The organism is Deltaproteobacteria bacterium (assembly GCA_016183235.1).
Lineage (GTDB): Bacteria > UBA10199 > UBA10199 > DSSB01 > JACPFA01 > JACPFA01.
In genome coordinates this window covers 1-84,804 of the sequence record JACPFA010000015.1, presented here as the reverse complement: position 1 = coordinate 84,804, position 84,804 = coordinate 1, and the positions used below count along the sequence as shown (strand labels likewise).

General features: G+C 42.9%; 74 protein-coding genes and 6 tRNA genes. 34 read left to right on the top strand and 46 right to left on the bottom strand.

All coding sequences use genetic code 11. The features are described 5' to 3' along the window. Positions 1–148: 148 nt before the first annotated feature. From HYU97_03685 to HYU97_03635, 11 genes are all read right to left on the bottom strand, one after another. Positions 149–223, bottom strand: a tRNA-Asp gene (locus HYU97_03685). Positions 224–310: 87 nt separating this feature from the next. Continuing rightward, positions 311–439 (bottom strand): type II toxin-antitoxin system HicA family toxin, encoded by a 129-nt coding sequence (locus HYU97_03680; GenBank protein ID MBI2335844.1) that lies wholly within the window; start codon positions 437–439, stop codon positions 311–313. A 25-nt stretch (positions 440–464) separates the two neighbouring features. Continuing rightward, positions 465–656, bottom strand: coding sequence for a type II toxin-antitoxin system HicB family antitoxin (locus HYU97_03675; GenBank protein MBI2335843.1), 192 nt, complete (start codon positions 654–656; stop codon positions 465–467). 418 nt (positions 657–1,074) lie between these two features. Beyond that, positions 1,075–1,147: transfer RNA gene (locus HYU97_03670), tRNA-Val, on the bottom strand. Between the two features lie 271 nt (positions 1,148–1,418). Next, positions 1,419–2,129: an RES family NAD+ phosphorylase gene (locus HYU97_03665; GenBank protein ID MBI2335842.1), complete on the bottom strand. Its 711-nt coding sequence runs from the start codon at positions 2,127–2,129 to the stop codon at positions 1,419–1,421. Next, positions 2,113–2,520, bottom strand: coding sequence for a hypothetical protein (locus HYU97_03660; GenBank protein ID MBI2335841.1), 408 nt, complete (start codon positions 2,518–2,520; stop codon positions 2,113–2,115). The genes HYU97_03665 and HYU97_03660 overlap by 17 nt, the downstream gene beginning before the upstream one ends. Before the next feature lie 147 nt (positions 2,521–2,667). Next, the gene (lon, locus tag HYU97_03655; GenBank protein MBI2335840.1) at positions 2,668–5,127 is read right to left on the bottom strand and encodes an endopeptidase La; all 2,460 of its coding nucleotides are present in this window, start codon (positions 5,125–5,127) and stop codon (positions 2,668–2,670) included. 8 nt (positions 5,128–5,135) lie between these two features. After that, positions 5,136–6,386, bottom strand: coding sequence for an ATP-dependent Clp protease ATP-binding subunit ClpX (clpX, locus tag HYU97_03650; GenBank protein ID MBI2335839.1), 1,251 nt, complete (start codon positions 6,384–6,386; stop codon positions 5,136–5,138). A gap of 95 nt (positions 6,387–6,481) precedes the next feature. Beyond that, positions 6,482–7,102, bottom strand: coding sequence for an ATP-dependent Clp endopeptidase proteolytic subunit ClpP (gene clpP, locus HYU97_03645; GenBank protein ID MBI2335838.1), 621 nt, complete (start codon positions 7,100–7,102; stop codon positions 6,482–6,484). A 96-nt stretch (positions 7,103–7,198) separates the two neighbouring features. Continuing rightward, on the bottom strand, positions 7,199–8,500 hold the full coding sequence (gene tig / locus HYU97_03640) for a trigger factor (GenBank protein MBI2335837.1): 1,302 nt from the start codon (positions 8,498–8,500) through the stop codon (positions 7,199–7,201). A 148-nt stretch (positions 8,501–8,648) separates the two neighbouring features. Continuing rightward, positions 8,649–8,733 (bottom strand) — tRNA-Leu (locus HYU97_03635). Positions 8,734–8,899: 166 nt separating this feature from the next. Between HYU97_03635 and HYU97_03630 the strand changes: the two genes are divergently transcribed. The 4 genes from HYU97_03630 to HYU97_03615 all read left to right on the top strand — a co-directional run bounded on the left by HYU97_03630 (position 8,900) and on the right by HYU97_03615 (position 10,113). Continuing rightward, the gene (locus HYU97_03630) at positions 8,900–9,178 is read left to right on the top strand and encodes a hypothetical protein (GenBank protein ID MBI2335836.1); all 279 of its coding nucleotides are present in this window, start codon (positions 8,900–8,902) and stop codon (positions 9,176–9,178) included. An 8-nt stretch (positions 9,179–9,186) separates the two neighbouring features. Continuing rightward, positions 9,187–9,543: a helix-turn-helix transcriptional regulator gene (locus HYU97_03625; protein MBI2335835.1), complete on the top strand. Its 357-nt coding sequence runs from the start codon at positions 9,187–9,189 to the stop codon at positions 9,541–9,543. A gap of 69 nt (positions 9,544–9,612) precedes the next feature. Beyond that, positions 9,613–9,688 (top strand) — tRNA-His (locus HYU97_03620). 29 nt (positions 9,689–9,717) lie between these two features. Next, positions 9,718–10,113 carry a hypothetical protein gene (locus tag HYU97_03615; GenBank protein MBI2335834.1) on the top strand — a complete coding sequence of 132 codons (396 nt, stop codon included), beginning with the start codon at positions 9,718–9,720 and terminating at the stop codon, positions 10,111–10,113. 119 nt (positions 10,114–10,232) lie between these two features. Here HYU97_03615 and HYU97_03610 read toward each other — a convergent pair whose 3' ends face one another. Further along, positions 10,233–11,636 carry a hypothetical protein gene (locus HYU97_03610; GenBank protein MBI2335833.1) on the bottom strand — a complete coding sequence of 468 codons (1,404 nt, stop codon included), beginning with the start codon at positions 11,634–11,636 and terminating at the stop codon, positions 10,233–10,235. A 101-nt stretch (positions 11,637–11,737) separates the two neighbouring features. On the opposite strand from HYU97_03610, the gene HYU97_03605 reads away from it, so the two are divergent. Continuing rightward, positions 11,738–12,574 (top strand): alpha/beta hydrolase, encoded by an 837-nt coding sequence (locus HYU97_03605; GenBank protein ID MBI2335832.1) that lies wholly within the window; start codon positions 11,738–11,740, stop codon positions 12,572–12,574. Positions 12,575–12,700: 126 nt separating this feature from the next. On the opposite strand, the gene HYU97_03600 is transcribed toward HYU97_03605, so the two are convergent. Further along, positions 12,701–13,852, bottom strand: coding sequence for a hypothetical protein (locus HYU97_03600; protein ID MBI2335831.1), 1,152 nt, complete (start codon positions 13,850–13,852; stop codon positions 12,701–12,703). An 89-nt stretch (positions 13,853–13,941) separates the two neighbouring features. Here HYU97_03600 and HYU97_03595 point away from each other — a divergent pair, with 89 nt between their 5' ends. Beyond that, a complete protein-coding gene (locus tag HYU97_03595; GenBank protein ID MBI2335830.1) occupies positions 13,942–15,273 on the top strand; it encodes an NAD-dependent malic enzyme in 1,332 nt (443 codons plus the stop codon). Here the strand turns inward: HYU97_03595 and hisC are convergent. Then, positions 15,270–16,319, bottom strand: a complete 1,050-nt coding sequence (hisC, locus tag HYU97_03590; GenBank protein ID MBI2335829.1) for a histidinol-phosphate transaminase — start codon at positions 16,317–16,319, stop codon at positions 15,270–15,272. The genes HYU97_03595 and hisC overlap by 4 nt on opposite strands. Before the next feature lie 80 nt (positions 16,320–16,399). Here hisC and HYU97_03585 point away from each other — a divergent pair, with 80 nt between their 5' ends. Next, positions 16,400–16,714: a hypothetical protein gene (locus HYU97_03585; GenBank protein ID MBI2335828.1), complete on the top strand. Its 315-nt coding sequence runs from the start codon at positions 16,400–16,402 to the stop codon at positions 16,712–16,714. Positions 16,715–16,953: 239 nt separating this feature from the next. Here the strand turns inward: HYU97_03585 and HYU97_03580 are convergent, their stop codons facing one another. Beyond that, on the bottom strand, positions 16,954–17,214 hold the full coding sequence (locus tag HYU97_03580) for an AbrB/MazE/SpoVT family DNA-binding domain-containing protein (protein MBI2335827.1): 261 nt from the start codon (positions 17,212–17,214) through the stop codon (positions 16,954–16,956). A gap of 201 nt (positions 17,215–17,415) precedes the next feature. Here HYU97_03580 and HYU97_03575 point away from each other — a divergent pair, with 201 nt between their 5' ends. Next, entirely contained in the window at positions 17,416–19,974 is a 2,559-nt protein-coding gene (locus tag HYU97_03575; protein MBI2335826.1) for a hypothetical protein, read from the top strand. 15 nt (positions 19,975–19,989) lie between these two features. Next, positions 19,990–21,381 (top strand): hypothetical protein, encoded by a 1,392-nt coding sequence (locus HYU97_03570; protein MBI2335825.1) that lies wholly within the window; start codon positions 19,990–19,992, stop codon positions 21,379–21,381. A gap of 3 nt (positions 21,382–21,384) precedes the next feature. Here the strand turns inward: HYU97_03570 and HYU97_03565 are convergent, their stop codons facing one another. The 3 genes from HYU97_03565 to HYU97_03555 form a co-directional block, all read right to left on the bottom strand. Beyond that, positions 21,385–21,939 carry a hypothetical protein gene (locus HYU97_03565; GenBank protein MBI2335824.1) on the bottom strand — a complete coding sequence of 185 codons (555 nt, stop codon included), beginning with the start codon at positions 21,937–21,939 and terminating at the stop codon, positions 21,385–21,387. Between the two features lie 253 nt (positions 21,940–22,192). After that, positions 22,193–22,789 (bottom strand): hypothetical protein, encoded by a 597-nt coding sequence (locus tag HYU97_03560; GenBank protein MBI2335823.1) that lies wholly within the window; start codon positions 22,787–22,789, stop codon positions 22,193–22,195. Continuing rightward, positions 22,764–23,519 carry a nucleotidyl transferase AbiEii/AbiGii toxin family protein gene (locus HYU97_03555; GenBank protein ID MBI2335822.1) on the bottom strand — a complete coding sequence of 252 codons (756 nt, stop codon included), beginning with the start codon at positions 23,517–23,519 and terminating at the stop codon, positions 22,764–22,766. Before HYU97_03555 ends, HYU97_03560 begins: the two co-directional genes overlap by 26 nt. A 134-nt stretch (positions 23,520–23,653) precedes the next feature. On the opposite strand from HYU97_03555, the gene HYU97_03550 reads away from it, so the two are divergent. From HYU97_03550 to HYU97_03530, 5 genes are all read left to right on the top strand, one after another. Further along, entirely contained in the window at positions 23,654–24,019 is a 366-nt protein-coding gene (locus HYU97_03550) for a hypothetical protein (GenBank protein ID MBI2335821.1), read from the top strand. Positions 24,020–24,022: 3 nt separating this feature from the next. After that, positions 24,023–24,493: a hypothetical protein gene (locus HYU97_03545; GenBank protein ID MBI2335820.1), complete on the top strand. Its 471-nt coding sequence runs from the start codon at positions 24,023–24,025 to the stop codon at positions 24,491–24,493. Between the two features lie 121 nt (positions 24,494–24,614). Continuing rightward, positions 24,615–26,495, top strand: coding sequence for a hypothetical protein (locus tag HYU97_03540; protein MBI2335819.1), 1,881 nt, complete (start codon positions 24,615–24,617; stop codon positions 26,493–26,495). Then, positions 26,488–27,723 carry a UDP-N-acetylmuramoyl-L-alanyl-D-glutamate--2,6-diaminopimelate ligase gene (locus HYU97_03535; protein ID MBI2335818.1) on the top strand — a complete coding sequence of 412 codons (1,236 nt, stop codon included), beginning with the start codon at positions 26,488–26,490 and terminating at the stop codon, positions 27,721–27,723. The genes HYU97_03540 and HYU97_03535 overlap by 8 nt, the downstream gene beginning before the upstream one ends. Positions 27,724–27,738: 15 nt before the next feature. Beyond that, positions 27,739–28,728 carry a Fic family protein gene (locus HYU97_03530; protein MBI2335817.1) on the top strand — a complete coding sequence of 330 codons (990 nt, stop codon included), beginning with the start codon at positions 27,739–27,741 and terminating at the stop codon, positions 28,726–28,728. A 23-nt stretch (positions 28,729–28,751) separates the two neighbouring features. Here HYU97_03530 and HYU97_03525 read toward each other — a convergent pair whose 3' ends face one another. Together HYU97_03525 and HYU97_03520 are read right to left on the bottom strand one after the other, a co-directional pair. Continuing rightward, on the bottom strand, positions 28,752–29,138 hold the full coding sequence (locus tag HYU97_03525; protein ID MBI2335816.1) for a type II toxin-antitoxin system VapC family toxin: 387 nt from the start codon (positions 29,136–29,138) through the stop codon (positions 28,752–28,754). Continuing rightward, positions 29,135–29,362: a type II toxin-antitoxin system Phd/YefM family antitoxin gene (locus HYU97_03520; GenBank protein MBI2335815.1), complete on the bottom strand. Its 228-nt coding sequence runs from the start codon at positions 29,360–29,362 to the stop codon at positions 29,135–29,137. Before HYU97_03520 ends, HYU97_03525 begins: the two co-directional genes overlap by 4 nt. 348 nt (positions 29,363–29,710) lie before the next feature. On the opposite strand from HYU97_03520, the gene HYU97_03515 reads away from it, so the two are divergent. Together HYU97_03515 and HYU97_03510 are read left to right on the top strand one after the other, a co-directional pair. Next, complete coding sequence (locus tag HYU97_03515; protein MBI2335814.1) at positions 29,711–31,558, top strand: hypothetical protein; 1,848 nt, start codon at positions 29,711–29,713, stop codon at positions 31,556–31,558. A 22-nt stretch (positions 31,559–31,580) separates the two neighbouring features. Beyond that, positions 31,581–33,035, top strand: coding sequence for a hypothetical protein (locus tag HYU97_03510; GenBank protein ID MBI2335813.1), 1,455 nt, complete (start codon positions 31,581–31,583; stop codon positions 33,033–33,035). Between the two features lie 5 nt (positions 33,036–33,040). On the opposite strand, the gene murD is transcribed toward HYU97_03510, so the two are convergent. Next, positions 33,041–34,357 (bottom strand): UDP-N-acetylmuramoyl-L-alanine--D-glutamate ligase, encoded by a 1,317-nt coding sequence (gene murD / locus HYU97_03505; GenBank protein MBI2335812.1) that lies wholly within the window; start codon positions 34,355–34,357, stop codon positions 33,041–33,043. 16 nt (positions 34,358–34,373) lie between these two features. Here murD and HYU97_03500 point away from each other — a divergent pair, with 16 nt between their 5' ends. The 3 genes from HYU97_03500 (at position 34,374) to HYU97_03490 (ending at position 37,616) form a co-directional block, all read left to right on the top strand. Beyond that, a complete protein-coding gene (locus HYU97_03500) occupies positions 34,374–35,150 on the top strand; it encodes a serine/threonine-protein kinase (GenBank protein MBI2335811.1) in 777 nt (258 codons plus the stop codon). A gap of 101 nt (positions 35,151–35,251) precedes the next feature. Beyond that, entirely contained in the window at positions 35,252–36,061 is an 810-nt protein-coding gene (locus HYU97_03495) for a hypothetical protein (GenBank protein MBI2335810.1), read from the top strand. Position 36,062: 1 nt separating this feature from the next. Continuing rightward, the gene (locus HYU97_03490) at positions 36,063–37,616 is read left to right on the top strand and encodes a hypothetical protein (protein ID MBI2335809.1); all 1,554 of its coding nucleotides are present in this window, start codon (positions 36,063–36,065) and stop codon (positions 37,614–37,616) included. Between the two features lie 33 nt (positions 37,617–37,649). Here the strand turns inward: HYU97_03490 and HYU97_03485 are convergent, their stop codons facing one another. The 10 genes from HYU97_03485 to HYU97_03440 all read right to left on the bottom strand — a co-directional run bounded on the left by HYU97_03485 (position 37,650) and on the right by HYU97_03440 (position 53,073). Continuing rightward, a complete protein-coding gene (locus tag HYU97_03485; protein ID MBI2335808.1) occupies positions 37,650–38,045 on the bottom strand; it encodes a clan AA aspartic protease in 396 nt (131 codons plus the stop codon). Continuing rightward, positions 38,021–38,275, bottom strand: coding sequence for a hypothetical protein (locus HYU97_03480; protein ID MBI2335807.1), 255 nt, complete (start codon positions 38,273–38,275; stop codon positions 38,021–38,023). The genes HYU97_03485 and HYU97_03480 overlap by 25 nt, the downstream gene beginning before the upstream one ends. 65 nt (positions 38,276–38,340) lie before the next feature. Continuing rightward, a complete protein-coding gene (locus HYU97_03475) occupies positions 38,341–38,805 on the bottom strand; it encodes a type II toxin-antitoxin system VapC family toxin (GenBank protein MBI2335806.1) in 465 nt (154 codons plus the stop codon). Next, positions 38,799–39,107, bottom strand: a complete 309-nt coding sequence (locus HYU97_03470; protein MBI2335805.1) for a type II toxin-antitoxin system prevent-host-death family antitoxin — start codon at positions 39,105–39,107, stop codon at positions 38,799–38,801. Before HYU97_03470 ends, HYU97_03475 begins: the two co-directional genes overlap by 7 nt. A gap of 524 nt (positions 39,108–39,631) precedes the next feature. Further along, entirely contained in the window at positions 39,632–40,429 is a 798-nt protein-coding gene (gene truA / locus HYU97_03465) for a tRNA pseudouridine(38-40) synthase TruA (GenBank protein ID MBI2335804.1), read from the bottom strand. Positions 40,430–40,524: 95 nt separating this feature from the next. Next, entirely contained in the window at positions 40,525–43,131 is a 2,607-nt protein-coding gene (locus HYU97_03460; GenBank protein MBI2335803.1) for a hypothetical protein, read from the bottom strand. A gap of 17 nt (positions 43,132–43,148) precedes the next feature. Further along, positions 43,149–44,171 (bottom strand): aspartate-semialdehyde dehydrogenase, encoded by a 1,023-nt coding sequence (locus HYU97_03455; protein MBI2335802.1) that lies wholly within the window; start codon positions 44,169–44,171, stop codon positions 43,149–43,151. 76 nt (positions 44,172–44,247) lie between these two features. After that, the gene (locus HYU97_03450) at positions 44,248–49,239 is read right to left on the bottom strand and encodes a bifunctional proline dehydrogenase/L-glutamate gamma-semialdehyde dehydrogenase (protein ID MBI2335801.1); all 4,992 of its coding nucleotides are present in this window, start codon (positions 49,237–49,239) and stop codon (positions 44,248–44,250) included. A 407-nt stretch (positions 49,240–49,646) separates the two neighbouring features. Then, the gene (locus HYU97_03445; GenBank protein MBI2335800.1) at positions 49,647–50,570 is read right to left on the bottom strand and encodes an inositol phosphorylceramide synthase; all 924 of its coding nucleotides are present in this window, start codon (positions 50,568–50,570) and stop codon (positions 49,647–49,649) included. Then, positions 50,560–53,073 carry an MMPL family transporter gene (locus HYU97_03440; protein ID MBI2335799.1) on the bottom strand — a complete coding sequence of 838 codons (2,514 nt, stop codon included), beginning with the start codon at positions 53,071–53,073 and terminating at the stop codon, positions 50,560–50,562. The genes HYU97_03445 and HYU97_03440 overlap by 11 nt, the downstream gene beginning before the upstream one ends. A 48-nt stretch (positions 53,074–53,121) precedes the next feature. On the opposite strand from HYU97_03440, the gene HYU97_03435 reads away from it, so the two are divergent. The 5 genes from HYU97_03435 to HYU97_03415 all read left to right on the top strand — a co-directional run bounded on the left by HYU97_03435 (position 53,122) and on the right by HYU97_03415 (position 59,490). Then, on the top strand, positions 53,122–54,621 hold the full coding sequence (locus HYU97_03435) for a polysaccharide deacetylase family protein (GenBank protein MBI2335798.1): 1,500 nt from the start codon (positions 53,122–53,124) through the stop codon (positions 54,619–54,621). Between the two features lie 211 nt (positions 54,622–54,832). Then, positions 54,833–56,056, top strand: coding sequence for a pyridoxal phosphate-dependent aminotransferase family protein (locus tag HYU97_03430; protein MBI2335797.1), 1,224 nt, complete (start codon positions 54,833–54,835; stop codon positions 56,054–56,056). Between the two features lie 6 nt (positions 56,057–56,062). Then, on the top strand, positions 56,063–57,193 hold the full coding sequence (locus tag HYU97_03425; GenBank protein ID MBI2335796.1) for a dATP pyrophosphohydrolase: 1,131 nt from the start codon (positions 56,063–56,065) through the stop codon (positions 57,191–57,193). 246 nt (positions 57,194–57,439) lie between these two features. Beyond that, complete coding sequence (locus HYU97_03420; GenBank protein ID MBI2335795.1) at positions 57,440–58,483, top strand: NAD(P)/FAD-dependent oxidoreductase; 1,044 nt, start codon at positions 57,440–57,442, stop codon at positions 58,481–58,483. Next, the gene (locus HYU97_03415; protein ID MBI2335794.1) at positions 58,480–59,490 is read left to right on the top strand and encodes a flippase-like domain-containing protein; all 1,011 of its coding nucleotides are present in this window, start codon (positions 58,480–58,482) and stop codon (positions 59,488–59,490) included. The genes HYU97_03420 and HYU97_03415 overlap by 4 nt, the downstream gene beginning before the upstream one ends. On the opposite strand, the gene HYU97_03410 is transcribed toward HYU97_03415, so the two are convergent. The 9 genes from HYU97_03410 to HYU97_03370 form a co-directional block, all read right to left on the bottom strand. Further along, positions 59,485–59,892, bottom strand: a complete 408-nt coding sequence (locus tag HYU97_03410) for a cobalamin B12-binding domain-containing protein (GenBank protein ID MBI2335793.1) — start codon at positions 59,890–59,892, stop codon at positions 59,485–59,487. The genes HYU97_03415 and HYU97_03410 overlap by 6 nt on opposite strands. 472 nt (positions 59,893–60,364) lie before the next feature. After that, entirely contained in the window at positions 60,365–62,017 is a 1,653-nt protein-coding gene (locus HYU97_03405) for a methylmalonyl-CoA mutase family protein (protein MBI2335792.1), read from the bottom strand. 154 nt (positions 62,018–62,171) lie between these two features. Further along, the gene (locus tag HYU97_03400) at positions 62,172–63,320 is read right to left on the bottom strand and encodes an acyl-CoA dehydrogenase (GenBank protein MBI2335791.1); all 1,149 of its coding nucleotides are present in this window, start codon (positions 63,318–63,320) and stop codon (positions 62,172–62,174) included. Between the two features lie 154 nt (positions 63,321–63,474). Further along, positions 63,475–64,257, bottom strand: a complete 783-nt coding sequence (locus HYU97_03395) for an enoyl-CoA hydratase/isomerase family protein (protein MBI2335790.1) — start codon at positions 64,255–64,257, stop codon at positions 63,475–63,477. A 98-nt stretch (positions 64,258–64,355) separates the two neighbouring features. Further along, the gene (locus tag HYU97_03390; protein ID MBI2335789.1) at positions 64,356–65,201 is read right to left on the bottom strand and encodes a 3-hydroxybutyryl-CoA dehydrogenase; all 846 of its coding nucleotides are present in this window, start codon (positions 65,199–65,201) and stop codon (positions 64,356–64,358) included. A gap of 98 nt (positions 65,202–65,299) precedes the next feature. Then, entirely contained in the window at positions 65,300–66,481 is a 1,182-nt protein-coding gene (locus HYU97_03385; GenBank protein ID MBI2335788.1) for an acetyl-CoA C-acetyltransferase, read from the bottom strand. Positions 66,482–66,792: 311 nt separating this feature from the next. Continuing rightward, the gene (locus HYU97_03380) at positions 66,793–67,770 is read right to left on the bottom strand and encodes a DnaJ domain-containing protein (GenBank protein ID MBI2335787.1); all 978 of its coding nucleotides are present in this window, start codon (positions 67,768–67,770) and stop codon (positions 66,793–66,795) included. A gap of 214 nt (positions 67,771–67,984) precedes the next feature. Beyond that, the gene (efp, locus tag HYU97_03375) at positions 67,985–68,551 is read right to left on the bottom strand and encodes an elongation factor P (protein MBI2335786.1); all 567 of its coding nucleotides are present in this window, start codon (positions 68,549–68,551) and stop codon (positions 67,985–67,987) included. Positions 68,552–68,636: 85 nt separating this feature from the next. Next, complete coding sequence (locus tag HYU97_03370) at positions 68,637–70,073, bottom strand: hypothetical protein (protein ID MBI2335785.1); 1,437 nt, start codon at positions 70,071–70,073, stop codon at positions 68,637–68,639. A 548-nt stretch (positions 70,074–70,621) separates the two neighbouring features. On the opposite strand from HYU97_03370, the gene HYU97_03365 reads away from it, so the two are divergent. Beyond that, positions 70,622–72,724 carry a diguanylate cyclase gene (locus tag HYU97_03365; GenBank protein MBI2335784.1) on the top strand — a complete coding sequence of 701 codons (2,103 nt, stop codon included), beginning with the start codon at positions 70,622–70,624 and terminating at the stop codon, positions 72,722–72,724. Next, on the top strand, positions 72,702–73,133 hold the full coding sequence (locus HYU97_03360) for a hypothetical protein (GenBank protein MBI2335783.1): 432 nt from the start codon (positions 72,702–72,704) through the stop codon (positions 73,131–73,133). The genes HYU97_03365 and HYU97_03360 overlap by 23 nt, the downstream gene beginning before the upstream one ends. A gap of 290 nt (positions 73,134–73,423) precedes the next feature. On the opposite strand, the gene HYU97_03355 is transcribed toward HYU97_03360, so the two are convergent. From HYU97_03355 to HYU97_03330, 6 genes are all read right to left on the bottom strand, one after another. Beyond that, positions 73,424–74,149, bottom strand: a complete 726-nt coding sequence (locus HYU97_03355; protein ID MBI2335782.1) for a KilA-N domain-containing protein — start codon at positions 74,147–74,149, stop codon at positions 73,424–73,426. A 143-nt stretch (positions 74,150–74,292) separates the two neighbouring features. Beyond that, complete coding sequence (locus HYU97_03350; protein ID MBI2335781.1) at positions 74,293–74,493, bottom strand: hypothetical protein; 201 nt, start codon at positions 74,491–74,493, stop codon at positions 74,293–74,295. A gap of 51 nt (positions 74,494–74,544) precedes the next feature. Then, the gene (locus tag HYU97_03345) at positions 74,545–74,949 is read right to left on the bottom strand and encodes a hypothetical protein (GenBank protein ID MBI2335780.1); all 405 of its coding nucleotides are present in this window, start codon (positions 74,947–74,949) and stop codon (positions 74,545–74,547) included. Positions 74,950–75,034: 85 nt separating this feature from the next. Beyond that, on the bottom strand, positions 75,035–76,051 hold the full coding sequence (locus HYU97_03340; protein ID MBI2335779.1) for a methyltransferase domain-containing protein: 1,017 nt from the start codon (positions 76,049–76,051) through the stop codon (positions 75,035–75,037). Between the two features lie 266 nt (positions 76,052–76,317). Next, positions 76,318–78,156 carry a thrombospondin type 3 repeat-containing protein gene (locus HYU97_03335; GenBank protein ID MBI2335778.1) on the bottom strand — a complete coding sequence of 613 codons (1,839 nt, stop codon included), beginning with the start codon at positions 78,154–78,156 and terminating at the stop codon, positions 76,318–76,320. Positions 78,157–78,459: 303 nt separating this feature from the next. Continuing rightward, positions 78,460–80,307: a thrombospondin type 3 repeat-containing protein gene (locus HYU97_03330; protein ID MBI2335777.1), complete on the bottom strand. Its 1,848-nt coding sequence runs from the start codon at positions 80,305–80,307 to the stop codon at positions 78,460–78,462. A 382-nt stretch (positions 80,308–80,689) separates the two neighbouring features. On the opposite strand from HYU97_03330, the gene HYU97_03325 reads away from it, so the two are divergent. From HYU97_03325 to HYU97_03290, 8 genes are all read left to right on the top strand, one after another. Continuing rightward, positions 80,690–80,762: transfer RNA gene (locus HYU97_03325), tRNA-Lys, on the top strand. Between the two features lie 9 nt (positions 80,763–80,771). Further along, positions 80,772–80,844, top strand: a tRNA-Glu gene (locus HYU97_03320). 45 nt (positions 80,845–80,889) lie between these two features. Next, positions 80,890–81,084: a cold-shock protein gene (locus tag HYU97_03315; protein MBI2335776.1), complete on the top strand. Its 195-nt coding sequence runs from the start codon at positions 80,890–80,892 to the stop codon at positions 81,082–81,084. Positions 81,085–81,287: 203 nt separating this feature from the next. Then, entirely contained in the window at positions 81,288–81,899 is a 612-nt protein-coding gene (locus HYU97_03310; GenBank protein ID MBI2335775.1) for a hypothetical protein, read from the top strand. 38 nt (positions 81,900–81,937) lie between these two features. Beyond that, a complete protein-coding gene (locus HYU97_03305; GenBank protein ID MBI2335774.1) occupies positions 81,938–82,837 on the top strand; it encodes a hypothetical protein in 900 nt (299 codons plus the stop codon). Between the two features lie 267 nt (positions 82,838–83,104). Further along, positions 83,105–83,377 (top strand): type II toxin-antitoxin system mRNA interferase toxin, RelE/StbE family, encoded by a 273-nt coding sequence (locus HYU97_03300; GenBank protein ID MBI2335773.1) that lies wholly within the window; start codon positions 83,105–83,107, stop codon positions 83,375–83,377. 14 nt (positions 83,378–83,391) lie between these two features. Next, entirely contained in the window at positions 83,392–83,664 is a 273-nt protein-coding gene (locus HYU97_03295) for a helix-turn-helix transcriptional regulator (protein MBI2335772.1), read from the top strand. 57 nt (positions 83,665–83,721) lie between these two features. Further along, complete coding sequence (locus tag HYU97_03290; protein ID MBI2335771.1) at positions 83,722–84,486, top strand: DUF2971 domain-containing protein; 765 nt, start codon at positions 83,722–83,724, stop codon at positions 84,484–84,486. Positions 84,487–84,804: the final 318 nt, after the last annotated feature.

The window sequence follows — 84,804 nt, the reverse complement described above, 5'->3', positions numbered from 1 at the left end:
GTTCGCAGAAGCAAAAGCAATGAAGTGATTAACGGGGCTCGAATCTATGTAGCAGGCAAACACCAGCCAGTGGCTGGTGGCAAACTGCGAAGCGTATACGGGAAATTATCCGAGCTTGCTGTAAGCTCGCAAAACCACCATACGATTGCGGAGACGACGGGGTTCGAACCCGCGACCTCCTGCGTGACAGGCAGGCGTTCTAACCAAGCTGAACTACGTCTCCATTCAACAAAAGCTTACAGCACCTATAATAAATAATTTTAATTTCCAAGGGTAAATTTAATCATCCATTAATATAAAATTACTATTTTTACTTTTCGAATAAACGTTTGGAAAGCCCTGCTTGACGGATAATGGATCGAAGCGTCCCTACTTTTAGTTCTCGATGATTGGGAACAGGAACAGTAATAGTGGCTCCATCCGCAAGTTTAACCAACACTTACCTCGAGTGAAGTAACGTAAATTTAGGAATGAAGACGATTCGTAATTTCTAAAGGCCTGGCCGTTTCAAAAAAAAGCTCTATGGCTTCAGTTAAGTTCTTACGTGCCTCTTCAATGGTGTCCCCTTGACTTGCAATATCTAGCTCCGGGCACAGAGCCACATAACCACCCTTTTCATACTCTACGACTGCGGTTAATTTTAATGTTTTACTCACAAAAGCAATATAACAGAGAATGCCCTAAAGGTCTAGTTGAACCTCTGATTCGAAAACTACCAATTGATCCTTATTTGTGGGCACTGTAGGGCTCGAACCCGCGTAGCAGGCAAACACCAGCCAGTGGCTGGTGGCAAACTGCGAAGCGTATTCTTCTGAAATAATGCACGATTTGTCATTGCGAACCCTGCACCAGCAGGGTGAAGCAATCTCACTTGGGCCAATTGAGATTGCTTCGCCCTACTGGGCTCGCAATGACAGAGAAGCGATTTCAACTGCCGTTTTTAGGATGAAGTGATTAACGGGGCTCGAATCTATGTAGCAGGCAAACACCAGCCAGTGGCTGGTGGCAAACTGCGAAGCGTATACGGAAAATTATCCGAGCTAGCTGTAGGTCCGCAGAAGCCCAAAATACCTGTGGGCACTGTAGGGCTCGAACCTACGACCCCCGGCTTGTAAAGCCGATGCTCTTCCAACTGAGCTAAGTGCCCTAATGGCTTATTAAAACCCCGCTCACTTACTAACAAGTCCTCTGTATAGGCTACAGCTTGCTTCGGCTTATGGGCTGCGAGTGCGTCAGATTTCGCAAAAAGTCCTCGACGTACCCCGGGTACGCCTGCGGGCTTTTTGCTCATCTTCCTTCTCTCGCCACATAATCCTCGCAATCTGTAGCCTATACAGAGAACTTGTTAGTAGCAGTAGGAAAATCAAACCGTCAAGCAATTTGGGAATCTCTTATGAGTAAGCGTTTGTCACACGTGCTTAATCTAGTTTGTAAGTTTCTCCTTCTGGAAATACTTTCACACTGTTTTTCTTTAGTTCACATTTTACATATTTTAGATGACCAAAATCTTTTTGGATGGCCTCTTTATTAAAAATAGGAACCCCAAAGCCTTTTTCATCCCGTGCCGATGGTGCTCTTAATATCTGTGCTCCTTTTGAATGAAAATGTTCGGCCAGTTTTTGACAATAAGGATATCCAGAAGAATCTTTGGAAACGAGTTTGCGATGATTGAGAACCTTATGACGGATCAAATCTCCACAATATTTCGATTGTGCATATAAATGTATCACCCTGCGGGTAATTTCTAAAAAACCATTTCTTTCTAGCTCTTCTTTATAAAAATGATTTTTGGCGTGATAAAGAGCCTCTTTTAAAGCCGTGACTTCTGATTCTGCTGTATAAAGCACTCCCCAGCTTCCATTCGAAAAACGCGAGGCATACCAATTTCCAGGTTTAAACTTCTTAGAAATTTCCTCTTGGATCATTTGACAAATAGATCTTTGCAAAATCCTTTCGATAGGAGATTGAACGGCAACCATTTGAGGATCATCGTAGTAAAATTTCTTTAAGACTTCCTGCGCTGTTTGAGAAGGCGCGATGTCATTGGTAAGTTCCAGGCTTGGATCAAGGCCAGCAATATTACGAAAAACATTACCCTGGTAAGAAGTAAGTTTAACGGGTTCTTTCATAATCGAGGTAGAATCGGATGGCATGGATTCCTTCTTTTCCATCTTCGAGCATCACCTCAAGCGCAGAATATCCGCCGAAACGTTCTCGTTTCACTGTGACCCACTCATAAACCGCATCTAGATTGTGTGGGAAAAGGATTCGAAGGGATTTATGAATGTTGACTAAATCAACGATTCTCTCCAGTTTGTCACGATCATTATCAAGAATTGTATTTCCGTTTCGTAGGCTATCCAGCGTGGTTCTTTTTTCTTTGTAATTCCATCCCAAGAGTTGGGCCTCTTCTTCTCTTTTCAATTGCCACTTTTGTGTGAGATTAAAGAAAGTTTGGGCGAGTATACCCCGTATTTTCTCAGAACCAAATTCCGTTTTTGTGATGGCATCTAATTCCATGGCTAAAGCTTAGCCTGTCATAAATGTATAATCAACCATAAATATGTTTATGATAATTAACTATATGAATTTATTTATTATTATTTAAGTATATTTAAACAATTAAAGAGAATTAGACCCGCTTCACGCGAGCTAGGCTAAGACACCTCAGTGATGTGTCAGAATGGGTGGCTGCTTAACCTCGGGCTTATCTGAAATACTCAACCCGCCTATTTCTGTTTTAGGATAAAGCAATTCTTGTAAAGGGTCTGCCTCTAGAATGTCTTTAAATATCTTTCTGCCTTCGGCTGGGTCCAAAACTAAGGCCTTAGTCAACACCTCATCCATTTCATCAACAGGAATAACTTGAACTTCTTTTAAAATTCGTTTGGGGATTTCTTGTAAATCTTTTTTATTCTCTTTGGGAATAATAACCATTTTGATACCTCCACGATGGGCGGCCAACATTTTTTCTTTAAGCCCCCCAATGGGCAGCACCTTGCCCCGCAAGGTAATTTCACCAGTCATCGCAACATCTTTATTGATGGGGATCTTTAACAATGCCGAAGTAATCGCCGTAGCCATGGTAATACCCGCTGAAGGCCCATCTTTAGGAATGGCCCCCTCCGGCACATGGATATGCAAGTCAATCTTTTGATAACAATCTTTATCGAGCCCAAAGACAAGTGACTTTGATCGCACCCAGCTCATGGCCGCTTGCGCCGATTCTTGCATGACATCGCCCAGTTTTCCGGTAACAATCAATTTGCCCTTACCTGGCATGATGGTCACTTCGATACTCAATAAATCTCCACCCAGCTCTGTCCAGGCAAGCCCGGTGGCAATACCCACTTCGTTGCTTTCTTCGGCTCGACCCACTTTAAATTTCGGGATGCCCAAATATTTATTCACTACGCCAGGGGTGACACGAATTTTTTTGTCTTTCCCCTCTTCCACCACATAACGAGCCGTCTTACGACAAACCGTAGCAATCTCCCGTTCCAGGTTTCGCACCCCTGATTCTTTGGTATAATGACGAATGATATTGTAGAGACTGGTTACAGGAAACTCAATGTTAACTTCGGTTAGGCCATGCTCTTGAACCTGTTTTTTAATTAAATATTTTTGGGCAATATTGACTTTTTCTTCTTCAGTATAACCTGGGATGTGAATAACTTCCATTCGATCGCGCAACGGGAGAGGAATATTATGCAAACCATTGGCTGTGGTAATAAACATCACCTTGGAAAGGTCATAATCTAAATCCATGTAATGATCGTTAAAACAATTATTTTGTTCGGGGTCTAATACCTCTAACAAGGCACTCGAAGGGTCTCCTCTAAAATCCATGCTCATCTTATCGACTTCATCCAACAAAAAGACGGGGTTGCTGGTCCCTGCCTTTTTCATGCTTTGAATGACTTTACCCGGAAGTGCGCCAATGTAGGTTCGACGATGACCACGGATCTCTGCCTCATCGCGCACCCCACCCAAAGAACAACGCACAAACTTACGCCCTGTGGCGCGGGCAATACTACGAGCCAAAGAAGTTTTACCAACCCCGGGAGGGCCCACAAAACAAAGGATAGGGCCTTTCATTTTATCAACCAACCCACGCACCGCTAAATATTCTAAAATTCTTTCTTTGACCTTGTTAAGCCCGTAGTGATCTTCGTCTAAAACTTTTTGTGCTTCTTTGATATCAATGCGATCCTCAGAAAACTCTTGCCACGGCAAGCTCATGATCCAATCAATATAATTACGCACCACGGTGGCTTCAGCCGACATGGGTGACATCATTTTAAGTTTTTTAATTTCTTTTTTAACTTTAGCGGTCGCCTCTGCCGAAAATTTTTTCTTTTTTAATTTTTCTTCGAGTTCTTGGATCTCACTTTTAAACTCATCGCGTTCACCCAACTCTTTTTGAATGGCTTGCATTTGTTCGTTGAGGTAATATTCTTTTTGCGTTTTCTCCATTTGCTTTTTAACGCGGGTGCGAATCTTCTTTTCGACTTGAAGAATTTCAATTTCACCCTGCATGAGTTCATACAAACGTTCCAGCCGTTCAGCGGGTGATTCAATTTCTAAAATTTTCTGTTTATCAGGTAGTTTCAAAGTTAGATGAGAAACAATGGTATCGGCAAGCCTCGCCGGCTCTTCAATCGCAGAAACCGAAACCAACATTTCAGGGGGAATACGTTTATTGAGTTTAACGTAAGTTTCAAAGGTTGATTTAACTGAACGGATTAAAGCCTCAACTTCAATGGTTACATCATTGTTTTCATAAATTTCTTCGACTTCAACCAGGAAAAACTCTGTGTTTTCGACATAACGCAAAACTCGCGCTCGTTTCTTGCCCTCTACCAACACCTTCACCGTGCCATCGGGCAAACGCAACATTTGTATAATCGTGCCCAAGGTACCTATTTTATAAACATCTTCTTGTTTGGGATCGTTGGTCTTGGCGTTCATTTGCGCAACGAGCAAAACGTCTTTTTCAGAATTCATCGCATCTTCAAGGGCATTGATCGATTTTTCTCGACCCACAAACAGTGGCACTACCATGTGGGGAAAGATAATGATGTCGCGCAAAGGCAATAAAGGTACTAATTTGTTGTTAATTTCCATGGGTTCCTTTAAGCGGATTCTACCTTTTTCTCATAAACGACTAAAGGCTGTTCATGTTTGGTAAAACAGTCTTCGTTAACCACAACTTCTCGAATGCTACTTTGTGAAGGCAATTCATACATGATATCAAGCATCACATTCTCAAGGATACTACGCAGGCCCCGGGCCCCTGACTTCCTCTTTAAAGCTTCTTTAGCAACCAACCGTAACGCCCCATCGGTAAAACGAAGTTTGACCTTTTCAAAATCAAACAACCGTTGATATTGCTTAACTAAGGCGTTTTTTGGTTTTGTCAAGATGTCAACCAAGGCTTCTTCGTTTAATTCGCTTAAAGTGGCGACAATGGGTAAGCGCCCAATAAATTCTGGGATTAAACCAAAGCGCAATAAATCCTCCGGCTGAATCTCACCCATAAGCTCACCAAAATTGCGCTCTTGCTTTGACTTGATATCGGCGCCAAATCCCAACGTTTTTTCACCCAAACGACGCACAATAATATCATCGAGGCCTACAAAAGCGCCCCCACAAATGAAAAGAATATTGGTGGTATCAATTTGAATATATTCTTGTTGAGGATGCTTTCTTCCACCTTTGGGTGGCAAGCTGGCAACGGTGCCCTCAATGATTTTCAATAGGGCCTGTTGTACCCCCTCACCTGACACGTCGCGGGTAATAGAAGGGTTTTCACTTTTTCTAGAAATTTTATCGATCTCGTCGATGTAAACGATGCCACGCTCTGCCCTAGCCTTATCATAATCAGAGGCTTGTAAAAGATTGAGAATAATATTTTCGACATCTTCACCCACATAACCTGCTTCGGTCAAAGTGGTTGCATCGGCAATGGTGAAAGGGACATTAATGATCTTGGCTAAGGTTTGAGCCAATAAGGTTTTACCCGACCCAGTAGGGCCAATGAGTAGAATATTGCTTTTTTGCAACTCAACATCGCCAGGGATTTTACTCTCGATACGTTTATAATGGTTGTGCACCGCCACCGACAAAACTTTTTTGGCACGCTCTTGCCCAATCACATATTCATCGAGCATTTTTTTAATTTCAGCTGGTTTGGGAATCCCTGAACGGGTTTTTAGTAAAGTTTGTTTGTTGGCTTCTTCGGCAATAATGTCATTACAAAGTTCAATACACTCATCGCAAATATAGACAGCCGGGCCCGCAATGAGCTTTTTAACTTCGCGCTGTGACTTTCCACAGAAGGAACAACTTAGATTGGTTGGATCGTCCAAATAATTCTTTGCCATACCTCTTGAACCTCCTTAAGCTTAGTTTCAGTATCTCTACTTTTAAAGAAACTGTCAAGAAACCTTAATGTTTGTAAGGAATTTGCTGCTTTGCGTTACTTCGTTTCAGGAGGCTTTTTACTTTTATCTTTGGAACGATATATCACTACTTCATCGATGATGCGATATTCTCTAGCTTCTTCTGCACTCATAAAAAAATCGCGATCGCTGTCGACCTCGATTTTCTTTAAAGGCTGTTTGGTGTGCTTAACAAAAATATTATTAATCAGCGCTTGCAGCCGAGTAATTTCTTTAGCTTGAATAGCAATGTCAGCCGCTTGCCCTTGCGCGCCTCCCAAAGGTTGATGGATCATGATTCGGGAGTGAGGTAAGGCAAAGCGTTTTTTCTGAGCCCCAGCGGCTAATAGCACGGCCCCCATCGATGCAGCTTGCCCAATACAAATAGTCGAAACATCTGCCTTGATATATTGAATGGTGTCGTAAATGGCTAGCCCTGCGGTAATAGAACCACCGGGTGAATTGACATAAAGAAAAATATCTTTGTCGGGATCTTCGGATTCTAAAAAAAGTAATTGGGCAATAATAAGATTTGCCACATCATCATTAATGGCCGAACCCAAAAGCACCACCCGGTCTTTTAGCAAACGAGAATAAATATCATAAGAACGTTCCCCGCGATGGGTTTGTTCAACAACAATAGGAATTAAAACGGACATAATTGACAGCCCTCATCATTAATTGTCATATATGGATCCCGGATCGGAGTCCGGGATGACGTAACACCGTCATGCCGGACTTGATCCGGCATCCATTCATTCATTGCGATCCATACTTTTTTCTTTAACCTCAGCTTTAGCCAAGAGATAGTCAAAGACTTTTTCGCCTATTATCTGATTAATTAAGGCATTGAGCAAATTGTTTTCTAAATAATATTTTTTTACAGCTTCAGTGGGTTGGTTGTATTGCTTGGCTATGGTTTCTAAACGTTGATTCAATTCTTCTTGAGAGATTTCTATTTTTTGCTGTTTAGCAATGGAATCTAAAATTAAAAAACCACGGATTCTTTTGGTCGCCACTTCTTTATTTTTATCTTTAAATTGCTCAGGGGTTAAACCCACTTGCTCAGGGGTTAGTTTTCGGCTCTCTAAATCGCGCACGGCTGAACGATACATATAATCGATCTCTCGCGCCACCATGGCTTCGGGAATTTCAAATACGTTCTTTTGTAAAAGATATTCCATGGCCTGATTAAACAATTCAGAATTCTGTTGTTTGGTTTTGGCCTCGTGGATTTTCTTTTGAATATCTTCTTCTAACTCCTTTAAACTTTGAAAGGGTCCCACATCTTTAGCCAGTTCATCATCTAGGGCAGGCAATTCTTTTCTTTTGTGTTCTTTAACCGTAATTTCAAATTGGGCTTTTTTACCTGCATAATTGGCATTGGCATAATCGGCCGGGAAATTGACATCTATGGTTTTGGTTTCACCTTTTTTAATTTCTAATAAACCATTTTCAAAATCGGCTAAATAATAACCCAGCCCCAATTCTATGGTAGAATTGGCAGCGCTGAGATCAGAAGGATATTCACCTGCTATTGAACCTTTGTAATCGATAGTCAAAAAATCACCCTTCGTAGCCGCAATGCCTTCGGCAACCGGCACTAGAGTCGCAATGGCATTTCGCAAATGTTCGATTTCTTTTTCAATCTCTTCACGGACTACTTGAAGCTCTGATTTGGTAAGGGCTATACCTTCATAACCCTTAGCTTGAACTTCGGGTTGGACCTCAACTTCGGCCGCAAAACTCAAGGGTTTACCCTCTTCTAATTTTAAATCAGTAAATTGAGGATAAGACACCGCCAACACTTGGTGTTCTTGAATGGCTTTAGCGTAAGAGTCTTCGAGAAGCTTTGAAATGACATCGCGTTCAACGCGCCCAGCATATTCTTTTTTCAAAATTGACAAAGGTGCTTTGCCCTTACGAAAGCCTTTAATAGAAACTTTTTTATTTAAATCTTCGTAAGCCTTATCGACCTCTTGGGTATAATGATCGTAGGGAACTTCGATCGATAACTTCTTTTTAATATCGTTAACTTTTTGAATCTCAACTTTCACGAATGACTCCTATATTTTAGATGCGAAGCTTTTTCAAAACCGGATGAGATACGAGGCGGCTGGCTGAGTGCGACGCAGGCGTACTTTTAGTACGTCGAGGAGCAACGAAGCCAGCCAACGACGTAGATCGCCGGTTTTGGAAAAGCGTTGGTGGGCGAAGAGAGACTTGAACTCTCACGGGTCACCCCACAGGATTCTAAGTCCTGCGTGTCTACCAGTTCCACCATTCGCCCTTTCCACCACGGGCTATCCAATTTGAACAGCCCTTTGAGTCTCTCGGCTTTATCAGCATCAATCGTGGTAGACAAGGGGTATCTGCATGAAAATACAACTGCTAAGTAATATTATTTTAAATGGTTTAGCTCTTGACTATATGGCATAAATGCCATATAGTCCATCATGTCTTGGACAGTTCGATACCGTAACACAAAACAGATAGAAAAGGCTGTTTTCAAGATGAGGCCATCGGTACGAAGAGCTTTTGCTGAAGCTATCTCTGATCTGATTGAACAGGGGCCACGACCTTATGGCTGGCATACTAAAGAACTTCAGGGGAATTATAAAGACATGATGAGTTTAAGGCTCGATATTCGGCATCGTATGATTTACTCGGTTTTTTCAAAATCATTGCTGATTGAAATTGTTGAAGTAACTACCCGAGAAAATGCCTATAAATAGGAGTATTTATGACCATTTACATTTCAACAGAAAAGGGAAACATTAAAGTAATTCCAACTTTTCATATATCACGCTTGGTAAAGAAAAAAATTGAAGAATCTCTTCGGATGGCCGTGGAAGATGTTAAGCCTATCGAACCGTTACTTGAAAAGATTAAAAGGGAAGACCCACTTATCGGCTCTCCCCGCAGTGCTCTCATGGCTTATATAACGGGTCAATCCTTGACTCAAAAAAGACTTGCTCAAAAAACAGGTATATCCCAAGCTGATATTTCAAAAATGATCCATGGCAAACGTCCTATTGGGCCTGCAGTTGCCAAGAAACTTGGAAAGGCCTTGGGCGTTAGTTACCATAAATTTCTGTGATCTTGACTAGCAATCTTCAACTCTTGACTTTTCAGGAAAATCGCCACATATCCCACCCTCTGTAAAATGGTGGCTATAGCTCAGTTGGTAGAGCTCTGGATTGTGATTCCAGCTGTCGCGGGTTCGAGCCCCGTTAGCCACCCCATTGCTCTTGCTTCTGCGAGGAGATGACTTATGACATCTAATTATCGTGCTTATTTCAAAGTATTCACCGTTATTGATTTCCTTTTTGCCTTGCCGTTACTACTTTGCACGCTAATGGCGTTGATTGTACCCTTTACCGAAGAAGTACGGCCTGATCAAAAATTAGCCGGCATAATAACCTTGTCGATCATTATTATTCCCTCTTTTTTAATGGGAATTTCTTTCTTATTTGGAAGTATAGGGTTGGCCAAACGTCGGATGTGGGGTTATTATGCACATATTGTAGCTAGTTTTATCATTGCCTTAACTTGTATAGGAATTGTGTATACTATTTTCACTATCAAGTTCTTTTTTAATCCGAAATTTCGAGCTGAATTTGCACTTTCCTCTCCAGAACCACTATTTCCAATATGGCCAAAAAATTAACCCCTGGCAGTCTCATGATGAGTACACTCTAAAAATTGCGGACTGTTCAAGAATGAATTTAAAAAATTATCTCTAAGGAAATGTTTTTTTCGAAGCTTATTTTGAAATTGAGGCATCCTTCAATCAGCGGTGATTTGGAAACTCGTTTGACTATCAATGTCGATGGCAAATAATATTTCACCACTGGATAGAAAAGCCCCATCGCTCGTATTCGCCAAAAGATGGTCGCCCGCTAATTTTACCGAATGCACCCCTGCACTTCGATGAAAAATGCTATTTTGACTAAAACCAATTAAATCTAACTGGAAGAGATCTTGATAAATGGCATAGTAGGCCTTGTTTTGGGCAAGATCAAAGGCCAAACGAGAACTAGACACGGAGGGTTCCTCCCCCAAATCAGAGGTAGAAAACTTTTTAGGGTTTGGTGTCGTTAGATCATAAAAGACATGTAACTGAACGTGGGTGGTTTCTACCAAATCAGGATCCGATTGAAGGTCACTTAACTGTTTGGCAGTTAAATCCCCTTCAAAAACAAAGAGAAACTCTCCGTCCGAGCTATGCTCAAGAAAAAGATACTCATTAGATCCATCAATGCTATTGAGGGTAAAAATATTTTTAGCATTATTGTTTAAATTAATGAGCACGATCCCCTTCTTTTGGCCAACTACACTTGCGGCTACTAAGTCTAACTCAGGGTTCACCTCCCAATGATCGATTAATTCAAAATCATCGCCTAAGGTACTTACATCGAAGATCTTCTGGATCTGGCCGGTTTGTAAATGAATAGAAAACAAGGCCTGGCGATCAAGGTTTTCATAAACTAGAAGGTTACTTTGTTTATTCAAGCCATAATTCGAAGCACTCTCGGGTAACTGTTTCACTAACTGCGGTACAAAATTTTGAAAGGATGTTTTATATAATTGGTTGGAATCTTTTAGCCAATAAAGTTCTTCTGCCTGAGAATTAACAAACATCTCTTCATGAATAAAGCTGCCTATCTTGTAGAAAGTAAAGTCATCCACATGATCATCAACCACAGTAAAATAAACTATGCTACCATCTCGTATCACCATCGCATCGGCTGTTAGCAAATAATTAATATGGAGAAAGTTGTTTGTGTAAAAAAGGATAGGTTGCCCATTTGCGTCGAGAATATGAATTGTTTCTACGGGATCTTGGCTCACCAAACTTTTTCGATATAATTCGCTCCCCGTAGCACTCGCTGATGAAAGCGTCGTAAAAAAATAAACATACTCACCGGAGGCCGTTACAATAAAATCAACGATTTCTCCTTCGGCTAATTTTTCAGTTTTACCATTAGTAAAAGAGGTTTTAAACAAAGCCGGCGCGTCTTGTTCTGCATTATATCGTTGTGTGGAATAAACCACAACCTCTTGATTGGGAACTGCCAAATAGTGTTTGATATTAAAAGGGGCGGGGGTTCCAAAATCAAGGCCACAGCCACAACCCGCAAAACTTATAGTTAAAGCTAATAAACAAAAAATTGATAAAATGTTTTTCACGGGTCACCTCAACCTTTTTCGCTTTGGCCCCCCGCTCCCACTGTTATCGACCGACAACTATGCTTGGTTGCGTGGGTAATTTATGTTAGGGATTTTCTCCCATGCCTGATTTTAAAGTCCGATTGAAAAATGGATTAACTCGTGGATGTTCTTGGGGGAAACCAAAAGGCATCCCTATTCTAGCCATTCATGGTTGGCTAGATAACGCCCATTCTTTTTTGCCATTGGCAAAATTATTGCCTGAGTTTCATTGGCTCGCCCTTGATTTGCCTGGCCATGGCAAGTCGGGTTTTAAGCCTGCTGGTAATATTTATCATTTCATCGATTGGGTTGCTGACTTGTGGGAAGTGATTCACCATTTTCGTTGGAAAGAATTTTATTTAGTCGGTCATTCTTTAGGCGCCTCAATTGCAGTTTTTTTACCTGGCCTTTTCCCCGATAAAATCAAAAAATTATTATTATTAGACGGGTTGGGGCCCATGACAAACGAACCTGAAGAATTACCAAAAACACTTAAAACCCATTTAGCCAAGCTTCACCAAACTCGAAACAACCGAAAATTTTTTAAAGATTTAGAAGATGCCGCAAAGCATCGCATGGAAAAAGGTGAACTTAACTTCGCGAGCGCACAATGCTTGGCCAACCGAGGCGTGGTAAAATCACCGCAAGGTTATTACTGGCGTTACGATCCACAGCTAACCCTACCCTCGCCTGTGCGTTTAACCGAAAACCATGTCAAAGCCGTGTTGCATGAAATTCAATGCCCTACTCTCTTTTTATATTCCAACCAGGCTGAACTTTATTACCAACAAACTTTGAATCGCCGCAAACATTGGATCAAAAAATTAACGGCCCAAAAAATCAATGGCTCGCATCATTTCCATTTGGATGATCCAGAGGGTATTGCGGAGATAGTAAAAGAATTTTTTATGTCATGATGACTTCTGTCATTGCGAACCCCTTGGGGGTGAAGCAATCCCCTCTGTTTAACCGGTGAGATTGCCACGCTCGCCAACGGGGCTCGCTCGCAATGACAGGGAGCCCGGTCGGGTCCATATATGACATTATAGACGAAAAGTCTGATACTCTCCAGGCTGGCAAGGAAATCCGAAGATAATTTTAATTTCTTGTGCAATGGGGTCTAGAATTGCCGAACATAAGGTGTCACCTGTGGCCGAATGATGGCGGCAAATACTACGTTCGCTGCCCTTACCCCCATTATGATCGGCCAATAAACTACGGATGTCTTGATCAGAATATTTTTTTTGATAATCAATAATCTGTTGGTAACGATTTTCACGGCCGATGTTGTGATCGTGCACCCCTAAACCGCGCATCATTTGTTTGCCCCGTGCGTTCAAGGGAATTTCACAACATTCCATGTCAGCATCAAGATATTTATTAAAACTGCGCAAAATAGGGCTGCTGGCAGAACGATAACGCTTGCGAGTACAAGAAATTTCGGCTGCGGCTCGATTACCTTTTTTGTCAATAAGGGTCACAATAGAACCATTGGGCACTGGAGTTTTTTCGATCAAATGAATGGCCTCGGGCACATCTTGGCTGCGGTTTAAGCATTCTTGAATAAGCAAAGTAATGGGCAAAGCAGTACCTATTTTAATATCGGTGGCATAAGCATGATTGAGGGTAATGGCTAAACCTGCTTGGTTAATGCCACCAATGCAGCCTAGAATGGGCGGATAACCCATCACCAATGATGGATAGCCATGATCGGGTAAATTGCGTTTTAAAAAAATAAATTTGCCAAAGGCAGCGGGGAAATCGTGATTATAACCGGTTTTAATATGACCATCGGTGGTTATATCAGAAGAAAAAGCCAGCGATGAACAGCCTAAACTAAAAGGGATCTTGCTCGCCAAAATTTCAACGGCATTGACCCCATAAATTAAAAATTTGTCTTGGCCAAAGCCATCGGCCAAGCCTTGCAGGTGTTCGACTAAATTGTCTCCTTCAAAATCACGCAGTAACTTTTCATGATAAGAAAAATATTTTTTCCCATAATTACGGAGAGAAATTCGATAAAACCCTTTAGGCAAATAGGCATAAAGCGCTGATTTAAGGCTGAAAACCTCGCGAATGGTTTCTACTAAGCGATTCATTTGAATGGCATAAAATTTACCCTGCTGAAGCCCCCGTTCATAGCCAGAACCACGAACTTCTAAAAACCGCTCAATCTCCATACCATTTTTATGCATAAGAAGGTTTATTGTACTCAAGAAAAAAACAAAAGCGCAACTATCAAATTGACTAATTCTTTGGCAAATGACAGAAGACTTACGTTCTTATGTCCACTAAGCGCAAAATCATCCGCACCTTGCGTTGTAAAAATAAAAAAAACATTGGAGTTTTGGCTGCCCTCATTAGCACCATGAGTGCTTTAGGTGCTGATATTGGGGATATTAAGACAGTAAAGTTCGGCGAACTCTTTAACTTTCGTGACATAAGTATCTTAATTGACAACGAAGATCACTTAAATACCATCGTCCAAGCGGTTCGCAAATTGCAAAACGTCGAACTCGAAGCCGTCATTGATGATGTGCTAGAGACTCATCGCGGTGGTAAGATTGAAATCCACAGCCGGGCCGAAGTAAAATCGATTGAAGATTTACGCAAGATTTACACCCCAGGGGTGGCCAGTGTTTGTAATTTGATTTTTCAGGAACCTAAAAACGCACAAACTTATACCTCAATCGGTAAAAATGTCGCTTTAATCACCAACGGTAGTCGAGTGTTGGGTTTGGGCAATATTGGCGCTGTGGCTGCCATGCCCGTGATGGAAGGCAAGGCTGCGCTCTTCAAACAATTCACGGGCTACAACATGATTCCCATTCTTTTAAATACCCGCGATGTTGAAACCTTTATCAGCACCGTTGAAACCATTGCGCCGACTTTTTCAGCCATTCAATTAGAAGATATTAGTGCACCCCATTGTTTTACGATTGAAGAGCGTTTGAAAAAATCACTGCCGATTCCTGTGATGCACGATGATCAACACGGCACCGCGGTGGTTGTTTTGGCAGCCCTCATCAGCACATGTAAAATTATGAACCATGATTTGAAAAAATTAAAAGTTGGGCAGATCGGATTGGGGGCAGCAGGCCAGGCCATGTCGAGTCTCATTATGAAGTATAGCGGTAATACCGTTTTAGGCACTGATTTAGGCGAAACCGCCGTCCAACGTTTTGAAAGCCAAGGCGGGGTTTCTTCAAGCTTAAATGTCATTATGAATGAATGTGATGTGGTGATGGCAACCACAGGCCGGGCTGGCCTTATCAAACCTAGTATGATCAAAAAAGGTTCGATTATTTTTTCACTTTCAAACCCTGAACCCGAAATTACCATTGAAGATGCCATGAAGGCGGGGGCTGCTTTTGCCAGTGATGGTAGCCGGGTCAATAATTTATTAGGCTATCCGGGAATTTTTAAAGGTGCACTCGAGGCCAAAGCTTTTACGATTAATCAAGAAATGCTTATTGCCGCCGCAGAAGCCCTAGTGAGCGTCACCCCCGAAGGCGACGTAATCCCCGACGTGCTCGATCAAGACGTTCACACCACCGTGGCCAAATGGGTGATGAAAGCCGCAATTCATACTAAAGTCACCCAAGATTTCAATTAAATAGCCTGCTTTAATATCTTAATAAATTGATCATTTTCTTGCTTGGTTCCGATGCTTACCCGAAGGCAATGACTTAATGTATCACTGGAAATTTCTCGAATGAGGATGCCTTTTTTGACTAACTTGGCAAAGGTGCCAGGTGCGTCATTCACCTTGAAAAGAAGAAAATTAGTTTGTGAAGGAAAAACTTTTACCGAAGGGATTTGTTGCATGGCCGCAAAGACGCGTTTTCTTTCTTGGGTAATTTCACGGATGTTTTGTTTGACGAGCCCAGGATAATCTAAGGCTATTTCAGCAATACAGGCGCTAATACCGCTTAAACAATAAGGCATCAGCACTTTAACCACTTGGCTAGTGATGGATTCTTGGGCCACTAAATAACCCACACGCACCCCACCTAAGCCGCAGGCCTTACTAAACGTTCGCAAGATGACAAGGTTAGGATATTGTTTAACCCAAGGCAGTAATGTTTCCCCTGAAAATTCAGCATAGGCTTCATCGATCACAACTAACCCGGGGGCGGATTGCAAAACTTTAAATAAAAATTCTTGAGTAAAAGGGTTACCCGTAGGGGCATTGGGGTTGGCCAAAAAAACTAAATTGGGTTTTTCGGCTTCAAGCTTTGATAAAAATTCAGTTTCATCTAAGCTAAAATCGCACTTAGAAAGTGGCACTTTAATCACTTGGTTCTCAAACAATTTTGCTTCGATCTCGTAGACTGAAAAAGTAGGTTCAACCACCATAACCTTGCCACGAAAGGCGCAAGCCGCCACCAACGCTTGCACCAACACATTAGAACCGTTGGTGATCAATAATTGCTCAGGAGCAATTTTGAGGCGCTTCGCCAATTTATTTTTCAAAGCAAAGGGCTCATATTCTGGGTAGCGATTAAGGGGTAGTTTTTTTAAGGCGGCCAAGACCTTCTTTTTTAATGCCGGGCTAAGGTCTAAAGGGAATTCATTTTGATTGAGTTTGATTTTGTGGCGATATTTCTTGAGGGTGTAGGCCTTGGTTTGTAAAATGCTGTCACGAAAATAGGCATTCATAAAGGTTTTTTTCCTTAACACAGGGTGCACACAACAGCAATAATCACTTTTTCCGATAACGAGGGGGTAAAGGTTTATTTATGAGCACTATTCATAAAATAGATTACGTCCCCCGACCTGATCGGGGGATCAAGTCGGGTAATGACAATGCGGCCAAACCTAAGCCCACTCATCCTATTGATACCGAGACCCCCTTAACCACTGGCCCTATCGATACTTTTACGGTTGAAACCCTGCGCAATACCCTGGGCGAAATGCAGGAACTTTATGATAAAAATCGCCGGGGTGAACTTCAAGTAAAAGATGAAAGCCTACTGGTTGAACTAGAGTTTCATATCGACCAATTAGCCGACACCCTCCAAGCCCTCGAAACCGAGATTAAGAATAAAGCCTAAATTAAAATGAGGTCAAAAGTAAAAAATCCTTGGGTCGAATAATCTTCGCACCCTTATATCCAGAAACCTTGAGAAGTTCTTTGGGAATGTTGAAAAGTGAACTTCCTGTCATCCCTGCGAAAGCAGGGATCCAGTAATTTCAAATACTTCTGGATTCCCGCCTCCGCGGGAATGACGTGTTTCAACACGCCCCCAAAAGATCCCTGAAATTAAAACATTTGTGTCAAGAATAACCCGCATTAAGATTTTCGAACCTTTTTGATAGCCTGGATCACGTCTTTCTTGTGGAGATGGGCCGACCGTGCCTGCCCACGCGCCGCCGAGATCAATTCTTCAAAATCTTGATCCGACGGGGGAGTAATGGCCTTTAAGATAACAACATCTTTCTGACCTAAAACAACAAATTGAGCCCCTTCTTTCAATCCGAGTTGATTCCGTATGATTTCGGGAATAACAACTTGGCCCTTTGATGAAAGTCTGGTTGTAGCAATGGATTCCATAACACCTCCTAATCTTACTGGTAAGATTATATCTTTTTTAAGATTACGTCAATGAGGAATCTTTTTTAACATTGTTCAATGAAATGTCACTATTGTTTAATAAAAATACATTAGGATCATATTAATTGAATAAATATTTACCTAATATGCAACTTCAAAACCTAATGGCATCGATAACTTCCATGAACAGAAGGATTTTATATGTCTATGGTAAGTTCCACAACCGCTTATAATAGAACCCAAACCGAGGGCGCTGCTGGCTACGGCGCTTATAACCGTGCCTCGGGAGAACCAAGCTCTTCCGCCCCCGCTACCCCCGAACAAATCCAAGCCTGGAAGGCATGGCTAGAAGAAGCCCTGGTTTACCGTCAACAAGCCAACCCCGATGAAATTCAACAACTCGATGAATGGATTAAATGGACCTCTGAACAATTACAAGCTGCAAGTAGTGCACAGGGGGCTGTACCCGATCAAAATTATCAACCTAGCTATCAAAATCCCAACGGCCTACCCCCTGACCCCAATGGCCTCATGTCAGGGCCGGCCAACAATTATATAGCTAATCAGGGTGAAAACCAACTCAGCGTTCGCTTCCCTGACCCCAGCAACAATTATGCAACTTATGTATGGGGCGATAAGTTGGATCTTTATATTAACTATGCCGATGCAAAGACCACCATCACCGCAGGGGTGGATCCTTTAACGGGTGAACCCACCACAATTATTACGGTCACGAGTGCTTCCACGGGGCAGAGCAAAGTTTTTTATGTGATGGATAGCGAAACTGAAATTAATGTGCATGCCGTACGCAGTGAACGCTCAGTCACCCAAACCGGCGATATAGCTAATCCAATTACCGTCAAAGATTTTAATGAAGAAACCATTGCCGAAGCGGTTAATCCAAATACCCCAACTCGCAGCGAGGGTGAAGACGATGCTTTAGTGAATCACTTTGAAGCTGGTAAACTTGATTACGTTGTCGAGGGAGCTGGCCCCGGCACTGATGTTATTTATGGATTAGAAGTCAATTTTGTTAATGTTCCCCCTTCTGCCTCGATTGAAGTGGAAGATAGTACCTACAACGGCAAAGCGGCCATTAAACATACCATTACCTATGCCGATGGTCATAAGAAAGAAATCTACGTTATCAAAAGAAATACCGGCACCGAGGGTGGCCAAGTTATCAATTGGCATTATGTTACCAAAGACCAATTTGTGAATTTAACGGACGATAAATTAGAAGCTATCCAAAAAATTGGCGAGGAAGAAAACGCCATTGCTTTCAACTATCATGGGAAAGTGATGGAGGAAGAAGAAGTTGCCCCAGCTTATCCTGGTGACGCAACCCCAACTCGCATCGATGATAATGGATACGCGATTTATGATCGAGAAGAAGATGTGACTCTCCACCCGAATTTCGATGACGATGTCAATGTTCATGAAATTACCGCAAAGAACGTAACCATCATCAAGGAAAGTTTTTCAAATATGGTGGTCGTTTCAAAAAGCGATAACTGGTATATCATCGCTGTTGTAGGGAAAAATGCCAAGGGTGAAACAAGGGTTGAGTATTATAAAGTAAAACCATCGGTTGTTAAAAGCGTCGTCCTTGGTTTTGAACAAGATCAAAAAATGCACCCAAATCTTCCTATTTGGAATGATCCTATCATCAAATTTGCAGGTGAGTCCGGTGAAGTGGAATATCCTGCGGCTGTTACCAACCTTCTCAATTTCTTAAAGACAAATAACCCGGATCTTACAGAAGAAAAAATTATTGAAGCCGCAGAAGCCAATGGCATTACACTTGAACAACTTCAAAATCCTCCCATGCCGCCTACAAGAGAGTGGCTAAAATTTTTAGAAGCCATCGATCCCGATTTCAAACTTGCCTCTGACCGATTGAGAAGTGCAGAGGGTAATCGAAGAAGCGATCCTGGTCTTTTGGCAACGATGCGTGACAGGTTAGTTGAATTGTTAAAACAAATTTATCCTAATAGAGCTGAACAAATCAATACTGCACCAGACAACCTTGTGCAAGGAAATGGAGCTGCAGCCAGCGAAATTGATGAATCAAGTGAGGCAAGAATTTTTGAATTTGCAGGCGCATACTATAGCATTTTCGTGCAAAGCCCTGGTGGTTTTAAGATTGAAGAATCAGATTATCACACCCCATCTGGTGAAGAATCACAAGCTATTGCTGATACCGATGCTGCCCAGGCAGAATTTGAGCAAGAAAACTCCGGAGCTACTCCTCCCATGATCGTAAGTTTGACTAATGCATCAGGAAGTAGTGAAGAGGAAATTTATACAGCACTTTACAAATTTTTCCCAGAACTTGACACCAATGGCAATGGAGAAATTAGTAAAGCCGAAATAAGAAAAGCCATTGCTGATAAAAAATTCCCCCCTGCATTTGACAGTTCAAATGGCCCTTCCCACACGCTGAAAAAATTCCTAATCCGGATTTCATCTCCACTTAGAGACAATCTTCAAAAATACACAGAACTGAGAATTGAAGATCCTGAAACCCCAGGAGTGGGCGCCGCCGCATGGCTAAACGCAGTTCAAGCGTATGCTACGTTGTTAAATATTCTTTACCCCAGTGAAAATATTAGGCCATACGGATCCGATGATGATGATATCCGATTTGGAAATTCCTGGGCCGATGTAATTCACAATACACCTGGCAATGTAGTTGTAGTTGGTGATGAAGAAAGTTATGCCAATGTTCTAAAATGGGATGTTAAAAATGATGGTTGAGATAAAGGATAATTCATGGCTGATCAAGTAAGAACCAATCCATCTACTGAGAATATTTATCCTCAAGAAACCGAATCTATCGATGAGGATTATGGTTTCGAAGAAGTCGAAGAAGTAGTAGAAGAAGAAGCTGAACTTGAAGATTCCTCTGAAGTTTCTGAAGATGGCTTTGCCATTGACGATGGTGAAAGTTTAGAAAGCGTTGAGCAGGGCAATATTCCACTAACCAAAGAATCGCTGCGTGCCAGGCTCGAAGAGCTTTATCATTCTTTTAAAGAACAGCTTTCTAAAGAAGATTGGAAAAAGTTTGTCGTTGAATTTAACAAAATCTGGCGCAAGGCTACGGTTCCTAATGTAAGTTACTCAACCCTTTTCCAACTCAACCTCGCCACTGCAGAATTAGAAGCCAATTATATTGAAATACTCACCGCAAGTCAGGAACCCGCTGAAGATGAACTTGATTTAGCAGTCGAACCCACTGAACCTGAATTAGCAGAAAATGAATCTGCTGATACGGCTGAAAAAGTTGCCGATACCGCCCCTACCCGCAGTGAAGATGGCAAAGATTATTATGAAAACGAAGCTGGCGTGAGTCTTCATGCCTCTTTTGAAGGTGGCAAAAGAAGTTTCATCCGTACCCAAGGTGCAACTGACATTTATGCCCAAAATGCCGACCGAGTCGAAATCACTCAACAAGCTGATGGCAGTTACCAAGTCATTGCTTATCAGGGGAAATTTTCACATCGCTTTATGGTAAATGCAGCAAGCATTAATTTGCACGCCGACGTTACCAAAACCACTTACAATGGCGAAAATTATTACGGTGGCATTGACCCCAAGCTTCACATGGATGGCGAAGAAGAGGCCAAACCTAGTTTTGATACCATCCCCATGATTCAAAAGCTCCAAGCTTTGCTCCCTGAAAAAAGTGCAGAAGATATTTTTAATTTGATTAATGAAAAATTGGGCGATCTTATCCCCAGCGATTATAAAGAAGAAGGTGGCTTGACTTTGCAGGGTTTAAAAAAGGCCATTCAAGATGGGGCCTTCCCTCCCCCCGACCCCGTGCGATTAGGCCAACGCCTCATCACTTTCTTTACCGAAATCGACGCTGGCCTTGCTAAACAATATGAAGAAAATGCCAGCACCAAAGGCTGGCGCAAGGTGGAATGGATCACGGATCGGGTGGTCGAATTTTTGAGGGCGTTCGGTTATGAGGCTGAAGATGTGGTGGATAGCAAAACCACTGGGAAAGTCTATCAAGTAGATGTAGATACTCTTGCGAATGCATGGGGGAGATTTGATGAAGACCTTGATAATATCCGCGTTCGAGTCAATGGCGAATGGAGAACCGTTGATATTGTATCGGAGCGCGGTTCTGGATGGAAACCTCAATTTTCAACTTAGAATTTAATTTGTTTCCATCAGTTTATTAAATTGGTGAAGAATTCTAAAATCTTCCGCCTGTTCACAAATTTTTTGAATCCACTTGTGGAGATATTTCAAATTTAGTTTTTCTTTATGTCGCATCACAATAGATTCGACATCGAGCAAATCTTTAGGGCGACCCGGAATAAGCTTTAATAAAATAAGATCTTCAGGGGAAGGAAAAGACATCTTTTTATTAAATAAACTCAATCTTTTTTTCCTGCTGAGTGCAGACTTTTCAAGCTCAGTGGAAGCTAAAATCACATCGACAGGGAGTTCTTGACAAAAGAAACGAAAACTCCCAAAGGTTTGCACATTTTTTAATGCTTCCGCAAAATTTGTTTTAAATTTGGCTTTTTTAATTTTTTTAAGAAATTCGGGAACGGCTTCTTTGCTAATAAAAAGATCTAAATCAAGGTCTGAGGTAAAACGCGCTTCTCCTAACACTCCAACGGCGATCCCTCCTAAGATTAGGTACTGAATTTTATTTTTTTCTAAGAAGGAAATTGTCTTGAGCACCAAAGATTGGAAGGTCACAGTTTAGGCTCGCCTAGAAGAAGAATGAATTAATTTATTAATTGCAATAGGAAGTGGACGAGGATTTGCGTTTTTAAAAAATTTACCAAGACTAAGCAAAGCCTCCAACATTCTAACCCCCTTCTTAAGGCTTAGATTCTTTAGAAAAAACCCGCGCTCTTGTTTGGCTTTTTTATTGTATAAAATGGGATTTGAAATCATCATCTACCTGTTTTCATTTCGACCACAAGCATACCAAAAAAGCCATTTAAATTCAACATGCGGTGACCCCTTCTTTTCTTAGCCAATTTTCAAGCCTCATTTCAACAGCCCTCCGTAAATTATGATAGGGAATTTTTTTGACAAATTGGAACAGCTTACGGTGAGAAAAAGATTTAGGAAAATGGAGTTCTGGCAAGAACTTAAATCGTTGCCCTTTCCTTGCTGAAAAATAGGCACAGTCAAAGAGGGCCTTTTCGGGTGAAGCAATGAGAAAATCCCCTTCTTCTTGATAATATTCATAACCTACAAACAAAGCATGATTCATTTGATGAATCACATAATTTGCTGCCGGGGTTTTGATTTTCTTAGTCATGGCAGTAGAAACTACATCAACCACTTGAGGGATCTGCTCGATCATTCCATGAAGGTGCAGGGCAGTAAGCATCGAAATGGCGGCAGGATGAGGCCTGGTTAAAAAGGGCGTTACTAAATAAATATGAAATTGAGGACTTTGAGTGTCAGCCCAAAGACCTTGATAAAGCCTAGTTATCCGTTTTTTTGCAGCTAACCGACGAAGCATTTGACTGGCAGAAGTTATGCTAACATTGGCAAGCATTGAAAATTCACGAGTGGTAAATACCAAATACATCTGCCACTGCCTTCTGCATTTTGACCCAAACTTCTTTCAGGCCAAGAATTTGTTGATCTTCTTCCTTAAGATAAGCAACCACGGCTTCATGATATTCTTTAAAAGAGAGGGCCCAAACTCGCTCGGTCGCTTGTTGGCAAACATTTTTACCAACCGAAACCCTCCATGCCTCTGGGAGAAATGAAATAAGCTGATAAAGGTCAAAGACATCTCGCGCTTGCACCTCTGTTCTACCAGCTAAAGCTTTTATTTTTTGCTCAAAAGCAGTTTCTGCAGAATAATGTTGAACCACTATGGGGGCCAAACGATAGGTGCGTAAGATTGTGTCTTCTACCTTTTCAAAGGCATAACCCTGATTAAACCCACGCCTTGAAAATTCAACCTTGGTGAAAAGATCTAACCTACTTTGGGTATGAAGATGAATTTTAAACCTCTGGGTCGTTGTGGTTTGCTTAGCTGACTGTAACGAAGGGGGAATGATTTGTGTAACCCCATAGACCTTCATAGGTGTTGCAATCGCTTTTAAAGTTCTTAGCACATTTTTTTGCACTGATTCTAGGGAAGCTGTCATAAGATCTAAATCCATATCTTCAGAATAACGTGAGCTTTTGAAAAAAAATCGAAGATTGACCCCTCCCTTTAACACCACAAGCTTTGGGTCGAATTTACGAAAGAATTCCTGCAGGAAGAGAAGATGAAAAATTTCTCGTATTTGTAAGGGTAAAAACATCTTATTTTATTATTATATTTTATTGATTATTAAGTCAATAGAATATAATAATATACCATGGGATCAGCTTGGGGGGCAGATCTTATGGCTTAAAAATGCGTGCTTTTTAGAGAAAAATGATCTATGCTACGGAAATGAAAGGGCGTTTTGAATTTTTAGCTGATCTTTTTCCACCCAAAACTCCTACCCTTTGCCCTCGTTGTAAGGGAAGTTCGTATGTCTTTGGGATACCCGATAATAATCCCTCCAAAGAAGTACTGGCCTGCACTCAATGTGGGTTTTTATTTCACTACCCCTGCCCTGCTTGTGGCAAAGATACAGTTGAATTGATTGCTAGAGAAGAAAAGTGTTTCTCTTATAAATGCCAATCCTGTCAGCATACTTACCAAAAACCACCCGGCTGGTTGGAAAGGCCCCCCTATTTTCAAGAAAAACTGTACTCCTACCAGTTAAATCAAAAATCCATTGAAGAAAAAGCTTTAGAAGCCCTTAAATCTTAAAAAATGAAAAAAACACAAACTTTAAAAGAAGGCGCCCAAAACCAATTTTTTCAGGTTGTTAAAGAACTTAACCAAAAAAACATTCGTTTTCTAATCGCAGGTGCCAGGGCTGTAGCCTTTCATGGCTATAGCCGATTCACGAGAGATTATGATCTTTGTGTTGCCCCTGACCCAAAAACAATTGATGAAGTTCTTGATGTGTTGAATAAACTTGGTTTTCAATTTTCAGAACCTGTTGACGCTACCATGATTTCACAATCAATTAACGCCCACTTGGTAAGTGAAGTTGATATTGATCTCTTAATCCAACCGAAAGGTTTTTCATTTGAAAAGGCTTGGGAAAATCGAATAACGGTAAAAGAAAAAAACTGTGAGCTTTATTTTATTTCCAAAAATGACTTGGTTGTCATGAAAGAAGCCTCGGGCCGACCCCAAGATCTTGTGGATATAGAGGCTTTGAAAAAGATTCATTAAATTCAATCGTTTGCCTATATTGTGCAAGCCTTTTACAGAATAAACAACTCCTTTAACCTCTCGTTACGATAAAGCTATTAGTCACAAGGGTAGGCTTTGTGGGTATCCATAGGAGCTCATAATGTCACTGCCCATTTCAAATTATCCTACTAGCGGATCTAACGTTCAATTTAACAAATCTTTTAGCCAACCGGGGTTTAGCAAACCGGTGGGTGGTGGAACTGGCGCAGCCGGCAACACTCAAGGGCTTCAGGCCTATCTTGAAGAAGCTATGGCCGAATTAGTCGCGGTTCAAAATGGGCAGGCGCCTATTCCTCCGGAATATCCTGATGCACAAGCGTATATGAATCAGTTGGTGGAATGGATCACTTGGACCCAACAACAATTGGGTGCGGGCTCGAGTTGGGACCCTATGGCAAGCTCTCCCTATGGCAATAATTCAAACTCTTATGGTGGGCCCGTGCAAAACTCGAACGGGTTTTTAACCTCACCCAACGGTACCACGTATGCCAACTGGCAAGATGTAAAATATACCTATTCAACGGGTGATGCGGTTGATTCTTATGTGTGGACGAACAACTTAGAAGTTAATGTGCCCAACTATGGCGTGGATGTAAAAGTTTCGTTAGCCGTTGACCCCAAAACGGGTGAACCCATGTTGCTCATCACCCTCACCGACAAAACAACGGGAACAGTAAAAAATATTTATGTTCAGGATTATGAAAATACCACGATTCAAATTAATACGGTTGATCCTGAAAAAACTATTACGGTCGATCCGAATGCTGAGGCAGCAGGCGCTGTAATTACGACAGGTGAATATAAAGCAAAGAGTAGCTCTGAAGTACAAGGCACACCACCCGATGAAACTTTAGAAAACGGTGAATTGGTTTACAAACAACCCAACACAACGATTGGTAATTTGGGGGGACAAACGGCCTATGTTTATTCAACCATTGAGGTGACGCTGCAAACGGATCCTATGGATAAAATTACCTCGGTCACCAATGATCAAATGCCTAATGGAGAGGCTGCTATTAAAATCACCATTGAACACGCGGATGGAACAATCGATACTATTTTTATTCGTAAAGTTAACGGATTAGATATCAACTTTGCTAGTACCGTCAGCTCCCAATTTAACCCACCTCTCACTCCCGAAATGGTAGCCGAACTCCAAAAAATAAATGGCATCCCAAATCAATTTGATATCATCTGGGCAGGAGCTGAGATCGAGACCCAAAACCAAAAAATCATTGAATTGGCTGAAATTACTGGAATCCCTGTAGAAGAACTTTATACAGACGAAAGTTATTCTGATTTAGTCAATCTTATCTTGGCCAACGATTTTTCTAAAGAAACCCTTACTCAGGCCTTCAACCTAGCTGAAGATGAAAAGGTAGACATGAAACTTTTTGACGTGCTTAATAATACAACCTTAGTCACAATGATTAAAGAAAGCAATGGAGACACTGCTGATGTTATCAGCAAAGTCTGGCGTGCTAAAGCATTGGCCAAAAAATTAGATATTGATTTTGAAGACATCTTAAAGAGTCCTATCATCATGCAAGCGTTGACTCACAATACTAAGCTAACCATTTTACTTAATGAAGGTGTAGATTTATTAGAAAAAATGGATGCCACCGGTGATATCGAAGCGCTCGAAGCGTTTTGTGATGAAGATATTCTGGAGTGGATTGATGATCCTAAAACATCTGAACCACCCAAAGAATTGATCGAATTTTTGGCAACCTATGATGATGAATTGAGTGACTTTGACTCTAGTGATTTAAAAGAACTCGATGACAGACTTGAGTTTGCAGAGAGAGTAGCCAAATTGTTAAATAGTGTTCAAGATGATTATGAATATAAACCACAATACGATGGTGGTGATGAAAAGATTTATCTAGAAGTCTGGGAAAATGATACTTACACTGGAGAGGATATAAAGATTCTTGATCCAGATGGCGACATATCCGTAGACAGTGGTGATTATGAATAAGCCCACTGGGGTTGCCATTCGCACAAAATTTGTGAGACGTGGAATAAGCACTTTGACTCAAGCAATACCCGTGATTGGCATTACCGGAACCAACGGAAAAACCACCACTACTCATCTCTTAGGTCATATTTTTAAGGCTGCGGGGAAAAACCCAGCAACTATTGGCACTCTCGGAACTCAATACAATAATCATCACACCTCACATCTTCACACCACACCTGAGGCCCTCAGGCTCCACAAACTTTTGAGAAAAATGAAAGTGGCAAAGGTGAATGCCGTGGCCATGGAGATTAGTTCTCACGCACTTGACCTACACCGCATTGAAGATGTTTGTTTTGATGCCGCCGTGTTTACCAACCTGACCCCTGAACACCTCGATTATCACCATACCATGGAAGAATATTATTGCACTAAAGCGCGGCTCTTTTCAGAAATCTTGCCCAAAGGCAAAGGCCAAAAGCTTGCTATTATTAATGCAGATGATCCCTATGGCGCAAGGTTGATAAAAGCTCTGCCAGGTCAGCCGGTGTGGACTTATTCGACACAAGACAAAGGCAGCACCTGGGATTTTCAGGTTCGAGAGGCTCACTATGACTTGCATGGCATGAAGGGTGTGATCGTCACTCCCAAGGGAACAGAGCCATTTGCAACTTCGCTGATTGGGGCGTTTAATCTTTCTAATATCCTGGCCGCAACAGCCGGGGCTTTAAGTATCGACATCCCTCTAACAACAATCACCAAAGCCCTAAAAGATTTTCCCGGAGTTCCAGGCCGATTAGAAAAGATTGAAAATAATCGTGGCATTCATGTTTTTGTAGACTACGCTCACACCCCTGACGCTTTAAAAAATGTTTTAACTGCCCTGCGCGCCTTAAACCCAAAAAAGATCATCACCGTTTTTGGATGCGGTGGGAATCGCGACCGACAAAAACGCCCGCTCATGGGCCAAGAAGTGGCGAGGCTTTCTGACATTACCATTGTCACCAGCGATAATCCGCGTACCGAAGACCCCCGTCAAATTATCCAAGAAATATTAGCCGGCATTAAAACCGGTGGGCTTGTCATCCCCGATCGCCGCGAGGCCATTGAACTTGCGATTAAAAAGGCCACGCCAGGCGATGTTGTGTTGATCGCGGGCAAAGGGCATGAAACCTACCAGATCATAGGCACCGAAAAAATCCATTTTGATGATCGCGAAGTGGCCAGGGTTATGCTCAATACAAATTGACGACACGGAGCTTTTATGATAGTATCATCTGATACTATCATGACCTTACCCAATTACAAAATTACCAAGGCAATTTTGAATAGTTGCTCTCAAATTAGCCAACTCATTGGCAAGAGTGAAGGGCTGCGACTGCTTATCCCCTCTCCACAACTTAGGAAAGAAAACTCTATTAAAAGTATCCAAAGTTCTTTGTCTATCGAGGGTAATGCACTTTCTATTGAACAAGTCAGTGCTATTTTTGATGAAAAAAAGGTCATTGGCCCGCCCAAGGATATTTTGGAAGTTCAGAATGCGATTTTAGCTTACCAACTTACTAAAAAGTTCATTTTTAGTTCTCTAACTTCTTTTCTTAAGGCCCACAAAATTTTAATGAATGGCTTAATCGATCATGCGGGCAAGTGGCGACAAAAAGGTATTGGTGTTGTACAGGGGAATCGTATTGTTCACCTGGCACCTCCTGCTTCGAGAGTGCCCTTTTTAATGACCGAACTATTTGATTACCTAAGATCAGAAAAGAAACCAAACTTATTATTGTTGTCGTGTGTCGCACATTATGAAATTGAATTTATCCACCCTTTCCCCGATGGCAATGGTCGCATGGGGAGATTATGGCAACATGTTATGCTTACGCAGCATCATCCATTCTTTGAATTTTTACCTGTTGAATCTATCATTAAAAAATATCAGAAGGCTTATTATCAAGCACTTCATCAATCAGACAAAACTGGAGAATCGAGTCATTTTATTGAATTTTGTCTAGAGGCTATTTTGGAAAGCATTGAAGAAATGTTTGCTACACTCAAAATTTCTCCTATGTCATCTACTTCTCGCCTTGAATTAGCAAAAAATCACTTTCAAAAACGGTTTTTTTCTCGAAAAGATTATTTGATTTTTTTCAAGAATCTCTCCACGGCTACGGCGAGTCGCGATTTGCTGAAAGGAGTTCAAGAAAACCTTCTCCACAAAAAAGGAGAAAAGGTTAAGACTCTTTATCGGTTTGTATAATATAACCTTTTACTTTTGAACCCTCACCACAATGATTTTACCCCATAAAGTTTGAAAGAGGGATCCTGGGTTAAGACTTGCATTTCTTCCACCAAACTTTGTGCTACCAACATACGATCAAAAGGATCACGATGCAAAAAAGGAAGCAAGCTCACTTGATGACAATGTTCTGGGATAATAGAAAGCCATTGAATAGAATTTTGCTGGATTTGATTCATAAAAAGCAAAAACCAATTAGGTTTTAGTTTGAGTTTACCAAGGGAGTGCTTAATACAAATTTCCCATAAACTCGCAGTACTAACAAAAAGTTGGTGATTAACATCTAGATAAACCGTTTTTGCTTTTTCGCTCAAGCGAGCATCATCCAAGAAAAACCAAAGCAAGGCATGGGTATCGATGAGGATTTTCATGATTCGTAATCTTTGAAATCTTTCAGAGGCGCATCAAAATCATCACTGACGGATAGAATATAAGACTTGCCTTGGCCAAGGGCGCGCTGGCCTTTGGCTTCTGGAAGCGGTTCTAGGCGAACCAGCGGTTTATTCCCTTTGGCAATAATAACTTCTTCACCCTGCAAAGCCCTTTCGATTAGTTTAGACAATTTAGCTTTTGCTTCGTAAATGTTAAGCTGCATATATGACTAGCCTACTTAGTTAGTCTTAATTTGTCAAGGGGACCTCTAAAAACGGCCCATCTGCCGCGTTGCCCGCAAAGCCGCGATCCTCACGTATTTCCATATACGCTCCGGTCGCGTCTTTGCGGGCGCCTTGCATCTGGGCCCTTTTTAGAGGTGCCCTCAAGATTGAAAATAAATAGCCTTTGGCTAAATAGTCTAAAGTATAGGCACCTTACGCAACTTCGGGGAGGGGGTGATTCGATAACCCCTGTAGGTAGATGGATGTTTTTGGGGGGAATTTCTAATAATTCCAAAGAGTTGTAGGGTCCCCTCAAATTAAGTAACTTTAGTGTCAGGAGAGAATGGGTGACTACAGCAATTTCAAATCATAACGGTTATTCAAGCCAAACAACCAACTTCAACAAGCCCTTTTCAAGCGCTAAGGCCCAAGGCACCTATAACAAGGCCATGGGCAATTCACAGGAATTGCAGGCCTGGCTAGAAGAGGCCATGGTTGAGTTAGCGGCGGTTCAAAATGGGCAGGCCCCGGTGCCGGCTGGTTTTGCCAATGCGCAGGAATATATTGGCCAGCTCACGGAGTGGATTGCTTGGACACAAAATGAATTATCCAGCACGCCCCAATGGAGCCCTTCCCCACAACAAAGCCCTTATTCAAATAACCCTGTGGGTTACAATTCGGGTGGCTTACCGCAAGAACCCAATGGCTTCATCGCTGGCCCCCTGGGTAGTTATGTGGCCAATTGGTCGGATGTAGAAATTAATTATTATGCCGGTCACCCCAGCAATGCCTATGAAACGATGGTCATGACCGATGAATTGACCGTGAACTCCAGTGCCTTTGTGAATATTAATGTTACCGCTGAGGCCAATCCAAAATCGGGCGAAATGATGATCAAAATTGTCATCACCGATCCTACGTTTGGAACCAGCAAAGTCATTTGGGTGAACCCCGAGGCCAAAATTAAAATTAATTCGGCCAATCCTGATAAAATCACGATCGATGCCAATGCAGCGGCATTAACTGAAATTACCACCGATAAATTTAGCAGCAGCAAAGTCGCAACCGATGCTACTTTGCCACCTCATAAAGAAGGTAAAAATGGCGAGCTGATTTTTGAGCAACCTAATTTAGTGATTGATAGCATTGGTGGCAAGACCGCCAATATTTATTCAACTCAAAGTGTGAGTTTTATCACTGAGGCTACTGATACCATTAATATAACCAACGCTACCCTAGATGGCAAAGAGGCTTTGCAGGTGGTCATTACCGATATTGATGGCAACATCAAAGGTGCTTACCTAGTTCGTAAGGTAAAAGGTTTAAACATCAATTTCCCAAATGCTATTGCTGAAAATTTTTCAGCGGGCAACACTCAAGAATTTGAGACATTACAAGACATTGGACCAAAACAAAATCAACTTACTATTTCTTATGCAGGCATGGAAGACGCCACGAAAGATGCCAAAATTGATGAAGCTGCCAAAGCATTAGGTATAGAAATAGAAGAACTTTATAAAAATGAAGCATTGCTTAATGTTATTCAAGAACATGATTTTTCCGCAAAGGATCTACTACAGGCCCAAATCATTGCCTCAAGTTTTGGGTTAGATTTAGCCGATGTGCTCAGTAGTCCGGCTATTATGGATGATATTATTACTTCGGGTGGTTTTGAAAAATATTTAAGTGATCTTGATCTACTGGATGTGCTCTTTGGGAAGTTCAAAGAGGGTCCCATTGGAAAATTAGTGGAAACCATGGGAATTCAAGGTAACCTTGAAGCAATCGAAACATTGTTTGATCCAGAAATTTTGGAATGGATGAAAAATCCCACTTCACCTATCCCACCCCAAGCATGGCTTGATTTTGTAAGTGAATACGATCCGCAGCTCATCTCACTCGTGGGAGAACAGGGTCTCTTACCTTCCAAAGTAACCTACAAGAACGATGGTTCGTGGAATGGTTACTGGAATCTTCGATTGAAGGCCACAGAACGCCTTGCTGAACTCTTTAATCTTTCACAAACGACTTATTCTGCTGAAGCAATGAACGATTCTAATTATGAATCCTCCCTCTGGAAAGTCACAGATAATAACACCGGCGAAACGTTTGGATATTTTAAAACCATGGGACTTGATGAAGACACCAACACTTTGCTTAACCACTTTGCTGTCAAGCTGGATCTAACATACTAAGATAAAGAAGGAGAACCTAACCATGGTTCAAAGCATTAAACCCTACGACTATAACAATCCTCAGGCTAAGGCTTATGGAACAGACTTCAACAAAAAGATTGGGGGTGACCAAGCCTACAAAGATGATCCCGCTGATATTGAGGCCAATGACGACCCTGAGGCACCCCTTTTTGAAGAACCTAATTACACAGAAGATGCAGACGAGTCCTTTGACACAAGTGAAACCACTGAAAGTTATGAAAAGACCATCAACGAAATTGAAGGCTATGATGATACCTCTAATAGTGACTCTTTCGCCGATGATGAATTGGGGCTAAGCAGTTTAGAAAGTTTAGAATCGGGAGATACGGGTTCGCAAATTGTTTTAGATAAAAAGTATCTTTTGCAAAAAATCCGTGAATTACAAAAAGCCCTCATCAAAGAAACTAAGAAGCTACCTAATATCTTAATCAAAGAATACAAGAATAAACTTCGAGAATTACAAAAAGAACTTAGCCATGGCAAAGCTGAAAAAGATGCCACTGAATTAGAAAACATCTTTACCCAACTGGAAGATATTGAAACAGCAATTGTGGCGAGCGCAACGAGTAATCTCAAAAAACAATTTGATGAAGCTCAAAATCTGTTGGATAAATTATCGAGCTTGGTTGGAAACCCCAATTTAAGTGAAGACCAACGGGCTAAATTTCAACAGCAACTCGATACCCTAACCCAAACTCTAACCCAAGATCCGTGGAGTGCAGAGGGTATACTCAATGCAAGCATGAACCTGCAAGGAGAAGTGGAAAAAGAAGCTCAATTTTCTACGCTAGAAGAAAAGTTGGCTTATCAGTTTAATCAAGAACCAGCTTCTATTCAAAAGATTTTGCAAAAATACCATGTTGATTCCAACTCTATCAACGAAATCACCCCTGCTTTAATGAATGCGCTTAAAGAGTTAAACCCGGAAATTAAAAACCTAGAACAAGCGGTCATCACGGCACAGCAAAATCGTATTGCAAAAGAAAAAGGTGAACAACAGGCCGCGCAAAATATTGCTAACAGTAACGGCGGCTCAGAATCGGATTATGACAATCTAGACCCTACCCACTTTGTGTATCTTGCCAAGGCTCAATCCAACCACCGTGACACAGATGAAGCACTCGCGGTAAAGGAGGCCAGACGAAAATTGCGAGATAAAATTATTGAAACTTTAAGTTTCATGACGGATGGTGCTGTTACAACTGATGGTGTTGAATATGATACGATCGACCGTATTGCTTTTAACGGAAAAACCTATTATTTGACGGATGCCAATGGCAATCTTAACCCCAGCACCGAAACTCACCCGGATTCTGTGATCGAGCTGGTCACTTGGAAATACGATTGGGAAGGTACCGGCGATTTGGAAGACCGTGGTGGAAAACCAGGCTGGATTAGTGAATATAACTACCCCGCTAATTGTTACGATGACTATCATGGAGACTGGAACGATTAAGATGGCTAGTAATCCTTCCTACCTAATTTACGACGCAGGGCATGGTATTCTGCTAATTGCAGCGCTAATTCGTTAAACTCCTCACCTCGTTTAAGATAAGTGCCAAAGCCAATCTCAGGCTTAGCCCCCGGAGAAAACAAGATCGTGTCTCCTGGACTCGCTGACTTAAAGGCCAAATCCACCGCCTCTTTGAGGGTTTCAACGGTATAGAGAGTCGTAAAATCTTTCCAACAATTCAAAAATCGTTTGCGATCTTTGCCGAAAATGATGGTCTGCTTGGTAGACTCTTGTAAATACTTGCGCAGCCCCTCATGCCCTAGGCCATTTTGCCAAAGCCCACCTGTAATCAAAATGACATTTTTTTTCAGACTCGTTAAGGCATAGGCCGTGGCTGCAGGTGTGTTCGCAACGGCATCGTTATAGATATCAATACCCAAATCATTGGGTAGCTTTTCAAAACGAAAGGGCAACCCTTGGATTTTACCCAGCACACTTTCAATAGATTGGGGAGAAACCCCAAGACAAAGACAAACACTCACGGCCAATATAAGATCTTCGAGATGATGAAACCCTTTTAAAGAAAACGATCGAATAGACAAATTTCCCGATCCCTTTAAACGATAATAAATTTTTTGATCTTGATACCATACCAAGGCCTGGTCTTGCTGATTGAAACAGACCGGAATTTTATGCGCCAACAATTTTAACCCATCAATCTTTTGGGTAACAACAGGGGCCATGGCGTTATAGATGAAATAATCATTTTGATTTTGGCATTGGGCGATTGAAAATTTGATATTGACATATTCTTCCATACTACGATGCCGCTCAGGATGGTTGGGAGAAATATTGGTGAGCACGGCAATATGAGGGTGAAAACAAACCGAGCGCTCTAAAACCAAGGACCCCGTTTCAAAGAGATAAAAATCGGCGGGTGTCGATAAGGCTTCAACGTAGTCACTAAAAAAGTTACCTCCCAAAAAAACCTTTTTTCCTAATGAGGCAAGAATGGTTTTTGTCATATACGCCGTTGTGGATTTACCATTGGTCCCCGTTACTGCAATAATCTTACCCCTACAATTTTGAGCTATAAAATCGAGATCTGAGACAACATGAACCCCTTTGTCTTTGAAAAGTTTCACTTGGCCTAAACAAGCAAAATATTTTTCACTCAATAAGGCAAGGTCGATATCTTCAGCGGTATCAGCTTCAATGACTTGAGCGCCATGATGAATTAAAAATTGCACTAATGGCCGACCCTCGGGCCTTAACCCCAATACCCTGATTTTTTTACCTTTTAGGCTATTGATTCTTAAATCCATAGGCTATAATTTTACCATGTACCCGGATTTTAACCCTAATGAAAAAATTTATTCGGATTTAAAGTTAGTAGCCAAGGGTGCTGTGGGAGAAGTTTATTCGGCTATCAATCAAAAACTGAATATCAAGGTGGCATTGAAGAGATTACAGCCCCAATTTCTCTACGATCAAGCAGAAGTTAACAAAATAAAAGCCGAAGCTAAGATTCTGACCAAACTCAACCACCCCCATTGCGTAAAACTGATGAGCACCTATTTTTCTGAAACAGAGATTTTGCTGGAACTAGAATGGATTGAAGGGGGGTCTTTAGAAAGCCATTTAAAAAGCAGCCCCTTTTTGGAAATAGAGGCTAGAAATTGGATCCAACAACTGATGGATATTGTAAAAGACCTGCAACAGAACCAGATTATTCATGGCGACTTACAACCCAAAAATATTTTGCTCCAACAAGAAAAGGCCATGCTCATTGATTTTTCTTCGAGTGTTGAGATGTGCCCTGATCAAGATTACTACCCCTTTCATGGGACCCCTCGAGCCTATCAAATGAAACTACAAAATGCCCAAAAACAAATCCACCGCTACCATGATTATCAAACTCTAGGTTTATTATTTTATGAAATGCTAACCGGCAAAAAGATTTTTAATTCACCCAATAGTTTGACCCATTTTATAGAAACATGGAATTTTAACGCTGATTCGTTTCTTAAACACTTTCATTTTTCCCAAGAGAGTGGTGAACTCTTGCGGGCTCTTATCACCTGTACTCAAACCGGTCAGCATCCCGTATACAGATAGTATACGCTTTATTGCCTCCTAACCTTTCAATCAACAACTTAAACCCAATCCCATCCCGAAAAATAGGTTAGCTTAACCATTTAACCACGTAAGGGGGGTTTATGAAAAAGTCTTTATCGTTTCTCACGGTTTTCGTCTTTAGTTTGCTTGTGGCTTGTGGCGGAGGGGCACCGGATGTCGTTAAAGGGCCTTCGCTAGAAGAACAATTAATTAATAATCTCAGTACCATTGCCACGGGAGAAGGGCCTAGTTTCACTGAAAAGAAGGCTACTATCACTGAAATTGAAGAGTGGGTGCTCTTTACGGCACAAGCTGCTTTTGAGGGGAATCAAGGCCTTATTGAGCAGGCTATGAAAACTAAAAACCCAAATTTCACTAATCTTAGTATGGCTGGGCCACTGGGCGGAACCATTTCGGGTTCGGGACAAGGCAAGGGTGAGGTTTTGCACCTTGATTCTACTTTTAGTGACTTTGCTTATACCGAGATTTCTCATGATTCTGGGGAAAATCAAGACAACCCCGACCAGGAATCTGTTGAGCAACAAGAAACTAAAAAACAAATCACGCTCAATGGTTCATCTACTGAAGATTATCAGCTTGATACCGAAAAGGGAGAAGGATATTTTAGCGTTGACCTTGGTGTTACAACCGCTACTTCTGGAACTTATGGTGCAAAAATAAGTTTTTCTCTTCAAGCCTCTTTTGAGAGTTCACAAGAAAATGAAGTCGAACCTATTGAAATCAAAGGATTGGCAGCCGTAGAATCGGGAAGTCAAGTGTTTATCTGCGAATTTAGTACCTCCACCTTTGCTGGAGCAAAAGAAAGGTATCACGGCGCCAATTGCAAAGAAAAAGTGAGTGTTCAAGAAACAGCAGCTCCATCCACAACCCAAGGCGGAGGGGGATTCTAACATGACAACTCCAAAGGCACCTCCCGGCTATAGCAAACCCATGACTGATGCTTATGACCCGTACGCCGATGATCCAACGGTGGGCTTAGAAGAATCTTCTGAAACCACAACATGGGAAGATGACACGGCGATTGCAGGCGATGATGGTTATGGCGGAGATGCTGCTCTAGATAGTTATGACCCATTAAGTGATGAAGACCCTGAGGCGGGTTTGAGCCAATTAGAAAGTGGCAGTGTGCCTGAACCGCCTCCTCCCAGCCAAGAAGAAATGCTGGCAAAAATAGAGGGCATGGAAGAATTGTTGCAAGAATTTAAAAAAGATCTGCCCAAACCGCTGATTAAAGAGATTAAGGAAAAATTAAAAGAACTTAAAAAATTAGTGGGTAACGAAAAGACCTTTGCCTACTCGCTCGCTTATATCACGGCTGATCTTGATGACATACAAATCAAGATTTTAGATGCGGCCACGGGTGGGCTTAAAGATTCTTATAAAGAGGCGAAAGATAAAATCGATGATGTGGAAGATAAAATCGATGCCACTACAGACCTGGCACCTGGTGTAAAAGAAGATCTGCTCAAACGCATCGACGATGCAGAAGATCAACTCAAAGAAGATCCTTCTGATGAAACCATCACCTCGGTTCTAGCAGCCGTTAATCAGATCGAGCAGGAATTAGATACGGCGATTGAGGCGCCTTATGCGAATAATACCAAGCCGACCAAGGTGAATGGCACTACCGCTACTTATGAAGCAACCGATGTTGATTTAACAGTGAACTTCGATAATGAGATTACTACCCATCAAATCTATGCTTCTGGTACAGTTACCATCCATCCTTCTAGTCAAAAAGATACTGTTGAAGGAAGCTATGATCCTTCAAAGCAACTCTGGACCCTTAAAATCAATAAAAATGGAAATCAACAAGAATCAAAAATTATCTATATCCACGGTCCTGAAAATACAAACGTTGTTCTTGATATTACCAACTCTGAACAAATCACTAATCCCTTCTATGACTATGCCGGTACTGATTCACTCCTTGATCATGTAACCATTGGACTCAATGGAGAAGCACCTGTCCCATTCCATCCCAGTCTAGAAGCCCTACGCCAAGTGACAGGAAATGGTCCGAAAGGAGGACATGGATCCAAAAAATCCTTTCTGGATAGCCTTTATAACTTCTATCCTGAATTTGACACGAACGGAAATGGAAAGCTCTCTGTGACCGAAGCAAATCAGGCAATAGAAAATGGGCTTTTCCCTCCAAAGGTACCAAATGCTACGCTATTAAGATTCTTGGTTAAGTTGGACTCAAATTTAGAACATACACTTACTATCTTTGATGGTAAAAAAAGTGATGATAATTATGCTGATGTCCGGAATCGACTTTTAACCTTATTAGAAAAAGTCTATATTGGAACTGGCATTGAAATTCGAGAAGAAGGTGCTAGTGGCAACTCAAGTGACAACATTATCTTTGATGGCACGATTTATGATGTTATTGACCAAGATCAAGACGGAAACTTGGCAGGCTATCTAGTTTTTAGGGCCTGACAATATTCAGGTTTTTCACCTGGAAACCCTCTTTTAATGCGGCTTCTCTTTGGTAAAAATGACCTGTTTGTTTGGATGCACGCACCAATCAAATTTTTCGAGAAAATTCATACCAACTAATCCTTCTATACCCTGGTCTTGGAGATCATGACACGCCACTTCAAACGAGTTATAAAGCCTTCCCAATGTTTCAAACCCCTTCATCATCAGTCGATACCCCCTTTCTTTGCCAATAACTGAGGAAACCGTTGAAAGGCCAATCCCATCCCTGGCCGAGTATCCCAAGGATAAGGCTAAACTATGGTCAACGATCGTTAATGACGCGCCCGTATCTAGAATAAATTCACTCTCTAAACGCCCTTTTTTTCCATAAAGGACGACTGGAATGACGACAAGACGTTTGTTTAATCGGTATGGGAAATTTGCCATAAAAGAGGGATTTCTTCGTTTTTGACAAGCTCTCCTGTATAACGAATCGCCATGTCCCCGTATTTAGGAAGTAAGTCACCAACAATATGATGAAAAATATTACGATCAGGATCATGGGCAACAACAATACCCTCAATGTTGAGAGCATCTTTTGACTCGTAGTCAATCAGAGCTACCCATTCAGCAGGATAATTCTTAACCATATCCTCCCATTTCATTTTTTGACCCATAAAAAATCCTTTTGGAGAGGGTGACAATAGAACACACTTTCAATTCCAAATCAATCTTCTACTTATTACTTCAATACTCGAGCAGAGAAGTAAGGTTTGACCATATTTAGGTTTTTTATCTGAAATCCCTCTTTTAATGCGGCTTCTTCGAGCCTTTGATCAAAAGTAATGAACGGAAAACCCTCGTTGGCTTGCTTAGACAAGATAGCAGACGCTAATTGAAAACTGTCAGCCGCTTTTAGGGAATGAAGACGCAACAAACGATAAGAAATATTTTTGACCGCTTCAATATCCTTAACAAATATTAAGCCATTTTCGATCGTTTGCCAAACCTCATAACATTTTTGAAAATCGTTAAGACTAAGAGCCCCCTCTTTTTCCAAACGACAAAGGGCAGAATACACTTCAACGGGAGTAAGCACCCAGGTTAGGATTTGACTTGTTTGCCCCTTCAGCTTGCGAGCTAGCACCGATTTTTCCTCTTCAATCAAAAGGGCAACCAATGCTGATGAATCCCAGTAGGCTACCACTTCGACTCTTCCCTTTCTTTTAAAACTTGATCAACTAGACTTACCTTTTTCTTAAGTTTAAGGCTGTTTGCCTTTAGCCATTCCACTGAAGGCAATTTTTTTTTATTAGGCTGAATAATCCCCTTTTGCTCAAGGGTTGCGAGAAAATTTTGTTCGGACATAGGGCCCTCTTTTGCAGAAAGAGCAGTAATTTTGGCGATGGGGTGTTCCCGATCTAAAATTAAGACCTCTTCGCCCTTTTTAACTTTTTTTAAAACGGCACTTAATCGGTTCTTCAAGGTGGAGATATTGATTTGAATCATGGCTTTATAGTAGCTATGTATTATGGCTATGTAAAGGCTATATTCTAAAAATTTTGGGCCTGTGGAACGGTCAAAACATGGCACCTTGTTGACAGTCATCCTTCTCGCTGTTACCATGTCTTATCTATTATCGTTCTTGTCTTGCTGTAATTTGTGGAGGGCTTTATGGTTTATAAAATGTTAAAAATAGGGCTGTGTGTTGCGTCTTTCATGTTGGTTACCTCAATGGTGCAGGCTCAAACATCGAGGTATGTTAATATGGAGGTTGCAACTAAGGAGGCTTTTACGCCGTACTATGTGCAACAGGCGTTTTTACAAATCAATGGGGTATTTGAGTGCTGCTCTTGGAGCACAGGAGAATGGAGAACCGTTGATGGGGCCGTCCATCGTAGTATGGCTCTTAGATATATAGTAGGCCAGAGCGATCCAGCTTCTATTTCAGCCACGTTTAGTCGTCGAACGGGGGGTCGATATTGGGTTGAGCGGATGTGGTGAAAATCGAACCTAGGAATGACCCGAGTCCTTTAATATTCAACATCCAATAAAAACAAACCTTGCGGAGGGGCGTTGATGCCGGCATTACGGCGGTCTTTTGAGGCTAGGATTGATTGAAATTTTTGTGTTGATATTTTGCCTTCGCCTACGTTGACGATGGTACCGACTAGGTTGCGAACCATGTGTTTTAGGAAACCGGAACCGGTGAAGGAGAAGATTAAGATGGATCCCGGGTCAAGCCCCGCAATCTCGCACGGAGAGATTGCCACGGCCCCTTTGGGGCCTCGCAATAACAGCGGGTTACAGGAAGCTTCGTAAATAGTTCTCACAAAAGTTTTGGTTACGGCATCGCTGGCGGTGAAGCTGGTGAAGTCGTGTTCACCGACAATCAATTTCAAACATGATTCCATGGCGGGTAAATTTAAGGGTGGGTAGACATGCCAACAATAGTCCATTAAGAAAGGATTGGGTACGGGTGAATTGTTAACGAGATACACATAGGTTTTTTTCTTGGCTGACATTTGCGCATCGAAGGAATCTGGGACTTCTTCGATTGATTGAATTGAAATATCATCGGGCAACATGGAGCGTAAACCCTGGAGGATCTTTGAAACTGACATGGGGTTTTGGGTACTGAAATGGGCCACCTGGGCAAAGGCGTGAACACCTGCGTCGGTGCGACCGGAGGCCTTCACTACAATGGGTTCTTGCAAGATTTGGCTTAAATGACCTTGAACAATTTCTTGGATCGAGATGCCGTTAGGTTGGACTTGCCAACCGCAATAGCGGGTGCCTTTGTAACTGAGAGTTAATTTATATTTGGACATAAAAGAGTAAAAAGGAAGATCCTTCGGCTATCTATGGATCCCGGCTCAAGGCCGGGATGACGTGGGGCTTCCGCCAAAGGCGAACCGCAACGACATCAAAAAGAAAAATACAACCCCATCATGGTTGAAAAGCCCGACACATTTAACCCATTGCCACCGAAATTGTCGATTTGAGTCCAACGGCCCTCTAAGGTTAGGTAGACATCGTTGACCCCCTCCCCTTCCATAAAATCAGTCACACGATCAAACCATTCGAGTAAAATTTGCAAGCCGCCAAAGGCGTGATAGCCAAATTTCCAACCCGATGTAGAACTACCGGAAAGACTTTCGCGGTACCACATATAGTCAACCCCAGCACCTACAAAGGGAACCAACACCTGGTTTTCTAACCTATCAAAACGATAGGTTACCGAATTAGAAATCGGTAGAATCATGAAGGTGAACCTCTCGCCCGACGGCCGGCCTGTAATAGAACCTAGGGCTGATGCCTTTTCTAACATAAAGCCTAAACCAACATCAATTTGAAGTTGGGATTTGATGAGGCGACCAAAACGTAATTCGTAAAACCCGTTGCAACAACCACCGAAAAAACGATCGATGTTGTCGTTGGTGGGAAAATAAAAACCACCCTTCACTTCGCCTGCCCAATGTTCTTCGGTGAGTTCGACGGCTTGAGTGGGGAGGGGGAGGAGAAGAAAGAAGGCAGAAGTAAAAAGGAAGATTGCTTCGGCTTTGCCTCGCAATGACAACAAGAGAGTCATTAGTAAAGCTAGCAATAATACAAAACTATATTGACCGTTGGCATGATGATTAAGCGAGCACCCACCCACCTCACCTGCCCCGCCGATTACGCCAAAAACTGGCTCGGGGAAAATGGGCGAACTAGCGACGACGCGGCTGGCGCTCACATTGCCGGTATTGTCTTGGGCCTCAACCGCTACACAATAATAAAACCCGTTTACCAGATTGGTTGCAATAATGGTGATTTGGTCGCCTGAGCTTTCTTGGGCAACGGAGTTATTGATGGGGGCTGCTGTAAAATCAATTGCCCCTGGGCAAGTGGGGCTGGCTTGGTCAGAGGCTAGTTGGGCATAAATATTATATTGTTTGATATCCGCCTCGGTAAGGCGAGTGATGGTGATGAAACCTTTGCTATTTCCAAAGTTGGTACTGTGAATCGTGACGTTGGGAGGTGGTAGATCGACGGTTAACGTTAAAGAGTCACGACCGGTGTTACCCGCCGCATCATCCACAAATACATACACTCGATTGCTACCTTCCGTAAAAGTGCCTGAAGCAAAACTTGTGATGTCAATGGCGGCCGTCGTGATATCGGTGTTGACCGTCGCGCCCGATAAACTCGTGTTATCTAATATTAATGTGCCCGACTCTTTGACATCGCCATTCACCCGCACGCGATAATTACAGGTGGCACAAACTTCATCGGCTTGGAAGGTAAGTGTAAAAGTAGGTGCAGCTTGAGTTACTGAACTGGGGGTCACTGCCGACATAGTGACAAAGGGGTTATCTGAAATTACCGAGATGGTACCATCGGAATTGGCCACATAAACATAACCATCTTCTTGGGAACTGCTGGCCACGTGACTTGCACTGCGAGAAAGCGAGAGCGGTTGCGTGCCACTGGTTGCGGTGTCCATATCGAGCACTTCTAAATTGCTGCGATCGCCATTGATTACCGAAAGGCCACTGGAACCCGTGATGAAACCACGGATGGCATTGCTGGGCTCTGTCACCTTGGTGATAGTAATATTGGTAATATCATCATTGCGCGTTGTTTCGATACATAGGGGGTTCGTACCGCTTTGATCGCTTACGGCATCAAGCTCGGTATGATTAATTGTGTCAACTACATGAATGGTGTTGTCGGTATTATCAATCACAAAAGCAATATCGCGATTGGGCCCGATGGCCACACTGGTGAAGCGGCGATCTCCACTGGCATGCGTGCAACTTGAATTGGTGCCGTTTAAGGAAGTGGTGGTGATAAGATCAAAGGTGCTGCCATTAACAAAAAAAACTTTGGATTGGGCGGTGGTAATCAGCAACACATCGGTGCTGCCACCATCACTACCCGAAGAAACATTGGCGGGAAAATCAATGGCCGCTATAGCAAGGATATCTTCGTTGTTAGGGGTTTCAAAAGAATCATCGATGGTTTGATTACTGATATTAAATTGATACACCACATCATTCGATTCATCGAAAAGATAAATAAGATTGTTCGTCGTCGAACGCACCATGGCAATGCCATCAAAATTGTTGGTGCTATCTGTCGTTAAATAAGTGGCAACATCAGAAGGATTGGTGACACTCACGCGTTTGAGGCTGCCATCGCTCAAGGCTGCATAAAGAGTGCTATCGTTTGAAAAGGCAAAGCCCTCTATGGCCGAATCAAAGGTGGCGGGCTGACTGCCGGTTTCATCCCAGGTTGCCGTATCGATGATGACCAAATCATCACTATCTGCCACAATGATATAGCGGTCGTCGGGAGACACAGCAATACCGGTGGATTCAGAAGAGCGATCGACATCGGTAATGGGTTTGGTGCCACCATCGGGGCGCTCGAGGTTGGGGAAGGCTTGAATTTGGGTGATGGGAAAGAAAAGAAAAAAGAGAAGAAGAAATAATGAAGATTGCTTCGCTTGCGCTCGCAATGACATGGGTTTAAGATTTTTTTGCATATCTAGTGAAATGACAATTAGATATATTTTTCAATCAAAATCTTGGCAATCTGCACGGCATTGGTGGCTGCACCTTTGCGGATATTGTCGGATACCACCCACATATTTAAGCCATGGGGCACGGTGGCATCTTTGCGAATGCGACCCACAAAGACATCGTCTTTCTCTTGGCATTCGATATTTAAAGGATATTTTGCTTGGCTAGGGTCATCCACCAAGGTAACCCCAGGGGCTTTTTTCAACAATTCTTTGGCCTGTACCACCGAAATTTCTTTTTCGGTTTCAATATTCACCGACTCCGAATGGCCTTTGAACACGGGAACTCGCACGCAGGTGGGGCTCACTTGAATGGAAGGATCCCCAAAAATTTTTTGGGTTTCGTTCACCATTTTAATTTCTTCTTTGGTGTAACCACTTTCTAAAAAGACATCGATGTGGGGCAAACAATTGAAGGCAATAGGATGGGGAAATTTTTTCTTTACGAGTGGCTCACCCGATAAGTAGGCCTTGGTTTGCTGACGCAATTCTTCCATGGCCTGCGCGCCTGCGCCACTTGTGGACTGATAAGTAGAAACCACCACGCGTTTAATCTTGGCTTGATCATGAATGGGTTTTAAAGCCACCACCATTTGAATGGTCGAACAATTGGGATTCGCAATGATCCCCTTTTGTTTATATTTGGCAATGTCACCGGGGTTAACTTCGGGCACTACCAAAGGCACGTCGGGATCCATGCGAAAAAAACTGGTGTTATCAACCACCACGGCACCGGCTTTGGCAGCAAGCGGGGCAAACTTTTGGCTAATAGAGGCACCGGCTGAAAACAGGGCAATGTCGATTCCTTTAAAAGAATCTTCTTTTAATTCTTGAACTACAATGGGTTCACCTTTGAAAGTTAACGTTTTGCCTGCACTTTTTTGACTGGCCAACAGACGCAAGTTTCCAACAGGAAATTGGTGTTCTTCTAGCACTTTGATCATCTCATTACCCACTGCGCCGGTGGCACCCACGACCGCTATGTTGTAAGTATTTTTTTTCATAGGAATCCATCAATTATTATGAATGGATCTTCCGGTCAAGCCGGAAGATGACACGAATGGCTTTGGTCTAGCCAACTCATTCCATCTTCTCATCCGACTTGTCTGAATAACCGTGGCGCGCGGTATTACGCGTGATTGTTTGAGGACGGGTCATTTTATTAATGACCTCAGGCAATTCGTGCCAGGGGTCTTCGGTGATAACGGGCCTTAGGAAATTTTGCCCCTCATCCATTTGCACAGCAGCCTCAACCAGCGGATGGCCTTGCATCGTGGTTTTGTAGCCTAAGGCTAGCCATCTAATATGAGGGTTCCTAACCCAATCAACGAGGGTTTTTTCTTCAGGTTTTAAATTCACCCACGTAACGCGAAAATTAAGATTATCTCGGCCAAATTTACGGTAAAGTGCATCATAAATGGCACTCCCCTTGGAATACTCAGAAGAGCCTTTCTTGGGTGCGATAGGGATTCCCGTCTCCATCATCGCAGGGCCGGCAATAGCAACCGCAACGTTATTGCCCGTCAACAAAGCCGCACCCATAAGCGCCACGGCCTCGGCCACCGACATTTCAGGACTCACCACCACCAAACCACGATCTGCTATTTTTTCGGTGCGAGGTAAAAAGCTAACTTTGTTAACTTCTCCAGGAAGCCCCGGCTGATAATAGAAAGGTTTTTCAACTCTGGCTTGAACCCGATAAGCCATTTTCTCAAGCCCCTCAAAAGCTTCAGGCTCTTCTTTGGGTTTTTTTGGAACAAATTTTACAAACTGCCAAAGATAATCATGCCCGCCCGCTTTAGCACCCACTCCCGACAAATAAAAGCCACCAAAGGGTTGGCGGCCCACAATCGACCCGGTGATGGCTCGATCAAAATACAAATTCCCTGCCTTTAGGGTTTTAGCAAAATAGCGGCGCAAATCCGGTGACCGAGTGACAACGCCACCGGTCAGGGCAAAACGGGTAGCATTAGCCACACGAACGGCTTCTTCTCGGGTTTTAACTCTCACAATATTTAAAACCGGACCAAAATATTCTTCTTGGAACAAGGGAGAATCGACTTTGACGTTTTTAAAGATCGTGGGTCTAAGAAAATAAGGGGTATTAGTATCGGCCAATTCTGGTGGAGTTTGGCGCATACGCCCGTCTAAAATTAACTCACCCCATCCGTTGTCAACACCCGCTTGAATGCGCCCATGGAGCCTTAGCAAGGCATCGTGATCGGTCACGGCCCCAGTGTAGTTGGCAAAATTTCCGGCATCACCCACTTGCACTGCCTCAAACGATTCTTTGATACGCGCTACCAACGTTTCAAAATAGTCATCGCCGGCTTTTCCAACGGGTGCTAAAACAATTAAATTATCGAGGGCCGAACATTTTTGGCCAGAAAATAATAATTTTGATTGTTTCACATACCGCACAATATCGTCAGAATGGGCATCAGAGGCCACCACCAGAAAATTCTTTCCTCCCATTTCAGCTAAGACGGTTTTACCACGGGGTGTGTCTGCTTGATAAATTTTGACACCGGCTGCCATCGAACCGGTAAAGGCAACAATCTGCACTTCAGCAAAAGAACGCAAATATTCGCCCGTTTCACGACCACCCGGTAAAAAATGAACCGCTTCAACTGGGATCCCTGCTGCATGATAAAGCTCGGTGAGTCGAAATGCAATTTTAGGAGTTTGAGGAGCGGGTTTTAAAATCACAGTATTTCCCGTGACCAAGGCAGCCGAAGACATGCCGGTTAAAATGGCTAAAGGAAAATTCCAGGGGGCAATGATCGCTGCCACCCCTTTGGGCTTCATGGCAAGAGAGGGATCGGCCTTTGCTTTGGCTACGGCATCACGGGCATAAAATTCGAGAAAGTCGATGGCCTCGGCAATATCTTTGTCGGCCTCATCGGCGGTTTTGCCAGCCTCGCGGATGATAAGATCTCTTAAAGCAACTCGATCGTGGCGCATGAAATAAGCCACGCGCAACAGTTTCGCGGCTCGTTCTTCAATAGTAATTTCGGCCCAGCCCTTGCTTAAACCTCCGGGGCGATGATAAAGCTCGGCATGGGCTATTTGCACCGCCTTTCTAGCCATTTCATAAGTTGAGTTGGGGGCTACACCTATAATTTCTCGTGGATTAGAAGGGTTGCGAGAAACCAAGCGGCCAACATCGGGGGGACCGCTAACCCTGTCTCCCCCTATAATAGCGGGGATACTAATCACATCCTCTCGCTCACGTGCTGACGCCAACCGTGAAGCCGCTAACTGGCGAAGTACGACTTCTCGGTTATGTGGAAAGACAAAATTAACCACGGGTTCATTCTGAAAGGAATGATCTAAATTAGTTACTTTAGCTGGTGGCAATTCTTCTACAAGCTTGGGTTCAGCTTGCCATTCTGTTTCATGCCCTGCCAAGGGATCTTGCAACAAGCGTTTCAGGTCATCAAGCCTCAACACTCCTGTAGTTTGGCGCAAGAAAGAATCTTGGCTAGAATTTTCCAACATGCGCCTTGCCAAATAAGCCATCCCGCGCATCATGTCGCCCACCGGGCTATAAACGGCAACCGGCACCCCTAGCTGTACCATGGCATGCAAATAACGATCGGCCATGCCGTAGAGCATTTGCACTTCAATGGGAACGTTGCGAGTACTCGCAAGATCCAAAGCCCTCGCCAAAGATTGCAAATTATGACTGCCAAAGGCAGCTCGCAGATGTTTGGCCGTTCCTAAAAGATAATCCACCCCTTCGTTGTAACTCACATCACTTTTCCATTTACCATCGAAGATGGGATCGGCAAAACCAAACCATGCGCTGGTTAGCCGCTCAACATCAAGGTTGGCACCTTTGACCAAACGAATCAGGATCGAAGGCGCACCACCAGCTACTTTCCGCCCTTCACTATAAGCCTCGAGGTCGGTTAAAACTTTGCGAGAATCTTTGGTGTAGGCTTGCACCACAATACCGACACGACTCATGTCGCGATATTCGGGGCGATCAAACAGGGTTTTAAAAATGGCGTTGGTCGTGTCGCGCACGGCATAATGCTCGGCATCAAAGGTGATCCCGATACGTAAACCCGTTGTGCGTTCGACCCGGCGAATTTTGTCGATGAGTGGAATGAGGCGATTAACGACATAATCAACGGTTCCTTGAGGATCAAAGGGATTAAACTGGGAATAGAAAGAAGAGATTTTAACGCTGAGTTGCACGTCCATCAAATCTTGTTCTTTAAAAAGACGGATCTGCAACGGCCGGCCAGCATTGATGCTGCGGATGCGAACTCGATTGGCTTCGGCTCGTACTTTAATTTCCGAAGCGTTGGCTTGCAATGAATCGAGCACTTGATCGTAACTGCTGAGATAAATTTGTTCTTCCCCCACTCGCACCACATTCTCACCCAAAATATCCACGATCACAAACTGACCGCGGAGCATCATTTCAAGCACCTTGGGGCCTACCTCGCTTGGTTTTTCGGCCATGATATAGCGATGCCCCATGGTTTCGATGTTACTTCGAATGGCTCGGGCAAAGGGCCCGTGTAGAAAAGGCAGATGACGGATGACTCGCGCCACCACGGCTCCAGCAATAAACTCTCGCGGAAAACGAAAATCAAAGGGGAAATATTCAGCAAATTTTTCAACCACTTCACGATCGGATAAAGTGTCGGGCAACACATCGGTAAATTGCATGACCTTGGCAAGCACATCGCCATTACCAGGCTTGGCCAGGATGTTTGTGATTTGGTCTTGACGGCGCACGACACGCGGGACTTGATGATCGCGAGAAAGTTGGTAGAGATGAACCCCTAAGGCTATCCTGCGATCTTGCGGGCTCATATCTGCACGCCAAGCTGGCCCAGCCAAGCCTACCCCTTGCATCATCATTACAGGGTTGCCAACTGGATCAATTCTTTGAATCTCGGGCATACGAACTCCTGCACCTACATTGGCCGGCGCCCAACCTCCCCCATTCCACCACGAACCTCCCTTACCTTTTAGCTTAGCCCACAGACCAAAATATTTTCCCTGTAAATCGGCATAGCGTTTGAAAACACGGGCCTTATAGTCCCACCCTGCACTTAAAGGTTCAATGGGGCCACCGATCACACGACGCACATTATACAACCCCACACCTAAACTTACCACATCGGCCACTGCATCAACGGCAAGATTCGAAGTGTTTTTGGGTGGCTCAAAACCCAACCTGCCTATAAAATAATGATTGGCCATCATGGTACCACCCAAATAAAGCTGGGGTAGGCCCGCCTTGGTAACTGGCACCCAAGGTAAAAACCGAGTTGCTTCGCCACCCAAACCTTTGATGCCATGAACCACCCCCATCGTGCGGCCTGCCAACCATCCGGGAATTTTAAAGAGGGGTAAAAAGATGGCCGCGGATTGTAATTGATCTGACCATGAGGCACGTACAGGTTCTCCTAGGCTTGAACTTAACCATCGATTGCTGGCTACAAAAAAGGGAACTTCTAAAGAAGTAGCTCCTGCAGCTGCCAACACTTGCGGAATTTTTCCAACCGATAACAGCGTGGGAGCACCTCGGCCAATCAAACGCCCCAATAAGCCTGCATAAGTAAAACGAAAAAAATGCGTGCTACCATAGAGGGGTAGCAACATTTTAAAATCAACTACTTCATCGGCCAATTTTGACCCGCGATAAACTGCTCGCTCTAACCACGGGCCCTGCCCCATGATGATTTGGCGCTGTCTTTTAGCTTCGGCCAATAATCTTTTTGCGCCACGAGGCGTAAGCCCATGCCCCTGTGATTCGACCAATACGCTAAAGACATGGGCGGCTAGGGCCTCCCCGTCTTTCATCTGTTTTAATTCATAACCCAGAGCCTGTACATGATCATAAAAAATCTCAGGATCCGTGGGAAGGCTGAAGGCCAGCAGCTTAGCTAAATAACGAGGATATTCTAAACTCGCGATGAACTGAATTTTTTCGTCAGGGTTAAGAAACTGGTAAGCACTTAAAAGACTCGCGCCCTGATCAACAAACTTTTTTATCTTGAATAATAAAGGGCTAACCGATTCCCTCATCGCCTCATCTTGTTTCATGAAAGCAAAAAGAACCTGCAAAACAATTTCGGCTTGCTGATGAGCAGTGAAACCCGAGCTATCCTCGCAGTGAGGAGAGGAAACAGGAAAAGAAGCACCCTGTATGGAACAAAGAGAAGCCAACTCTCTACCCTGGCATTCTCCCCCCATGATATTCTTGATACACTATATTGTACGTTTAATAACGATTTAGCGAAGGGCACATCAAATAGCAAGTGAAAGCAATTAGCAATTAAAGGAAAAGGAAGTCTTTTCGAAGCGGGAAGAGGTTACCCGAAACCCCTTTGCTCGGGGTTGAGGGAACCTCTGCCGGATTCGAAAAGACGTGACTCGATTTACAGATGAATTGAAGAATAAAATGGAGGATTGCCACGCTCGCAAACGGTGCTCGCTCGCAATGACATATGTTAGCGATGTAATTGATAGAATGGCTCACCCGCATTGAGCAGTGCCATGGCTCGCCACGGCCGCCTGGCCAGCCTTTCCCCTATCCATACAGCCACCCCGCAATAAATCATGCCAATCAAGATATCGACCACATAATGATGCCTTAAGTAAACCGCGGCCCAAATCATGATTAAAAAATACACCAAACTAGGCCACAACCAAATGCGTTTATAACGATAGGCAAAAATAACGGTCAACAGAGTTACCCCGGCATGCATGGAAGGGATGGCCCCAAATACAATCGGGTTATACTTATAAAGATCTTGATAAAATTTGAGCCCTAACAAGGTATCAAATCGGCTTAAGCCCGCTGCATCGCCTAAAACCTGCATGGCCGGTAGGTTAAAACCATGCTGATCCACATACCAAGGGGGCGCCACGGGAAAAAAGACATGGGTTAGTATCGCCATGAGATTCATCAAAAGAAAACAAACTCCCACCCGATGAAAAAGATCATAACGTTTGCAAAAGAAAAAAATGAGGCACAAAATCAATAAGCCAGGTTCATGAAAAAAATACACCATTCCCGCTAAGGTATCGAACACGGGCCCAGCCCAAAGATTTAAAAAATCGCAGAGCAATATTTTTTTACCAGCCCAAGTGACACCAAACCAATTTAAGTCCCAGTTATAAACATCTTGAATATGAAGCGGCCCAAACCAATTTTTTGGGAAAAACCGGACCGAATCATAAAGAATAGAATGGATAACGTAAGGAAACCCCAACAATAAAAAAAGCCTGGTTTGGGCATGAAGAAAATAGAGCAATAAAACGGCCCCTACAAACAAGAGATTGACCCAATGAATGCCTGCAATAAAATAAAGGGCTACCAAATAAAGCAGGCTTACACTTAAGGCCCACCCTGGCCGAAAACTAATGGCCATGCCGACCACCATCAACGAGCTTGATCCAGGCGGGGAAAATTAAGCTTACCACCACAAAAATCATGGTGATACCGAGGATTGCCAACCATCCCACCGATTGCAGTGAAGAATGACTGGCTAAGGCAAACCCACCAAAACCTAGCAGCGAAGTAAAATTGGCCATGAAGATAGGGGGTAAAATAGAATTAGAAACTTCTTCCATTGATCTGGCACCTTCTTCGTAATGGTGAAAATAATGGATAAAGCTATCGACGCCCGTGGCAAAAATAATGGGGATCATACAAACATTTAAAATATTTAAATTCAAACCTACCAATTTCATGAGCCCAGCCAAGAGCGGTAACACCGCAATCATGGGGAAAAACACCAGCACAATGCCTCGCAATGAATTGAAATCTAAAACCAATACAAAAGCCAAAAGAATGAAAATAAGCACCATGGCCCGGGGCCCCTCTTTTTCAACTAAAAACAAAATATCGGAGGCAATAAAGCTATCCCCACTGGCGGAAATTTGGGTTTTATTTTCGAGTTCGATCCCACCCAAAGCACGAGTAAATTCCTTCAAACCCCGCTCATTACCCAACCCAACGCCAGGGAAAAGATAAATTGCTGAATAAACCCCCAGCCCTTCTTTAATAGGAAGAAAAAACTTTCGAACCGAATTGGGCAAATTTTCTCGAGTGATAAGAGGAATGTCTTGAATCTTTTCTAGATTAGTTAAAAAATCGCGGTCTTGATCCCGCATGGGAATTTTTAACTGTTTAAATTTTTTAGCGGTAGAAGCAACCACGACCTTTTTTTCAGCCTGCTGTTCAGGGACAAATTTATCTAAAGAAATAATATCGTTGAGCAGATGGCTTTCTTTGGTTTCTTTCATCTTCTTTTTCAAAGTGCTTACAATAAGTTGTTCTTGCTCAAGGCTAGCTGCTAACACCACCGGTGGACGCAACGGTTGATCGATAATCTTCAAAACCTTTTCTTCTAATTTACTACTGGTGATTTCGCGGTTTTCAATATCACCACTATCAAAATGAATGGTTAACATTTTGGGCAACACAACGCCGGAGTAAATAAGAAAGGCCAACCCCAACAAAAGACAAGTCTTTGGAAAACGCACGGTCTTCGCCAACCAACTAAAGTTACCAAACCATTTAATGTTACCTAATTTAATCTTACCCCAACTCATAAGATTAAAGCGTTCAGCAATGATAAAAAGACAAGGCATCACCACTAACATCGCTACAAAACTAGAGGCCATGCCAATAAAACCCACCACACCAAATTCAAAAAACCCACGAAACTCCGAACCCACCAACGCCAAGAAACCAGCTAAATTAATCAAGCAAGAACTTAAGGTTGCCCGCCCCGTTAAGGCGAAAGTTGTTTCTAAAGCTTTTTGGATGGATTTCCCTGAAGCACGTTCGAATTTGTAGCGACTCAATAAAAATATTCCATAATCACTCCCCAATCCCAGGAGGATGGCGCCCGTAAAGCCGGTGACCAAATTAATATGACCAAAGAGGAGATACGTTGCCCCACCGGCCCACAAACAAGCCGCCGCCAAAGGGATGCCAATCAAAAATGAAGAAGCCAAATCGCCATAGAAAAGGGTTAACACCAAGGTCAGTAATAAAAAGACAATAACCGATACCTTGATCACTTGGCTTTTGAGATATTTGTTTTGATCAAGTAAAGTTTTGTAGTCCCCTGTAAAATCAAATTTAATCCGCTCCCCAAACTGCTGATGATTGATACCATCCATGGTATGCTGCACTTCTTTCACTAATTTTTCACTGGCATCTAAGTTCAAAAAGGAAGTGGTGGATTTAATCCAAACGACAAAGAGCTTATCTTCGGGGCTATAATAATAACCTTCATTTTGGGGGTTAACCTTGGGTTTGTCTTCAAGCAACTTTGAAGTTTTTTCAGATGAATCTTGAGCGGGAGATTCAGACGGTTTCTTTCCCAACAATCTTTCTACTTTGCGGCGGTATTTTGCTTCAATGTCTGACAAATCAAGACTTGCCGAATCTTCGGGATCGGTAAAATCGAGCAGATTAGAAAACACCACGGATCCACCTTTGCGAGAATTCACCAAAGACCGGGTTACCCGGTGCTCAATTTCTCGAAGATCTTCTAATTCTAAATAAAGTGGGATCCGATCTTTAAAATATTCTACGGGTTTTTTAGAAATGACATAACTCACCGATGGCAACTTGGCCACCTCTTGGCTCATGGTATCAACAAAGGCTTGTGCATCAACCACGTCTTCAGCATAAATAACCGCAAATAAATGGCTAATCCCACCAAAATGTTCGTCGGTTTTTTTTAAATTAACGACACTCTCAAAATGGTCGGGCAACAGGGCCATTAAATCACCCCGACTTTTTAATTTTGCAGAGAAATAAAAACAAAGGAGAGTAAAAAAGAAGAGGACAGCCAAAACAGTCCAGGGGCGTAAAATGAGCCTAGCAATCAAAATCCTAATATATTTTGCGTACATGCTTACCTAATTATAGACTTTTGTTCCTATAAACTATACAAGTCGCCCATGGCAATGAATTTCCAATGGCCCTTTATTTCTGTGGTAATTCCTGCTTTTAACGAAGAACGCCATATTGAAAATTGCATTCGCTCTACTCAAAACCAAGATTATCCAGGTGTTTATGAAATCATCGTGGTGGATAATGCCTCCACCGATCAAACTCAAGTCAAAGCCGCTAATTTGGGAGTTAAAGTTGTTCATGAGCCCAAACGTGGCCTCTGTGCAGCCCGTCAAGCTGGGCTAGAAGCAAGCCAGGGCGAAATCATTGCCTATATCGATGCTGACTCTTTGGCTCCCTCTAATTGGTTAAAAGATATTGCGATTAAATTTCAAGAAGATCCTAAAATTGTAGGCATCTCTGGGTTTTACCGATTTTTTGGGATTAAAAAGTGGCGGCATCGTTGTTTCTTTTGGATTTTCTTTCATATCTTAGAACCCCTGCTTTTTCTTTTTCTAGCCTGTTTACGCCAATCCGCTTTTCGAGGCGCTAATTTTGCGGTTAAAAAAGCGGCGGTGTATCAAGTCGGTGGGTTTGACACTTCAATTCTTTTTTATGGGGAAGATTTAAATATTGCGGATCGTCTCCAAAGGGTTGGCAAAATCAAACAAATACATTCCATTGTTTCTTCGAGTGGCAGACGTTACAACCAAAACGGTATTGTTCTGCCCATGCTCATCTACACCTTTAATTATATTTGGATGTTCTTTTTTAAAGAACCTTTTACCAAGGGTGTGGATGACTTATCTGAACAACATCAAGAAAAAATAATTCCGCTTAATCCCTTGCGATGGCATAAACGTTTAGCTTTTGCCCTCTTAGTTATAGGGCTTTTTTTCTATGGTGCCTTTCACCCCACCAATTTTTTATTTGGAAAAGTTATTCACTCAGGCCCCACGGATCAAAGGCTCGTTGCCTTAACCTTCGATGATGGCCCAAGCCTATCTGCAACTCCTGCAGTATTAAAAATCTTAAAAGAAAATCAAATCAAGGCTACCTTTTTTCTAATTGGAGCCAATGCCGAAAGACATCCTGAAATTGCTAAACAAATTTTAGCCGACGGGCATCTTATTGCCAATCATACCTATGAACATCAAAGGTTAAAGGCCTTAGGTTGGAATCAATTTTTAGAGGATGCAAAAAAAAATAACGAGATTTTATTTGGCTTACTAGGGGTTCGCCCCAAATACTTTAGGCCACCAGGGGGGTTTAGGACGCCTTGGATGTTATATCAACTGAAAAACCACGGTTTTATCCCTGTTATGTGGAATGACATGACAAGCGACTATCGAATCAAGGTTGATTCTAACGCGATTGTTTCTGACCTTATCGGTGACTTATCGGCGGGTGCTATTATTGTTTTACACGACGGTTTAAACCTTGAACTCGATCCCAACCGACAAAATACCTTACAGGCCCTGCCTATTTTGATTCATGAAATCAAAAAAAGAGGATTTCAGTTCGTCACCTTAGACAAATTTGTCCCGGCACCTGCCTATTTTAAGTAAATGTCATTCCCGCGGAGGCGGGAATCCAGAACTATTTGAAATCACTGGATCCCTGCTTTCGCAGGGATGACAGAAAGTACGTTTTTCAACATTTTCTATTGTGCTGACCGTCACTTTCTCTTATAAATGCCCTTTTCCCAAGTTATTAAAGGAGTGATCCATGACCTTTAACCCCGAAGCCACCATGCAAGCCCGCCACGCCATCACCCAAATGGGCGGAAAAGATGTATTTGCCAAAACTAGGGCCTTTCAACTGCTCTTGAACCCCTTCAAAGAAACAGGTTATTTCCCCTATTATTTACCGCTCGATTCCAACGAAGGAACCGTCGCCTACTTTCAAGGAGAAAAGGTCTTCATGCTCGGTAGTAACAACTACCTAGGGCTTACCTCTCATCCTAAGGTCCGTGAAGCCTCGATCGAAGCCATTCGAAAATACGGCACTAGCCTTACCGGTTCTCGTTTTCTCAATGGCTCCATCAAAATGCACGAAGAATTTGAAGGTGAACTCGCCGAGTTTGTCGGCAAAGAAGCAGCCCTTGTGTTTGCCACAGGATACCAAACCAATATTGGTATTATTTCAGCCATTGCCAATGCTAAGACCGTCGTTATTTCTGATAAAAAAAATCACGCCAGCATTCGTGATGGCACTAAGATTTCGGATGGCCGAGAGGTTTTATTTAAACACAATGACATTTTAGATCTCAAACTTGCCTTACGCGGCCTTGAAGAAGACGAGGGAGCCTTCGTAGCTGTAGATGGTATTTTTAGCATGGAGGGAGACATTATTAATCTGTCCGATGTGGTTAAGGTTACCAAAGAATACGAAGGGCGAGTTTTGGTTGACGATGCCCATGCCTTAGGTGTCTTGGGTAAAGGCGGCCGAGGAACTGCTAGCCATTTTGGTTTAACCAACGAGGTCGACATTATGATGGCCACGTTCAGTAAGAGCTTTGCTTCCATTGGTGGATTTGTGGCTAGTGATTCGGATGTAATCGATTATATTCGCATCTTTGGAAGATCGATCATCTTTAGCGCCTCGCTGAATCCGGCTAATATCGCCAGCGCGCGCTGTTGTCTAAATATCCTCAAGCAAGAACCCGAACGCGTCGCCCGTTTAAAAGACAACGGAAATTATCTCCGTAACGGTCTCAAAAATCTCGGGTTTAATGCCACCGATGGAGAAACGCCTATTATCCCCATTGTGGTAGGGAATGATTTTGTCTGTGTCATGGTTTGGAAAGCACTGCTTGATGCAGGTGTTTATGTGAACCCTGTATTATATCCCGCCGTGGGGAAAAATACTGCCACCTTGCGGGTAAGTGTAACCGCAACCCATACCTTTAAGCAATTAGATGAAGTGCTTGAAATTTTTCAAAAGGTGGGGGGACAATACGGCTTACTCAATCAATCCCAAAAAGCATCCAAGGCTTTCTAACAACCCATGTCAAAGATACAAATTGTTGAAGTCGATTCTCAGCGTGAATTAAAAAAATTTGCTCGGTTGCCCTTCCAACTTCACGCCCATATTCCCAATTATATCCCACCTCTTTTTCAAGAAAGATGGGGTTTGTTACATCGCAAAAAAAATCCATTTTATCAACACGCTTCCGTTCGCCATTTTCTGGCTTATCAAAATAATAAACCCGTCGGTGGAATCTCGGCTCATCATGACCCTACTCATAAAAAATTTAAAGACATGGGCTATGGTTGTTTTGGATTTTTTGAATCGATTGAGAATCCTGAAATTGCACAAGCTTTAGTAGAAACCGCGGCTAATTTTCTTAAAACAAAAGATTGTAAGGTTATGGTGGGACCGCTTAACTTCACCACCAACGACGAAACAGGATTGCTCATCGAAGGTTTTGAGCACCCCATGATGGTGGGCATGCCCTATAACCCCGCCTATTATCCCACCTTATTAGGGGGACAAGGTTTTACCAAACTCAAAGATCTCTACGCCTGGTATTACAATACCCAAGTCATTCCTGAACCCGCTCTACAAATCGCGGAGGCGGTTTCGCAATACCCTGGTTTAACCATCCGCCATCTCGACAAAAAACATTTTTACCGCGACATTCAAATTATTCGCGAAGTCTTTAACAGCGCTTGGAGCAATAATTGGGGCTTTGTGCCTATCACTGAGGCCCAAGCTAAAAAGGCAGCTCATGATTTTAAACAAATCCTTGATGAACGTTTTGTTCTTATTGCGGAGGTCAAGGGCGACCCTGCTGCTTTTTGTTTGGTGTTGCCTAATATCTACGAAATCACCCATGACCTTAAAGGTAAATTATGGCCTTTTGGGTGGATCAAGCTTTTATACCGATTGAAGACTCACGCTTTCAAAACAATGCGAATGGCCCTGTTAGGGGTAAAAAAAGAATATCGCGGCAGTGTGTTGGGGGGATTAAGCGTTTTATTATATGTAAAGTCTAATCAACGAGCGCTGGCTCTCAATTACAAGTATGGAGAACTCTCTTGGACCCTAGAAGACAATGAAAAAATTAACCAAGGCATCGAATTTATGGGTGGAAGAATCTACAAAAAATATCGCGTTTATCAGAGACAAATATGACAGGCAAATATGAATAGTTTGCTTGTAAAGTGTTTCAGTTGGCCGGTGCCTCTCGCGGCGACCTTCATGGGGCCAGCGGGCATGGAAGCCTTCCGCGTTCCCGCCTTCGGCGGGCCTCGGCTTTCCATGCCCGCCAATCCGCATTGGGGGCCCCGCTGCGGAGCCTGTCCTGAGGCTTTGCGAAGGAACAATGGCCAACTGAAACACTTTACAAGCAAACTATTCAATATATAGGGCAAATCATTTATGAGAATTGTGGTTATTGGTGCGGGGATTGTGGGGTTACATGTTGCTGAAGCGTTGCGAAGTAAGGGGCATGAGGTTTTTGTTTTGGAAAAGGAAAAATTTCTTGCTGAACATACGAGTGGCCGTAACAGTGGGGTTATTCATGCGGGGATTTTTTATGAATCGGGGAGTTTAAAAGAAAAATTTTGTGTGGAGGGGAATCGGTTGACCTATGAATGGGTCAAAAAACTTAAAATTCCCTTTTTGCCTTGCGGAAAACTCATTTTGCTTGAACCTCATCAACACGAGCAAGCTGAAAAATTTTTAGAAAAATTGAAAAACCTAAAAATCCCTGAGCCACGTTGGATCAAGGCATCTGAAATCGAAACCTATCAACCCAATATTCGAAAAACCGATGCCCTCTTGATCCCCAGTTCTGGAATTTTAGATGCAGCCACCTATGTTAAACAATTGGCCTTATATTTTGAAAATCAAGGCGGGCAACTTCTTTTAAGTTGCGAAGTGCTTGAAGCCAAGCCTCATGAATTAACCACCACCCGCGGGCCCATTGAATTTGATTGTGCCATCAATAGTGCTGGACTGTGGTGCGACCAATTCGCCTTAGCATCGGGGCTATTAGGTTACGAAATCAAACCCTGCCGTGGTGATTATTATGTGGCGAGCCTTCCAATCGTGCAACGCCCCATTTATCATCTGCCCGATCCAAAGGGCTTAGGGCTTGGTATTCATTTTACTCCAACCATGGATAACCAAACCTTATTGGGCCCCAATGCATTTTTCATTGAAGAAAAATCCGATTACCATCACCGTTCTGAAGAAGCCCCATTTCAACAGGCGATTAAACAAGATTTACCGGGCTGCGGAACTCCCTATTTAAATCCTGGTTACTCGGGTAATCGCCCTAAATTATTTCACGATGGAAAACCCGTTCGAGATTTTACGATCCTTCAACATTCTAACTGGATTCATCTATTAGGAATCGAATCCCCTGGCCTCACCAGTGCGCCTTGCATCGCACAGCATGTGTTATCGATGTTACAATGAAAATTACAATGAAAGTACGGCTCAAAGAAAATTTTCTCAATATACTAGGCATTGGCTTTTCTATCGCTTTTATCGTTCTCACCTATTATTCAATTAATCTAAAAGATTTTTACCAGGCCTTAAAGTTGCCCTACCCTTGGCAACTTTTGTGGGTCCCCTTTTTTGATCTCTTAGTTTTATTAACCAAAGCCATTCGTTGGAAACTTATTTTACAACCCTTTCTGCCTGTCAAAACCAAAGACCTTTTCGAATTGATCAGCATTGGCTCAATGGGCAATAATATCTTGCCACTGAAGGCTGGTGAAATTTTACGCGGGGCCTTTTTAGCCAAACAAAGCCAAAAACCTTTTAGCCAAGTACTAGGCAGTATTGGGTTTGAACATTTTTTTGATGGGATTGGACTATTGATCATTCTCATTGTTTTAAGTTTTAAACTCCCCATTCCCAAGGGCTTGAGCTACAGCGCATATGTTTTAGCCATCATCTTATTAGGCACCGTTATTCTGTTAATGGTGCTTAGAAAATTACGCATTGATCTCAAACAATGGGAAAAATCTCACCCCTTCTTTCGCTGGCCCATTGAATTTCTCTACCATCTAAACAATCTTGGCAAACTCATTCAATCGCCTAAACGTTTTTGTTACATCATCTTTAATACGCTTGTTGTTTGGAGCATTGTGGCCTACTCACTCATCTTTGTTCATCATGCCTTTGGGTTGTCGCTTGGTATTGAAACACTTTTTTTTATTCTGGTAGCCTTTAACTTGGCCACCGCCATACCCAGTGCCCCGGGTAGCATTGGCACCTTTGAGTTTGCCTGTGTGTTGGCTTATCATTATTTGGGAATCAGTAGAGAAGTGGGATTAAGCCTTGGGCTATACTTTCACATGATGCAGTTTATCCCCATCACCATGCTTGGCTTAATTTTTTATTTTAAATGGAGTCGGCGGTTCAAAATTTCGATGGGTTCGTTAGAGAAGATACGCAAAGAAATAAAACAATTATAACTTACGCGGCTGGACGTTTTGGAAGACCCAATCAATAATGGATTTTAACGGAGTACCGGGGGTAAAAATTTCTTTCACACCAGATTTTTTTAAGCTAGCAATATCATCATCCGGCACAATGCCCCCGCCAAACACCACCACATCACCCATGCCTTTTTCTTTTAATAAACGAATGATTTCTGGAAATACATAATTATGAGCCCCGGATAAAATCGATAAACTCACGGCATCGACATCTTCTTGAATCGATGTATCAACGATCATTTCAGGGGTTTGGTGTAGGCCGGTGTAGATCACCTCAACACCTGCATCGCGTAAGGCACGGGCAATGACCTTGGCCCCTCGATCATGACCATCGAGCCCTGGCTTACCCACTAGAATGCGTAGTTTTCGTTCTGCCATAAAGACGCCCTTGCATACTGGATTGGGGGCATGGGATCAAGATGAATTTTTCAAGTCTCTCATTTCGTTTGCAAATCACCGTACCTAAAAAGTTTTAGTGAACTGGGCTAAGGGTGTTGTCGAGAACCCGCACCCGTAAAGCCTACTCGGCTCAAAAAATTATTTATTTTTATTGAATTAGAGTATTCCTCTGTCATCCTCTAATTCAAAAAAATAATATAATTTTTTGAACCTCCGGAGCCTGTCCTGAGGCTTTGCGAAGGAGCTTTACTCCGCCGTAGGAGGGTAATATAAATGCTGTCATTGCGAGCCCAACGGGCGTGGCAATCTCACCGGTTAAACCGAGGAGATTGCTTCGTCGCAGACTCCTCGCAATGACAGAAGCCCTCCTTAAGCCGACCGGGCGCGGGCTCTCCATTGGCCTCTCCCTACCTCGAAAAGACGTGGGGCAAATGACTCAGAATGACATTATTTAAAGAATGCAGGGGTCGTGGTGTTCGCCGAATACTTCGCGCAACGTCCCCATGATTTCGCCTACGCTAGTGTAGGCACGCACCGCCTCTAATACATGCGGCATTATATTTTCATTAGTCTGGGCGACTTGTTTGAGGGTAGCAAGGGATTTCGAAACTGCGGCTTGATCACGCGAGTCTTTTACTTTTTTAAGATTGGCGATTTGGGTCTGGGCTACCTTGGCATCAATTTTTAAAATCTCTAAAGGCTTATCAAGGTCGGACACAAAATCATTCACTCCCACAACGACCCGTTCTTTTTTCTCGAAGTCCCGTTGTAATTTAAAAGAAGCCTCGGCTATTTCTTTGATGGGATAACCCGAATCTAATGCTTTAACCATGCCTCCTAACTCGTCTATTTTTTTGATATATTTATTAGCCAATTCTTCTAATTGATCGGTCAGGTTTTCAACAAAGTAAGAACCGGCTAAGGGGTCGACGGTATTAGACACACCGCTTTCATGGGCAATGATTTGTTGGGTACGCAAAGCCACTTGCACCGCTTCATCACTGGGCAAGGCCAAAGTTTCATCTAAAGAATTGGTATGCAGCGATTGCGTTCCACCTAGCACAGCAGCCAAGGCCTGCAGGGTCACCCGAGTTACATTGTTGAGCGGTTGTTGCGCAGTCAATGAAACCCCGGCGGTTTGGCAATGAAATTTCATGCGCATCGACTCTGGATTTTTGGCTTTGAAACGATCATGCATAATATGCGCCCACATGCGGCGAGCGGCACGCAATTTCGCAATTTCTTCAAAAAAATCATTGTGCACATCCCAAAAGAAAGAAAGTTTAGGCGCAAAATCATCGATATTTAAACCCCGTGCTAAGCAAGCTTCGACATAGGCAATGCCATCGGCAATCGTAAAGGCCAACTCTTGCACTGCGGTCGAACCCGCTTCGCGGATGTGATAACCGCTAATACTGATGGGGTACCACTTAGGCATGTGCTTGGTGGTATATTCAATCATATCTACAATAATTCGCATCGAAGGCCGCGGTGGAAAGACATAAGAATTTTGCGCAATGTATTCTTTTAAAATATCGTTTTGGGTGGTGCCACCTAATTTGTGAATAGGCACCCCTTGTTTTTCACCCACTGCCACGTACATTGCCAACAACACAAAGGCCGGTGGGTTAATCGTCATGGAGGTGGTCACACGATCTAAGGGGATTTTGTCAAAAAGCACTTCCATGTCGCGCAGCGTATCTACCGCCACTCCACAAACTCCAACCTCCCCGCGGGCCCTTGGTGAATCTGAATCGTAGCCCATAAGGGTTGGAAAATGAAAGGCAGTGGAAAGCCCAGTTTGCCCGTGCTCTAGCAAATAATGAAAACGTTTATTGGTATCTTCGGGGGTGCCAAAGCCAGCAAATTGCCGCATGGTCCAAAAACGGCCCCGATACATGTTGGGATAAACGCCCCGAGTATAAGGAAACTCGCCTGGATAACCCAATTTATCTTTTGAATGATGGCTGTCTTCTTCGGTATAGAGGGCTTGGATTTCTAAATCAGAAAGCGTGGAATATTTTTTTTTGCTGGAGCTGGTCTTTTCTAAAAAAGGGTTGAGGGTGTTTTCTTCCCATTCTTTTTTAGATTTGGAGCGTTTCATTAATACACCTCTAACAACTTGAATTCTTGGGGACCTCTAAAAAGGGCCCAGATGCAAGGCGCCCGCAAAGACGCGACCGGAGCGTATATGAAAATACGTGAGGATCGCGGCTTTGTGGGCAACGCAGCAGATGGGTCATTTTTAGAGGTCCCCATTAGGAAATTTCTTTTAAGAGATTTCGGGCAATCACCAGGCGCTGAATCTCAGAGGTGCCCTCGTAAATTTCAGTGATTTTGGCATCGCGGAATAAACGTTCGACGGGATAATCTTTCATATAGCCATAACCACCAAACACTTGAATGGCCTTGGTAGTAATCCACATGGCAGCCTCTGAGGCAAAGAGTTTGCCCATCGCCGCTTGTTTAGAAAAAGCCACACCCTGATCTTTCATCCAGGCGGCACGATGAATGAGTAAGCGCGCTGCATCGATTTTCGTATTCATATCGGCCAAATAATCTTGAATAGAACCAAATTCGGCAATCTTTTTGCCAAAGGCCTCGCGCTCAATGGAATATTTTCGGGCAGCTTCAAAGGCGGCTCGCGCAATCCCTAAGGCTTGAGTGCCAATACCAATACGGCCAGCGTCAAGTGTGTTCATCGCCACGACGAAGCCTTGCCCCTCACCACTCAATAAATTTTCTTTTGGAACTTCACAATTTTCTAACACGATTTCAGACGTTGACGAGGCGCGGATTCCCAATTTATTTTCAATCTTTCCAATCGAAAAGCCTAAGAAATTTTTCTCAACAATAAAACACGAAATCCCCTTATGCCTTTTTTCTTTGTCGGTCATGGCATAAACCACCATGGCATCGGCATGAGGGCCATTGGTTATAAAATTCTTGGTGCCATTGAGGATATATTTGTCGCCTTTAAGCATAGCAACCGTACGCTGATTCGCAGCATCAGAGCCCGTACCAGGTTCTGACAAACAATAGGCGCCTAACTTTTCACCACTGGCAAAAGGTTTTAAATATTTTTGTTTTTGGGCTTCAGTTCCAAATTTTAAGAGTGGCCCACAATACAAAGAATTATTTACCGACATGGTCACTGCGGTTGAAGCGCAGGCGGCAGAAATTTCTTCTAAGGCCAACACATAACTTAAAGTATCGAGACCTGAACCACCCCACTCCGTGGGAATCATCATGCCCATCAGGCCAAGTTCAGCCATCTTTTTTAAATGCATGGCAGGGAAGGTGCTGGATTCATCTAGCTTAGCGGCCACCGGTGCAACTTCACGCTGGGCAAAGTCGCGGGCCATTTGCTGAATCATTTTTTGTTCTTCGGTTAATTGGAAATCCATATATTTTTTATTCTGTTATTGCGAACCCCTTCAGGGGTGAAACAATCTCTTCTGTCTAACCGGTGAGATTGCCACGCTCGCAATCATGGGTCCCGTCCCCCGACTTGATCGGGGGATCAAGCCGGGGGATGACAGAAGCAGCTCGCAATGACACCTAATTACCTTTAAAATTGGCGGCGCGCTTTTCTAAAAAGGCCGTCACACCTTCTTTTTGATCAGCAGTCGCAAAAATCATGGGAAAAATCCCACGCTCTAAATTTAACCCGCTTTGAATATCTAAATCTGCCCCTTCGTTGATGGCTTGCTTTGCCAGACGAATGGCCACTGGCCCTTTGGTTAATAAAGTTTCCGCAACTTTGCGCGTTTCGGCTAATAACTCAGGCGCTGCCACAACTTTATTGACGATTCCCCAGCTAAGGGCTTCTTGAGCTGAAAGCATGCGTGCTGAAAAGATAAGTTCTTTGGCTTTATTTTTTCCGATCAACCGGGACAAACGTTGGGTGCCACCAAAGCCTGGAAAGATACCTAAGTTTACTTCGGGTAAACCCAATTTGGCATTCTCAGCAGCGTAAATAAAATCACAAGCTAGGGCCAATTCTAAGCCACCACCCAGGGCAAAACCATTTACTGCCGCGATCACCGGTTTGGGACAGTTTTCAATGAGCTGCATTGTTTCATGGCCAAGGTCACAAAACTTTTTGGCCTCTAACGCACTCATCGTCTTCATAGCCGTAATATCAGCCCCGGCCACAAAGGCCTTTTCACCACTACCGGTCAGAATAATAACCTTAACGGCAGAATCGCTACTTAAGCCGGTGAACAAACATTGTAATTCACCCAATACTTCAGGGTTTAAGGCATTGAGCGCCTGCGGACGATTGATTTTAACCAAGGCAACACCCTGGTTTTTTTCTATGAGTAAGTTTTTAGGTTCCATATCTTTCCCATTCTGTCATTGCGAACCCCTTCAGGGGTGAAGCAATCTTCTATGTTTAACCGGTGAGATTGCTTCGCAGACGCTCGCAATGACACTATTTACGAATAATTATAAAATCCCCTTCCGCTTTTGCGACCCAACCAACCGGCTTCGACATATTTTTTCAAAAGCAGACAGGGGCGATATTTAGGGTCACCAAATTCTTGATAAAAAACTTCTAACACCGCCAAGGTGGTGTCAAGGCCCACAAAATCAGCTAATTCGAGTGGCCCCATGGGGTGGTTTAACCCCAGCTTAATGGCGTTATCAATATCTTGGGGCGTACCCACACCTTCGGCTAATGTATAGATGGCCTCATTAAGAAAAGGAATCAAACAACGATTTACAATAAACCCGGGCGAGTCTTGCACGGTTACCATTTTTTTACCGAGCTTTTCACCGACGGCTACGGCCGTTTGATAAGTTTCGTCACTGGTTTGACGGGCGCGAATAATCTCAAGCAGCTTCATCACAGGAACCGGATTAAAAAAATGCATCCCAACAACTTTTTCAGGACGATCAGTCACGCTGGCTAAATTGGTAATGGAAATGCTGGAAGTGTTAGAAGCTATCACCACCTCCGGGCGGCAAATTTTTGAAAGTTTGCGAAATAATTCGACCTTGTTATGAACATTTTCGGTAATCGCATCGATGACTAAATCGCATTCACCCATTTGAGTTAAATCAACCGTGCCACGAATATTGGCCAAGGTTGCATCTTTGATTTTTGCCTCGATCTTACCCTTTTCAACTAACTTAGCTAGACCTCCTGAAATCTTGCTAATGGCTTTGTCGGCTCGCCCTTGGTCGAGTTCAACCCCAACGACAGCAAAACCGCTCTGGGCAACCACTTGCACAATACCACTGCCCATAATTCCCATTCCTACTACACCAATTTTTTTAATCGTCATATTAACTCCATTCACACCGTCATTGCTCGACTTGATCGGGCAATCCAGGTCGACTGGATCCCCCGGTCAAGCCGTGGGATGACATAACCATACTAATTTAACTCTACAATTAAAGCGACGCCCTCTCCTCCTCCAATGCACAAACTTGCCAACCCGCGTTTAGCCTTACGACGTTGCATTTCATAGAGCAACGTCACCAAAATGCGCGCCCCGCTGGCACCAATCGGATGCCCTAAGGCCACCGCGCCACCATTTACATTCACTTTGTCGTTGGGAATTTTAATTTTTTGATTATTGAACAACGACACCACCGCAAAGGCTTCGTTGACTTCCCAAAGATCAATTTGTTCTGACGTCAAGCTCGCTTTGGCCAAGGCCTTTTCCATAGCTACTGCCGGGGCTATCGTAAACCATTCTGGTTCAATCGAGGCCTGTTCATGGGCAAGAATAGTAGCCAGTGGTTTTAAACCTAAGCCCAAGGCTTTAGCTTCACTCATCACCAGCAATGCCGCCGCGCCATCATTAATACTACTGGCATTGCCTGCAGTGACCGTACCATCTTTTTTAAAGGCGGGCCTTACTTGAGGTAATTTTTCAGTGTTGCCACGTTTAGGTTCTTCATCTTCGGAAACCAAGATAGGGTCGCCCTTTTTCTGGGGAACTGGGACAGCAACAATTTCATCTTTAAATCGACCATTCTTGGTGGCCTCTAAGGCTCGCAAATAACTTTGCACTGCGAATTGATCTTGGTCTGCTTTGGTAATCCCATATTTCTCGGCACAAAGTTCAGCGGCACTTCCCATGTGAAAATTATTATAAACATCCCAAAGGCCATCTTTTACCATCGTATCGATAATTTCGCCATTACCCATGCGATAACCTTCGCGGGCCTTAAGCAAAGCGTAGGGTGCCTGGCTCATGCTTTCCATCCCACCGGCTACAATCACTTCACGATCGCCACTTCGGATCATTTGATCAGCCAACATCACGGCCTTTAACCCCGACCCACAAACTTTACCAATCGTTAAGGCGCCAGTTTCTTTTGGTAAGCCTGCAGCTAATATAGCTTGGCGGGCAGGCGATTGCCCAACTGCCGCGGTTAACACATTCCCCATAATCACTTCTTGCACTAAACTTCCTTCAATGCCCGCTCGCTTAAGACATTCTTTAATAGCAATCCCACCCAGTTGTGGGGCTGAAAAAGAAGCAAGGCTTCCCAAAAAACTCCCAATGGGAGTACGCGCTGCGCTAACAATAACAGATCGACCTGACATAAATCACTCCTTGATTGATAATAACGTGCCGTTTAAACCAAGTATAAGAGGGGCTGTCAACGGATTAAATTACAGAAATTTATAAAAAACGTGGGCAGAGATATCCTTGTTTGAAAACATTACCAGGAGAGAGCCCGCACGAAGGCAATATAAATGCTGTCATTGCGAGCCCAACGGGCGTGGCAATCCCATCGCTTAAACAGAAGAGATTGCTTCACCCCGCTGGGTTCGCAATGACAGACGATCACCGTAGGGCGAACGGTGCGCGTTTGAAAACAAGGATATCTCCACCCACGTTTTTTATAAATTTCTTATTGATAAAACTTCTCGCGTGGATGGTAGGGGTGTAACTTTTCTAATTCTTCTAACAAGGTTTTGCCTTTTTCACCTACAGCTTTGGGCAAATGAATTTGCAACACCACATATTGATCGCCGGTCTGTTTTAATTTGGGGTTATAAACCCCCTTGCCTTTTAAACGCAATTGCTGCCCACTTTGCACCCCGGGTGGAACTTTAACTTTAACTTTTCCATCCAGCGAAGGAATTTCAATCGTTGCACCTGCGATCGCTTCTTGTAAAGTAATAGGGGCATCAATGAATAAATCATCGCCTCTTCGCTTAAAATAAGGATGACTCCCCACCTCGATTTCAATGTAGAGATCCCCCGGCGAGCCCCCATGCAGCCCAGGTTGGCCTTTACCTGCCACCCTCACCTTGGAACTTGTATCAACCCCTGGCGGAATTTTGACATTGAGTTTTTCGGTACGGCCTAAATGAGGTAAAGCGACTTTGATGGTCGTGCCGCGTAACGCATCCATAAAATCAATATTAAGCTTATGGTGTAAATCAGCGCCCGTTTGTCGTTGAGAGGATCGCCGCCCTGCTGAACCAGGCCCACGCATGTTGCCGAAGATTTCGCCAAAAATATCCCCCAAGTCTTCACCATTAGCCCCTCCCTGTCCCGTATAAGTTGAATATTCAAAAGGGCCCCAATCTGCCTGCCCTCTTTTTCGGCCACCTGCCCCACCCCAATTCTGATTAAAATCAAAACCACCACCGCCGGCAAAGGGATTGCTGCGCATCAAATCATATTCTTTGCGTTTTTTTTCATCGCCTAACACATCATAGGCCGCTGATATTTCTTTAAACTTTTCTTCTTTTTCTTTATCGCCCTTGGTTAGATCGGGATGGTATTTTTTAACCAACTCACGGTAGGCCTTTTTAAGCTCGGGCTGGCTTGCCTGTGGCGACACACCTAATATTTTATAGAAGTCTTTATTATTCTGCATGATCGAATAGAAACCCCTTAAGGACTTATTGAAAAATGTCATTCCCGCGAAAGCGGGAATCCAGAACCATTTGAAATTACTGGATCCCTGCCGGAGTTTACCCCTGCGTAGGCAGGGGCAGGGATGACAGAAAGCGCGTCTTTCAACATGCCCCTTGAGAGTTACCTATTCTATAGATAAGAAGTTTTAGGAGATTTTGCAACCGAACTTACATTTAACTTTTAGCTCGTTCGAGATATTCCTTCGTGTCTGTATCAACCCGAATGATTTCCCCTTCTTGAATAAAAGGAGGGACTTTAACGACTAATCCTGTTTCTAAAGTGGCCGGTTTATAAGAAGCCGAGGCCGTAGCGCCCTTAATTGAAGGCTCGGTGCTGGTAACTTTTAAATCAACCGTTTTAGGAAGATTGACCCCAAAGGCCTTGCCTTCATGAAAGGTCACTTTAACCACCGAGTCTGGCAAAATCATCATCGCCACATCTTTTAAAAGTTCTTTGGAAAGATGGATCTGCTCATAATTTTGGGTATCCATAAAAACCCATTGATCGCCTTCTGCATATAAATATTGCATAGGCCGTTCGTCTAAACGCACTTCTTCTAAAGAATCACTGGGAGAAAAACGTACTTCGTATTGATTGCCCACTTTTAAATTGCGAAGCGTGGCTTGCATAAAAGCACGTAAATTGCCGGGAGTGCGATGCTGGCATTTCATCACTTGGCACAACTGGCCTTCCCACACGATGATCATTCCGGGGCGTAATTGGGTTGCGTTCATGGGCATAACAAAACTCCTATCTATTAAAGGGGCTCTTCCCTAGCATGAATGTCAAGATACAATCAAGCATCGACGAGGGTGGAATTTTTGCCTACCCAAAAATCTCATCCGCCAACAGTACACGAGAGAAATATTGGCTGTCTTTTAGATCCTCGGTGATCCCTTCGGTTGTGATTAAAACCCTCTCAATCGTTTTTTTGGGTTCTTCCAAAAGTACTACTTTCTTTTCAAGTTCAGGGATGATCCATTTTCCTATAAGCCCTTGATGGTATTTGATTTCACAAAGGGTCACGACGGGATCGTGCCTTAGAAAAAGGAGATCAATTTGTACCCCCTCTTTGTTGTTATTCGCTCGGTCAAAATAAGCCCCATAATCTTTCACGAGTTGGTCAATCTGGAGATGCTGCATAATCAAAGAGGCATGTTTTAAGCAAAGTCTTTCGAAGGCAAAGCCGGCCCAGATATTATAGACTCTTGAGTTTAAATAGGAGAAGGCAGATTGTGGGTTGGTATTTTCCTGAATTTTTCTTAAATTAGGATGAATGAATTTAAAATAAAAAAGAAGGTATTCGTCGTTTAGGCGATAACGTTTTAATTTGCTTTCTGGAGGACTATTCCAGGGAATAACACTCTTGATAAAACCCGCCGATTCAAGGTTGCCTAGGTATTCAACAAAACCTCCCCCCGCCGATACTCCGAGCCTTTGGGTGAGTTCAGGGACCTTAAGGTTTTTGTATTGAGCGAGGCATTGAATAATTTTTTTGTAAATGGCCTCTTCTGCAAAAACGTCTTTAAACAAACGTGCAAACTCACCCACAAAGTAACCATCTTTACAGAAGGCAAGCCTTGCAATATTTTGAGCAATCGATTCTTTGGGGTCCATTTGACGCAGGTATTCGGGGACTCCTCCACAAAACATGTAAAGATTTAGAATTTCTCTTATCGATTTTTTCTTTCCAAAAAAATCTGAAACCTCCAGCATTGAAAGTGCTTTGAGACAAATCTCCAGGGAAATACGCCCATAGAGGGCAGAGGATTGGACGACTTTTTTGATCATGAAGGAAGCGATGGATCCACAGAGCACAAGAGTAAAATCGGGTTTATCCTGCCAAAGATTATCCCAGGCCCATTTGAGGGCTGCGATGAGTTCCGATTGACGCCCGGCTATGTAAGGGAGTTCGTCGAAAAAGAGGGTCATGCGATGTTTGTGGGGGGACTTGAGGATTGCGTTGTTGAGAATCTTGAAAAACTCCACCCAATTTTTGCAATCGACTAATGCATAAAGTTTGTCCTGTCTGAGGGTGGAGAGTTGGCTGAGCTGGGCCTTGATCTGTGCGGGTTTGGTTAATCCTTCAACACCATCAAATTTCCACAGATGTTTACCCTCATAGAATTCAGTGATGAGACGGGTCTTCCCTATTCTTCTTCGACCGTAGAGCACAATCAAACTGGAAGACGTTTTTTCATATTCACGCTGAAGCAAGCCCAGTTCATATTTTCTGCCTACGAGGTGAGAGAGGGGCGACATAAGGATCCTCCTATAATGTGATTAAAATAACATGATAGGAGGAAAAGTAAATAGGATAATCATCCTATAATTGTATTTTTTGACTATTATAGGATGATATATAGGAAAAATCGAGATCAAGCCCGTCAAAATGGTAACCTCAACTCTTCAAGGGCATATTGCCAGGGGCACACTCATACTTCCCCCACTTTTCTTTTTTGCTCTTCTCTGCAAATACAAATTGAGCGGCTGTTTTTGATTTGCCAACCCCGCGAGGGCCAAATAAGAAAAAAGAATAGTTATTTCGAGCCCTTAAAATTCTAAGGCCCACATATGCACATATGCACTTGACACCACTCACTTTTTCTTGTCACCCCTGCCCCTGCCGGAGTTCACCCCTGCCTACGCAGGGGTGAACTCCGGCAGGGATCCAGTCTTTTCAAACACTTCTGGATTCCCGCTTTCGCGGGAATGACAACGGTGGCATCAAGTGCATATACAGGGTTGTGGACCCCAGCAATTAAATCTTTGGTTGCTCTGGGTTTTGAGATATGGGAACTTGATAGGTGGTGGCTCAACCCTTAGCTCCTAAATTCTCGGTTTTCAAAACTTTATTTTTAAGCGATGGCGTGGTGCGCACGCTACAATTGCTTGGTGAATTTGGGCATGGGATTACCCTGCTGCTGCTCCCACTGGTCGCTAAATTCTTCTTAGATATCATTGTGCCTTATGGGGCGCTCAACCTTTATTTACCGCTACTCTACGCTTGCATTTTTTTATTGGTGCTCATGCTTATTTTAGGAAGTTGTTTAGATTATTTTGAAACGATGTTGGAAGAAAAGGCCGGCCTTAAATTGTCGGTTTTGCTTTTTGACAAACTACTGGTTTTATCTCGCCTGCAAAATTATCAAAAATATGTTCAATCGATTAGTGATTCTTTAGAACATGACGTACAGCTCGCCTCCACCTTACCTAATCAATTGGTTCGATCCACAGGCCATTGCTTTCAACTCGCTTTAATTTGCATTATTTTGTTTTATGTCGATCGCAATTTATCGCTCATTGTGTTTTTTGGTATCCCCATTTATCTTCTAGAAAAACCTCTCTTTACCAATCAATTAAAAAGTTTGCGCCACTATGCCGAAACTCATCTCGATGTGCTGGGCTCTAATTCCGAACATCAATCCCTTGATCAACTTAAACAAAGTTTGTCGAATCGGCTCATGCTTTCGATTCGTTTGCGGTTCTTAAGTGGCATCAAAGCCATTGGTGAATCGATTATTGTTAAAGTCTGGGTGGGGTTGGTTAGCTTTTTTTTGGGTTACAAATTGGTATTGGGGGATACTTCTTTGGGACAGGCTAGTTTCTTTTTTCTTAATTTCGTTTTGATTCAATCACCTTTAAATCATTTACGCTTTTCATTTCGTCAAATTCGAGGCCTGCATCGCAGTGTTGATTCTATCCGTAAGATTCTCAATTTAACAACCGCTACAGACAACTTAAGCGAGGCCGCTAATAATGCAGTTATGATTTTCCCCCACCATGAAAACACAAACTCAAGCAAGCCGGCCATCCTCCCCAAAGCCCATTTGGCCATCGTTGATGAAAACAAAGAATTATCGTGGGAGTGGATTCAAACCTTGATTCATCAACTCCCTTTAGAAGAAAATCTGGTTTTCATTCATGGTACTCAAGCGCACAAACTATCTATTCGATCGCTACGTTCTCATTTCGGAATTTTATTAGACGAAATGAAAGTGTTCAATGCAACATTGCTGAAAAATCTAACGACTCCTAAAATAACTCCAACCTCCACCGAAGCAAGCCTTGCCCTTGCCAAGGTTGGGCTAGAAAAATGGTTAGAAAACTTACCTCAAGGTTTATCTACTCCACTGGGTGATACCGGAATCAAGCTAGACCTATCAACTGAATTCAGGTTGAACTTGGCCAAAATTTTACTACAGAACCCAAGCATCGTAATTATTAAACATGATGTTTCATTAGAAGAAACCGATTATAAAAATATGAAGGGCTTACTCAAAGAAATAGCCCAAGACCGTATGACAATTTATTTAAACCCAGAGATCGAAGTATTACGCACTTGTGATACTGTTTTGTATTTCAGTGCCGGAAGGCTAAGCGAGTTTGGGAAGTTTGATGAATTGGTAGATCGACAAGGCGCATTCTTTCATTATTACCAAGAGAAGTTTGGCAATGTTCGACATTTTATGGAACAACTCGAGCGCGAGGTCACCCGCTGCAATCGGTATCAGCGCGACTTGTGCTTTGGCCTCTTCACTGTTGTGGGGTTTGATTTTTTACAAGATCAATACCAACAATCTGCCCTTGAACTTTGTCAAAATATTCTAAATTTATTAATCAAAAATGTGAGGGTTTGTGATGAAGTGGTTTGTTTAAAACCAGGCGAATTTGCGCTTTTGATGCCCGAAACAAATTTAGAAGGTGGCACGATTGTTATTGAACGGGTTAAGAAAATAATTCAATCAACCCCTTTTCATTTAGAAGATCACTCCCTCTACCTCACCCTGACCAGCTCACACACCCATTTACTAGACCTAACGGAGAAATCGGTTGAGGCGCTCTTACAAGCAGTTCGAGCAAAACTTTCTTCTCAACCCATTAATGTTTATGAAGTTGAAAATCGGCAATAAAACGCTGTTAGCCTCACTACTGGCACTCACTTGCTTAATCAGCTTGGTTGTCTTTATCGTGTTATTGTACCGCTCAACGGTACAACCAACTTTATATCTACAAGGCAAAGTCTTGCGCCAAAAAGACCCGACCCATTGGATCTTTGTGAGTATTGTGCCTCTTAATAAAATTCGTTACTTAAAGAAAAATCAGACCGGCCAAGTTTATTTTGAGCAAGCAGGCGAAAAGCATCCCATCCCCGTTACCATCACTAAAATTTCACGCGAATTCACTTTAGAAGATCTTGAACCTTTATTGTATTTAGAAAATATAAGCCCCCTCACCACCGAACAAGTCAAAGACCTCTCTGGCAAAGAACTCGACATTCAAATTCTTTTGCCTAAAGTTAAGTTGCGAGAATTGCTGTAGTCTTTTTAGTTTATTCAATACTATATTATTTTTTTGTTATTTTTGATGACTCATTTTTCACAGACATGAAATTTTGTTCTACCTTCTTAAGGGTGGGATGTCCAAGCAAAGATCTCATTTGGATAATGGCAATTTCATTAAGACGTTCGAGTCTTTCTGACTGTATAAGTCCTTGCCCTTTTGGCCTGCGACTGCGTCAGATTTCACGAAAAGTCCTCGACGTACCTATGGGTACGCCTCCGGGCTTTTCGCTCATCTTCCTTGTCTCGGCTCAAAATCCTCGCAATCTGTTAGACACACCACGGACTTGTTAGTAAGGTTTCGAGATTAGAGAGAACAACGAGTTGCTCCACGGTTGAATAATCACGAATATTTCCTGCTTTCCCTTTATTCTGATTGCGCCAGTCTTTTGCGGTCATGCCAAATAAAGCAACATTCAAAACATCAGCCTCATTGGCATAAATAATTTGTTCGGAAGCTTTAGAAATCTTCGGAGGGACCAGATGATTTTTAATGGCATCGGTATGAACCCTATAATTCACCTTCGCAAGAGTACGTTTGAAGTCCCAGCCTAAAGCAAGCCTTTCATTTTCTTCAAACTTTAACCGCTGGAATTCTTTAATGAGATACAGTTTAAATTCTGCGCTAATCCAAGAAGCAAATTCAAAGGCAATATCTCTATGGGCATAAGTTCCCCCACCATAACGACCAGATTTTGAAACGATTCCAATAGCATGGGTAGCTTCAATCCATTTTTGAGGAGAAAGTACAAAGGCATTACTTCCCGCCTCATTTTTAAAGGCGTCGAATTCGACCCCTTTGAAATCAGGATTGTTGATTTGTTCCCAAATACCCAAAAACTCGATGGTACTTTTGGATCGCATCCAGTTTTTAATAATATCCTTAGGCTCATCCCTATTTTTAGAGCGCGCGATGTCTGTAAGCGATATATAATCGGCTTTATCCCCTAAAATGATACTGATTTGCTGGTTTTGAACTATAAGTGTTTTGTTCATTTAATCGCAACAACCTATTGTAAGCTTCGATTTTTCATCTTCTAATGCTTTTTACAGCCCTTCTAGCGTATTTGGATTGCCTGTCTCGGGATCGATAAGCCGTCCTAAACCCAACCAATAAAGAAATCTGGTGTCCCGTATATTCATCTGTCGAACTCGTTCCATTCCCACTGAAGACCAAAAATCTCCAAAGATACGGCTAGCACAACAGGCTTTATGTCAGCATCATCGGAGCCACCATGCTCGTCAAAATGACCAACTTGCTCTGCATATTGTTTCATGATTTCAAAAGCAAGATCAGTAGTCGGCACAATAACCAGTATGTTTTCGAAATCTAATTTCAACTCATCTGTTTGAATTCTCCATTCACGCTCCCATGTAAAATCATGATTTTTTTAAGGATCATATTTGCAATGTCTCCACTGCAAATCGGATGGCAGTTTCTCATACTCTGCATTGGTTTGATAAATAACAGGACGACCATCCTGTTTAAAAAGCCATTCTTTTTTTACCGCAATGCCATAGGGTTCATATCGTAAAAGTTCTGCATTCGGTTTATCTCGATTGCGCAATACAAATTTAAACAATGAAACGAATTCAGAAACAGGTGTTTCAGTAAAACAAACACATTTATGAGATTCTCCACAAGATCCTCTTATATAATTGTTTGAACCTTTGAGTATCTTCTGTTCCAAAATTTCCATTAGAATATCACTGGCAGGCTTTTGTTGAGTGCGTCTTGTCCAATGAAATAAATAGTGACTCAAATCTCGTCTAACGGATTGAATTTCTCTTTTCATAATCACAGCTTTATCTAAAATCTTACGATAAGGTTATTTTTCCTTTGGCCTGCTAAGTGCTCTTGCGTTTAGGCCATTTCATGAATCACTTAGTCGCAACCACCCCTTGGGTTGGGTGGAGCAAATTAAGGCTGGTCGTTTTTTTGAACCCCACCATGCCCAACCAACGTTTGAAATCTTTGATCGAAAAAACATCGCCCTGTTCGGTGGAAAGCAGCATGTTCATGGCAAAAAGTAAGTTCACTTCGGGTGCGGTGCGAAGGTCGTTAACCAAAAATTCTGCCACAATAATTTTGCCGCCCACTTTTAATGCGTCATAGGCCTTCTTTAACAAACGACGGGTTTCTGCCTCGCCTACCCCATGACAAATGTGGCCTAAGATGATTAAGTCGAAGGCCTCTACCCCAAAATTAAATTCTTTGAGATCGCCGCCTAAAAATTGAAACTGTTTACCTAAACGAAATTTTTGCACCTGTTCTTGGGCCACTTGCAAAACCCCCGGCAAATCCATGGCCACAATTTGGCACCCAGTATCGGCCAAGGCACAGGCAATGCTCCAGGGAGCGGCCCCACAGGCCACATCGAGAATTCTTGGTGCTTTAATGGTTTTTCCTAGCCCTAACTTTTTAGCTAAATGAACAGCCGATAAATAATTCACACTAAAGAGGGCCTTGGCCAATTCTTGAAAAAAGAGGGTTTGCGCCTCAGGGGTAATGGCTGCGGTAACAGGTTTCCCACTTTTTAGGCAATCGCTTAAACCGTCCCACTTATCTTGAAATTGACTCACCCCCAACAGGTAAGCACCAATATATCTTGATTCTCCACGAACTAAAAAGGTCGCTGCTTCGTGGCCTAGTTTATATTGAGATTTTAATTTTTGCAGCAGGCCCATGCCCACCAGGGCATCTAACAAAAACCGCGCCGAACGCAGTGGCAAATTTAATTGTTTGGTTAATTTATCAAGGGTGGTTTGATTGTGATGAATCAGAGAAAAAAGATCTAACTGCAAAGCAACGTTCAAAATCTTTGCCCGTGCCGGGCCGTAAAGAACAGATTGAAGGATTTGCGGTTGAATGTCTTGGCTTTTAGTTGGGGCACTCATTGTATGGCATAAGTCCTCTGTATAGGCTACAGATTGCGAGGATTATGTGGCGAGAGAAGGAAGATGAGCAAAAAGCCCGCAGGCGTACCCTAAGGTACGTCGAGGACTTTTTGCGAAATCTGACGCGCTCGCAGCCCATAAGCCGAAGCAAGCTGTAGCCTATACAGATGACTTGTTAGTAAGACCAACATGCACCAACCCCCGATGATTTTATTAACCATCGGGGGCTGCATGCTTGTTTAGGAGAGGGGAAATTTTTCAATTCATCAGGGCACAAACTCATCGGCACCTATATCAAAGCTACCGGAGGCCCGAGTATTACCGTCGATATCGTTGGTAATCCCAGTTACATTCATACCATCATCAACCCCTGGGCTTGAAGCGTTGGCCAAATGATAATTGGTTGCGCTAACGAATTGGGGAAGATCAACGAGGTTATCGCTCGCCATGGGCAAGGCATTAAGATCCGCCAGAGTTGTGACCGTCAGTGCTGGCATGGCAGCATAATACAACACAACAAAATCGGAACGAATCAGGTTATTACGCAGATCGGTGATCGTGGTATTAGCATCGCCACGATGAATCCCCACTGTCACTGGAGTCAAGGCTGCTTGGGCTGAAGTGATGATATTATTGATAATCGCCACTTCGCTGGCATCACCGCCGGCGGGGTCCGACACCTGAATAGCACGAGTTATCGCCGTACTATTCGCCACCAGAGTGTTATTGATGATATCCAGCAATAGATCTTGGGCATATACTCCATAACTCGCTAGGCTCGCCAAACCGCTCACCAAGAAATTATTTGCAATAAGGGTTTCAGTACTGTTGCTACCGGCATTGAGCAACACGGATACTGTGACAAGCGAAGGATTAACGCTATCACCCGTAAAGGTATTGCGAACCACGCGGGCAGAATTAAAATATTGATCTGGGCTTAGAACCCCACCGCTAAACTGCACACCTAAGGCTAATCCTACAGAATAAACACTGGCACTGGCGATTTGCACGCGGTTGGCTTCCATATCTAAAGAGATTTGGGTCGTAGGGTCACCACCATAAAGCATCACGCCAACACTAGCCACAGTACCTGAACCCACGGTAATGGTATTATCTTCGAGGGTTAGTTCGTAACTAGTACCTGGTATAGCCAAACCAATGATCCCAAAGGCACCTGCACCTGGCCCTGTAACATTGCCCACCTCAATGGTATTATGCAAAACTTGCGGGGCATGGCTACCAGGGGTAACCCCATACAAGACCATCCCATAAGATGAGTCGCCCGCATGACCCGCTAAACTAATTGCATTGTATTCAATCGTAGGAGAACCATTCACAATCACAAAACCACCTACACCATTGGTTGTTTCGGTGCGAAAACCACTTATGACTGAATCATGACCTGTCTCTGAAGTTGTTAGGGCAATTAAGCCTAAAAAGGCAGTTCCATTCACCAAAGAAACAAAGGTTTGAGGATTGCGTTCGCGCAGGCTGCCTGAAAGTGGGCCAAAACCACCATACATACGAACCCCGCGCATTAAAACGTTAGTAACTTGGGGATAAGTTCCACCTGCGACGTAGACATCTTTGGTGGGATCTAATACCGCTTCATCCACACCCTTTTGTAGGGTTTGGTAGGGATTTGAAATAGACCCATCGCCGGTTACGTCATTACCATCGGCTGCCACCCACAGGGCATTCGTTAAATTACCATCGATGCCATCACAGTTGGTGTCGGCAAGGTTGTTGTCAGGAAGATCGGAGGCACCGGGAAAGGCACTGGCATTTAAATCGTTACAATCACTGGACATAGCTCCAATCCCATCACCATCAGCATCATCGTCACAGGAATCACCCATGGAATCACCATCAAGATTAGCCTGATCGGCATTGGCTACTGCAGGGCAATTGTCACTAGCATCAACGACTCCGTCGGCATCGGTATCACTCGGACTACCAGGACCACCAGGACCTCCAGGCCCACCAGGACCTCCAGGCCCACCGGGGCCACTGGCTGCTCCACCGCAACCCGTCCAAGCTAAGATTGAAATAAAGGAAAAATAAAAGAATAGATTAAAGAGTTTATTTTTAAATCGGGGCTTCATGACTTATCTCCTCAAAGGCTCATGGCGTGCCCCACACCAAGATTATCGCCTCCCTTTGACTTTGGAGTTGTGAATTATGTTAAAATTTTTGTACTTATTTTATAATATATTGAATTTATTAGTTTTTTTATATTATAAAAATTCTAAACTTGTACATTTTATGATAAATAAAATACATGTTCCTAGAAAATGTGGGTACACACCGGACGCTCCCCAGATGACGGAGGAACAAAAAAAGCCCCTGGGTTTTTGACCCAGGGGCTCTTCTTCCATAAGCTAGCAATCGATTAACCGTTAGGCTTTTTAAAGCACTTCGTCTGCACCAATATCATAACTACCCGCGGTTCTAGCTTGTCCATCGATATCGTCGGTGACATCGCTTAAATCAGCACCGTCATCAACTCCAGGGCTACTGGAACTTGCCAAGTGAAGATCTAACGCACCCACATTGGCAAATTCTGGAACATCTTCAATGTTATCAATCGCAAATGCCAAGGCATTCAGATCAGTGATCGAACCAATGGTGGTTACTCCATCAAAGAAATATTTTGTAAAATCTTCGTGGAATAGGTTGTTATTGACATCTAACACCTGAATCATGGCACCACCGGCAGCATAAATCCCTATGTCGGTTGGGCCAATAGCATCTAACGAAGTCAGAATATTATTGATCACTCGCACATCGGTAATATCAGCTGGGTCTGATCCCACGGCATAAACAGGAAGCTGGACAGATGCCGCTGCACTCGTAGCAAGCGTATTGTTGTAAGCATTAAGATCTGACGACAAGGTCATCATCCCAATACTAACCGTTCCCTTACCTGCAACAACCATGTTATTTTGGGCCATGGCGGGGCTACCGGTATTTTTATTAAACCCAATGCCCGTTGCCATGGTAGTAGAAGGAGTGACACGATCACCCAAGACGGTATTACGAGCGACAGTTGCTTGAGTATAAAACGCGCTGGATAAAGCACCACCCACCGTTTTTACACCTAATAAGACGCCTATTGAATAGTTACTAGCCTTCACCTGCACCTTATTACCGGTGACCGTAAAGGAGGCTTGAGCGAGCACCGTATTGCCCCATCCCATAATTCCAACAACAATATTATTAGCAGTATCAACCGAGATATCGTTGTTTTGAATGGTAGGCTTAATATGGAACCCATCAACACCGTTAAACATGATGATACCCACGTTGACGCCCGTAGCATCGGCATTGGGACCTACGGTAATTTTATTATTGGTAATAATGGGTTCGGTATTTGCTCCCGCCGGGAAGGGGTAAACCGCAATGGCATAACGAATGGAACTCGAACCACCTGGCACCACGAATTCGTTATCTTCAATGGTTGGGCTACCCTTCACCACTGCAGCGCCGGCCGCAGATTCAATTCTAAAACCGGCCAATACTGATTCATGGCCTGTTTCAGGGTTAGTGAAAACAACCAGACCTAAAAATGCTGCACCGTTAATATTTGAAACTAAGGCATCGGGATCGCGAGGCCGAGTTGTTCCGTCATAGGCACCAAAACCACCATACACGCGAACTCCACGCATAACCAGGTTCACAACATGGGGATAAGAGCCTTGCACCACATACACATCCTTTGTAGGATCAAGCACGGCTTCGTCGATACCTTTTTGAATAGTTTTGTAAGGATTATTAATGCTACCATCACCGGTAGCATCGTTACCTTCGGTCATCGACACCCAAAGGGCAGCAGTCATCGTGCCATCTAAGCCATCGCAGTTGCTATCAACTAGCAATGAATCGGGAAAATCGCTTGCACCAGGGTTAACCGTTGCATCGAGATCATTACAATCTCCGGCAGTAGCTAAAACACCATCGCCATCGGCATCAGTATCACAGACATTACCCAAACCATCGCCATCTAAATCGGCTTGATCAGGGTTAGCAATGCTGGGGCAATTATCGGATGCATCAGCTATTGCATCTAAATCGGCATCTGGTGCACCACCACCGGGGCCAGGCGCTGCAGCGCCACCGCATCCGCTTAAGAAACTTAAAGTTAGACTGCTGAGAAGAAAAGTACTGAAAAGTATTTTTCTGAGGTTAGGGGCTTTCATGATAGACCTCCATATCTTGGTCCGTGTGCCCCTTGGTCCAATTGATAGTAGGCACATTATAAAATTATTTATTCAATGTAAAGAAAAAAATGAATAAATTATAAAATAATTTGTTTATTTAAAATAATACTATATTTATTAGATATTTACCTCCTCCGTCATAAAGAAAGAAAAATTCCATTATTGGGAAAGTGGGAAAGAATAAATGACCGTATGCAGTTTATTTTGTGATAATTGTCAAGAAATCAGGGCAATGATTAAGTCGACACAACGTAGCTTTTATGGAGACTAGCTCCGAATTCATTCATGGCATCACTCTCTAGTACACTCTTGTAGATATTCTAAGCCATTGTTTTTACGTTGTGAATTTACAAGGCTTCCATTGACATAAGGCTTTAAGCTTTGTTAAGAACTGGGGCCTTTTTTTATGTGACTAGTAGAGTCAGTAGCTCAGTCGGTAGAGCACTGCCCTTTTAAGGCAGGTGTCCTGGGTTCGAATCCCAGCTGACTCACAGAAATTTGTCCCCTTCGTCTAGAGGCCTAGGACACCACCCTTTCACGGTGGATACATGGGTTCGAATCCCGTAGGGGACGCAATGTTGTTCATGTGATGAGCAGCTTAACCATAAGGAGGTAATAGTGGAAACAGGTACAGTAAAGTTTTTTAATGAGGATAAGGGTTTTGGATTTATCACACCTGACAATGGTGGCAAAGATCTCTTTGTCCATTCTTCAGCCATAGTGAATGGCCCAATCGCCAAAGATGACAAGGTTGAATTCGAAATCGGTGAAGGGAAAAAAGGCCCTTGCGCCGAAAAAGTAAGTCGCAAGTAGCAGCTCACTAAACCAGAATACATTTGTCTCAAAGATTGAACCGCTCAGATGTCGGTCCCCTGAGTAACCAATTTCATGACGAAGGAAGCAAAACATTCATAGTGTTTATTTTTCCTTCTTATGGGAGAGAATTTTATCAATCTCAGAAAAATGATTAAAGAGACTTTGGATCTCCTCTTTAACAATGATGGTACGTTTTAAAAATGAACACTGGCCAAAACAAAATTAAAGGGCTTCTAGAAAAAGAAGCAATGTCAGAAGCTGAGTATTCATATTTATTATCACTTATTCGTAAACAACTTGAAATCATTAATGACACTTCTAGCTTTGATTACGTAAAGTTATTCTGCGATTGGGCACTTCATGCAGAAATTAGTAAATCTTCAACTGGTTCCTTTCTAGTAGCAAGTATCAATACAGCTTTGAATGCCGTTAAAGACAGTGACACAGATCAAGTTATAAAAAAGATATCCTCATCATTAATGACAAAGTTTCGTGAACAAATCAGGAACTTTTTGGTTCAAACTAAAATGTCGCCGGCCATAGTTGATGGCTATCAATCTTGGATAGACTTCCTGAGAAATATCTTGGAAATAATATCACACAGTCCAGTTATACTTAAAGCAAAGCATGAAGCGGATGTAGCCTCTAATCCATTAAAAGCAGGAATGTGGGCACAAGCAGTATCAATCGTAAAAATAAATTTTGATAAGTTAGTTAACGAAAACTCTACATCTGAAAAAGAAACTTATTGCTTGATGGTTTTTACAAGTGATTCGACTAAGATCGTGGTTCCAATAACTCCAGCAATATAAAGATTTTACTAAATTCAAATAGTCGTAGAATGGAGCAGATGATGGATACGGTACTACTTCTTGGTGCAGGAGCGAGTCATGGCTCTGACACTTTGGATGTTCCACCGTTGGGTAATGAATTGTTCGACGCTTTGTGTCGTTTCAACCCTGATGGTTGGGGCGCAATCACCGGAGAGCTTGCTCAACATTTCAGAACTGATTTCGAAAATGCCATGCAGTCTGTATCACAGCAAAGTCTCGCGCCCTTGCAAAGGGCAATGGCCGCATACTTCTTTGCATTTTATCCAAACCAATCGAACCTCTACGTGGCACTGGCTAATCGGATAGCGGCTCGCAAATGGGCAGGGGCAATTTGTACGCTCAATTATGAGCGACTCCTCGAGTTGTCTCTTATGCATGCTGATGTTCAACCCTTTATCGTATCCCCTCCGGCTGTTCGTCATGCGATCGAATTATGTTTACCACACGGTTGCTGCCATCTTTTTTGTGATTCTGCTCGTGGTCAATCAGGGGCTGTGGTGTTTAGTGGATATGATGTACGAACAGATGGCACAATGAGCGTAGTTGCAGATCCACATCGGCATGGGGCTCGAATCACTCAAGGTGCATTTCCTCCTGTCATGAGCTACTTTGAGCCTCAGAAGCGCACAACCGCAGAGCATTCGTTTATTGAAGGACAACGCAATCGATGGAGTGCGCTGGCTTCATCAGCCAAAACTATTGTGGTAATTGGTGTTCAAGTTCGGCCACATGATGACCATATTTGGAACCCGATCGCAGCAAGCCCGGCCAGAGTGGTGTACTGTAGTGGTCCCTCCGCCGCTGATGGCTATGCCGATTGGGCAAAAACACATCGAGTCACTCAAAACGATCGAGTACTGAAGGGGTATTTCAAAGAGGAGTTTGATCCGCTCTGCTGTGAGTTAGGGCTAAGATAAAAGAAAATGAGGTCGTGACATTTTGTCACAACCTGCCAATTACGAGCGTTTAGGAATATCCCATTCGAAGTAGGTATCGAGAATTACGGATTTAGAGGCAATGTTCGATAATTGCATCGCTGGGGACGCAAAAAAAGCCAGACAATTTAAAATAGTTAGGCTTTTTCATTTGTAGCTTTTCTCCAGCCATTCGTTGGACTTCTGAATTCTTTATCCTCCAAAAACATTTGTTGACTTATTTACTCTATTGAATATTTACTATATTAAATGTATACTATTTTAGAACACAAGGAAGTAGTTAAAACTCTCAAGAAAGTTCCTTTTGAGATTCAAAAGAACTACCTCGCTTGGAAACGAATTGTGGAACTGGAAGGAAACCAAGGACTCCGGTTCATCAAAGGCTTTCATGATGAAGCACTTAAGGGAGAATGGAAGGGATTTCGCTCCTCTAGACTGAACAAGCAATGGCGCGTGATTTATAAGGCCGATCACGAGCAATTAACGGTGTATGTAATGGAAGTGAACCCTCACACCTATTAAAGAAAGGGGATTTTATGAAAAAGATTAACAAAAAAGATTTTGTTTCGGCACAAGACCCTGTATCGATGACCCCAGGTGAAATGCTGGCCACCCTCCGTAATTTACAGGAATTTACGCAAAGCAAGCTAGCCGAGAAAACGGGCATGACTCAAGCTAATATTTCCAGCATGGAGTCCGGACGACAACAAATCGGAAGAGACCGCGCCCTCGTACTGGCCAAAGCTCTCAAAGTACACCCTGCGGTTATCATGTTTCCTAATTATAGAGTTGTTGATGAAGCAGCTTAGGAGTGTCTCTATGTATTAGATTACTGCTCAAATAGTACATTACGAATTAACAACCATATGTCATTTATTAGAAAATCAGATTTTTCCCCACTGCCAAAAAAACGTAACAGTAAGTTGTGGCGTTATATTGATTTTCCAAAGTTTGAATCTCTTATTCAAAAAAAGACTCTTTACTTTGCTTCTGCTAAAGAATTTACAGATACTTTTGAAGGCTCAATTACACAGCCCGATCAGCAAATTTGGAAACAAGAAATGTCTAAGCTTCAATTAGACCAGCTTCACTATATTTCGCAAAAATCAATTGCATTTGAGAAACTTCGTGGACTTACTAAGATCAATTGCTGGCATCTAAGTGAACACGAGTCTGATGCCATGTGGAAAATATACTTACAACAGGAAAAGGGAATTGCGTTACAAACGACTATCAGCCGATTTTTTTCAGCACTTAAACCATATCGATTGCAACCTGAATATGACGATGAAATTATATGGATAGGCAAAGTTCAGTATCTAGATTACAGAAAAGAACCGTTGCCATCCTCCAGCATGTTGGATCGTTTCTTTTGCAAAAAAAGAAGTTTTGCATATGAATCAGAAGTGCGTGCAGTTATCTCACTTCGCACAGCTGAGGAATTTGGTGTTAGAATTCCAGATGAGGGTATTTTCGTTCCTGTTGATTGTTCTAGATTAATTCAACGTATCTATATTGCACCAGGACTCGAGCCAAACTTTTACCAGAAGATTAAGGTATTACTCGAAAAAAACAATCTCAATAATATCCCTATTGAACAATCAGAGTTAGATGATAAGGCCGTCTACTAGTTGACCGAGGCATTAATCAGAATGACTGAAATAAGTCATGCTGATTGCTTTTAACTTCTCTCATGCCAAACCAACCCCGCTATGCAATCATTGAAATTTTATTGCATGCTTATAAAAAGCAGGGACAAAAAATACCCCTCCGAGAACGAGCAGTTGCTATTAAAAGAATGAAGAAAGTTCGTAAGCGATCAAGCAAGTCCATCTTACAAGCGGTAAGGAAATGATATAAAAGATCTGCCATAACCAGGAGGTGATGAATGGCAGACATCAATAAGCGTGAGGCGAGGGAGCGGCATTGGCAGGGGAAGATTGAGGCAC

What these genes read in the sequence shown, in the direction of transcription:
- HYU97_03665 (MBI2335842.1), bottom strand. Translation starts at nt 2,129, where the DNA reads ATGAAAGAACCCGTTAAACTTACTTCTTACCAGGGTAATGTTTTTCGT.
- HYU97_03660 (MBI2335841.1), bottom strand. Translation starts at nt 2,520, where the DNA reads ATGGAATTAGATGCCATCACAAAAACGGAATTTGGTTCTGAGAAAATA.
- lon (MBI2335840.1), bottom strand. Translation starts at nt 5,127, where the DNA reads ATGGAAATTAACAACAAATTAGTACCTTTATTGCCTTTGCGCGACATC.
- clpX (MBI2335839.1), bottom strand. Translation starts at nt 6,386, where the DNA reads ATGGCAAAGAATTATTTGGACGATCCAACCAATCTAAGTTGTTCCTTC.
- clpP (MBI2335838.1), bottom strand. Translation starts at nt 7,102, where the DNA reads ATGTCCGTTTTAATTCCTATTGTTGTTGAACAAACCCATCGCGGGGAA.
- HYU97_03630 (MBI2335836.1), top strand. Translation starts at nt 8,900, where the DNA reads ATGTCTTGGACAGTTCGATACCGTAACACAAAACAGATAGAAAAGGCT.
- HYU97_03625 (MBI2335835.1), top strand. Translation starts at nt 9,187, where the DNA reads ATGACCATTTACATTTCAACAGAAAAGGGAAACATTAAAGTAATTCCA.
- HYU97_03615 (MBI2335834.1), top strand. Translation starts at nt 9,718, where the DNA reads ATGACATCTAATTATCGTGCTTATTTCAAAGTATTCACCGTTATTGAT.
- HYU97_03605 (MBI2335832.1), top strand. Translation starts at nt 11,738, where the DNA reads ATGCCTGATTTTAAAGTCCGATTGAAAAATGGATTAACTCGTGGATGT.
- HYU97_03600 (MBI2335831.1), bottom strand. Translation starts at nt 13,852, where the DNA reads ATGCATAAAAATGGTATGGAGATTGAGCGGTTTTTAGAAGTTCGTGGT.
- HYU97_03595 (MBI2335830.1), top strand. Translation starts at nt 13,942, where the DNA reads ATGTCCACTAAGCGCAAAATCATCCGCACCTTGCGTTGTAAAAATAAA.
- hisC (MBI2335829.1), bottom strand. Translation starts at nt 16,319, where the DNA reads ATGAATGCCTATTTTCGTGACAGCATTTTACAAACCAAGGCCTACACC.
- HYU97_03585 (MBI2335828.1), top strand. Translation starts at nt 16,400, where the DNA reads ATGAGCACTATTCATAAAATAGATTACGTCCCCCGACCTGATCGGGGG.
- HYU97_03580 (MBI2335827.1), bottom strand. Translation starts at nt 17,214, where the DNA reads ATGGAATCCATTGCTACAACCAGACTTTCATCAAAGGGCCAAGTTGTT.
- HYU97_03575 (MBI2335826.1), top strand. Translation starts at nt 17,416, where the DNA reads ATGTCTATGGTAAGTTCCACAACCGCTTATAATAGAACCCAAACCGAG.
- HYU97_03570 (MBI2335825.1), top strand. Translation starts at nt 19,990, where the DNA reads ATGGCTGATCAAGTAAGAACCAATCCATCTACTGAGAATATTTATCCT.
- HYU97_03560 (MBI2335823.1), bottom strand. Translation starts at nt 22,789, where the DNA reads ATGTATTTGGTATTTACCACTCGTGAATTTTCAATGCTTGCCAATGTT.
- HYU97_03555 (MBI2335822.1), bottom strand. Translation starts at nt 23,519, where the DNA reads ATGTTTTTACCCTTACAAATACGAGAAATTTTTCATCTTCTCTTCCTG.
- HYU97_03550 (MBI2335821.1), top strand. Translation starts at nt 23,654, where the DNA reads ATGAAAGGGCGTTTTGAATTTTTAGCTGATCTTTTTCCACCCAAAACT.
- HYU97_03545 (MBI2335820.1), top strand. Translation starts at nt 24,023, where the DNA reads ATGAAAAAAACACAAACTTTAAAAGAAGGCGCCCAAAACCAATTTTTT.
- HYU97_03540 (MBI2335819.1), top strand. Translation starts at nt 24,615, where the DNA reads ATGTCACTGCCCATTTCAAATTATCCTACTAGCGGATCTAACGTTCAA.
- HYU97_03535 (MBI2335818.1), top strand. Translation starts at nt 26,488, where the DNA reads ATGAATAAGCCCACTGGGGTTGCCATTCGCACAAAATTTGTGAGACGT.
- HYU97_03530 (MBI2335817.1), top strand. Translation starts at nt 27,739, where the DNA reads ATGATAGTATCATCTGATACTATCATGACCTTACCCAATTACAAAATT.
- HYU97_03525 (MBI2335816.1), bottom strand. Translation starts at nt 29,138, where the DNA reads ATGAAAATCCTCATCGATACCCATGCCTTGCTTTGGTTTTTCTTGGAT.
- HYU97_03520 (MBI2335815.1), bottom strand. Translation starts at nt 29,362, where the DNA reads ATGCAGCTTAACATTTACGAAGCAAAAGCTAAATTGTCTAAACTAATC.
- HYU97_03510 (MBI2335813.1), top strand. Translation starts at nt 31,581, where the DNA reads ATGGTTCAAAGCATTAAACCCTACGACTATAACAATCCTCAGGCTAAG.
- murD (MBI2335812.1), bottom strand. Translation starts at nt 34,357, where the DNA reads ATGGATTTAAGAATCAATAGCCTAAAAGGTAAAAAAATCAGGGTATTG.
- HYU97_03500 (MBI2335811.1), top strand. Translation starts at nt 34,374, where the DNA reads ATGTACCCGGATTTTAACCCTAATGAAAAAATTTATTCGGATTTAAAG.
- HYU97_03495 (MBI2335810.1), top strand. Translation starts at nt 35,252, where the DNA reads ATGAAAAAGTCTTTATCGTTTCTCACGGTTTTCGTCTTTAGTTTGCTT.
- HYU97_03490 (MBI2335809.1), top strand. Translation starts at nt 36,063, where the DNA reads ATGACAACTCCAAAGGCACCTCCCGGCTATAGCAAACCCATGACTGAT.
- HYU97_03485 (MBI2335808.1), bottom strand. Translation starts at nt 38,045, where the DNA reads ATGGCAAATTTCCCATACCGATTAAACAAACGTCTTGTCGTCATTCCA.
- HYU97_03480 (MBI2335807.1), bottom strand. Translation starts at nt 38,275, where the DNA reads ATGGGTCAAAAAATGAAATGGGAGGATATGGTTAAGAATTATCCTGCT.
- HYU97_03470 (MBI2335805.1), bottom strand. Translation starts at nt 39,107, where the DNA reads ATGATTCAAATCAATATCTCCACCTTGAAGAACCGATTAAGTGCCGTT.
- truA (MBI2335804.1), bottom strand. Translation starts at nt 40,429, where the DNA reads ATGTCCAAATATAAATTAACTCTCAGTTACAAAGGCACCCGCTATTGC.
- HYU97_03460 (MBI2335803.1), bottom strand. Translation starts at nt 43,131, where the DNA reads ATGCAAAAAAATCTTAAACCCATGTCATTGCGAGCGCAAGCGAAGCAA.
- HYU97_03455 (MBI2335802.1), bottom strand. Translation starts at nt 44,171, where the DNA reads ATGAAAAAAAATACTTACAACATAGCGGTCGTGGGTGCCACCGGCGCA.
- HYU97_03450 (MBI2335801.1), bottom strand. Translation starts at nt 49,239, where the DNA reads ATGAAACAAGATGAGGCGATGAGGGAATCGGTTAGCCCTTTATTATTC.
- HYU97_03445 (MBI2335800.1), bottom strand. Translation starts at nt 50,570, where the DNA reads ATGGCCATTAGTTTTCGGCCAGGGTGGGCCTTAAGTGTAAGCCTGCTT.
- HYU97_03440 (MBI2335799.1), bottom strand. Translation starts at nt 53,073, where the DNA reads ATGTACGCAAAATATATTAGGATTTTGATTGCTAGGCTCATTTTACGC.
- HYU97_03435 (MBI2335798.1), top strand. Translation starts at nt 53,122, where the DNA reads ATGGCAATGAATTTCCAATGGCCCTTTATTTCTGTGGTAATTCCTGCT.
- HYU97_03430 (MBI2335797.1), top strand. Translation starts at nt 54,833, where the DNA reads ATGGGCGGAAAAGATGTATTTGCCAAAACTAGGGCCTTTCAACTGCTC.
- HYU97_03425 (MBI2335796.1), top strand. Translation starts at nt 56,063, where the DNA reads ATGTCAAAGATACAAATTGTTGAAGTCGATTCTCAGCGTGAATTAAAA.
- HYU97_03420 (MBI2335795.1), top strand. Translation starts at nt 57,440, where the DNA reads ATGAGAATTGTGGTTATTGGTGCGGGGATTGTGGGGTTACATGTTGCT.
- HYU97_03415 (MBI2335794.1), top strand. Translation starts at nt 58,480, where the DNA reads ATGAAAATTACAATGAAAGTACGGCTCAAAGAAAATTTTCTCAATATA.
- HYU97_03410 (MBI2335793.1), bottom strand. Translation starts at nt 59,892, where the DNA reads ATGGCAGAACGAAAACTACGCATTCTAGTGGGTAAGCCAGGGCTCGAT.
- HYU97_03405 (MBI2335792.1), bottom strand. Translation starts at nt 62,017, where the DNA reads ATGAAACGCTCCAAATCTAAAAAAGAATGGGAAGAAAACACCCTCAAC.
- HYU97_03400 (MBI2335791.1), bottom strand. Translation starts at nt 63,320, where the DNA reads ATGGATTTCCAATTAACCGAAGAACAAAAAATGATTCAGCAAATGGCC.
- HYU97_03395 (MBI2335790.1), bottom strand. Translation starts at nt 64,257, where the DNA reads ATGGAACCTAAAAACTTACTCATAGAAAAAAACCAGGGTGTTGCCTTG.
- HYU97_03385 (MBI2335788.1), bottom strand. Translation starts at nt 66,481, where the DNA reads ATGTCAGGTCGATCTGTTATTGTTAGCGCAGCGCGTACTCCCATTGGG.
- HYU97_03380 (MBI2335787.1), bottom strand. Translation starts at nt 67,770, where the DNA reads ATGCAGAATAATAAAGACTTCTATAAAATATTAGGTGTGTCGCCACAG.
- efp (MBI2335786.1), bottom strand. Translation starts at nt 68,551, where the DNA reads ATGCCCATGAACGCAACCCAATTACGCCCCGGAATGATCATCGTGTGG.
- HYU97_03370 (MBI2335785.1), bottom strand. Translation starts at nt 70,073, where the DNA reads ATGTCGCCCCTCTCTCACCTCGTAGGCAGAAAATATGAACTGGGCTTG.
- HYU97_03360 (MBI2335783.1), top strand. Translation starts at nt 72,702, where the DNA reads ATGAAGTTGAAAATCGGCAATAAAACGCTGTTAGCCTCACTACTGGCA.
- HYU97_03355 (MBI2335782.1), bottom strand. Translation starts at nt 74,149, where the DNA reads ATGAACAAAACACTTATAGTTCAAAACCAGCAAATCAGTATCATTTTA.
- HYU97_03345 (MBI2335780.1), bottom strand. Translation starts at nt 74,949, where the DNA reads ATGAAAAGAGAAATTCAATCCGTTAGACGAGATTTGAGTCACTATTTA.
- HYU97_03340 (MBI2335779.1), bottom strand. Translation starts at nt 76,051, where the DNA reads ATGAGTGCCCCAACTAAAAGCCAAGACATTCAACCGCAAATCCTTCAA.
- HYU97_03335 (MBI2335778.1), bottom strand. Translation starts at nt 78,156, where the DNA reads ATGAAGCCCCGATTTAAAAATAAACTCTTTAATCTATTCTTTTATTTT.
- HYU97_03330 (MBI2335777.1), bottom strand. Translation starts at nt 80,307, where the DNA reads ATGTGCCTACTATCAATTGGACCAAGGGGCACACGGACCAAGATATGG.
- HYU97_03310 (MBI2335775.1), top strand. Translation starts at nt 81,288, where the DNA reads ATGAACACTGGCCAAAACAAAATTAAAGGGCTTCTAGAAAAAGAAGCA.
- HYU97_03305 (MBI2335774.1), top strand. Translation starts at nt 81,938, where the DNA reads ATGATGGATACGGTACTACTTCTTGGTGCAGGAGCGAGTCATGGCTCT.
- HYU97_03300 (MBI2335773.1), top strand. Translation starts at nt 83,105, where the DNA reads ATGTATACTATTTTAGAACACAAGGAAGTAGTTAAAACTCTCAAGAAA.
- HYU97_03295 (MBI2335772.1), top strand. Translation starts at nt 83,392, where the DNA reads ATGAAAAAGATTAACAAAAAAGATTTTGTTTCGGCACAAGACCCTGTA.
- HYU97_03290 (MBI2335771.1), top strand. Translation starts at nt 83,722, where the DNA reads ATGTCATTTATTAGAAAATCAGATTTTTCCCCACTGCCAAAAAAACGT.